At 43.2% G+C, this 115,343-nt stretch carries 110 protein-coding genes and 16 tRNA genes (1 of these 126 cut by a window edge); 70 read left to right on the top strand and 56 right to left on the bottom strand.

The features are described from left to right. Positions 1-306, top strand: partial view of a YvcK family protein gene (locus L4C38_RS01480; RefSeq protein WP_428795746.1) — the 3' end only. It extends 582 nt beyond the left edge of the window; 306 of the gene's 888 nt are visible here — the last part of the coding sequence; its start codon lies off the left edge, out of view; the stop codon is at positions 304-306. Here L4C38_RS01480 and luxU read toward each other — a convergent pair. The 3 genes from luxU to uvrB all read right to left on the bottom strand — a co-directional run bounded on the left by luxU (position 292) and on the right by uvrB (position 4,336). Further along, positions 292-630 (bottom strand): quorum-sensing phosphorelay protein LuxU, encoded by a 339-nt coding sequence (luxU, locus tag L4C38_RS01475; RefSeq protein WP_428795745.1) that lies wholly within the window; start codon positions 628-630, stop codon positions 292-294. The two genes, L4C38_RS01480 and luxU, sit on opposite strands and share 15 nt — an antisense overlap. Before the next feature lie 9 nt (positions 631-639). Then, positions 640-2,025, bottom strand: coding sequence for a quorum-sensing sigma-54 dependent transcriptional regulator LuxO (gene luxO, locus L4C38_RS01470; protein ID WP_428795744.1), 1,386 nt, complete (start codon positions 2,023-2,025; stop codon positions 640-642). A gap of 280 nt (positions 2,026-2,305) precedes the next feature. Beyond that, positions 2,306-4,336, bottom strand: a complete 2,031-nt coding sequence (gene uvrB, locus L4C38_RS01465) for an excinuclease ABC subunit UvrB (RefSeq protein ID WP_428795743.1) — start codon at positions 4,334-4,336, stop codon at positions 2,306-2,308. 549 nt (positions 4,337-4,885) lie between these two features. Between uvrB and L4C38_RS01460 the strand changes: the two genes are divergently transcribed. The 8 genes from L4C38_RS01460 (at position 4,886) to nth (ending at position 12,085) form a co-directional block, all read left to right on the top strand. Continuing rightward, positions 4,886-4,961 (top strand) — tRNA-Asn (locus L4C38_RS01460). A gap of 302 nt (positions 4,962-5,263) precedes the next feature. Continuing rightward, the gene (gene rsxA / locus L4C38_RS01455) at positions 5,264-5,845 is read left to right on the top strand and encodes an electron transport complex subunit RsxA (protein WP_428795742.1); all 582 of its coding nucleotides are present in this window, start codon (positions 5,264-5,266) and stop codon (positions 5,843-5,845) included. Next, complete coding sequence (gene rsxB / locus L4C38_RS01450; RefSeq protein WP_428795741.1) at positions 5,845-6,429, top strand: electron transport complex subunit RsxB; 585 nt, start codon at positions 5,845-5,847, stop codon at positions 6,427-6,429. Before rsxA ends, rsxB begins: the two co-directional genes overlap by 1 nt. A gap of 8 nt (positions 6,430-6,437) precedes the next feature. Continuing rightward, positions 6,438-9,008, top strand: a complete 2,571-nt coding sequence (rsxC, locus tag L4C38_RS01445) for an electron transport complex subunit RsxC (protein WP_428795740.1) — start codon at positions 6,438-6,440, stop codon at positions 9,006-9,008. Then, positions 9,008-10,054, top strand: a complete 1,047-nt coding sequence (rsxD, locus tag L4C38_RS01440) for an electron transport complex subunit RsxD (RefSeq protein WP_428795739.1) — start codon at positions 9,008-9,010, stop codon at positions 10,052-10,054. Before rsxC ends, rsxD begins: the two co-directional genes overlap by 1 nt. A gap of 8 nt (positions 10,055-10,062) precedes the next feature. After that, positions 10,063-10,698, top strand: coding sequence for an electron transport complex subunit RsxG (gene rsxG, locus L4C38_RS01435; protein ID WP_428795738.1), 636 nt, complete (start codon positions 10,063-10,065; stop codon positions 10,696-10,698). Beyond that, positions 10,691-11,380 carry an electron transport complex subunit E gene (locus tag L4C38_RS01430; RefSeq protein ID WP_428795737.1) on the top strand — a complete coding sequence of 230 codons (690 nt, stop codon included), beginning with the start codon at positions 10,691-10,693 and terminating at the stop codon, positions 11,378-11,380. The genes rsxG and L4C38_RS01430 overlap by 8 nt, the downstream gene beginning before the upstream one ends. Before the next feature lie 69 nt (positions 11,381-11,449). Continuing rightward, positions 11,450-12,085, top strand: a complete 636-nt coding sequence (gene nth, locus L4C38_RS01425) for an endonuclease III (protein WP_428795736.1) — start codon at positions 11,450-11,452, stop codon at positions 12,083-12,085. Between the two features lie 71 nt (positions 12,086-12,156). Here the strand turns inward: nth and L4C38_RS01420 are convergent, their stop codons facing one another. Continuing rightward, complete coding sequence (locus L4C38_RS01420) at positions 12,157-13,062, bottom strand: siderophore ABC transporter substrate-binding protein (RefSeq protein ID WP_428795735.1); 906 nt, start codon at positions 13,060-13,062, stop codon at positions 12,157-12,159. Positions 13,063-13,189: 127 nt separating this feature from the next. Between L4C38_RS01420 and gloA the strand changes: the two genes are divergently transcribed. Next, a complete protein-coding gene (gene gloA / locus L4C38_RS01415; RefSeq protein ID WP_428795734.1) occupies positions 13,190-13,606 on the top strand; it encodes a lactoylglutathione lyase in 417 nt (138 codons plus the stop codon). Between the two features lie 118 nt (positions 13,607-13,724). After that, a complete protein-coding gene (locus L4C38_RS01410; protein WP_428795733.1) occupies positions 13,725-14,162 on the top strand; it encodes a DUF2753 domain-containing protein in 438 nt (145 codons plus the stop codon). Between the two features lie 77 nt (positions 14,163-14,239). On the opposite strand, the gene motY is transcribed toward L4C38_RS01410, so the two are convergent. Further along, positions 14,240-15,085, bottom strand: a complete 846-nt coding sequence (motY, locus tag L4C38_RS01405; protein ID WP_428796012.1) for a flagellar protein MotY — start codon at positions 15,083-15,085, stop codon at positions 14,240-14,242. Positions 15,086-15,524: 439 nt separating this feature from the next. On the opposite strand from motY, the gene rnt reads away from it, so the two are divergent. Continuing rightward, a complete protein-coding gene (gene rnt, locus L4C38_RS01400) occupies positions 15,525-16,187 on the top strand; it encodes a ribonuclease T (RefSeq protein WP_428795732.1) in 663 nt (220 codons plus the stop codon). A 26-nt stretch (positions 16,188-16,213) separates the two neighbouring features. Continuing rightward, positions 16,214-17,536, top strand: coding sequence for a Na+/H+ antiporter family protein (locus L4C38_RS01395; protein ID WP_428795731.1), 1,323 nt, complete (start codon positions 16,214-16,216; stop codon positions 17,534-17,536). A gap of 103 nt (positions 17,537-17,639) precedes the next feature. Here L4C38_RS01395 and bamC read toward each other — a convergent pair whose 3' ends face one another. Together bamC and dapA are read right to left on the bottom strand one after the other, a co-directional pair. Continuing rightward, a complete protein-coding gene (bamC, locus tag L4C38_RS01390; RefSeq protein ID WP_428795730.1) occupies positions 17,640-18,662 on the bottom strand; it encodes an outer membrane protein assembly factor BamC in 1,023 nt (340 codons plus the stop codon). 53 nt (positions 18,663-18,715) lie between these two features. Next, a complete protein-coding gene (gene dapA, locus L4C38_RS01385) occupies positions 18,716-19,594 on the bottom strand; it encodes a 4-hydroxy-tetrahydrodipicolinate synthase (protein WP_428795729.1) in 879 nt (292 codons plus the stop codon). A gap of 413 nt (positions 19,595-20,007) precedes the next feature. Between dapA and L4C38_RS01380 the strand changes: the two genes are divergently transcribed. Together L4C38_RS01380 and bcp are read left to right on the top strand one after the other, a co-directional pair. After that, complete coding sequence (locus L4C38_RS01380; RefSeq protein ID WP_428795728.1) at positions 20,008-20,550, top strand: glycine cleavage system transcriptional repressor; 543 nt, start codon at positions 20,008-20,010, stop codon at positions 20,548-20,550. An 11-nt stretch (positions 20,551-20,561) separates the two neighbouring features. Beyond that, the gene (bcp, locus tag L4C38_RS01375; protein WP_428795727.1) at positions 20,562-21,029 is read left to right on the top strand and encodes a thioredoxin-dependent thiol peroxidase; all 468 of its coding nucleotides are present in this window, start codon (positions 20,562-20,564) and stop codon (positions 21,027-21,029) included. A 70-nt stretch (positions 21,030-21,099) separates the two neighbouring features. On the opposite strand, the gene L4C38_RS01370 is transcribed toward bcp, so the two are convergent. From L4C38_RS01370 to L4C38_RS01360, 3 genes are all read right to left on the bottom strand, one after another. Then, the gene (locus L4C38_RS01370) at positions 21,100-22,971 is read right to left on the bottom strand and encodes a methyl-accepting chemotaxis protein (protein WP_428795726.1); all 1,872 of its coding nucleotides are present in this window, start codon (positions 22,969-22,971) and stop codon (positions 21,100-21,102) included. Between the two features lie 183 nt (positions 22,972-23,154). Further along, a complete protein-coding gene (locus L4C38_RS01365) occupies positions 23,155-24,228 on the bottom strand; it encodes an AI-2E family transporter (protein WP_428795725.1) in 1,074 nt (357 codons plus the stop codon). Beyond that, a complete protein-coding gene (locus tag L4C38_RS01360) occupies positions 24,221-24,451 on the bottom strand; it encodes a sulfurtransferase TusA family protein (protein ID WP_428795724.1) in 231 nt (76 codons plus the stop codon). The genes L4C38_RS01365 and L4C38_RS01360 overlap by 8 nt, the downstream gene beginning before the upstream one ends. 255 nt (positions 24,452-24,706) lie before the next feature. On the opposite strand from L4C38_RS01360, the gene bepA reads away from it, so the two are divergent. Genes bepA through L4C38_RS01340 form a run of 4 tightly spaced genes read left to right on the top strand, consistent with a single transcriptional unit; the run spans position 24,707 to position 27,547 of the window. Beyond that, positions 24,707-26,164: a beta-barrel assembly-enhancing protease gene (bepA, locus tag L4C38_RS01355; protein WP_428795723.1), complete on the top strand. Its 1,458-nt coding sequence runs from the start codon at positions 24,707-24,709 to the stop codon at positions 26,162-26,164. Positions 26,165-26,178: 14 nt separating this feature from the next. Then, positions 26,179-26,523: an arsenate reductase (glutaredoxin) gene (gene arsC, locus L4C38_RS01350; protein WP_428795722.1), complete on the top strand. Its 345-nt coding sequence runs from the start codon at positions 26,179-26,181 to the stop codon at positions 26,521-26,523. After that, a complete protein-coding gene (gene wrbA / locus L4C38_RS01345) occupies positions 26,520-27,095 on the top strand; it encodes an NAD(P)H:quinone oxidoreductase (protein ID WP_428795721.1) in 576 nt (191 codons plus the stop codon). Before arsC ends, wrbA begins: the two co-directional genes overlap by 4 nt. 2 nt (positions 27,096-27,097) lie before the next feature. Continuing rightward, a complete protein-coding gene (locus tag L4C38_RS01340) occupies positions 27,098-27,547 on the top strand; it encodes a DUF2069 domain-containing protein (RefSeq protein WP_428795720.1) in 450 nt (149 codons plus the stop codon). A 70-nt stretch (positions 27,548-27,617) separates the two neighbouring features. Here L4C38_RS01340 and L4C38_RS01335 read toward each other — a convergent pair whose 3' ends face one another. After that, positions 27,618-28,847, bottom strand: coding sequence for a DUF2066 domain-containing protein (locus tag L4C38_RS01335; RefSeq protein ID WP_428795719.1), 1,230 nt, complete (start codon positions 28,845-28,847; stop codon positions 27,618-27,620). Between the two features lie 370 nt (positions 28,848-29,217). Here L4C38_RS01335 and L4C38_RS01330 point away from each other — a divergent pair, with 370 nt between their 5' ends. Then, positions 29,218-30,453, top strand: a complete 1,236-nt coding sequence (locus L4C38_RS01330) for a uracil-xanthine permease family protein (RefSeq protein WP_428795718.1) — start codon at positions 29,218-29,220, stop codon at positions 30,451-30,453. Between the two features lie 74 nt (positions 30,454-30,527). Here L4C38_RS01330 and ybaK read toward each other — a convergent pair whose 3' ends face one another. From ybaK to hemA, 8 genes are all read right to left on the bottom strand, one after another. Beyond that, on the bottom strand, positions 30,528-31,004 hold the full coding sequence (ybaK, locus tag L4C38_RS01325) for a Cys-tRNA(Pro) deacylase (RefSeq protein WP_428795717.1): 477 nt from the start codon (positions 31,002-31,004) through the stop codon (positions 30,528-30,530). Between the two features lie 167 nt (positions 31,005-31,171). Then, a complete protein-coding gene (ushA, locus tag L4C38_RS01320; protein WP_428796011.1) occupies positions 31,172-32,833 on the bottom strand; it encodes a bifunctional UDP-sugar hydrolase/5'-nucleotidase UshA in 1,662 nt (553 codons plus the stop codon). Positions 32,834-33,211: 378 nt separating this feature from the next. Beyond that, on the bottom strand, positions 33,212-34,063 hold the full coding sequence (gene kdsA / locus L4C38_RS01315; protein WP_428796010.1) for a 3-deoxy-8-phosphooctulonate synthase: 852 nt from the start codon (positions 34,061-34,063) through the stop codon (positions 33,212-33,214). Between the two features lie 37 nt (positions 34,064-34,100). After that, positions 34,101-34,910 carry a SirB1 family protein gene (locus tag L4C38_RS01310; RefSeq protein WP_428795716.1) on the bottom strand — a complete coding sequence of 270 codons (810 nt, stop codon included), beginning with the start codon at positions 34,908-34,910 and terminating at the stop codon, positions 34,101-34,103. Between the two features lie 14 nt (positions 34,911-34,924). Continuing rightward, entirely contained in the window at positions 34,925-35,305 is a 381-nt protein-coding gene (locus tag L4C38_RS01305) for a SirB2 family protein (RefSeq protein ID WP_428795715.1), read from the bottom strand. A 12-nt stretch (positions 35,306-35,317) separates the two neighbouring features. Beyond that, positions 35,318-36,178 (bottom strand): peptide chain release factor N(5)-glutamine methyltransferase, encoded by an 861-nt coding sequence (gene prmC / locus L4C38_RS01300; protein ID WP_428795714.1) that lies wholly within the window; start codon positions 36,176-36,178, stop codon positions 35,318-35,320. 4 nt (positions 36,179-36,182) lie between these two features. Continuing rightward, entirely contained in the window at positions 36,183-37,271 is a 1,089-nt protein-coding gene (gene prfA, locus L4C38_RS01295) for a peptide chain release factor 1 (protein ID WP_428795713.1), read from the bottom strand. A gap of 23 nt (positions 37,272-37,294) precedes the next feature. Continuing rightward, positions 37,295-38,554 (bottom strand): glutamyl-tRNA reductase, encoded by a 1,260-nt coding sequence (gene hemA, locus L4C38_RS01290; protein ID WP_428795712.1) that lies wholly within the window; start codon positions 38,552-38,554, stop codon positions 37,295-37,297. Between the two features lie 277 nt (positions 38,555-38,831). Here hemA and lolB point away from each other — a divergent pair, with 277 nt between their 5' ends. From lolB to L4C38_RS01195, 19 genes are all read left to right on the top strand, one after another. Beyond that, complete coding sequence (gene lolB / locus L4C38_RS01285; protein ID WP_428795711.1) at positions 38,832-39,449, top strand: lipoprotein insertase outer membrane protein LolB; 618 nt, start codon at positions 38,832-38,834, stop codon at positions 39,447-39,449. Next, positions 39,449-40,321 carry a 4-(cytidine 5'-diphospho)-2-C-methyl-D-erythritol kinase gene (ispE, locus tag L4C38_RS01280; protein WP_428796009.1) on the top strand — a complete coding sequence of 291 codons (873 nt, stop codon included), beginning with the start codon at positions 39,449-39,451 and terminating at the stop codon, positions 40,319-40,321. Before lolB ends, ispE begins: the two co-directional genes overlap by 1 nt. Positions 40,322-40,350: 29 nt before the next feature. Then, positions 40,351-41,295 carry a ribose-phosphate pyrophosphokinase gene (locus tag L4C38_RS01275; protein ID WP_005595057.1) on the top strand — a complete coding sequence of 315 codons (945 nt, stop codon included), beginning with the start codon at positions 40,351-40,353 and terminating at the stop codon, positions 41,293-41,295. Positions 41,296-41,453: 158 nt separating this feature from the next. Next, a complete protein-coding gene (pth, locus tag L4C38_RS01270) occupies positions 41,454-42,044 on the top strand; it encodes an aminoacyl-tRNA hydrolase (protein WP_428795710.1) in 591 nt (196 codons plus the stop codon). Between the two features lie 10 nt (positions 42,045-42,054). Further along, a complete protein-coding gene (gene ychF / locus L4C38_RS01265) occupies positions 42,055-43,146 on the top strand; it encodes a redox-regulated ATPase YchF (RefSeq protein ID WP_428795709.1) in 1,092 nt (363 codons plus the stop codon). Positions 43,147-43,430: 284 nt separating this feature from the next. Beyond that, positions 43,431-43,507 (top strand) — tRNA-Met (locus tag L4C38_RS01260). A 48-nt stretch (positions 43,508-43,555) separates the two neighbouring features. After that, positions 43,556-43,640, top strand: a tRNA-Leu gene (locus L4C38_RS01255). 34 nt (positions 43,641-43,674) lie between these two features. Continuing rightward, positions 43,675-43,749, top strand: a tRNA-Gln gene (locus L4C38_RS01250). Positions 43,750-43,830: 81 nt separating this feature from the next. Beyond that, a tRNA-Met gene (locus L4C38_RS01245) sits at positions 43,831-43,907 on the top strand. Between the two features lie 54 nt (positions 43,908-43,961). Continuing rightward, positions 43,962-44,046, top strand: a tRNA-Leu gene (locus tag L4C38_RS01240). Positions 44,047-44,073: 27 nt separating this feature from the next. Then, a tRNA-Leu gene (locus L4C38_RS01235) sits at positions 44,074-44,158 on the top strand. A gap of 37 nt (positions 44,159-44,195) precedes the next feature. After that, positions 44,196-44,270: transfer RNA gene (locus L4C38_RS01230), tRNA-Gln, on the top strand. Positions 44,271-44,330: 60 nt separating this feature from the next. After that, positions 44,331-44,415: transfer RNA gene (locus L4C38_RS01225), tRNA-Leu, on the top strand. Positions 44,416-44,455: 40 nt separating this feature from the next. Beyond that, positions 44,456-44,532, top strand: a tRNA-Met gene (locus L4C38_RS01220). 49 nt (positions 44,533-44,581) lie between these two features. Further along, positions 44,582-44,666, top strand: a tRNA-Leu gene (locus tag L4C38_RS01215). Positions 44,667-44,700: 34 nt separating this feature from the next. Then, a tRNA-Gln gene (locus L4C38_RS01210) sits at positions 44,701-44,775 on the top strand. 77 nt (positions 44,776-44,852) lie between these two features. Continuing rightward, positions 44,853-44,937: transfer RNA gene (locus tag L4C38_RS01205), tRNA-Leu, on the top strand. A 34-nt stretch (positions 44,938-44,971) separates the two neighbouring features. Further along, positions 44,972-45,046 (top strand) — tRNA-Gln (locus tag L4C38_RS01200). A 94-nt stretch (positions 45,047-45,140) separates the two neighbouring features. Beyond that, a tRNA-Leu gene (locus tag L4C38_RS01195) sits at positions 45,141-45,225 on the top strand. 290 nt (positions 45,226-45,515) lie between these two features. Here the strand turns inward: L4C38_RS01195 and L4C38_RS01190 are convergent. The 15 genes from L4C38_RS01190 to L4C38_RS01120 all read right to left on the bottom strand — a co-directional run bounded on the left by L4C38_RS01190 (position 45,516) and on the right by L4C38_RS01120 (position 61,543). Next, positions 45,516-46,652, bottom strand: a complete 1,137-nt coding sequence (locus tag L4C38_RS01190; RefSeq protein ID WP_428795708.1) for a flagellin — start codon at positions 46,650-46,652, stop codon at positions 45,516-45,518. A gap of 502 nt (positions 46,653-47,154) precedes the next feature. After that, entirely contained in the window at positions 47,155-48,294 is a 1,140-nt protein-coding gene (locus tag L4C38_RS01185) for a flagellin (RefSeq protein ID WP_428795707.1), read from the bottom strand. A 385-nt stretch (positions 48,295-48,679) separates the two neighbouring features. Beyond that, complete coding sequence (gene flgL / locus L4C38_RS01180; protein ID WP_428795706.1) at positions 48,680-49,873, bottom strand: flagellar hook-associated protein FlgL; 1,194 nt, start codon at positions 49,871-49,873, stop codon at positions 48,680-48,682. A gap of 12 nt (positions 49,874-49,885) precedes the next feature. Beyond that, the gene (gene flgK / locus L4C38_RS01175; protein ID WP_428795705.1) at positions 49,886-51,760 is read right to left on the bottom strand and encodes a flagellar hook-associated protein FlgK; all 1,875 of its coding nucleotides are present in this window, start codon (positions 51,758-51,760) and stop codon (positions 49,886-49,888) included. A 150-nt stretch (positions 51,761-51,910) separates the two neighbouring features. After that, positions 51,911-52,834, bottom strand: a complete 924-nt coding sequence (gene flgJ, locus L4C38_RS01170; RefSeq protein WP_428795704.1) for a flagellar assembly peptidoglycan hydrolase FlgJ — start codon at positions 52,832-52,834, stop codon at positions 51,911-51,913. Positions 52,835-52,843: 9 nt separating this feature from the next. After that, entirely contained in the window at positions 52,844-53,935 is a 1,092-nt protein-coding gene (locus tag L4C38_RS01165) for a flagellar basal body P-ring protein FlgI (RefSeq protein WP_428795703.1), read from the bottom strand. A gap of 51 nt (positions 53,936-53,986) precedes the next feature. Further along, positions 53,987-54,763: a flagellar basal body L-ring protein FlgH gene (flgH, locus tag L4C38_RS01160; protein WP_428795702.1), complete on the bottom strand. Its 777-nt coding sequence runs from the start codon at positions 54,761-54,763 to the stop codon at positions 53,987-53,989. 18 nt (positions 54,764-54,781) lie between these two features. Continuing rightward, complete coding sequence (flgG, locus tag L4C38_RS01155) at positions 54,782-55,570, bottom strand: flagellar basal-body rod protein FlgG (protein ID WP_428795701.1); 789 nt, start codon at positions 55,568-55,570, stop codon at positions 54,782-54,784. Positions 55,571-55,589: 19 nt separating this feature from the next. Then, entirely contained in the window at positions 55,590-56,339 is a 750-nt protein-coding gene (gene flgF, locus L4C38_RS01150; RefSeq protein WP_428795700.1) for a flagellar basal-body rod protein FlgF, read from the bottom strand. A gap of 205 nt (positions 56,340-56,544) precedes the next feature. Next, entirely contained in the window at positions 56,545-57,846 is a 1,302-nt protein-coding gene (flgE, locus tag L4C38_RS01145) for a flagellar hook protein FlgE (RefSeq protein ID WP_428795699.1), read from the bottom strand. 28 nt (positions 57,847-57,874) lie between these two features. After that, positions 57,875-58,582, bottom strand: a complete 708-nt coding sequence (locus L4C38_RS01140) for a flagellar hook assembly protein FlgD (RefSeq protein ID WP_428795698.1) — start codon at positions 58,580-58,582, stop codon at positions 57,875-57,877. Between the two features lie 17 nt (positions 58,583-58,599). Next, positions 58,600-59,016, bottom strand: a complete 417-nt coding sequence (gene flgC / locus L4C38_RS01135) for a flagellar basal body rod protein FlgC (protein WP_428795697.1) — start codon at positions 59,014-59,016, stop codon at positions 58,600-58,602. Between the two features lie 4 nt (positions 59,017-59,020). After that, on the bottom strand, positions 59,021-59,416 hold the full coding sequence (flgB, locus tag L4C38_RS01130; protein ID WP_428795696.1) for a flagellar basal body rod protein FlgB: 396 nt from the start codon (positions 59,414-59,416) through the stop codon (positions 59,021-59,023). Positions 59,417-59,775: 359 nt separating this feature from the next. Next, positions 59,776-60,603, bottom strand: coding sequence for a protein-glutamate O-methyltransferase (locus tag L4C38_RS01125; RefSeq protein WP_428795695.1), 828 nt, complete (start codon positions 60,601-60,603; stop codon positions 59,776-59,778). Positions 60,604-60,616: 13 nt separating this feature from the next. Beyond that, entirely contained in the window at positions 60,617-61,543 is a 927-nt protein-coding gene (locus L4C38_RS01120) for a chemotaxis protein CheV (protein ID WP_428795694.1), read from the bottom strand. A 74-nt stretch (positions 61,544-61,617) separates the two neighbouring features. On the opposite strand from L4C38_RS01120, the gene flgA reads away from it, so the two are divergent. From flgA to L4C38_RS01105, 3 genes are all read left to right on the top strand, one after another. Then, the gene (flgA, locus tag L4C38_RS01115; RefSeq protein ID WP_428795693.1) at positions 61,618-62,364 is read left to right on the top strand and encodes a flagellar basal body P-ring formation chaperone FlgA; all 747 of its coding nucleotides are present in this window, start codon (positions 61,618-61,620) and stop codon (positions 62,362-62,364) included. Positions 62,365-62,469: 105 nt separating this feature from the next. Next, positions 62,470-62,787, top strand: a complete 318-nt coding sequence (flgM, locus tag L4C38_RS01110; protein WP_428795692.1) for a flagellar biosynthesis anti-sigma factor FlgM — start codon at positions 62,470-62,472, stop codon at positions 62,785-62,787. 12 nt (positions 62,788-62,799) lie between these two features. Next, positions 62,800-63,225, top strand: coding sequence for a flagella synthesis protein FlgN (locus tag L4C38_RS01105; protein WP_428795691.1), 426 nt, complete (start codon positions 62,800-62,802; stop codon positions 63,223-63,225). 81 nt (positions 63,226-63,306) lie between these two features. Here the strand turns inward: L4C38_RS01105 and flgP are convergent, their stop codons facing one another. Next, positions 63,307-63,738: a flagellar assembly lipoprotein FlgP gene (gene flgP, locus L4C38_RS01100; protein ID WP_428795690.1), complete on the bottom strand. Its 432-nt coding sequence runs from the start codon at positions 63,736-63,738 to the stop codon at positions 63,307-63,309. An 8-nt stretch (positions 63,739-63,746) separates the two neighbouring features. Next, the gene (locus tag L4C38_RS01095) at positions 63,747-64,382 is read right to left on the bottom strand and encodes a FlgO family outer membrane protein (RefSeq protein ID WP_428795689.1); all 636 of its coding nucleotides are present in this window, start codon (positions 64,380-64,382) and stop codon (positions 63,747-63,749) included. Between the two features lie 161 nt (positions 64,383-64,543). On the opposite strand from L4C38_RS01095, the gene L4C38_RS01090 reads away from it, so the two are divergent. The 4 genes from L4C38_RS01090 to L4C38_RS01075 all read left to right on the top strand — a co-directional run bounded on the left by L4C38_RS01090 (position 64,544) and on the right by L4C38_RS01075 (position 68,057). After that, positions 64,544-65,680 (top strand): flagellar assembly protein FlgT, encoded by a 1,137-nt coding sequence (locus tag L4C38_RS01090; protein ID WP_428795688.1) that lies wholly within the window; start codon positions 64,544-64,546, stop codon positions 65,678-65,680. A gap of 52 nt (positions 65,681-65,732) precedes the next feature. Further along, positions 65,733-65,809: transfer RNA gene (locus tag L4C38_RS01085), tRNA-Arg, on the top strand. Positions 65,810-66,109: 300 nt separating this feature from the next. Continuing rightward, complete coding sequence (locus L4C38_RS01080; protein ID WP_428795687.1) at positions 66,110-66,784, top strand: response regulator transcription factor; 675 nt, start codon at positions 66,110-66,112, stop codon at positions 66,782-66,784. Next, entirely contained in the window at positions 66,768-68,057 is a 1,290-nt protein-coding gene (locus L4C38_RS01075; RefSeq protein WP_428795686.1) for a sensor histidine kinase, read from the top strand. The genes L4C38_RS01080 and L4C38_RS01075 overlap by 17 nt, the downstream gene beginning before the upstream one ends. A 105-nt stretch (positions 68,058-68,162) precedes the next feature. On the opposite strand, the gene nagE is transcribed toward L4C38_RS01075, so the two are convergent. After that, the gene (nagE, locus tag L4C38_RS01070; protein ID WP_428795685.1) at positions 68,163-69,644 is read right to left on the bottom strand and encodes an N-acetylglucosamine-specific PTS transporter subunit IIBC; all 1,482 of its coding nucleotides are present in this window, start codon (positions 69,642-69,644) and stop codon (positions 68,163-68,165) included. A gap of 341 nt (positions 69,645-69,985) precedes the next feature. On the opposite strand from nagE, the gene L4C38_RS01065 reads away from it, so the two are divergent. After that, positions 69,986-70,492, top strand: coding sequence for a Fe3+-citrate ABC transporter substrate-binding protein (locus L4C38_RS01065; RefSeq protein ID WP_428795684.1), 507 nt, complete (start codon positions 69,986-69,988; stop codon positions 70,490-70,492). Positions 70,493-70,558: 66 nt separating this feature from the next. On the opposite strand, the gene L4C38_RS01060 is transcribed toward L4C38_RS01065, so the two are convergent. The 4 genes from L4C38_RS01060 to L4C38_RS01045 form a co-directional block, all read right to left on the bottom strand. Beyond that, entirely contained in the window at positions 70,559-71,518 is a 960-nt protein-coding gene (locus L4C38_RS01060) for an OmpA family protein (protein WP_428795683.1), read from the bottom strand. 367 nt (positions 71,519-71,885) lie between these two features. Beyond that, the gene (gltX, locus tag L4C38_RS01055; RefSeq protein WP_428795682.1) at positions 71,886-73,310 is read right to left on the bottom strand and encodes a glutamate--tRNA ligase; all 1,425 of its coding nucleotides are present in this window, start codon (positions 73,308-73,310) and stop codon (positions 71,886-71,888) included. A 200-nt stretch (positions 73,311-73,510) separates the two neighbouring features. After that, positions 73,511-74,146, bottom strand: coding sequence for a DUF2057 family protein (locus L4C38_RS01050; protein ID WP_428795681.1), 636 nt, complete (start codon positions 74,144-74,146; stop codon positions 73,511-73,513). Between the two features lie 109 nt (positions 74,147-74,255). Next, entirely contained in the window at positions 74,256-75,347 is a 1,092-nt protein-coding gene (locus tag L4C38_RS01045; RefSeq protein ID WP_428795680.1) for a porin, read from the bottom strand. 482 nt (positions 75,348-75,829) lie between these two features. Between L4C38_RS01045 and L4C38_RS01040 the strand changes: the two genes are divergently transcribed. Further along, positions 75,830-78,547, top strand: coding sequence for a heavy metal translocating P-type ATPase (locus tag L4C38_RS01040; protein WP_428795679.1), 2,718 nt, complete (start codon positions 75,830-75,832; stop codon positions 78,545-78,547). Positions 78,548-78,555: 8 nt separating this feature from the next. After that, entirely contained in the window at positions 78,556-78,999 is a 444-nt protein-coding gene (locus tag L4C38_RS01035; RefSeq protein WP_428795678.1) for a DUF411 domain-containing protein, read from the top strand. A 53-nt stretch (positions 79,000-79,052) separates the two neighbouring features. Here the strand turns inward: L4C38_RS01035 and hemH are convergent, their stop codons facing one another. The 3 genes from hemH to htpG all read right to left on the bottom strand — a co-directional run bounded on the left by hemH (position 79,053) and on the right by htpG (position 83,039). After that, a complete protein-coding gene (gene hemH / locus L4C38_RS01030) occupies positions 79,053-80,015 on the bottom strand; it encodes a ferrochelatase (protein WP_428795677.1) in 963 nt (320 codons plus the stop codon). A gap of 163 nt (positions 80,016-80,178) precedes the next feature. Then, positions 80,179-80,823, bottom strand: coding sequence for an adenylate kinase (adk, locus tag L4C38_RS01025; protein WP_428795676.1), 645 nt, complete (start codon positions 80,821-80,823; stop codon positions 80,179-80,181). 311 nt (positions 80,824-81,134) lie between these two features. After that, entirely contained in the window at positions 81,135-83,039 is a 1,905-nt protein-coding gene (htpG, locus tag L4C38_RS01020; RefSeq protein WP_428795675.1) for a molecular chaperone HtpG, read from the bottom strand. A 359-nt stretch (positions 83,040-83,398) separates the two neighbouring features. Here htpG and L4C38_RS01015 point away from each other — a divergent pair, with 359 nt between their 5' ends. The 4 genes from L4C38_RS01015 to L4C38_RS01000 are packed head-to-tail and all read left to right on the top strand — an operon-like array spanning position 83,399 to position 85,901. Beyond that, positions 83,399-84,268: a winged helix-turn-helix domain-containing protein gene (locus L4C38_RS01015; protein WP_428795674.1), complete on the top strand. Its 870-nt coding sequence runs from the start codon at positions 83,399-83,401 to the stop codon at positions 84,266-84,268. Positions 84,269-84,278: 10 nt separating this feature from the next. Beyond that, positions 84,279-84,794: a regulatory protein ToxS gene (locus L4C38_RS01010; protein WP_428795673.1), complete on the top strand. Its 516-nt coding sequence runs from the start codon at positions 84,279-84,281 to the stop codon at positions 84,792-84,794. A gap of 48 nt (positions 84,795-84,842) precedes the next feature. After that, positions 84,843-85,598 (top strand): sulfite exporter TauE/SafE family protein, encoded by a 756-nt coding sequence (locus L4C38_RS01005; protein WP_428795672.1) that lies wholly within the window; start codon positions 84,843-84,845, stop codon positions 85,596-85,598. A 24-nt stretch (positions 85,599-85,622) separates the two neighbouring features. Further along, positions 85,623-85,901 carry an Rdx family protein gene (locus tag L4C38_RS01000; RefSeq protein ID WP_428795671.1) on the top strand — a complete coding sequence of 93 codons (279 nt, stop codon included), beginning with the start codon at positions 85,623-85,625 and terminating at the stop codon, positions 85,899-85,901. 33 nt (positions 85,902-85,934) lie between these two features. Here L4C38_RS01000 and yfcE read toward each other — a convergent pair whose 3' ends face one another. From yfcE to L4C38_RS00975, 5 genes are read right to left on the bottom strand one after another with little or no spacing between them, the layout of a single operon-like run. Continuing rightward, positions 85,935-86,483 (bottom strand): phosphodiesterase, encoded by a 549-nt coding sequence (gene yfcE / locus L4C38_RS00995; protein ID WP_428795670.1) that lies wholly within the window; start codon positions 86,481-86,483, stop codon positions 85,935-85,937. A gap of 44 nt (positions 86,484-86,527) precedes the next feature. Continuing rightward, positions 86,528-86,938, bottom strand: coding sequence for a CBS domain-containing protein (locus L4C38_RS00990; protein ID WP_428795669.1), 411 nt, complete (start codon positions 86,936-86,938; stop codon positions 86,528-86,530). After that, positions 86,935-87,285: a P-II family nitrogen regulator gene (locus tag L4C38_RS00985; protein ID WP_428795668.1), complete on the bottom strand. Its 351-nt coding sequence runs from the start codon at positions 87,283-87,285 to the stop codon at positions 86,935-86,937. The genes L4C38_RS00990 and L4C38_RS00985 overlap by 4 nt, the downstream gene beginning before the upstream one ends. Beyond that, positions 87,275-88,063, bottom strand: coding sequence for a DUF1538 domain-containing protein (locus L4C38_RS00980; protein ID WP_428795667.1), 789 nt, complete (start codon positions 88,061-88,063; stop codon positions 87,275-87,277). Before L4C38_RS00980 ends, L4C38_RS00985 begins: the two co-directional genes overlap by 11 nt. Continuing rightward, complete coding sequence (locus tag L4C38_RS00975; protein WP_428795666.1) at positions 88,063-88,800, bottom strand: DUF1538 family protein; 738 nt, start codon at positions 88,798-88,800, stop codon at positions 88,063-88,065. Before L4C38_RS00975 ends, L4C38_RS00980 begins: the two co-directional genes overlap by 1 nt. A gap of 217 nt (positions 88,801-89,017) precedes the next feature. On the opposite strand from L4C38_RS00975, the gene L4C38_RS00970 reads away from it, so the two are divergent. The 6 genes from L4C38_RS00970 (at position 89,018) to L4C38_RS00945 (ending at position 93,901) form a co-directional block, all read left to right on the top strand. Further along, the gene (locus L4C38_RS00970; RefSeq protein WP_428795665.1) at positions 89,018-89,932 is read left to right on the top strand and encodes a TIGR01777 family oxidoreductase; all 915 of its coding nucleotides are present in this window, start codon (positions 89,018-89,020) and stop codon (positions 89,930-89,932) included. A gap of 46 nt (positions 89,933-89,978) precedes the next feature. Beyond that, positions 89,979-90,806 (top strand): SDR family oxidoreductase, encoded by an 828-nt coding sequence (locus tag L4C38_RS00965; RefSeq protein WP_428795664.1) that lies wholly within the window; start codon positions 89,979-89,981, stop codon positions 90,804-90,806. Positions 90,807-91,076: 270 nt separating this feature from the next. Then, positions 91,077-91,931, top strand: a complete 855-nt coding sequence (locus L4C38_RS00960; protein WP_428795663.1) for a co-chaperone YbbN — start codon at positions 91,077-91,079, stop codon at positions 91,929-91,931. A 134-nt stretch (positions 91,932-92,065) separates the two neighbouring features. Further along, on the top strand, positions 92,066-92,998 hold the full coding sequence (locus tag L4C38_RS00955; protein ID WP_428795662.1) for an SPFH domain-containing protein: 933 nt from the start codon (positions 92,066-92,068) through the stop codon (positions 92,996-92,998). Between the two features lie 8 nt (positions 92,999-93,006). Beyond that, positions 93,007-93,459, top strand: coding sequence for an NfeD family protein (locus tag L4C38_RS00950; RefSeq protein WP_428795661.1), 453 nt, complete (start codon positions 93,007-93,009; stop codon positions 93,457-93,459). Positions 93,460-93,694: 235 nt separating this feature from the next. Continuing rightward, positions 93,695-93,901, top strand: a complete 207-nt coding sequence (locus L4C38_RS00945; RefSeq protein WP_428795660.1) for a hypothetical protein — start codon at positions 93,695-93,697, stop codon at positions 93,899-93,901. 55 nt (positions 93,902-93,956) lie between these two features. Here L4C38_RS00945 and L4C38_RS00940 read toward each other — a convergent pair whose 3' ends face one another. The 4 genes from L4C38_RS00940 to zipA all read right to left on the bottom strand — a co-directional run bounded on the left by L4C38_RS00940 (position 93,957) and on the right by zipA (position 99,422). Continuing rightward, positions 93,957-94,703, bottom strand: coding sequence for a YccT family protein (locus tag L4C38_RS00940; RefSeq protein ID WP_428795659.1), 747 nt, complete (start codon positions 94,701-94,703; stop codon positions 93,957-93,959). A gap of 79 nt (positions 94,704-94,782) precedes the next feature. Continuing rightward, positions 94,783-95,817: a porin gene (locus tag L4C38_RS00935; protein ID WP_428795658.1), complete on the bottom strand. Its 1,035-nt coding sequence runs from the start codon at positions 95,815-95,817 to the stop codon at positions 94,783-94,785. Positions 95,818-96,358: 541 nt separating this feature from the next. Further along, on the bottom strand, positions 96,359-98,368 hold the full coding sequence (ligA, locus tag L4C38_RS00930; RefSeq protein WP_428795657.1) for an NAD-dependent DNA ligase LigA: 2,010 nt from the start codon (positions 98,366-98,368) through the stop codon (positions 96,359-96,361). Positions 98,369-98,501: 133 nt separating this feature from the next. Next, positions 98,502-99,422 carry a cell division protein ZipA gene (zipA, locus tag L4C38_RS00925; protein ID WP_428795656.1) on the bottom strand — a complete coding sequence of 307 codons (921 nt, stop codon included), beginning with the start codon at positions 99,420-99,422 and terminating at the stop codon, positions 98,502-98,504. Positions 99,423-99,623: 201 nt separating this feature from the next. Between zipA and cysZ the strand changes: the two genes are divergently transcribed. From cysZ to crr, 5 genes are all read left to right on the top strand, one after another. Continuing rightward, positions 99,624-100,361, top strand: coding sequence for a sulfate transporter CysZ (gene cysZ / locus L4C38_RS00920; protein ID WP_428795655.1), 738 nt, complete (start codon positions 99,624-99,626; stop codon positions 100,359-100,361). A 360-nt stretch (positions 100,362-100,721) separates the two neighbouring features. Next, complete coding sequence (gene cysK / locus L4C38_RS00915; RefSeq protein WP_428795654.1) at positions 100,722-101,690, top strand: cysteine synthase A; 969 nt, start codon at positions 100,722-100,724, stop codon at positions 101,688-101,690. A gap of 301 nt (positions 101,691-101,991) precedes the next feature. After that, on the top strand, positions 101,992-102,249 hold the full coding sequence (locus L4C38_RS00910; RefSeq protein ID WP_428795653.1) for an HPr family phosphocarrier protein: 258 nt from the start codon (positions 101,992-101,994) through the stop codon (positions 102,247-102,249). A 138-nt stretch (positions 102,250-102,387) separates the two neighbouring features. Then, the gene (ptsI, locus tag L4C38_RS00905; protein WP_428795652.1) at positions 102,388-104,112 is read left to right on the top strand and encodes a phosphoenolpyruvate-protein phosphotransferase PtsI; all 1,725 of its coding nucleotides are present in this window, start codon (positions 102,388-102,390) and stop codon (positions 104,110-104,112) included. A gap of 206 nt (positions 104,113-104,318) precedes the next feature. Next, the gene (crr, locus tag L4C38_RS00900; protein ID WP_428795651.1) at positions 104,319-104,828 is read left to right on the top strand and encodes a PTS glucose transporter subunit IIA; all 510 of its coding nucleotides are present in this window, start codon (positions 104,319-104,321) and stop codon (positions 104,826-104,828) included. A gap of 534 nt (positions 104,829-105,362) precedes the next feature. Here crr and L4C38_RS00895 read toward each other — a convergent pair. After that, positions 105,363-106,988: a hypothetical protein gene (locus L4C38_RS00895; protein ID WP_428795650.1), complete on the bottom strand. Its 1,626-nt coding sequence runs from the start codon at positions 106,986-106,988 to the stop codon at positions 105,363-105,365. A gap of 113 nt (positions 106,989-107,101) precedes the next feature. On the opposite strand from L4C38_RS00895, the gene L4C38_RS00890 reads away from it, so the two are divergent. Next, complete coding sequence (locus tag L4C38_RS00890) at positions 107,102-107,251, top strand: hypothetical protein (RefSeq protein WP_428795649.1); 150 nt, start codon at positions 107,102-107,104, stop codon at positions 107,249-107,251. Positions 107,252-107,556: 305 nt separating this feature from the next. On the opposite strand, the gene L4C38_RS00885 is transcribed toward L4C38_RS00890, so the two are convergent. Beyond that, complete coding sequence (locus tag L4C38_RS00885; protein ID WP_428795648.1) at positions 107,557-108,708, bottom strand: 2-octaprenyl-3-methyl-6-methoxy-1,4-benzoquinol hydroxylase; 1,152 nt, start codon at positions 108,706-108,708, stop codon at positions 107,557-107,559. A 258-nt stretch (positions 108,709-108,966) separates the two neighbouring features. On the opposite strand from L4C38_RS00885, the gene miaB reads away from it, so the two are divergent. From miaB to lnt, 5 genes are all read left to right on the top strand, one after another. Then, positions 108,967-110,391: a tRNA (N6-isopentenyl adenosine(37)-C2)-methylthiotransferase MiaB gene (gene miaB, locus L4C38_RS00880; RefSeq protein WP_428795647.1), complete on the top strand. Its 1,425-nt coding sequence runs from the start codon at positions 108,967-108,969 to the stop codon at positions 110,389-110,391. A 73-nt stretch (positions 110,392-110,464) separates the two neighbouring features. Beyond that, complete coding sequence (locus tag L4C38_RS00875; protein ID WP_428795646.1) at positions 110,465-111,562, top strand: PhoH family protein; 1,098 nt, start codon at positions 110,465-110,467, stop codon at positions 111,560-111,562. Further along, complete coding sequence (gene ybeY, locus L4C38_RS00870) at positions 111,562-112,026, top strand: rRNA maturation RNase YbeY (protein ID WP_428795645.1); 465 nt, start codon at positions 111,562-111,564, stop codon at positions 112,024-112,026. Before L4C38_RS00875 ends, ybeY begins: the two co-directional genes overlap by 1 nt. Positions 112,027-112,126: 100 nt before the next feature. Continuing rightward, the gene (gene corC / locus L4C38_RS00865) at positions 112,127-113,026 is read left to right on the top strand and encodes a CNNM family magnesium/cobalt transport protein CorC (RefSeq protein WP_428795644.1); all 900 of its coding nucleotides are present in this window, start codon (positions 112,127-112,129) and stop codon (positions 113,024-113,026) included. Positions 113,027-113,056: 30 nt separating this feature from the next. After that, positions 113,057-114,580: an apolipoprotein N-acyltransferase gene (gene lnt / locus L4C38_RS00860; RefSeq protein WP_428795643.1), complete on the top strand. Its 1,524-nt coding sequence runs from the start codon at positions 113,057-113,059 to the stop codon at positions 114,578-114,580. A 156-nt stretch (positions 114,581-114,736) separates the two neighbouring features. On the opposite strand, the gene L4C38_RS00855 is transcribed toward lnt, so the two are convergent. Further along, entirely contained in the window at positions 114,737-115,207 is a 471-nt protein-coding gene (locus L4C38_RS00855; protein WP_428795642.1) for a zinc ribbon-containing protein, read from the bottom strand. Between the last annotated feature and the right edge of the window lie 136 nt (positions 115,208-115,343).

The following is a 115,343-nucleotide window of genomic DNA, read 5'->3' as shown; positions in this document are numbered from 1 at the left end:
ATGCCACCGCTTCTGCTGCCAGAAATTGGGCGAGCTATTGCGGAAAACTTAAATGCTAAGCTGGTTTTCATCGAAAACTTATCGCCTGAGTATGGACCTGCCGGTCGAATGTCACTCAAAGAGAAATTAGAATGGTGTGAAAGATCCTGCCAAGCACGCAAAATCGACGTGGTATTGGGTGCGCAAGAGCATCCTGAACTTGCTGATTGGAATTGCATTCAAGCGGATCTTGCTTCACCGAATCGCGACTGGCGTCATGACCGTCAAAAATTGAATAATGCGGTCGTCGAGCTACTGAGTCAGTAGCTTTTCATAACATTGATGAGTCTCTTTTAGCAACGCGAGCATTCTATTTTTTTGCTCGCTGCTATCGAGGTTCTTACCGGCTTTTCCTGCGCCATCATAATCAATAGCTAAATTACGCAGCGCCTCTGCACCAAAGCTCGCGGCACTGCTTTTTAATGCATGGCTAATTTCTTTCAAATAGGCTTCTTGATCGCTACTTTTACTATTAAGATTTTCCGCATATTGGTTTAATTCACCCAGAAATATCTCTAACAATATCGGCAGGTTATCTGCGCCAATTTCTTGTTTCAAACGTTCGACTTGCTGCCAATTGATTATATCCATGACGCCCTACTATATTTGCTTTTCATTCCATGCTTGCAGTTTGCGATAAATCGTCGATGGGCTCACATCTAAGTATCCAGCCGCTTTGGGAATATTGCCATCACACGCACTAATAGCTTGTTCAATCGCTCTTTTCTCTGTCATCCAAAGAGGAAAAATATCGTGAACGGATAACATATCTTTCTCTTGAGGTAAGGTAATTGAATTTGCTGGCATCGGCTGATTCAGTGGCGGTGGTAACATATCAAGACCAATTTCTTTACCATTATTGAGTACCACAACGTTGCGTAACACATTCTGCAATTGGCGCACATTGCCCGGCCACTCATAGCGCGCAAAGCAATCCACTACTTCAGGGGATAGCCTGATGAAGTCCTTCCCTTCCTCTTTCGACATAAAACCCAACAGAGAGTATGCAATTTCAATGACATCTTCACCACGCTCTCTAAGTGGTGGTAAATGGAGTGGGATAACATACAGGCGGTAATACAAATCTTCACGAAAACGCCCTTCTTGCACTTCTTTCCAAGGGTCTCGGTTGGTGGCACAGACAAAGCGTACATCAACGCTCTTCATTTTTGATGAGCCAACTTTTTGGAACGTGCCGGTTTGGATAAATCTCAACAACTTTGTTTGCAGATCCAAATCCATTTCGCAAAGCTCATCGAGGAACAAAGTGCCTCCATCAGCCAATTCTGCAGCCCCTTGACGGTCGGTTGCCGCGCCAGTAAATGCACCTTTAACGTGACCAAACAGCTCACTCTCGATAAGATCTTTTGGAATAGCTGCACAGTTAATTGCGATGAATGGCTTATCGCCACGTTTGCTCGCTGCATGTATCGCTTCTGCGCACACCTCTTTACCTGTACCACTCTCGCCAGTAATAAAAATACTCGCTTTACTTGCAGCTGCTGAGTCTATGGTGCGATAAACCGCCTGCATATTGTGACTACTACCGATAAAACCTTGATAACCTTGGTTAATCCCTGCCTCAGTTTTGAGCTTTGATGCTTTGCGAATAGCGTTATTGACCGTAACACGCAAGCGGTCTGCCTCGCAGGGCTTAATAAGAAAGTCTTGAGCACCATGTCTCATGGCTTCAACCGCAGTATCTATAGAACCATGCGCTGTCATAAAGATAACGGGTACATCCGGATTTTTCTGTTTCACTTCATGTAGTACATCCATGCCCGTCATATCCGGCAAACGAAGATCAAGCAAAATCAAATCTGGGGTTCGGAATGAAAGACTTTCAATGGCATCACGTCCGGTTCCAACGATATTAATATCGATACCAAGGGGGGTAAGATAGGAACGATACAAGGCTGCGACAGACGCGGTATCTTCTACCATTAAAAGGTATTTGGTTTTTTGTTTTGGGGTATTTTTCTGCATAACCTAGCCAATGGTCTTTTTGATTGCATTTTGTATCAATAATTGCATTGCGCATTGCATTTTGCAAATTTAACCGTATAAAAAGCGAGGCTAACTCATAAAAATCGGATCTTTACTGATATTTATTCTTGGCATGAATAGTGCTGAATACTATATGACCCTAACGGGTCACCTAGCCAACTGACGTTGTTAGTGAACTTAGTATTCACAAATAACAGCCAATAGAAAAATTTCTATTGGCTCTTTTTTTATCTGTGAGCCCATCACGTATTTAAAATAATTAACTGTTGCTGATGAACTGCGCCCGCAATTTTTCAATTTCATCTCGCTTCGCTGCCGCCAATTCAAACTCAAGCTCTTGAGCATGTTGATACATTTTCGCTTCCAACTTGCTAATTTCTTTATCCAATTGCTGCGGCGTAAGTACGTGGTAATCTTGCGAAGGCTCTGCCACTTTCGACAACGGAACCGCTTGTGAGGTATTTTTTTTGCGTCCTCTTGCTATATCTCCAAGCTCCATAATATCTTTGATATTACGTTTCAACGGCTGTGGAACAATACCCCGCTCTTCGTTGTATTCGTGTTGCTTCTCACGACGTCGATTGGTTTCATCAATTGCACGTTCCATTGAGCCAGTGATCCGGTCGCCATACAATATCGCTTTACCACTCACATGACGTGCAGCTCGACCAATGGTCTGGATCAGTGATCGTTCAGAACGCAAGAAGCCTTCTTTATCTGCATCCAATATAGCGACCAAAGACACCTCCGGCATATCAAGACCTTCTCGCAGTAAGTTAATACCCACTAAGACGTCAAACACACCCAAACGTAAGTCGCGAATAATTTCTACTCGCTCAACGGTATCAATGTCTGAGTGCAGATAGCGCACTTTTACATCATGCTCAGCCAGATACTCGGTTAAATCTTCCGCCATTCGTTTGGTCAAGGTGGTCACCAATACACGCTCATCTTTACTCACGCGGGTTCGTATTTCGGAAAGCAGATCGTCAACCTGAGTGGCAACAGGACGCACTTCAAGCTCAGGGTCGAGCAATCCAGTTGGTCGCACAACTTGATCTGCCACTTCCCCCGCCGATTTATCTATTTCATACTTGCTCGGCGTCGCTGAAACAAAGATAGTCTGCGGTGCCAAGGCTTCAAATTCATCAAATTTAAGCGGTCGATTATCCAATGCGGAAGGCAAACGGAAGCCATATTCGACTAAAGTTTCTTTACGAGAACGATCACCTTTATACATAGCGCCAATTTGAGGCACAGTAACATGTGATTCATCAATAATTAGCAAGCCATCTTGAGGTAGATAGTCAAATAGCGTTGGAGGCGGCTCGCCTTCACTGCGACCACTCAAATATCGTGAATAGTTTTCAATACCCGAGCAGAAACCCAGTTCACTCATCATCTCAATATCAAATTGTGTTCGTTGGCTAATTCGCTGCTCTTCTAGCAGTTTATTGTTATCTATTAGGTATTTCTTGCGCTGCTCTAATTCAACCTTAATGGTTTCAATGGCTTCTAAAATACGTTCACGAGGAGTCACATAGTGTGTTTTAGGGTAGATGGTATAACGCGGTAAATCTCTTTGCTTAATCGAACCGGTAAGTGGGTCAAAGATGCTGATGCGATCTATTTCATCATCAAACATTTCAATACGAACTGCATCTTGAGCCGATTCTGCAGGGAAAACATCTATCACTTCACCACGAACACGAAACTGACCACGCTCAAAAGTGACATCATTTCGACTGTACTGAAGCTCCGCTAGACGGCGCAATATGTCGCGCTGGTTCATTACGTCACCGCGACGAATATGCAACATCATCTGTAGATAAGCTTGTGGATCACCCAAACCATAAATAGCCGAAACCGAAGCAACAATAATCGCATCTTTACGTTCTAGCAGTGCTTTGGTGGCAGACAAACGCATTTGCTCAATATGGGCATTGACCGAGGAGTCCTTCTCAATAAAGGTATCCGTCGTCGGTACATAGGCTTCCGGTTGATAGTAGTCGTAGTAGGAAACAAAATACTCAACTGCATTGTTTGGGAAGAATGCTTTCATCTCACCATAAAGCTGCGCCGCGAGAGTTTTGTTTGGTGCCAACAAAATCGCAGGGCGTTGAGCTGTCGCAATCACATTGGCCAAAGTGAAGGTTTTACCTGAACCAGTCACACCAAGAAGCGTCTGATGGGCAAGGCCTGAATCTAAGCCTTCCAATAATTGGCTGATGGCTTGGGGTTGATCACCCGCCGGTTTGTAATCTGAGACCAGGTCATACAGTTTGCTCATGGCATCCTCGGAGTATTATCTAGGTTATGCGGCTATTTTGTCTGTATATATATACAGACTCAAGAGGTAAACGAAAAAAATAAAATCTGTTTTTATTCTTGGTCATATAATTGCGCTAGATCCAGAAAGGATAAGCTGATATTATCCTCGACCCTAGTGAGAACCTCAGCTCAAAATCCTCTTCGTTATCATTCACAGCTTATACACAAAACTCCACATTTGTGATCAAACTCCAAAAAGATCTTTTATTCAAACCCCGTCTATTTTTACAAAAAAAAACCTTATAAACCCTTGTGTTAAATGCATTAAGTAAATGATCATTGCATATATTTAGCACCGACAATCATGCTAATTTTCACTAATGATTTACTTATTAAGCACTAATTAACATACTTATCCACAATTTTAGTGGATAACTAAATGCAGCCCTTTCGTGGTGCGGCTTAGAGAAAAGTAAAGTTATTTTTCGCAGCTAATTTTTTGTTTGTATCGTCAACTTCTATTGACTCTCAAATAGCGGATAGATAGTATCGGCATGCTAAATACAATTCCTCCTTAGCTCAGTTGGTAGAGCGACGGACTGTTAATCCGCAGGTCGCTGGTTCGAGCCCAGCAGGAGGAGCCAAATTTAGGAAAAAGCTCAACCTTTCAGGTTGGGCTTTTTTCGTTTTATCCGACCTTGTTTCAAGGTAAATTTGAGTTCCTACGCAGATTTCACCCGAACACTCCCTTCTTTGACGCCATTATTGGCTCATTCTAAAATTAATTTTAGCCCTACAAAACTGGCTGAAAACGTTTGAACCGCCTCTATTCATGATCTTTGCGTATAATTTTCAATCAGGAGTTTAAATCCTTAGCGTTCCTTGGTTGTTATTAACTAAGCAAAGCGGGATAATATCGAGATCGGAATTCTTTAAATAAATAACTATGACCGAATATCTCTTGTTGTTGGTTGGCACTGTCCTAGTCAACAACTTTGTACTGGTGAAGTTTTTGGGCTTATGTCCATTTATGGGAGTCTCCAAAAAATTAGAGACTGCTATTGGTATGGGGTTAGCAACCACATTTGTGCTAACTCTGGCGTCAGTGTGCGCGTATCTCGTCGAATCTTATATTTTGGCACCATTGGGGCTACAATATCTTCGTACGATGAGTTTTATTCTCGTCATTGCCGTCGTGGTGCAATTTACTGAAATGGTGGTGCATAAAACCAGTCCGACGCTCTATCGTCTGCTGGGGATCTTTTTACCTCTCATCACCACCAACTGTGCAGTGCTGGGTGTCGCCTTACTTAACATCAATGAGAACCATAACTTCATCGAATCCATTATTTATGGTTTTGGCGCTGCCGTTGGCTTCTCGCTTGTCCTGATTGTATTCGCAGCAATGCGTGAACGAATCTCAGTGGCTGACGTTCCGACTCCATTTAAAGGTGCATCTATCGCGATGATCACCGCTGGCTTAATGTCTCTTGCCTTTATGGGCTTTACAGGTTTGGTGAAGCTTTAATGAGTTCAATCTTAATTGCCATTATTGCCATTGTGGCGTTAGCCGCTATTTTTGGCGCTATTTTAGGCTTCGCTTCAATCCGTTTTAAGGTTGAAGCCGACCCTATTGTTGATCAAATCGACGAAATCCTACCGCAAACCCAATGTGGTCAATGTGGTTACCCTGGCTGTCGACCATACGCTGAAGCCATCGCTAACGGTGATGTCATCAATAAGTGCCCTCCGGGTGGGCAAGCAACGATCGAAAAGTTAGCCGCACTAATGGGTGTAGAGGCAACTGAATCGGCGCATGATCTTGATACAGCAATCAAAACTGTTGCTTTTATTCATGAAGATATGTGTATCGGGTGCACCAAGTGCATACAAGCGTGTCCCGTTGATGCCATCGTCGGTGGAACAAAAGCGCTGCATACCGTTATTAAAGATGAATGTACCGGTTGTGACTTATGTGTCGCACCTTGCCCTACGGATTGCATTGAAATGATCCCAATAGAAACCACTACCGCGAATTGGAAGTGGCAATTAAACGCCATTCCTGTTGTTGATATTACCGATTCTGCCAACGAGCAGAAAAGTGTGAGTTAAGGAGTGGTATGTTGTCATTAATCAAACAAATTAAATCTGGTGCGCTTTGGAGCTTTCCTGGCGGCGTTCACCCGCCCGAAAACAAGCAGCAATCACTACAAACACCAATAGCAAGAGCCTCTATCGCAAACGAACTTGTGCTCCCAGTAAAACAGCATATAGGTAAGCCGGGTAATCTAATTGTCTCCGTCGGTGAGCGCGTCCTTAAAGGTCAACCGCTAACTAAATATGACACTAGCTTTATGCTGCCAATTCACGCACCAAGTTCAGGAGTTATTACGGCAATCGAGCCAAGAACAACTGCGCACCCTTCTGGCTTATCTGAGATCTGTGTGGTTATTAAACCAGACTTCAAAGAAGAGTGGATAGAGCGCACTCCGGTAAACGATTTCAAAAGCCTATCACCAGACGCTTTGATTGAAATTATTCGTCAAGCTGGTGTATCAGGCATGGGTGGTGCGGGCTTCCCTACAGCAAAGAAAATCCAAGCTGGTCTGGGGCGCACTGACATTTTAATTGTTAACGCTGCTGAGTGTGAACCTTATATCACTGCTGATGATGTGCTAATGCAAAATTTTGCCGATGAGATCATACAAGGCATTGAGATCGTTGAGCATATTCTAAAACCCAAACTGACGATTATCGGCATTGAAGACAATAAACCGCAAGCCGTCCAAGCGTTAGAACAGGCAGCAAAGCACAAAGATATCGTCATTCGTGTTATCCCGACTAAATACCCGTCAGGCGGCGAAAAACAACTGATCAAGGTTCTAACTAATAAAGAAGTGCCTAACAACGGTATTCCAGCTGATATTGGTTTACTCGTGCAAAATGTGGGCTCTCTGTATGCGATTCAACGTGCCGTGTGCCACGATGAACCACTGATCGAGCGAATTGTCACCCTAACCGGTAACACATTTAAACAACCGAAAAACGTGTGGACACTTGTTGGCACACCCGTACAGGCAATATTAGACGAATTCGAATACAACGCAGATAAAAAAGCACCCCGTCTGATCATGGGCGGTCCAATGATGGGCTTCACTCTTCCGCATACAAATGTGCCGATCACCAAAACGGCCAACTGTATTTTAGCGCCAACACGCCAAGAAATTTCTGTCGAACAACATGAAATGGCATGTATCCGATGCGGTCAATGTTCTGAAGTGTGCCCTGCCTCTTTGCTACCACAACAATTGCAATGGCATGCCAAAGCACAAGAATTCGACAAATGTGAAGAGCTCAATATCAAAGATTGCATTGAGTGTGGCGCTTGTGCGTTCGTTTGCCCAAGCGAAATCCCATTGGTAAAATATTATCGCCAAGCGAAAGCCGAAATTCGCACTCGGAAAGAAGAAGCGGACGCATCAGAAAAAGCGAAACAACGCTTCGAAAACAAAAAATTACGTTTAGAACGAGATAAAGCTGAGCGCGAAAATCGCTTCAAGAAAGCAGCAGATGAGCGTCGCCAAGAGATGAAAACCTCAGGTAGTGATGATGCAATTGCTGCCGCTATTGCTCGGGTTAAGGCACAACAATCACAGACTGCTGCTCAAGAAGTTGACGTAAAACCTGCGGTTGCAGCCGCTATTGCACGTGCAAAAGCCAAACAAGCCGATGCCAAACAGCAAGGGCAAGCAGAACCCGACAATAGCGAGATGGCAAAGTTGCGTGAAGAACGCAAACGACTGGCTCGTGAGCGTAAAGCTGATAAAGGGTCAACGACAACAGAAACAACCGATAAAAAAGACGCGGTCGCCGCTGCCATTGCTCGAGCTAAAGCGAAGAAGGCTCAGCAAGCTGAAGCAGACGATTCATCAGCCGCACCCGCAGAAGACAAAAAAGCCGCAGTAGCTGCTGCTATTGCCCGTGCTAAGGCTCGCAAAGCAGAGCAAGCACCTGCGGTTGACAGCGAAGAGCAAAACGATGCTCCTGCCAAAAACGACCCGAAAAAAGCTGCGGTTGCCGCTGCCATCGCTCGCGCTAAAGCACGCAAAGCAGAGCAAGAATCCGCAACGGCTAGTGACGCTCCTGCTGATAAACCAGCATCGACAGTAGAAGAAACTCCTACCACTGAAGATCCAAAGAAAGCTGCGGTTGCCGCTGCTATTGCTCGCGCTAAAGCGCGCAAAGCAGACCAAGAATCTGCAACGGCTAGTGACGCTCCTACTAATGAACCAGCATCGACAGTAGAAGAAACACCTACCACTGAAGATCCAAAGAAAGCTGCGGTTGCCGCTGCTATTCCTCGCGCTAAAGCACGCAAAGCAGAGCAAGAATCGACAAAGGCTAGTGATGCTCCTGCTAATGAACCAGCATCGACAGTAGAAGAAACACCTACCACTGAAGATCCAAAGAAAGCTGCGGTTGCCGCTGCTATTGCTCGCGCTAAAGCACGCAAAGCAGAGCAAGAATCGACAAAGGCTAGTGATGCTCCTGCTAATGAACCAGCATCGATAGTAGAAGAAACACCTACCACTGAAGATCCAAAGAAAGCTGCGGTTGCCGCTGCCATTGCTCGCGCTAAAGCCCGCAAAGCACAACAAGAACAACAAAAACAATTTGAGGAGAAAGAGTAGTGGCCTTCTTTATTGCCAGCTCACCCCATGCGCATAGCCGCAGAAGCACTCCTGATCTTATGAAGTGGGTAGCTCTTTGCGCCCTTCCAGGTCTGATTGCCCAAACCTACTTTTTTGGCTGGGGAACACTGATTCAACTGGTAATGGCTATCGTTATTGCCTTGGGTCTCGAAGCAATGGTCATGCTACTTCGCAAGCGTCCACCAATGTCTGCTCTACGCGACAACAGTGCGCTAGTAACTGCATGGCTTCTTGCGATTGCTATTCCTCCGCTTTCTCCATGGTGGGTAATTGCTATCGGATTGATTTTCGCCATTGTCATTGCCAAACAACTATATGGCGGGATTGGTCAAAATCCATTTAACCCTGCAATGGTTGCTTATGTGGTACTTTTGATTTCATTCCCAGTACAAATGACCAGTTGGATTTCACCCGTTGAGCTGCAAGCAACTTCAATTAGCATGGGGGATGCCTTCTCGCTAATCTTTACTGGTTTTAATATTGAAGGGCTGTCACTGCAACAAATTCGTACTGGTATTGATGGTGTAACCATGGCTACGCCGTTAGATAGTTTTAAAACTGCGTTATTGGCTGGCAACACGGCAAGTGAAGCACTCGCACAACCACAATTTGGCACATTGGCCGGTTTAGGCTGGCAATGGGTAAATCTCGCTTACCTAGTGGGCGGTATTGCACTACTAAAACTGCGAGTGATTAGCTGGCAAATTCCTGTCAGTTTTCTGATGACCCTTTTTGTAGTCAGTGGGTTGTTTATGGTTATTTTACCTGATCAAACAGCTTCGCCAGTTATCCACCTGTTTTCAGGGGCAACCATGCTCTGCGCGTTCTTTATTGCTACCGATCCTGTTTCTGCATCAACAACAGTTAAAGGTCGACTGATTTTCGGTGCTTTTATTGGTCTGATGGTGTTTATTATTCGTAGCTGGGGTGGATTCCCTGATGGCGTGGCGTTTGCAGTGCTATTAGCGAATATGTGTGTGCCGTTGATTGACTACTACACTAAACCACGTACTTACGGACACTAAGGGCTAGCATGCTAAACGCAATTAGAAAAAATGGTGTCGTCCTTGCTATCTTTGCTTGTGCATCGACGGGTTTAGTCGCTCTGACTCAATACCTCACAAAAGATCAAATTAAGCAACAAGAGCAAGCACAGTTGCTGTCCGTGCTTAATCAAGTGATCCCTCAAGATCTGCATGACAACTTACTTTACCAAGCGTGTACACTTGTTCAAGACGCTGCTTTAGGTACTAAAGAGCCAATGCCCGCTTACATTGCAACGCTACAAGGGCAACCAAGTGCGATTGCACTAGAGGCAATTGCACCCGATGGTTATAACGGCGCGATTAAGATTATTGTTGCCGTTAAACAAGACGGTACGATCACCGGCACTCGGGTTCTTTCCCATCAGGAGACCCCAGGATTGGGTGACAAAATCGATTTGCGTGTCAGTGATTGGATCTTGGAGTTTGCGGGTAAACAAGCCACGCCAAAGAATGAATCTAGTTGGCACGTTCGCAAAGACGGTGGTCAATTCGATCAGTTTACCGGAGCAACCATTACGCCGCGTGCTGTGGTTAAATCCGTAAAACGTACCGTCGATTACATCAACCAAAACCGAGAGCAACTTCTTGCTCAACCACGCGATTGTGGAGGAAATCATGGCTGATAATAAACAACTTTTTAAGAACGGCATGTGGGAAAACAACCCTGCGCTAGTTCAATTGCTAGGCTTGTGTCCATTGCTGGCGGTTTCTTCTACAGTAACCAACGCATTGGGATTAGGCGTAGCAACACTTCTGGTATTGGTTAGCTCAAACGTCACTGTTTCGTTAGTACGCGATTACGTGCCTAAAGAAGTTCGCATCCCTGTGTTTGTGATGATCATTGCTGCGCTAGTCACTTGCGTACAGCTACTAATGAACGCCTATGCATACGGTTTATACCTATCTCTAGGCATATTCATTCCTTTGATTGTGACTAACTGTATCATCATTGGTCGCGCAGAAGCGTTTGCCTCAAAAAACGAACCTATTCCAGCGGCACTTGACGGTCTGTGGATGGGTTTGGGTATGACTAGTGTGCTGGTTGTACTTGGAGCGATGCGGGAAATCATCGGCAACGGTACACTCTTTGATGGTGCTGACTTACTGTTAGGTGGTTGGGCTACGGCGCTGCGAATTGAAATATTCCAATTTGATAATAGCTTCTTACTCGCCCTATTACCGCCGGGGGCATTTATCGGCGTTGGTTTTTTGATCGCTCTAAAAAATACCATTGATAAAAAGCTAGCAGAACGTCAACCGAAACAAGAAAAACCGAGTATTGAACGTGCACGCGTAACCAATTAGGTTACGTGCTGCCTCCTCAATATTATCGAATAATATAAAAATAAATACACACTGGAAGCAGCCAACAAAATGAACAATACCAAACGAGTTGAAATTCTTGAGCGGTTAAGGGAAAACAACCCTAACCCGCAAACAGAACTAAACTGGAATTCTCCATTTGAGTTATTGATAGCCGTTTTGCTTTCTGCTCAAGCCACCGATGTGAGTGTCAATAAGGCGACCGACAAGCTTTACCCTGTCGCCAATACACCACAAAGCATTCTCGATTTAGGCGTCGATGGCGTAAAGGAATACATCAAAACCATCGGATTGTTTAACTCAAAAGCAGAAAACGTCATCAAAACCTGTCGTATTTTGCTTGAAAAGCATGCTGGCGAAATTCCAGAAGATCGTGAGGCACTTGAAGCGTTACCTGGAGTGGGTCGGAAAACCGCGAATGTGGTATTGAACACCGCCTTTGGTTGGCCAACTATTGCTGTTGACACTCATATCTACCGCGTTTCAAATCGCACAAAGTTTGCGATGGGAAAAAACGTTGATCTAGTAGAAGAAAAGCTTCTCAAAGTGGTACCTAAAGAGTTCAAACTCGATGTTCATCACTGGTTGATTTTGCACGGTCGCTACACTTGTGTGGCACGTAAGCCTCGCTGCGGTAGCTGTATCATCGAAGATTTATGTGAATACAAAGATAAGACTGATGTGTAAAAAGCACCTTTAAAATACCCGTAAGGCAGCCAATGGCTGCCTTACTCTATCCTACTTGATGATCTTTTCCTCTATGGGTTAATCACCTGTTGAATATCTTTTACCATCTGTTCTGTCGATGACACGCCTGCAATCGATAAGTACCATGCGTCTACATCCAATAATGCAATTTTATTCTGCTTATACGCGTCGGTCTGCTTAATCAAATCGTTATCTAATGATTTGCTCATGTCATAACTATTACTCTGATCCAATTGGTTACGATCAATCGCCAAAATGATACTCGGATTCGCCTCCATTATGTATTCAAAAGACACCAAGTCACCATGGTTGCCAGCGTCAACCTTAGCCACGGTTTCAATAAAGCCAAAGTCTTGGTAAATCGCCGAAAAACGCGAACCAGCACCAAATGCGGTGATATTTTCGCCGACACTCAGCAATGTTATTGCATCAATTTGATTCAACTGGTTATAGTCACGAATGGCTGAAATTTGTTTATCCAGATCAGAAATCGTCTGTTCCACTTTTGACTCAATGGCAAAGATCTTGCCCAAATTTCGCCACTGAGCTTGCGTTGACTGCCAATAATCTTGTTTAAGATTAGCGGTAAACACTATAGTTGGTGCGATCTCACTTAACTCATCATACTTAGAGGCAGCTCGCGGACCTATGATAATCAAATCGGGTTTCTGAGAATAAATACCCTCAAAATCAGGCTCAAAATGACTACCTGCTGTTGGGTAATTTTCTTTCGCGTATTTACTTAAATAGTTCGGTAAATTGGTGGCATTTGCTACCGCCACGGGGGAAATACCAAACCTGTCCAAAGCATCAATAACCCCAAAGCCAATTGCCACAACTCGCTCTGGCTGCTGTTCAATGTCAATGGTTCCTTTCCAATGTTCGATGGTGACTGTTTTCGCCATGCTGAAAGTTGAAAACAACACGAATAAAAGAAGAGCTACATACCTGTACATACAAATCCTAATGATAATCATTACCAGTTTTTATTTAATATACCGATGTCGTAGCACATATTCAACCTGACTGTTGCCCACTAAATCGTGATAAAATTTAGCTAGATAACATACACGGGAGTGAACCATGTCAAACGGACGCATCTTACACACTATGCTGCGCGTAGGTGACTTAGACAAATCAATCGAATTTTATCAAGACGTGATGGGCATGACTCTATTACGCAAAAATGACAACACTGAGTACCAATATACTCTCGCCTTCCTTGGCTTTGGCGATGAATCACAAGGCGCTGTGATTGAGCTAACTTATAATTGGGGAACCAGCGAATATGATTTAGGTAATGCTTTTGGTCATATAGCCATTGGTGTTGATGATATCTATGCAACTTGTGATGCGATTAAAGCCGCAGGTGGTAATGTGACACGCGAAGCGGGTCCTGTTAAAGGTGGTACCACTCATATAGCCTTCGTTAAAGACCCTGATGGTTACATGGTAGAGCTGATCCAAAACTCTCACGCATCTGCGGGACTTGAGGGCTGATCTAGCTAAAATAGAAGACCTTAGTAACAAGGGTGGCCATGGCTGCCCTTTTATTTTAACTTTACATGATAATGGTTATTATTTAAACTACGCTCTAGTATTGTAAAGAGGTTGGAACATGGAAATTTCAGACTGGGAGAAACACACCTTACTTGCTGACATTGCACTTCAAGAGCATGACCATCTGAGAAGTGTTTTGCACTACCAACAAGCACTAACTGCCAGTGAGATGATTAGCGACTCTGAAGAAATTGAAGTTGAAGATCGGCTAATGATCTCGGTAATTTCTTGCCACAACCTTGCTTCATTCTGGCGAACTATTGGTGATACAAAGTATGAATTGAGATACTTAAAGCTTGCCTCAGAGAAAATCCTAACTCTCGTCCCGCAGTGCCCAAATACCGATTGCGATGCCTTTGTTGATTCGATGGGCTGCTGTAAAAAAGCGTTGATCGAATTTATGAAGCGCCATCCTAATGCCAAAATAGCACGACTGGTACAAGATATTGACACAGCAACTAATTGTAATCTTATCGCCAAATTCAAACTAAATTAGTATCATCTCCCTCTTTGGTGACTAGTCACCACCAACACAAAAAAACCAGCCATAAGGCTGGTTTTTGCTTTAATCATTTATACTTGTGTTCGCCCAAGCGATATCACTACCCGTCGGTTTCTGTCTTTACCTAATGGCGAAGCATTGTCAGCTATAGGTCTACGCTTACCATAACCTTGAACTTGTATACGGTCTTCCGGTAAGCCAATTGACTTAAAGTAATCACGCAACACTTCAGCTCGTTGCTCAGACAAAGCCTGACTGCCACTCTTTCCATCTTCAGAACCGGAATACGTTGAAACCAGAACTAAATCGATATCTTGATTATAACGAATGTATTCCGCTATTTGCGCTAGGCGCTTTTGCGAAGCTTTATTTAACTGCACGCTAGAACGGTCATAATGAAGAATTGTAAATGCGATATCTTCAAAGTTATACGGAAGTAAATTGGCAATACAGTCGCTAAACACATTGTATTTCTGCTGAAAGAGAACCGAAGACAAAGCGACTTCAATACGTTGATCACGGCTTTGCCATTCTTGATAGCCAAAGGTCGGATAACGCCCTTTTTCTAGCTCGCTCAAAATACTCCACGCAGTTTGCCCACCAACGTAACCATCAAACTGCTTGAAGAAACGAATACTGGTCATTCGATCAGCGCTATCACCCGGTCGCCACGCTGGTGGCATTGAAACTAGTGAAACATCACGAGTTTCCCCCATTGGGCGCTTCATTCTCAGTTCAAAATCGAGGTTTATTTTTTTGCTGGCGTGAGAATCAAAAACCGCGTCACCAAAATTAGGGATCGGATGAACAAGTTGGCACTGTAATGGTGTGTTAACCACCATTTTCCATTGGGATTGAGTAGGCGAGGCACCATAAAATTTATCCATAGCCCAACTATTTGTGCTCAAGATAGCCATGGTAAACGCTAAACTATTAACAATCCGATTCTTCATTCTATACCGTTCTCTGGAATTCATTCTATGCGGCACAAATTTGCCAGCATATCACCTGCAATTCAGTACCCGTATTATAAAGCAATATTCCAGCCAACTTTCAAATAACACTCTCTAATACCCAAGAAACTTGAAGGTGCAGGTAGGCGGCAAGTAAGAAAGTCCCCTGAGCATAGGTGAACTATGTGATTGGGACGCACGAACACAACCAACACCGCTGCAACTTCAAGTATGACGGGTATAAGCGCTTTATATTTCAGCGAGTCATCCAAATAAAATCCGTGCATTCCATCACACGCTGATTAATACGCCAGTTATCGAGCTTAAATGCAAATTAATGTTGATTGGTATTGCATCTAGAATCTGCAATAATGCCAGCCTTGTCACACTAATTTGATTCAATATGACTATAGAAAATGAAGCTTTGACGCTAAAAAAACGCTTCCGTGGTTATTTCCCGGTAGTAATAGACGTTGAAACCGCGGGCTTCAATGCCCAAACAGATGCACTTCTTGAAATTTGCGCCGTCACCCTAAAAATGGATGAGCATGGCGATCTCCATCCTGCATCAACCCTTCATTTCCATATTGAGCCCTTCGAAGGGGCAAACTTAGTTAAAGAAGCACTTGAGTTTAACGGAATTCGTGACCCTTTCAGCCCATTGCGCGGTGCGATTGCGGAATCAGAAGCACTAAAAGAAATTTACAAGCTTGTACGCAAAGAGCAGAAAGCGGAAGATTGCAGCCGTGCAATTATTGTTGCTCATAATGCCACGTTTGATCACAACTTTGTGATGGCAGCAAGTGAACGCAGCAAACTAAAACGTGTTCCTTTCCATCCCTTCGCGACTTTCGATACCGCAGCTCTCAGTGGTCTTGCTTATGGTCAAACCGTTTTAGCCAAAGCATGTAAGGTCGCAGGAATGGAGTTCGACAACAAAGAAGCCCACTCTGCATTATATGACACACAAAAAACAGCAGAGTTATTCTGTGGAATCGTCAATAAATGGAAAGCCCTAGGCGGTTGGCCACTAGCAAACGATGAAGCGGAAAACACAGCACAATAAACGCAAACATAACTAACGAGTTAACTATGAATCCAGTTGTAATATCTGTATGTATCATGCTGATACTTGCCCTGATGAGGGTCAATGTCGTGGTTGCACTGACATTTAGCGCTATCGTCGGTGGTCTGGTATCAGGCATGAGCTTAAATGATGCGGTTTCCGCATTCGAAAGTGGTCTTGGTGGTGGTGCTACCATCGCTTTAAGCTACGCGATGTTAGGAACTTTTGCGGTAGCCATCTCCCGCTCCGGCATTACTGACCTGTTAGCCAATAACGTTATTAAACGCCTAAATGGCAAGGAAAACGCTACGGCTACGACCGGCTTAAAATACGGAATGCTATTTTCACTGGTCCTTGTGACTATGTCTTCGCAAAACGTTATTCCTGTACACATTGCGTTTATTCCTATTCTTATTCCCCCTCTTTTAAGCGTGTTTGCCAAATTGAAGCTCGATCGTCGTATGGTTGCGTGTGTACTGACTTTTGGTTTGATAACACCCTACATGATCCTTCCAATCGGTTTTGGTGGCATCTTCCTAAACAATATCCTACTAAAGAACCTACATGACAACGGGTTAGATGTTGTTGCTGGTCAAGTCCCTACAGCAATGCTATTGCCGGCTGCTGGTATGCTATTTGGCTTGCTAACGGCGATCTTATTCACCTATCGTAAGCCTCGCGAGTACGCAGAAACAAGCCACACAAAAGCAAGCCAAAATACTCAAGAGATCAACAAGAAAAACATTGCAGTTGCTGGTCTTGGTATTGTTGCGGCACTTGCGGTTCAGTTGAGCACAGGTTCAATGATCATTGGTGCACTAGCTGGCTTTATGGTCTTTACCGGCGGTGGCGTTATTGCTTGGAAAGAGACCCATGACGTGTTCACTAAAGGTGTACACATGATGGCTATGATAGGCTTTATCATGATTTCAGCTGCTGGTTTTGCAGCAGTGATGAAACAAACTGGTGGCGTAGAATCATTAGTTCACGCTCTTTCCACCAGCATTGGCGACAATAAACCTCTTGCTGCATTGTTGATGTTGATTGTTGGTCTACTGGTTACCATGGGTATTGGCTCATCCTTCTCGACGATTCCAATTATCGCAACAATTTATGTACCACTGGCGGCGGCATTCGGTTTCTCCCCAATGGCAACTATTGCTCTAGTCGGCACCGCAGCTGCGTTAGGTGACGCTGGTTCTCCAGCTTCAGACTCCACGCTTGGTCCCACTTCCGGTTTGAACGCGGATGGGCAACATGAGCACATTTGGGAAACCGTGGTACCTACCTTTATCCACTACAACTTGCCACTTATTGCATTTGGTTGGTTGGCGGCAATGATACTTTAGGTTACCTGCATCGAAATTATACGCCTGTAGCGGCATCACCAATATTCGGTCGAAAAAAAAGCTGACATAAATGTCAGCTTTTTTACTATCAAAAAACAATGGCTTATTGGTGCTTTTTAGCCATCGCAGCTAGAACTGGAACCATATCTTTTAGTAGCTTTTGCTCAACTGGCTTACCTGTAGAATCGGTTACGTTAATCGATGTACGGTTACCCAAGTCACCAAATAAGAAGGTATAAGTTACCGATTTAAGTTCAATGGGTTTAACACCAACCTCTTGCCAGAATTCATCATCCTGCTCTACGTATTTTGCTTTGATTGTGCCTTGCGACTGGTTACGCTCTTCAATCGTGAAGCCCATTGCTGGCAAAATTTTCGGTAAACGCAACCAAAGAACATCGTAAGGTGCACGTGCGATTATCACAGGTAAACCTGAGCGGTCAGTACCCATAGAAATAGGGATCTGTTTGACCAGTTCACTTGCTTTGCGCTCGGCTTCCAAACGAATATCAAGATCATATCTTGCAGTTAGCAAGTTTGCCATCAAAGCGCTGTAGCGTTCTTGATTGGTGAAGGTCACGGGTAAATCTTGGTTACCCTGACGCCAATCAATCATACTTAACTTAACCGCATGGCGCGCATTATTAGAAAATCGAGTTAACTCATAACGCGCACTTAATGGTGCATCTTCGTCTTCTGAAACCCAAGTGATCCATTCAGTTTCCAAACGTGAATCTGACTGTTCACGGATACCCAGGTTGCGCTCTGAGATTAACGTTTGTGCGGTTTGCCAAACACTATCAGCTTGTTCTTGTTTTAGTAACCAAATGGTCACATCACCATTCACTCGCTCAATTCGAGCACCAGGAATAAGCTCTAATACTTGCTGAGGCGGACGAATATCTACTTGATTACCAATACCACCCGCGTAATCACCTTTAGGAATCTGGTAATTGTTGTAGACGCGAAGCTCTGAGCCCTCAAGCGACTTCCACTCGATCAAAGGCGCAGTGTTAAGATAATTAAAATCATTGTCCGCTTGGCGGCGCTGGTCAGCACTGCCGGAGCACGCACTTAACACAAAAACAGCTAGTGAACTAACGACTAGCTGGGGTGACAACTTCATTGAAACTCCTGATAAATAAATGCTGAAGCTTTACGCTTCAGCAATCCTTAAATTTAGTTGATGCCAGCATCTTTCATGGCTTGAGCTACAAGAGGCTCGGCCGATGTTGAAAGATCTGTAAGCGGTAAACGCAAACCACCGAACTCTATCAAACCCATCTTATTCGCTGCCCATTTCACAGGGATAGGGTTTGATTCAATAAACAGATTCTTATGCAAAGGCATTAGGCGTTGGTTGATAATATCCGCTTCTTCGTATCGACCTTCTTTTGCCAAGCGGAACATAATCGCCATATCTTCTGCTGCAATATTGTTGGTCACAGAGATAACACCGTGTCCGCCGAGACGAACGAAATCTAGCCCCGTCGCATCATCACCACTTAGTAAGATAAAATCTTTACCACAAAGTTCCTGATGTTTTGCAATTCTGCTTAAATCACCCGTTGCATCTTTAAGTGCAATGATATTTTCAATCTTAGATAAGCGCGCAACGGTCTCAGGTTGTAGATCAACGCCAGTACGACCCGGTACGTTGTATAGAATCTGAGGAAGATCGCTCTCTTCCGCGATCGCTTTATAATGCTGGTAAAGACCTTCCTGCGTCGGCTTATTGTAGTATGGCGTCACACTCAAGCAACCCACAATACCTGAATTATTCAGCAGGCGATTAAACGTCACACACTCATGAGTTGCATTAGCACCTGTGCCTGCGATAACCGGTATACGACCTTCTGAAAACTCAACTGCCTTGTGCACTACTTTGACATGCTCTTCGATGGTTAAAGTCGGACACTCACCTGTGGTCCCAACAGCAACAATACCATCACTGCCGGCGGCAACATGGTAATCGACTAGCTTCTTCAGGCTAACGTAATCTACTTCGCCGTCTTGAGTAAATGGGGTAATTAGCGCTACGATACTTCCTGAAAACATGTCCTTCTCCGATATTTTTATGCTTTCTGCATGGTACTGTATGGAGATGAAAAAAGACAAGCGCTTAACACCGCTTAAGTCATCGATTTGTCTCAATATCGCGGTCTAAATTGACCAAAGCAACAGAATTCAGACCTGTGTCAAATTGTGTATCAAATAAACATTCTCAAATAACATGATGTTATACCAACTTCCATTCATCCAAATTGTCTTATAGTTGGTTAAATCACTGCGAAAATGCCCCTTATTTTGGCCTGCCACATCATCACTGGAACGGTAATTTCCGAGACACTGAGTAATTCCTAAGCAAACACGAGTAAATGTGAATAAAATGATCACAATCATTATTTTTACGCTCAATAACTATGCTAGAGTAACTGATTAATAATCAATACAAATATTGAAGTGATAGTATGACTCAACATCTGGTAATTACTGCGGTTGGTAGCGACCGTCCTGGTGTATGCAACCAAGTTGTGCGCCTAGTCACGCAATCTGGTTGTAATATTGTTGATAGCCGTATAGCTCTGTTCGGTAGTGAATTCACGCTAATTATGCTGCTGTCAGGCAGCAATGGTGCCATAACTCGTGTAGAAACAACCTTGCCTTTGCTTGGACAAGAGCAAAATCTTATCACTATGATGAAGCGCACGGCTAAACACGCTCATCAGGATAACACCTATACCTTAGAAGCGTTTATTGAGTCGGATGACAAAGTGGGTTTAACCGAGCAATTTACTCAGTTTTTTGCCAATAGAGAAATAGACCTTTCCTCTCTTAGCGCTCAAACCATCAGCAAAGATAAACTCGAATCGCTGCACGACCAATTTCACCTTGCGCTTACTGCATCGGTTGATTCCGAATGTAACTTAATGCAGCTACAAGAAGAATTTACTGATCTTTGTCGAGATCTAGACGTAACAGGCACGTTGAATTTTATAAAGAACAGTCAATAGAAGGAATCATCATGAATACGCTTACTGCTGGATCTCCAGCACCGGCTTTCTCCCTTTTGGACCAGGATGGTAACCAAGTGAGCCTTGCTGACTTTGCTGGGAAAAAAGTTCTTTTCTATTTTTACCCTAAAGCGATGACCCCAGGCTGTACTGTCCAAGCTCAAGGCTTGCGTGATACCAAAACCGAATTAGATGCACATAATGTCGTCGTGCTGGGTGTGAGTATTGACCCAGTTAAACGTCTTGGTAAATTTATTGAACGTGATAACTTAAATTTTTCTTTGCTTTCAGATGAAGACCACGCAATAGCTGAGCAGTTTGGCGTGTGGGGTGAGAAAAAATTCATGGGCAAAGTATATGACGGTCTGCACCGCATCAGTTTCTTGATTGATGAAAACGGTATGATTGAACATGTCTTTAATAAATTCAAAACTAAAGACCACCATGAAGTTGTGCTGAGTTACCTGAACGACAAATAAGATTAGCCAAGTAATACAAACAAAAACGCCAGCGATCCGCTGGCGTTTTTTATTAACTTAAGCATTAAGCTTAAACAATAAACTTATTCAGTAACTCGTCTTGTTGACGGACGCTTTGCGTTTGATGTTCCATTGCCGCACTTGATTGTTGCGCCGCATCAGAGACTAATGTTGTTAAGTCTTTAATACGTACTGTATTACTGTTGATCTCTTCCGCAACTAAACTTTGCTCTTCTGCCGCCGAAGCGATTTGTAAGTTCATATCAGTAATGCGTTGAATAATGCTACCAATCGCTTGCAAAGACTCATTCGCTTGATGCGCTTTATCTACTGCGATATCTGCCGTTGTTTTACTTTCATTCATTGCTGCCGATACTGAGCTGGCACCAGATTGAAGTTGTTCAATCATACCGCGAATTTCGGTCGTTGATTGTTGGGTGCGCTGAGCTAACGTACGCACTTCATCAGCTACAACAGCAAAACCACGACCAGAGTCGCCTGCACGAGCTGCCTCAATTGCCGCGTTCAGCGCCAGAAGATTAGTTTGGTCTGCAATATCATTGATCACTTTTAAAATGGTTTCGATATTGTTCGTCGCTGTTTCTAAACCTACTACTTCTTCAACTGCTTGGTCTACACGCATAGAAAGCTGGCTGATAGCTTCTGTGGTATCACTCACTACCTTCGAACCTTGACCAGTTACGTGTTCTGCCTCCTTAACGGCTTCCGCAGCGCCTTGGGCATTATTAGCAACATCTGTTGCTGTTACTGACATCTCATGCATCGCCGTCGCTAGTTGTTCCAATTCTTCTAACTGGCTAGCCACAGCCTTTGAAGCGTCTTGCGCGTTAACATGTGACTGTTCTGTACCAACCAGAATATCGGAACCAATTGCTTTCGATTGGATTATTTGTTGCTGCAAGTTCTCAGTAAACGAATTGAAACCACGTGCCAACTCTGCAAATTCAGTGTCTGTATTAGTATCTAGGCGTTTGGTTAAATCACCCTGACCTGATGCCACATCTTGAATTGCATTATTCAGATCATTAAGCGGACGCATTAGGAACTTGATCAATAAAGAGAGCCCAAGCACACTTAGTACCAATGCAATAGCGGCGTAGATGATAGAACTGTTACGCATTTCGCTAATCGCAGAAAAAGCGATTGATTCATCGACTACCGCACCGATGTACCAGCCTTCTGAAGCCACTTTAGTGAATCGAACTAAATATGGGGTGCCATCTTTTTCAAAAGATTGCATACCTTCTCGGATATCCACTTCTGGTAGATAAGTAGATAGTTGCTTTCCGTTAAGATTCGCATCAGGGTGAGCAATGGTCGAACCATCTGAAGTCAAAATGAACATGTAGCCTGCATCTAACAGATTAACTTGATTGACTAGATCTGCTAGCTCTGTCAGCTCTACATCATAGAACATGCCAGCGACAAATTGACCATCATCTTTGATTGGCGTTCCAATCGAAATGATCATTTTATTTGTCATTGCATCGACATAAGGGTCAGTAACAACAATCTTGCCTTGGCTTTTAGCCTGTTTAAACCAAACTCGCGTACGAGGATCATAACTTGAGTCAACTTCCCAGACATCATCATTTTCGATGACAGAACCATCGTTGTCATAACCTAAGCCGACAGTAATAAAACCTTGCTTAATGACTGAGGTTTCTAAAACTTGAGCGATGTATTGACGATCATAAGGTGAAAGTTCGATCAACTCAGAGGTCGATTTAGCCAAATCACGCTTACTATCAATCTCGGCGCTAACAATAGTGCTAACTCCTTTCTCCAACTCTTCCAAGCTTGAATTAACTAGCCCTTCTACTTCATTTTTTACTAACATAGATTGCTGAATAGAAAGCAGAATAATGCTAATTAACAACAATACTGAAGAAGCTAAAACTATCTTCTGGCTAAACTTCACGATATACCTCGCAGAAACATCAATAACTAATAGTACTTTTATCGACAATAAAGGGGGGAAGTTTAGGCTTGTTTGATGTGATTTTATTAAAGTCGACAATCACATTTTTTAAATCAATGATTTTAAATATAAAAAAACCAGCGACAGTCACTGGCTTTTTTTAGCTAAATTATCTAGATGTGATCACGCTTCCGTTTCGGTTTCCAGCGCGTCCGGACCAGGCAGCGCATTCCATACCGCTTTAACTAATGTGGCTAAAGGAATCGCAAAAAAGACCCCCCAGAATCCCCATAACCCACCGAATACCAACACCGCTACAATAATCGCTACAGGGTGAAGGTTTACCGCTTCAGAAAACAACACTGGTACCAATACGTTACCATCAAGAGCTTGAATAATTCCGTAAGCAATAAGTAGATAGTAGAAGTCAGGTGATAATCCCCACTGGAATAAACCCACCATCGCCACTGGAATTGTAACGGCTGCAGCTCCGATATAAGGAATCAATACAGAAAAACCAACTGCTACTGCCAGCAATACCGAATAACGTAAATCCAATATGGCAAACGTTACATAACTAACGCCACCCACAATCAAGATTTCCATCACCTTACCGCGAATATAGTTTGAGATCTGTTCATTCATCTCTTCCCATACCTTAGTCGCAAGCTTTCGGTTACGAGGCAGCATTCCGCTCGCCATTGCTATCATCTCTTCTTTATCTTTAAGAAGGAAGAACACCAATAGCGGAACCAAAATCAGATAGACCGCTAACGTGGCTAAGCTAACTAATGAAGCAAGAGAACCTTTGACAACACTTTCGCCGACGCCGATCATTTGGTTTTTCGCGTTCGTCACTAAAGATTCAACGATCTGAAAATTAGCGAGTTCAGGATACTTCTGCGGTAATTCCGCTATCACATCTTGCAATCCACTGTACATATTGGGAATGTCATTAATCAAATTACCCACTTGCTGCCAAATAGTTGGTACCAATCCAAATAACGCAATCAATGCCAAACTAAAGAAGAATAGAATCGCGATAATCACTGACAAGGTACGAGGAATACCAATTTTTGACAGCTTCGCGACGGGCCACTCAAGTAAATAAGCCAGCACGATCGCAACAAGTAGAGGAGCAATTAAATTGCCAAAGAAGTAGATGGTAATAAAGCCAACTAGAAGAATCGCTACTAAGCTGACGGCGTGTGGGTCAGAAAAACGTCGCTTATACCAACGACTCACCATTTCAAACATCTAGAACATTCCCTCTAGTCACGTGCAATGAATAAAAACCACTAAGCTCAGCACAATCAACATTAAAAGTGTGCTGGTTAAGAAAGCGAATAATATCTGACTTGGAGCTGGGATCAGCAATCAAAATAAGCATTTGGTCTCCTTCTTGCAAAGCCATTACATGGCGCTTGGCAAGAAGCAAAGACAAGGGGCAACGCTGATCTCGCAAGTCTAATTCTTTCATCTTACTGACTATAACCGAATAAACAGTATGAACCGCTCATTGTATACGTAACTGCTTAGAATTGCTCGCTCTCTCATGGTCAGCCCAAATAAACCGTTATCTACGTGATAAAAGTGGTGATATGCAGCATCTTTATTTGCTTTGAAACCCTCGCAACAATAAAGTGTCTATACATATACGGACTCTGTAAATGACAAAATCTTTCGTAGATATACCCAAGTAACCTCAATTAAATAGGAAACGAACCTACTAGCTATGTTTAAGAATTTGCGATCGATTATCGCCCTTTGTATTGCGACAACTCTGAGCATTCCTTCAGCACCATTGATGGCTAGCAGCCTCAATTTGCCCGATATAGGCACTGCCGCCAGTAGTACATTAACCATTGACCAAGAACTGCAATATGGCGACGCTTATATGCGCATGTTGCGCAATCGCGCGCCAATCATCACAGACCCAGTATTGAGTGAGTATGTTGATACTCTTGGGCATCAGCTAGTTGCGAATGCCGATGATGTAAAAACGCCCTTTACCTTCTTTATGATTCGTGACCGCAACATCAACGCTTTCGCATTTTTTGGTGGCTACGTTGCGATTCACTCTGGATTATTTTTGCACGCACAATCTGAAAGTGAGCTCGCTTCCGTATTAGCTCACGAAATTGCACACGTAACACAACGCCATCTAGCTCGAAGCATGGAAGATCAAGCGCGTCGTTCCCCTGTCACTATGGCTGCTCTCGCTGGGTCTTTGTTGTTGGCGATTGCAGCACCAGAAGTAGGCATGGCAGCTATCACTGCAGCCACTGCAGGGAACATTCAAGGTCAAATTAATTACACTCGCAGTAATGAGAAGGAAGCTGACCGCTTTGGGATTGCGACATTGTCTAAGGCCGGGTTCGATGTAAACGCCATGCCACGTTTCTTTGGCCGCTTAGCTGACGAATATCGTTATGCGACCACTTTACCGCCAATGCTGTTAACTCACCCATTGCCACAAGATCGTGTTAGTGACACCAGAGCCAGAGCACAAAACTATCCACCTAAACGGGTTGCAACTTCACTCAACTACCATTTAGCACGTTCTCGAATTGTGGCGCGTTACGCTGGCATTAAATCAGATGCAGCCATTGATTGGTTTGACCGTAAAGAAAGCAAAGCTGAAAACCACATAAAACCAGCGTTGCAATATGGTCGATCCCTTGTCTATTTGGATAACCAGCAACTTGACAAAGCAGCGCCTATTCTAGAGAAGCTGCGTAAACAAGATAGCAATAATCGCTTCTATCTCGATGCATTGTCTGATCTCTATATTGCGCAAAACAAGCCAGAGAAAGCCAGCAAAATGCTTGAACATGCTCTCAAATCTGAACCGAATAATCCTGTGCTAATGATTAACTATGCCAATAGCTTATTAGTTCAAGAAAAATACCAACAAGCGATTCGTGTTTTGCAACGTTACACTCATGAAAATAGCAATGACGTTAATGGGTGGCACTTGCTTTCTGAAGCCAATATCAAACTAGGCAATAGCCAAGAAGATCTTGCGGCTCGCGCTGAAATCCTTGCATTAAAAGCCAATTGGAGCAAAGCCATACAGTATTATACTCAAGCTGGCCAAATGGCAGAATTAGGAAGCTTAGAACAAGCCAGATACGACGCGCGTATTGATCAACTAATGGTACAACGTGATCGTTTTATGGCATTACAATAGACAGGAGACTCTGAATGTCAGTCGTGATTTATCATAACCCTCGCTGCTCAAAAAGCCGCCAGACACTATCTTTATTGGAAGAAAATAACGTTCAAGCAAAGATCATAAAATATCTTGAGACACCATTGTCAATTGAGGAACTCAAAACACTATTTTCGCAACTCTTACTGAGCGAGGTACGCAGTATGATGCGAACCAACGAAAATGCTTATAAGGAGCTCAACCTCGCGCAAGCGTCTGATGAAGAGTTGTTTGAAGCAATGGCAGAGAACCCAATACTTATTGAGCGCCCAATTGTCGTTGCCAATGGCAAAGCAATACATGGTCGCCCGCCAGAGCAAGTTCTTGATATTCTATGAAGTGCCAACTAATTGTTCTCTATTACAGCCGCCATGGGACAACGAGAGCGTTAGCCCAACAAATTGCGCGGGGGATTGAATCTATCCCTCATTGCGAGGCTCTACTGCGTACCGTAGAAGACTTTTCTTCACATAATTCAACGTTACATGACCCACTTATCACATTAGATGAACTCAAAAACTGTCATGGTTTGGCAATGGGTAGCCCGGTATGGTTTGGCAATATGGCGGCACCACTCAAGCATCTATGGGATCAAACCAGTGCACTTTGGGTTGCTGGTGATTTAATTGATAAACCCGCTTGTGTTTTTACCTCGTCATCCAGCTTACATGGTGGACAAGAAACCACTTTGCAAACCATGAAGCTTCCACTATTTCACCACGGAATGTTAGTGATGGGTATTCCCTACTCAAACCCTGAACTGCACACCACTCAAACGGGCGGAACTCCATATGGCGCAAGTCATGTTTCGCATTCTGGTCAACATGGACTTTCAGAAGATGAAAAGACATTGGCCAAACAACTTGGAAAGCGTCTCGCAACAACTGCATTTAAACTGTTCAAGGAGTAATTATGTCCGACATCCAGCCAGATAATTTGCTCAAAGATATGATGCCACTGACCAAAGCATATCGACTGCTAGCCTTGTGTGCCAACTTGGGGCTACTTGCTTGGGTTGCGATATGGCAGATTTCTTTATCACCACATCCACATATCAATAGCACAACCTTAGCCATTGCCTGGTGCATCCCTTTACTTCTCCCCTTGCCCGGCATCTTGGCAGGTAAGCCATACACACATGCATGGGCAAACTTCGTATTGATGCTCTATTTCCTGCACGCATTAACGCTTTTATATGTCGATAGTGGCGAACGTTGGCTGGCAATCGTTGAGTTATTACTTACAAGTGCTGCATTTGTCGGAAATATTCTTTATGCACGGGCTCGTGGCAAGGAGTTAGGACTCAAACTACGTCGATTATCAGAAGTAGAAAAAACTGAGAAAGAGAAGTTTAATGACTAAAGTTCGCTTTAGCGGTAAAAATAATAAAGGTCTAGTAATACTAGACCTTTATTATTTTTACCGAGTCTGATTAAGCGTCAATATCGGTACCTAGAATCGCCTGTGCAGGCTCTTGTTTATCAGGTTCAACTGGCACAGGCGCAACATATTTACCACTCTGCCATTCAAACATCAACATTGGCTCTGGTTCAATCCCCATCGGAGCTTGTTCGATAATATTAGGTAACGATGCCTCTGTTCCCACGCCATCAATAGTACTTACTCCCACATCAACTTGCTCTGTTTGTGCTTGCTCAGGAATTGCTTCTACTTCAAGTGCCATTGGCGTTGCTTCTCGCATTCGAGATACTTGCTGTTCAAACTCTGCTGGGGTTGTTAATAAGTGCACTGAGAACGTCACTTGGTTACCTTGGATCTTCAAAATATCCAACGATGCTACTGAGTTTAACTGTTGCAGTTTTCGCTCTAAAACAAAGAAATCAATGGCATTGTCTAAAGAGATAAAGCGAACCTTCACTGATTCAGATGATTTACTCGCTACCACTACACTGCTCTGCTTAGCATAATAATCACTGATTTGATTAATCAGTTTATCAGCCGCATCGGTTCCATTGTTGCTACCAGAAAGCGGGGCTTGACGCGTAACACCTATCGTTTTCGGTGTTTGATCGTATAACGTCCAACGTAGATTGTTATTGCTAGCACGGATCACTAAAACTGCATCAGCAGGATAACGTTGACTGGCTTGACCAACTGGCAAGGCAAAACCGCCCCACAGGTCTGAAAGGTCAATACCGGTAACATCATCAAAATCACCAACAGGAACGGTGAGAGGTAACCCTCGCTCTGTGGCATGCAACTTCAGTTTGTCTAGTGTTTCTGAATTTGAATGTTCCCACGCAATTACACGCTCTGACTGAGACTCTTCCACCAACCAAACCAAAACATTGGCACGTTGAACCGACCACGTTGGCAATTGAGCTTGGCTCAATAAAGCGCTAATTTGCGGTCCGTTAAATCTCATCTTCAGTGTTTGCTGTTCACCAAGCTTGCCATAGCTAATTTGATCAATGTACTGAGCGCTTTGCTTTAGTGCTTTTCGTACAACAGGATTACTTAACGCATCTTGCATACCTGATGCGCGTACAATCACTTGCTCCATACCATCAACACGCGCCCGCGCATCGGGTTTTGCTAAGCTCTGATCTAACACAACCTGAGCTTGATAAAGATCAACATTAGTAAGGGCTAAAGCAGGGAAGCCAATTAGACCTAATGCGAATAAAACAATAGAACGCATATTTTTCCTAGAATCGGTTATAGCCATTTAATGGCAGATGATAAGCAACTTATCAACACTGAGCAACAAAAGCGCAGCCGAACTGCCTAATTTTTGACCTCTGTTGTGAGTTCAAGCGAGCTAAAAATTTTTCTGTTCAATCGACATTCATTCAAAGCTTGCTTGAGACGACTAACTTATTATTGAAAATTTTGATATGGACCCGCCCACAAATATATCAACAATTATTCTAATTTCGATTGTAATCGTTTGCGATGGTGATAAGATCCCGCGAATTTTTATTTTGAGCCAATATTTCACCGGTTTAAATCAGCAAACCAGCTAAATACTGTGAAAACTGGATTACTTGCCACCACAAAGGAATAAAACAATGAAAAATGCCATTCAAGGCGCACAAATGCTCTTCGTCGCATTTGGTGCTCTAGTACTGGTTCCGCTTCTCACGGGATTAGATCCTAGCGTTGCACTATTCGGTGCCGGTATCGGTACTCTAATTTTCCAAATCATTACCCGTCGTTCTGTTCCTATCTTCCTCGCTTCTTCTTTTGCCTTCATTGCTCCTATTCTATTCGGTGTTCAAACTTGGGGAATCCCTGCCACTATGGGTGGTCTAATGGTCGCTGGCTTAGTGTATGTAGCACTGGGTGCACTGATTAAAATTCGTGGTGTTGATATTGTCCATAAACTACTACCTCCGGTGGTCGTAGGTCCAGTTATTATGGTTATCGGTCTGGGACTAGCTCCTACAGCGGTAAGTATGGCGCTTGGGAAAGCAAACGGTGTTCAAGTCATTGACGCTAACGTTGCGTTGGTTGTCTCTTTAGCATCGTTAATCACGACTATCTGTATTAGCGTGTTTACTCGTGGTTTCCTAAAATTGATGCCTATCTTAGGCGGTATTATTGTTGGCTATTCACTGAGCCTTTTCTACGGCATTGTCGATTTCACACCAGTTCATCAAGCTGCATGGTTTGCACTACCTGCCTTTGTGATGCCTGAATTCAACATCAACGCTATCTTGTTTATGATCCCAGTTGCCATTGCACCAGCAGTTGAACACGTAGGTGACATGCTTGCGATTTCAAACGTAACGGGTAAAGACTACCTTAAGAAACCGGGTCTTCATCGCACCATTGCTGGTGACGGATTCGCAACAATCGCAGCATCAATGGTAGGTGCTCCACCAAACACCACTTACTCAGAAGTGACTGGTGCAGTTATGTTAACTAAATCTTACAACCCAGTTATCATGACTTGGACTGCTATTACCGCAATCATTTTGGCACTAGTGGGCAAACTAGGCGCACTGCTACAAACGATTCCTATGCCTGTAATGGGCGGTATTATGATGCTGTTGTTCGGCTCAATCGCAACGGTTGGCTTGAATACGCTAATCAAGAACAATGTTGATCTACACAAATCACGTAACCTTGTGATTGTTGCGATTACACTCGTGTTTGGTATCGGTGGTATGGCATTTGGTATTGGTGACTTCAACCTACAAGGTATTAGCTTGTGTGGTATTGTGGCGATAGCTCTAAACCTCGTTCTGCCAAAAGACTTGGGTGACAACCATGTCGTTGATAACGCTCAAATGCCTGACTAATTAGTCAGTAGAATGGCAAAGGGTTGGCATATGCCAACCCTTTTTTATGCCTAATCAACTAATCAACTAATCAACTAATCAAGGCAAAGTTCGACAAATTTTCCACGAGTCAACGTCGCTAGATCCTCCGGAGCCAATTCTATCTCTAACCCTCTTCGACCAGCACTGACCATCATGGTCGGCAAATTTAGTGCACTGCTATGAATGAATGTTGGCAATGCTTTTTTCTGCCCTAATGGGCTAATCCCACCCACTACATAGCCAGTGGTTTTCTGTGCGATTTCAGGATTTGCCATTTCAGCTTTCTTTGCATCAGCTGCCTTTGCCGCTAATTTAAGATTCAGTTTGTATTCAACAGGGAGTACGGCAACTGCTAAATTTTTTGCTTCTCCATTAAGGCAGAATAACAGCGTTTTAAACACTTGTTGAGGATCATGTCCTAGTGCTTCAGCCGCCTCCAAACCATAACTCTCGGCGCGAGGATCGTGTTGATACTGATGAATAGTATGCTCAATTTTCTTCTTTTTTGCGGAATTGATTGCTGGTGTCATAAAACTTCCTATCACCAATCAGGATAAACCACTGTCGCTTCGTGAATCAAAGCGCAATAACTTATAGTGATGAGTGTCGATACAAAAATAAAAACAGCGCCATAACGGCGCCGCTTTAGTTAATGCGATCTATGAATCACAGTCAATAGTCATTACTTTCAAACGTACTATTTGTAAACAATTTCACCTTTAGGTGCGAATTTATTTACGTCTACCGGACTGTTCGCTTCTAAGAATTCTTTTAGAACTTCCGCGTCTACAAAGCCTGTGTTTACGTAACCTGGATGAGCAGAAACTTTAGGGTAACCGTCACCACCTGCCGCGTTGTAACTTGGTACAGTAAAGCGGTAGGTTTCTTCCAAATCAAGCGATTTACCACCAAATTTAACATCTGACACTTTGCCATCAGCCACAGTCATAGACACGCCGTAAAACTGTACGTATGCGCCTGAGTCAACTGGTTTAGTCGCAACCACATTCAAGTAATCCAGTACTTCTTTGCCTGACATATCGATGTAAGTCACGATGTTGCCAAACGGCTGAACTGTTAGCACGTCTTTGTAAGTCACATTGCCGGCAGCAATAGAGTCACGCACGCCACCAGAGTTCATAACCGCGAAATCTGCTTTAGCGCGTTCCATGTGAGAAGCGGCAATCAGACGACCTAGGTTAGTTTGCTCAAAACGAACTACGTTACGATCACCTTCTAGCTTGCCGTTGGTTTCTGCAATCTTAACGTTTAGCTTGTCTTGGCCTTGCTCTTGGTAAGGGCGTAAGAATTCAAGTAACGCCTCATCTTTTGCAATTTCATCTTCGATGAAGACGCGCTTACTCTCACCATCAACCTTGATTTTTTTCTTCAGGTTTACTGGGACCAAATCGTAGCTCACCATGTTCAATTCACCGTTGCGGAACTCATAGTCGGCGCGGCCAACGTATTTGCCCCACTCGTGAGCTTGAACAATGTAAGTGCCGTTTTGTAAATCAGGCTTACATTCATCAGAAGGTTTGAAGTTTTTCTTCATTACATTTGGCGCTTCCATACAGACTGGCTCTTGTGAGTGACCACCCACAATCATGTCTAGCGAGCCTTCGTCTAGGTAACGAGCTAATGCAACATCACCCGGCGCATTAATGCCGCGGTTGCCATTTTCGTAGTGACCCATGTGCGTCACAGCAAAAATAAGATCCGGTTTTTCCGTTTGTTCAAGTTCAGTAATTAGTGCTTTAGCTTCCGCTTTAGGGTCACGGAACTCGATGCCACCAATGTATTCTGGGTTACCAATTTTTTGCGTATCTTCAGTAGTTAAACCGATAACTGCAATCTTGATGCCTTGCTTGTTAAACATCTGGTAAGCTTGGAACATACGCTCGCCAGTCTTTTTATCGTAGATGTTTGCCGAAAGCATTGGGAAGTTCGCCCACTCTTCCTGTTTGAAAAGCACCTCTAGTGGATTATCAAACTCATGATTACCCAATGCCATTGCATCGTAACCAATTTTGTTCATACCCTTAAAGTCAGGTTCTGCATCTTGCAGATCAGACTCTGGAACACCTGTATTAATATCGCCACCGGAAAGCAGCAATACACTACCACCGTCAGCTTGAACATCTGCACGTAGCTCATCAATCAACGTTTTACGAGCAGCCATGCCGTACTCGCCATATTTGTTCTCCCAAAAACGACCATGGTTGTCGTTGGTGTGTAGAACCGTTAATTTATACGTTTTGTCCGCTTCCCACTCTTGTTGAGGAGCTGTTGCACAGCCAGCTAACGTTGCAAGAATCGCTGCACTTAGTGCTGTTTTTACAATCAGGCGTTGCGTCATAGTCATACCTTTTAACTCATTGGGATCCACTGCCATTTGCTACCTTATAAGAGGTATGTAGAGAATATATTCGTCTACACATATTTAGTTTGAGGTAGCAAAACTTGACATAGTTTAAAGTAACCAATCGCTCTGAACATTCAGTTTTCATGTTTATGCAACATTGATCACTATATATTTCCAGATAAAGTGCAATAAAAGTGGGCACTTACATTTGATTGAAAAAACGATCACAAGCAAACGTTTACTTAATTACTTGCCCTTAACGACAATATCAACAATTTTCGCAGATAGGAGTTTGTACCTGTTAAATTCCACATACAAAAAAAGCTGCCCTTGGCAGCTTTTTAGATTTGGTTCGATATTGAGGCTGTTGAATTAACGGATATCGATGTGCGCGAAGCTTTTCACTAGATCATCTAAATCTTTCATTTGTTTTAGGAAAGGCTCTAACTTATCAAGTGGTAATGCGGATGGGCCATCACAACGTGCTTGCTCAGGGTTTGGGTGCGCTTCAATGAATAAACCTGCAATACCTGTCGCCAAACCCGCTTTCGCAAGCTCAACAGTTTGATCACGACGACCACCTGATGCCGCCCCTGATGGGTCACGCATTTGTAATGAGTGAGTCACATCAAAAATAATAGGGCTACCGTTTGATACTTTCTTCATAACGCCAAAACCAAGCATATCAACCACTAGGTTGTCATAACCCATGCAAGAGCCACGCTCACATAGAATGATTTTTTCGTTGCCGCACTCTGCAAATTTATCAACGATGTTTCCAACTTGAGCTGGGCTCATAAACTGAGGTTTTTTAACGTTGATGACTGCGCCTGTTTTTGCCATAGCTTCAACAAGATCAGTTTGACGAGCTAAGAATGCAGGTAACTGAATAACATCAACCACATCTGCAACAGGCTGGGCCTGAGCTTCCGTGTGTATATCTGTGATGATCTTAACGCCAAATGTATCTTTAATCTCTTGGAAGATTTTCAAACCTTCTTCAAGACCCGGACCACGATATGAATGAACAGAGCTGCGGTTCGCTTTATCAAAAGAGGCTTTAAATACGTATGGGATACCAAGTTTGTCGGTTACCTTTACATAGTGCTCACAGATTTGCATCGCAAGATCGCGAGACTCCAGTACATTCATACCAGCAAATAAGGTAAACGGTTTGTCGTTAGCAACAGGAATATCACCAACATGAACGATTTTCTGTTCCATCATTTTCTCTCTATTTAAACCTAGTAAGCCATTAGGCTTAGTGTAACGTCACCTGAGTTTGACTCATGGCGCGAACTTGATTTTTAAGTAAGTCTGCAGCCGGATCTTCCGGACACTGCTCAATAAAGTACTGGTAGTCAGACGATGCCACCAGATGACAGTCTAGTTGCTGATAGATAAAGCCGCGATCTCGTATCTCATAAGGATCATCTGGCGCAAACATCAAAGCTAAGTCTGTACAACGCAGTGCAAGCGCATAACGCTCTTCTCGTAACAATGCACTCTTAATCAGCGCTAGCCATCGTCCAATCACTGTCGGGTGATCTGTCGCTTTAAGGTGATTCGGTTTCAATTGTGCAAACGGACCTTTTTGCCCCACCAGCCAAGCACGCAAAGTGTGCTCCGAAACAAACTCGCCGTTAAATGGGTTCACATATTGCACTGGGTGATCTGGCCAACGTACCATCACAACAAATTGAGTTGGAAAAGTGATGCCTTCCACAGGGAAGCCAAGCTGCTTGCCAAAATAGAGTAACAATGCGCCCAAACTCACCGGGATGCCCTTACGACGCTGCAAAACTTTATCTAAAAATGCATTGGCTGAATCAAAGTAAGCGTCTTTGTCACCTTGGAACCCCCACTCATGGTAGAAGAGCCTTAAAAATGCATCAAAACGTTGCTGCACCTGATTTTCATGTACTAGAACTGATTCTGCGTCTTTCAGCAGGCGCTGCATCTCTGCCGTCGCCCAATCTACTTGTGTTTCAGGATCAATCGCCTGATTGAGCACCAACGCACCTTCCGCTAATTCCAGCGCATCAAAGTCTTCATCAAACAATTCTTGCATTCGAATTCACCAACTTAGAACAAAAACGGTGTTTTGCTTATTGCTATTTTTCCAGCCATCATCAGCCAACCAAGAGCACCAAGAAACGCAAATATACGTAACAGCATATTTTTTGCCACTCTAAGTGCAAAGAAACCTAGCGCTATGTATGCCAATACACAGGTAATTTTGGTGGTTAACCATGGTGCAGCTTCAGTGAATGGAATAAAACCCGTGATCACCGATAAAATAATCCCTGTTACCAATAAACATGTGTCGTTGATATGAGGAAATATTTTTAGGAACTTCTTTTCTCGCAATGGAGAGTTTGCCAATAGCAGTGCAAAACGCACTGATAATAATGTGGCACTTAGGGCTACAGTGAGTAAGTGAAAATGTTTCAATCCTTCGTACATCGATTTTCTCTCTTATTGTTGTTCCACATAGCGACCAAGTGTCACTCTGTCGTTATATCCATAATCTTGGAAAGTTTCGACATCTTGATACCCAAGCTCAGCAAAAATCACTCTAACTATTGTTCCTTGATCATAACCATGTTCAAACAGTAACCAACCACCATTTGCCAGATAGTTACGCGCGTTATCTGCAATATGACGAATGTCTGCCAAGCCATTATCCGCCGCAACCAATGCACTTAACGGTTCAAAGCGTACATCACCTTGAGCTAAATGCGGGTCGTTTTCTTCGATATAGGGAGGGTTGGAAACAATCACGGCAAACTGCGTGCCCGTTGCCAAAGGCTCAAACCAACTACCCGCTAAAAACGTCGCATTTTGGATCCCAAGGCTTTCGCTGTTGGAGGTGGCAAGTTGCTGTGCATCCAGCATCAAATCAATACCAACCACGTTGCGATGAGGTAATTCTGAAGCCAAAGCCAAAGCGATTGCACCAGTCCCTGTTCCAAGATCGAGGATATCACCGTCAGTACACAGTGCTTTATCTAAAGCAACTTCAACCAAACGCTCAGTATCTGGGCGCGGAATTAAGGTAGTGGGAGAAACTTTCAGCGGCAATGACCAAAACTCACGTTCACCAACAATGTAAGCCACTGGCTCACCCGTTAGACGACGAGATAGCAATGCTTCAAATGGCACTAACTCTTGTGGTGACAATGCCTTTTCAGGCCAAGTCATCAGAAATGAACGTGGTTTGCCTAATGCGAAGCATAGCAATACCGCAGCATCAAGAGAGGGCGAATCACTGCCGCTCTCTTGAAGTTGCTGTGTGGCGCGTTTTAGTGTGTTTTCAACACTGTTTGCAGCCGACATTTATTTAGTAATTCTCAGCAAGAGCAGCAAGCTGATCGGCTTGATATTCTTGAATTACAGGATCAATCAAGCTTGCCAAATCACCTTCCATCACTTCATTTAAACGGTAAACCGTTAGGTTGATACGATGGTCAGAAACACGACCTTGTGGGTAGTTGTAAGTGCGAATACGGTCACTACGATCACCAGAACCAAGTAGGTTTCGACGCGTATCTGACACTTCTGCTGCACGGCGAGCTTTCTCTGCTTGTACGATACGAGCGGCAAGCACCTGCATCGCTTTCGCTTTGTTCTTATGCTGTGAACGTTCGTCTTGACACTCAACCACTGTACCTGTCGGTAAGTGGGTAATACGGATTGCTGAGTCAGTCGTGTTAACGTGCTGACCACCCGCGCCTGATGCACGGAAAGTATCAATTTTTAGATCCGCTGCTTTAATTTCTGGTAGATCCGCTTCTGGGATTTCAGCCATTACTGCAAGTGTACACGCTGATGTGTGTACACGACCTTGAGATTCCGTTTCTGGTACACGTTGTACGCGGTGACCGCCTGATTCAAATTTCAGAACACCGTAAGCGCCATCGCCGCTCACTTTCGCGATCATCTCTTTGTAGCCACCTTGCTCTGAGTCATTACAACTCATGACTTCAATGCGCCAACCTTTTTTCTCAGCAAATTTTGAGTACATACGGAAAAGGTTACCAGCAAAGATACCCGCTTCATCACCGCCTGCACCTGCACGAATTTCTAAGAAGCAGTTGCGATCATCGTTGGGATCTTTTGGCAACAACAGAATCTGCAGTTCATCGTTCAAACGCTCGATGGTTGCTTTTGATTCTTTAATTTCGTCCTGAGCCATTTCACGCATTTCTGCGTCGTCTTCATTTGCCATCTCTTCGGCAGCTTCAAGATCGTCTTGTGCTTGCTGATAAGCTTGGAAGCACAGAGTGACTTCTTCGAGCTGAGAGTATTCTTTTGACAATGCACGGAATTTATCCTGATCGCCAATGACTCCCGGATCACCAAGTAGGTGTTGAACTTCTTCGTAACGTTCTACTAGCGTTTCTAGCTTAGTTAGAATTGAGGCTTTCATAGTTAATTAACTCAGGGTTCTAGTTATAACGGGTCATCAAGACCCAAACTTTGTCTAATAATGGCAAGCTTTGCTGGCTCGCCTTGCTCCGCCGCACTTTGTAATGCACGGGTTGGGGCATGAATGAGTCTGTTGGTGAGCTTATTACTCAATTCAACTAACACTTTTTCTGGGTCGCCGCCAGCGGCGAGCGTTTGAATACTTTTGCTAAGCAGATCTTCTCTGATTTCATGAGCACTCTGACGAAAATCGCGAATACTATCGACGCCTTGCAGTGAACGCAGCCAAGTCATAAAGGCGGCACTTTCTTCACTCACAATCGCTTCAGCTTGAATCGCTTCCACCTTGCGCTGTTCCATATTACTGTCGATGATCGATTGTAAATCATCCACCGAATACAAGTAGGCATCTCTTATTTCACCGACTTGCGATTCAATATCACGAGGCACGGCAATATCAACCAATAGCATAGGTTGATATCGACGACTTTTCAGTGCCGTCTCTACCATACCTTTACCAATAATAGGTAACGGGCTCGCGGTAGAGCTGATAACAATATCAGCCCTTGCCAGATTATCTGGAATCTCTGGCAAACTGATCACTTCAGCACCAAATTGATCGGCTAATAGTAGCGCACGCTCTTTAGTACGGTTAGCCACAATCATTTTGGTACAGCCATTAGCGGCTAGATGCTTCGCCACCAACTCAATGGTTTCACCCGCACCGACGAGTAGTACGGTTGATTCTTGTAGCGATTCAAAAATATGTTTCGCTAACGTACACGCTGCATAGGCAACTGAAACGGCATTACCACCAATATCGGTTTCTGTGCGTACGCGTTTAGCTACCGAAAATGTCTTTTGAAACCACTTTTCCATCGCTGCATTGGCAGCATGCCCACTACGTGAATCAAAAAATGCTTGTTTAACTTGTCCTAATATCTGAGGTTCACCAAGAACTAACGAGTCCAAACCACAAGCAACACGCATCAAATGACGAATCGCCGCCTGCTCTTCATGAACGTATACGCTCGGTTTTAGCTCTTCAGCGCTGACTTGATGAAACTGTGAAAGCCAATCAATAACCTTATTTTTACACGAAGGTTTGACGTCACAATAGATTTCGGTACGGTTGCACGTTGAAACGATAACACAACCATTTACATGGGGACTTTCAGATAGCTGCTGCAATGCTTGCGGTAGTTTGTCCGGCCCAAACGCGACTTTCTCACGCAGTTCGACAGAAGCCGTATTATGATTGATACCGATAGCAAGCAATGACATGTACTGTGGTTCTCTGAATCTGGTCGCGTTAAAACAGGGACGGAATTTTACTTGATGCCCCCCATGAATAAAAGAGGATTACCCAACTGTTTTCACTCAACGGCATTTAATCATGGAATTGAGAGTATATAAAAAAACGATTGTACCCTATTTCTCAACCACATAGGTTGAATCTGGCTGCAAAGTGGGCATTTTACTTACTGAAACAAGGGTAACAATTTTTTTCAATGGTATAGTAACTCGTCCAAATTTGGTTGAATAAGGAAATCAGTCCGCTATGTCTCTGCGACTTCCATCAAAACTCCCCCTACTGCTGTTTTTTTCCATATTGGTAACTGGTTGTAGTTCTATACAAAACAGTAATACCAGCGTGGAATGGCAAGCGCACCAACAAAGATTAGAACTGGTTCGCGATTACAAAGCCGCAGGTAAACTTGGCTACATTGCCCCGAAACAACGAGAGTCGCTCTCTTTTTATTGGCAAAACTCTCCAAAAGCGAGTGATTTGAGGCTGACTACGTTTCTTGGACAAACGGTACTGAACATGAACATTAATGCCGCCGGTGCCAGGGTTGAAACTTACAATAATGAAACCTTTACAGATGTGAGCGCTGATCGTTTAATTGCCAACCTCACTGGGCTAAATATTCCCGTAGAGCAACTCAACGATTGGTTGCTGGGGAAGCCAACCAACGCTGATAATTTCACCGTCAATGATACGCAAACTTTGGCATCCCTGACTAAAAATATTAATGGGCAAACTTGGAAGCTAATCTATTCAAGTTATCAAGACGCACCATTTTTAGGTTCAGATCTCCCTGTTCCTTATAAACTCAAACTTAAACAAGATGACACCACTATCAATTTGGTGATCTCTAAGTGGACTTTGAAGTAATGATTCGTAAAACCACGTACTGGCCTTCACCAGCAAAACTGAATCTTTTCCTCTATGTGACAAGTCGTCGCCCAGATGGCTACCATGAGTTGCAAACATTGTTTCAATTTCTTGATTACAATGATGAGCTCACTATCACAGCCAATACCAGTGGTCAAATTACGCTTACACCAGAGATTCCAGGTGTCGCCTTGCACGATAACTTAATTTGGCGCGCTGCAACGGCACTTCAACAGTTTACTGGCTGCCAATATGGCGCACATATTGAACTGAACAAAATTCTGCCAATGGGTGGAGGGATCGGTGGCGGGTCTTCCAATGCAGCTACCGTCCTTGTCGCGCTAAATCACTTGTGGCAGACCCAATGCAATGACAATGAACTGGCTGCCATTGGGCTCAAACTTGGCGCAGATGTTCCTGTTTTTGTTCGCGGTCACGCCGCCTTCGCTGAAGGTGTTGGTGAAGAAATAATCAAGGTTGAACCAAAAGAGAAGTGGTACTTAGTCATAAGACCAAATGTAAGCATCGCCACCGTCGATATTTTTACTCATCCTGATTTGACCAGAAACACGCCCAAACGCCCATTATCCGTGCTTCTTGAGGATAATTACGAAAACGATTGCGAAATAATTGTCCGAATGCTGTACCCAGAGGTTGATAAGCAACTTTCATGGCTGCTACAATACGCGCCGTCAAGACTGACGGGTACTGGATCGTGTGTTTTCGCTGAATTTTTGAGCGAAAACGATGCACAAAACGTGCTCGCGCAATTATCTGACACTGTGTCGGCGTTTGTGGCGAAAGGAAATAACATTTCGTCTCTACACCAGACACTGGCTAATTACCGTTTAGCCCATAAATCATCTATTTAAAAACTGGACGCAACCCCGAGGTTTCCACCGTGCCTGATATGAAGCTATTTGCTGGTAACGCTACACCTGTACTAGCCCAACGCATTGCTGATCGTCTTTACATCTCACTTGGTGACGCCACTGTATCTCGTTTTTCTGACGGCGAAGTCGCTGTTCAAATTAACGAAAACGTACGTGGTAGTGATGTATTCATCATCCAATCTACTTGTGCACCAACTAACGACAACCTAATGGAACTTGTCGTGATGATTGATGCAATGCGCCGCGCTTCTGCGGGCCGTATTACAGCAGTAATCCCTTACTTTGGTTACGCTCGCCAAGATCGTCGTGTACGTTCTTCTCGTGTGCCTATCACTGCGAAAGTTGTAGCGGATTTCCTTTCCAACGTTGGTGTTGACCGCGTTCTAACTATCGACCTACACGCTGAGCAAATTCAAGGCTTCTTCGATGTACCTGTAGACAATATCTTCGGTACACCGGTTTTGCTGGAAGACATGCAAACTCGTGGTCTAGATAACCCTGTTGTGGTTTCTCCAGATTTAGGTGGTGTTGTTCGTGCTCGCGCTACTGCGAAAGCGCTAGGTGACATTGACATCGCTATCGTTGATAAGCGTCGTCCACGTGCAAACGTGTCTGAAGTAATGAACCTTATCGGTGATGTTGAAGGTCGCGACTGTGTGATCGTAGATGACATGATTGATACAGGTGGTACGCTATGTAAAGCAGCTGAAGCATTGAAAGAACGTGGCGCTAAGCGTGTATTCGCATACGCAACTCACGCTGTTTTCTCTGGTAACGCCGCTGAGAACATTAAAAACTCTGTTCTAGACCAAGTGATCGTGACTGATTCAATCACTTTGTCTAAAGAGATGGAAGCGACAGGCAAAGTGACCACACTAAGCTTATCTCGCATGCTAGCAGAAGCTATTCGTCGCATTAGCAACGAAGAGTCTATCTCTGCAATGTTCAACTAATCTCTTCTTGATTAGACCGAATTGAAAACACCCCTTTTTAGGGGTGTTTTTTTATTGCTAAATTTTAAGTAAAGCATGCCCATTATCGACACCTCGCCCGAGGCAGGATTTGTGTGCTATCATACTGCGCTTTTTGATATTCCAGAGAGATCCCAACCTTGACTCAACAGATCAAACTTCTTGTTGGACTAGCTAACCCTGGCCCTGAATACGCAAAGACTCGCCATAATGCGGGTGCTTGGGTTGTGGAGGAGTTAGCACGCGTTCATAACGTGACGCTAAAGAATGAGCCAAAGTTCTTTGGTCTTACTGGACGTATCATGGTAAATGGGGAGGATCTTCGCCTATTGATCCCTACCACATTTATGAACTTATCTGGCAAAGCTATTGCCCCGCTAGCGAAGTTCTACCAAATTCAACCAGAAGAAATCATGGTCGCTCATGACGAGCTTGACCTACCTCCTGGCGTCGCCAAATTTAAAAAAGGTGGCGGGCATGGCGGTCACAACGGTCTACGTGACACCATTAGCAAACTAGGCAACAACAAAGATTTTTATCGTCTTCGAATTGGCATTGGCCATCCGGGACACAAAGATAGAGTGGCGGGTTTTGTATTAGGGAAAGCTCCGGCTAATGAGCAAGAGCTGTTAGATGCAGCGGCTGATGAAGCTGTTCGCTGTCTAGACATCTTGATAAAAGATGGCCTAAGCAAAGCACAAAACCGCTTACACACGTTCAAAGCTGAATAAGGTTACAATCATGGGTTTTAAATGTGGCATCGTTGGTCTACCAAACGTTGGTAAATCAACTCTGTTCAATGCATTAACTAAAGCGGGTATCGAAGCTGCAAACTTCCCGTTTTGTACTATCGAACCAAATACTGGTGTGGTTCCTGTGCCAGATCTACGTCTAGATGCGTTGGCAAAAATTGTGAACCCTCAGCGAGTACTGCCGACTACGATGGAATTCGTAGACATTGCAGGTCTAGTTGCTGGTGCATCAAAAGGTGAAGGCTTAGGTAACAAATTCCTAGCAAACATCCGCGAAACTGATGCGATTGGTCACGTTGTTCGTTGTTTTGAGAACGAAAACATTATTCACGTTGCTGGTAAAGTATCACCTATCGAAGATATCGAAGTGATCAACTTAGAGCTTGCACTGGCTGACCTAGACTCTTGTGAGCGTGCTATTTTCCGTAATACGAAAAAAGCAAAGGGCGGCGACAAAGACGCGAAATTTGAAATCATCGTACTAGAAAAACTGCTTCCAATATTAACTGAAGGCGGCATGGCTCGTACTGTTGTTCTATCGAAAGAAGAACTTGCCGCAGTCGAATACCTGAACTTCCTTACGCTAAAACCAACGATGTACATCGCTAACGTAAGTGAAGATGGCTTCGAAAATAATCCATATCTTGACGCCGTTCGTGAATTTGCAGCAAAAGAGAATAACGTTGTTGTTCCAGTTTGTGCTGCGATCGAATCTGAAATGGCTGAGCTAGAAGAAGAAGAACGCGAAGAGTTTCTTTCTGACATGGGTATTGAAGAGCCTGGTCTAAACCGCGTTATCCGCGCAGGTTACGAGCTACTCGAATTACATACTTACTTCACAGCGGGCGTTAAAGAAGTTCGTGCATGGACAATCCCTGTTGGTGCAACAGCACCTAAAGCAGCAGGTAAGATCCACACTGACTTTGAAAAAGGCTTCATCCGTGCAGAAGTTGTTGGTTACAACGACTTTATTGAATTTAGCGGTGAAAGTGGTGCGAAAGACGCAGGTAAATGGCGTCTTGAAGGTAAGGAATACATCGTAAAAGATGGCGATGTGGTTCACTTCCGCTTCAATGTATAAATAACTGCACATTTTTTGCGCAAGTCATTGAGTTTAAAAGCCAGCTAATATGCTGGCTTTTTTTATACCTACAATATCACGACCTTAATAATTACCAAGGTGCTGTCATTTTGTTAGCAGTTTTAGATCATTAACGCGCCTCTTTGTTTAAAAAGGAATCGAACGATTCATTTATCCAAATTTCTTCGAAAAAACTATTGACGGATTTCACGCATATACGCATAATGCGCCCCGTTCCCGACAACACAGCGATGTGATGAAAGGGGCGGAAAAAACATGGTATTGGCTACTTAGCTCAGCTGGTTAGAGCACATCACTCATAATGATGGGGTCACAGGTTCAAATCCCGTAGTAGCCACCATTCCTAATTGTTTTTTATTTTGTTTGTTTAAAATAATCAGGAATAGATGCGGTCGTGGCGGAATTGGTAGACGCACCAGATTTAGGTTCTGGCGCCGCAAGGTGTGAGAGTTCAAGTCTCTCCGACCGCACCATTGTTTAAATAGCTTATTCGTAAGTTATTGCTGTAGGTCTATCGCCAAGCGGTAAGGCACTGGCTTTTGATGCCAGCATTCCCTGGTTCGAATCCAGGTAGACCTGCCACTATTTATAGCGGCAAACCTTTTAATAAAAAGGGTTGTCACTAAGAGTGAGAATGTATTATATTGTCTCGCTCGAAAAGATGGCTACTTAGCTCAGCTGGTTAGAGCACATCACTCATAATGATGGGGTCACAGGTTCAAATCCCGTAGTAGCCACCATATTAAAACAGTTAGTCTTTATACCAAGAGATTAATTAGAAGTAGATTCAAGATGCGGTCGTGGCGGAATTGGTAGACGCACCAGATTTAGGTTCTGGCGCCGCGAGGTGTGAGAGTTCAAGTCTCTCCGACCGCACCATCTTGAAATGCTTTATAAACAAATCATGCGGTCGTGGCGGAATTGGTAGACGCACCAGATTTAGGTTCTGGCGCCGTAAGGTGTGAGAGTTCAAGTCTCTCCGACCGCACCATGATTTAAATAACTTGATTTAATTAAGTTATCTCTGCAGGTCTATCGCCAAGCGGTAAGGCACTGGCTTTTGATGCCAGCATTCCCTGGTTCGAATCCAGGTAGACCTGCCATTATTCCCCTTCAATAGGGAATGTCATTGAGGTTTTGTATTTCTCTCGATGATTAGGTGCGCGGTCGTGGCGGAATTGGTAGACGCACCAGATTTAGGTTCTGGCGCCGCAAGGTGTGAGAGTTCAAGTCTCTCCGACCGCACCATGATTTAAAATGTATACGATATTTTTATCGTGCACATATTGGCTACTTAGCTCAGCTGGTTAGAGCACATCACTCATAATGATGGGGTCACAGGTTCAAATCCCGTAGTAGCCACCATACAACGTTATTAAGATAACCAATGTCTTCTTAACTATAAAGATTTGCTGCGGTCGTGGCGGAATTGGTAGACGCACCAGATTTAGGTTCTGGCGCCGCAAGGTGTGAGAGTTCAAGTCTCTCCGACCGCACCATTATTAAAGTGATTTATTCGTAAATTACTGCTGTAGGTCTATCGCCAAGCGGTAAGGCACTGGCTTTTGATGCCAGCATTCCCTGGTTCGAATCCAGGTAGACCTGCCACTATTTAAACATGTTGATTCGTCGACATGACAACGTTACTAAGATAACCAATGTCTTYTTAACTATAAARRTTTGCTGCGGTCGTGGCGGAATTGGTAGACGCACCAGATTTAGGTTCTGGCGCCGCAAGGTGTGAGAGTTCAAGTCTCTCCGACCGCACCATTATTAAAGTGATTTATTCGTAAATTACTTCTGTAGGTCTATCGCCAAGCGGTAAGGCACTGGCTTTTGATGCCAGCATTCCCTGGTTCGAATCCAGGTAGACCTGCCATTATTTAAACATGTTGATTCGTCGACATGACAACGTTACTAAGACTCACCAATCGTCTTTTTAACCACACTCTTCGCTAGAGTAAAAGCTTGCTGCGGTCGTGGCGGAATTGGTAGACGCACCAGATTTAGGTTCTGGCGCCGCAAGGTGTGAGAGTTCAAGTCTCTCCGACCGCACCATCATCATTAAACCCAGTCTTGTACTGGGTTTTGTGCTTTTTAACGCACTCAATAGCCCCCTATCCTCAATTTCTATCTACATACGCAAAACTCTCACTTTAAAATCAATCTCGCGCTAAGGTCTTGTTCAGCATGATCTATACCCAAGTAACCTAAAGATGCTTAGTTCAGCAAGAGTTGTTTTCCTTGAACTGGAACCAGTTATAAGACTCTGAATCCTGCATCTTGGGTATATTGGCAAAAAAAATCCAGCCCGAAGGCTGGATTTACAATAATAACGAAAGCATAGATTAGCCGAGTAGACCAAGTGCCGCGTTTGGCGCCTGTTTCGCTTGTGCCAATATAGAGCTAGATGCTTGGCTAAGGATCTGAGACTTAGTTAATGCTGTTGTTTCCTTGGCAAAATCAGTATCTGCAATACGGCTCTTCGATGCATTAACATTTTCATTGATGTTATCAAGGTTATTGATTGCATGCTCAAAGCGGTTTTGGAATGCACCCAATTCGGCACGGTGGCTATCCACAAACTTAAGTGCAGCATCAACAACTGCTACCGATTCTTGTGCACCCGCGACTGACGTCACATCAATATTATCAACGGTTACCGCCTTAGCAGCGCCAATATTTAGATCTGTCGCCAATGAACCAGCGAACGTCGCTTCGCCTTCAATCTTATTGTTATCGCTAAACAGTTGTAATTTGCCATCATCACTTACCGATGCTGTTACCATGTCTGTTTGACCGTTGATATAGGTCGCCAGCTCTTCAATATCATCACCTTCTTTTGCAATAATATTGATGGTTTTATCCACACCTGTAATTTTGTCAGTCACTGTGATGTCTAACGCATCTGTACCGCCCTCTACCGTCCAAGTTGGCGGTTTAGCCGTCGCAGATACGTAGCTATTACCACCCATCATCGCATTATCACTGCGCATATCTTGTATCGTTAGCATGACGGCTTCGCCATTGTCGGCACCAATCTGCATTGATTTAGTAGTAAACGTGCCATTCAGTAGTTTGTTACCACCAAATGAAGTCGTTTCAGCAATGCGGTTCAGTTCGTCATTCAGTGCAGTAACTTCTTCTTGTATCGCCACACGCTCGGATTTCGAGTTTGAACCATTCGCTGATTGTAATGACAGATCACGCATACGCTGTAGGATGTTAGTGCTTTCGTTCATTGCACCTTCAGCTGTTTGCGCAATCGAAATACCATCATTCGCATTGCGAACCGCTACATCTAAACCGCGACTTTGTACGTTCAAACGGTTTGAGATCTGCATCCCCGCTGCATCATCTTTAGCACTATTGATTTTAGAGCCTGAAGCTAAACGCTCCATTGATGTTTGCTGTGCGCTAGTTGCACTATTTAAGTAACGTTGTGCTGTCATCGCTGACACGTTTGTATTTACATTCACCGCCATGGTGGTTCTCCTATTGATTTCCGTTGTTGCGGAAGTTCCGAACGGTTTCCGACGTCTCGGTAAACCAAAAGTTCTCTCAAATGTAACCTTAGTAACGACGGTGAATTGATTAACTTTAGAGCATTTACAGAAATCGACTAAATATACGTCATTTAGTGGCAAATAATTGAACAGTATCGAAAAGACTAAAAAAAAAGCTAAAGTTTTTAACTCATTGAATTAATGCTAAGAAATAGTAAAGGATGGGTTGCATCGGGGGGTGGAGAAAGAGGTTCATGCCATATTTTAGGCAAAGAAAAGCCCCATTCCTTTGAGAGAACCGGGGCTATGGAGGTTGCCAGCGTGGAGATCGAGAGAAATGATCACAACTTGGCTTCCATGACATAAATAAACATCATTCAGAGGCAGGTTTGAGAGAGAGCCTCATCATCAATTTATTTATGTTTGCCGTAAGCTCTTAATCACCCCACGTCTGGGAAACCGTGAATAAGAGTACTTACTGTTACTGCAATAGTGTCATTGCAGAGTTAGGCAACTGTTTTGCTTGAGCCAGAATCGAAGTACCAGCTTGTTGCAGAATTTGTGCTTTTGTCATCGCAGTCGTTTCTTTCGCGAAATCAGTATCACGAATACGACTATTTGATGCTTCAACGTTTTCTTGGATGTTTGCCAAGTTATTGATGCTGTGGCTTAGACGGTTTTGTTTTGCACCCAAGTCAGCTCGCTGTGAGTCAACGTACTTAAGTGCTGAGTCAATGATACCCACCGAATTCTGAGCGCCACCAACCGAAGTCACATCGATGCTTTGTACTGTTTCCTTTGTACCCGGTCCCGTAGTCAGACCAAGCTCTGATGCTAATCCGCCACCAAAAGTGATGCTACCTTGCAAGTTTGGTTCAGCAGCAAACATCTGCAATTTACCGTCTTCATCAACAGAGGTTTTAAGCAAGTCTGTTTGACCATTTAGGTAAGTCGCCAGTTCTTCGATGTCATCGCCGATTTTCGCTTGAACCGCAAGGCTAACCACTTCACCACTCTTAGTCGTAAAGTCGATTGTGATATCGTTTTTACCGGTCTCTACACCCCAGGTGTTATCTTTACCATTAGTCGCGACAAAGCTTTGACCGCCCATACGAGTATCATCGGCACGAACGCTTGTCAGTCCCATGATCATAGCTTCACCTGAGCTAGAACCAATTTGGAACGACGCTTCACCAAATGAACCATTTAGAAGCTTACGACCACCAAAAGATGTCGTTTCAGCAATACGATTCAATTCATCTTGTAACGCAGTCACTTCTTCATTGATCGCTTGGCGCTCAGATCCTGAGTTAGTACCATTCGCAGATTGAAGCGAAAGATCACGAATACGCTGAAGGATACTGGTTGATTCATTCAACGCCCCTTCGGCCGTTTGTGCGATCGAAATGCCATCATTCGCGTTACGCATAGCAACATCAAGACCGCGAGACTGTGCAGTTAGACGGTTTGAAATCTGCAAACCTGCCGCATCGTCTTTTGCGCTGTTAATTTGTTGACCAGATGACAGACGCTCCATAGAAGTGTTCAGGTCACCCGTCGCTTTATTTAAGTAACGCTGAGCTGTCATAGCAGCGACGTTAGTATTTACCGTAATGGTCATAGGTTGCTCTCCTAGTGAGTTCGCAAGTACTCGCGAAGCGGTCAGCTTAATCTCATTTGGAAGCACTGACCGTAAATGACTCGCTAAGCAGGTTATTTACCCACTTAAAAACCGTTTAGTGTAACTCTTAGTTCAATTAATCCAATTAACATGCCAACTTTGTTTAATTTCACTAAATATAATTTTACCACTTCAAAAACAACAACTTAATGCACAGCCTATCTAAATGCATTGCTCTGTTTTATGATAACTAATAAGCGGACCACTGTTGTATTGCCGCTTTTTTGCCCCTATTGCCACAGTAATTAGCCTCAACTTACTTTGTCTTTATTGGGCACACTGTACTACTCCTACACAGTTGCACTTATGGCATTGCACATAAGGCTTAGATGTAGTTAAACAGGGTTAAATCTTTGGTTTTACCAAAAGCTTGTTGGGAAGCCTGCAAAGCTCGAGAATTTTCGTTAAATTCGATAATGGCTGCAGCATAATCAAGATCTTCAAAATTACTTTTTGATTTAGCTAAAGTCATTTTGAAGTCTTCATGTTGTTGCTCTTGAATATCTAATGTACTCAAACGCGCACCCACTTCAGAACGAGCTTTGTTCATATGAATAAAAGCTGCGTGAAATTCTTCTGTTACTTGATGTAATTCGGCGGTGTTCGATGTATCAGACACAGAGCCTTCAGAGAGCTCTTGAGCATTTTTAAAAGTATCAAACAAGCTAAAGTTCTTCTGTGGCGATAACTCTATCGCATCACCTTTGGTGATTTGTCCTCTGACTTGTATTGAAAGATCAGCAAATTTAATGCCTTCCGACGGTTCAAAAATATCCGCTTTGACGACACTGCCATCTTTTTCTAGTTGATAACCGTACTTATTGTCAGGCATATCAACAAAAGTAACTTTGTAATTTGAGGTGTCACTTTCATCAAGATTAAGAGCGCGTTCTAATAGTAATTCAGAACCTTCTTTGAGTTGATAACTGGGCTGGTAATCACCAAATGGATTATCAATCTCCATAAACAACTTATTACCCGGGAAGTTAACCGGCATTTCTTGACTATTCGAGATGCGCATTTTGCGCTGATAGTCATCGCCGAAATAACTAACATTGCCCACTTTATCGCTAAAAAATGGCTGCATTTTCGTTTTAGTTCCTGAAAACACATAGTTACCCGACTCATCTTGAGTATTAGCTACCGTTAGCACATTACTAAATAGCTCTTCGAGCTCACGCTGTTTTGCAAAGCGATCTTCCGGAGATAGCGAACCATTGATCATTTCCATCACAGTTCGTTTGCCTTCATCCACGTACTCTTCTACGTTAGAGACCATCACTTCGTTGTGTTCTAAACGGCTGCGCGTTAAAACAATACCATCCACATATTGATTTAGCTGTTCTGATTGTTGACCAATGTTTTGAATGTAATGCGTTGCCAGTGGGTTATCACTCGGCTGTAGTAGTTTTTTACCAGACGCCAGTTGTGCTTGATTATGATGCACTTTGCCTTCTTGTCGACGAAGGTCATTTTGTACCGACTGGTAATTATGAAAGCTCGAAATTCGATTCATCATTTACTCACCTTCCTACCTTAACGCCAAGATCGTATCGAATGTTTCATTCGCCGCTTGCATCACTCGAGATGACGCCATATAAGCTTGTTGAAACTTCATCATGTTGGCAGCTTCTTCATCCAAGTTAACCCCTGAAATCGAAGCGATACGCTCCTCTGCGGAGTTTTTTTCAATACGAGAGACATCGGTCAACTTAGATGCTGTTGACAATTTCAAACCGATATTGGTATTGAGGTCATGGTAGATGTCGATCACCGTCGAGTCGCCGCCATTGAGGTGTTTGTCTGTTTGGAGATATAACATCTTGCGCAGGTTTCCGTTACCACCTTCTGAAGGCACGAGGTTAGCGGTAAACTTATCGTTAGGCATTGCCCCTTCCGAAAGGGTAAAAGAGGTTCCTTGAACTGTCACAGCTCCGGTAGGCGGATAAGGTTGCGGTTGCTGCAAAACATTGCCGCGCGTATCGGTAACGGCAAATTGTGAACCATCTGGTGAGACAATCACTTCAAATTCTTTTAAGGCTCCAGCTTTTTCAATTTCAAAAACCGCTTTGCCTTGAGCAAACGTAGTTGATGCTTCATAGCTTTGAGCGGCAATCTTTGCCGCATCCTTAGTGACAAGCTGTATTTGCCCGGCACCAGAGCGAGTTGGTCGAATAAATACTCGTTCCCCACTTGCTAAGTCTTGATTGATCTGAATACGCATGCCATCAATGCTGATGGCGTTGTTGTTAACTGCCACTTGCTCTTTGGCACCATCTGGACGAGTGACAACATAATCACTACCATCATATTGCAGCGAATACTCACCGGTTTTCAGTGGTTTTATATCGTCAATGTACACCTCTAAATCCGCATTAGAATTAGAAGCGGCAACCACACGAGATTTAACGGCAATTGCTGAGTTAACGTCGGTAAAAATATTATCACCAACGTTACCTTTTAAATCTAGCCCTTGCGATTGGAGGTGGTTGACTGCATTGGCAAAACCAATCGTCATTTTACCCAATTCATCCAAAACATAAGGAATTTTGTCATCTCTCATATCAAGCATTGAACCGATTTTTCCGTCAATATCTTTACTGGAAATAGGTTTAATCCCCTGACCTTCTATCATCGCTAAGCGACGTTGTTGTGCATCAGGAAAACCATCAATCAAGGACAATTTGCTCGCTTCAGTGCCTGAAACCAAAGTGTGCCCGTTACCAATATGAACATTAAAACCTTCACGGTTAGAGCGTGGTGTTACGGTAACCTTGGTGTACTCTGACAACTCAGCAATGAGTTTTTCGTGGGTATCCATCAGGTCATTGTGTGGACCCGGTTTTCGCATCATCAATCGATGGATATCGCGAATTTCAGTACCAATCTGGTTCATTCGCTCCACGCCTAACTCAAGCTTCTTGTTGGCAACGTCATGTTGACGACTAACATCTCGATGGAAGTCATTGAGATTTTGCGCAATCAAACCTGCTTTTTCTAAGACGATCTTACGTGAGCCCACATCGTTTGGGCTATCGGCTAGAGACTTAATGGCGTCAAACCAGCTGTTAAGATTCTCAGGAATTTTTTTAGAGGACACTGATGAAAGAAGACCAGAAATCATCTCTAAGTCTTCTTCTGTGTCTCGACGGTTAGCGTAGTTGGTGGTCGATAAATTCAACTCATTAACGGCAAACTGATCCCATGAGCGGCGAACATTTTCCACATGCACGCCCATTCCATAGGTTTGCCCGCCAAACTGGCGTGGGTCACTGGTTCCCTGAATCACAGATTGGCGACTATAGCCCTCTGTATTCACATTGGAAATGTTATGACCTGTAGTGTTGAGTTGTCTCTGAGCCGTTAATACACTTTGTGTACCTAAACCCAGAAGATCCGACGCCATAGTGCCCCCGAAAACCTGATAAAATCAGCCTAAACTGAATAACTAATTAGATATTTTGCAATATGTGTGCCAGAAAGGAGGGAATACTTAAACAGCTTATTCTATAAGGGAGAGGAAGACTAAAAAGCGAACTCTTTGAGTCCGCTTTGATTACATTTGATCGATTTTTTCTTTAACACGTAACACTTTATCTGCGTATTGAGGGTCAGTTGCATAACCAGCTTGATGAATACCTCGAATAAACTGCTCGGAATTGCCATCATGCCGCAATGCCATCGTATAGCGTGGGTTTTCATTAAGGAAACGAACATAGTCATTGAAGCTTTGTTCATAATCTTGATAAGCACGGAAGGCTGCTTTTTCTTGCACCGGTACGCCTTGGTGGTATTCCAAAGTTTGCGTTGCCACCTTGCCGCCATCCCAACTTTTGTCTGCTTTAATGTTAAATAGGTTATTGCTGCTGCCTCTACCATTTGCCACCATTTTTTGCCCCCAACCTGTCTCTAAAGCAGCTTGAGCTAGGAGTAATGATGAATCAACACCCAGCGCGCTAGCGGCTTTTTCAGCATACGGTTTCATTGAAGAGACAAAAGATTCGGGTGAATCAAAACGAGCCGGCTGAGCTTTCTCTGCTTTCGCTATCTGAGGTGCAGCGTTCAATTGACGTTCGGCTTGCGCTTGACGCACGCGATCAACTTTTTCCATCACGTGTGAAAAATTATCGCTGCCACTGTCAGCCCCTTTATTCTCGATCGAACCAGTGCTGAGTTGCGCAACAATCATATCGGCAAGTCCTAGTGAACCAGAAGCACTCAGCTCACTCGACATCTGCTCATCCATCATCTGACGGTAAAACTGTTGGTTTTGGCTGTCCATCAAACCTGACTCAAATGTCGCGTTAGCGTCTCGCATCGACTTAAATAGCATGGTGGTAAAGATCGCTTCAAACTGCTTAGCTGCGGCAGTTAATGCAGCTTTTTCGCTGCCTTCATCGCCCTTTGTCGCTTGTTGGCGAAGCTTATCTAACCCTGCAATATCATGGATAAAGCCAATATCGTTGCCATTATTAATCATACCAGCCCCTTAGATAATGATCAGTTGACCTTCAATGGCACCTGCTTGTTTCAGTGCCTGCAATATTGCCATCAAATCAGAAGGCGCTGCGCCCACTTCATTCACCGCCCGAACGAGATCATCTAACGTCAAACCCGGTTCAAACTTGAACATTTTGCCCTGCTCTTCAGTCACTTCAATATCAGTATCTGGCACCACTACAGTATTGCCACCACCAAATGCATTTGGCTGGCTAACATTTAAATTCTCTTTGATCGCGACCGTCATGCCGCCATGCGTTACCGCGGCAGCTTTCAAGCGGACATGTTTGCCGACCACAATCGTACCTGTGCGTGAGTTAACGATAATTTTCGCTGAGCCTTCCGCTGGGTTAAATTCTAGATTTTCAATCGCAGATAAGAAAGCAACACGCTGGCTAGTATCACGAGGAGCACGTACTTTTATCGATGTGGCATCGATGGCTTGCGCCATCTGGGGACCCAAGAAATTATTAACTGAATCCGCCATACGCTGCGCTGTGGTAAAGTCAGATTCAAGAAGATTAAAGGTGATGTAGTCGCCACGGCTAAATGGCGTTGGGATTTCTCGCTCAACCATCGCACCATTTGAAATCATACCGGCGGTTGGGTTGTTACCTACAATTTTAGAACCATCCGCACCGTTTGCACTAAAACCGCTCACAACTAGGTTACCTTGAGCAACCGCGTAAATTTGCCCATCAAGACCTTTAAGCATAGTCTGCATCAAAGTACCACCACGCAAACTCTTGGCTGCACCTATAGAAGAAACGGTGACATCAATGCTCTGACCTTGCTTAGAGAAGGCCGGTAGCTCTGCGGTAACGATAACAGCAGCAACGTTTTTGGTTTTTGGCTTAGTACCAGGAGGTAATTGAATACCAAAGTTTTGCAGCATGGCATTGAAACTTTGATCAGTGAAAGGCGTTGATTCACCCGTTCCAGGTAGACCCGTAACTAAACCGTAGCCTACCAGTTGGTTACTACGCACACCGGCTACTTGCGCCACATCTTTGATGCGAGCAGCATGAGCGGATGTCACGAACAACATCAAACTGGTGATAAGGATTAGCGTTTTTTTCATGGTAGTTCCTGTAACGTTAAGACGATGTCAAAACATCGTCTTCAAACTGTGTTACAGAGATACATTGAAGAATCGTGCCAAGAATCCAGGCTCTTGCATATCTTGTTGATTTCCGGTGCCAGAATAGCGAATTCGCGCATTAGAAACGCGAGTAGAGGCAATTGTATTCTCATAGCTAATGTCTTCCGGACGAATTGTGCCGCTCAAACGAATGTACTCATCACCGGTATTCAGTGTTAGCCATTTTTCGCCTCGAATCACCAGATTGCCATTCGCCAGCACTTCGATCACTTCAACCGTAATCGAGCCTGAAAGGCTGTTACTTTGATTCGCAGCAGAGCTACCACTAAACGAGTTGTCATTTGCTAGATTATAAGAGAAGTTGTAGTCACCCACGTTCAGCTGTTGACCACCTACCTCTAGCGGATCCATATTTGCCGCATTATTTTTGGACAAATCTGCATCTGCACTTTTCGCCGCTTTCGTATTCTCAGCCAACGTAACTGTAATGATATCACCAAGACCATGGGGCTTAGAGTCATCATATAAACTGGTAGAGCTTGCGGTGTTAAACAATGAACCCGTTTCAGCTGCGTAATGCTCTGGCTGATGTTTCGGGTGTATCGGTGCCCATGCTGGATCACCGGCAACCGGATCTGTTCGACCACGTAGCGTGTCTATAATCCCCGTGCTGTCATCCGACTTATCACCTTCTACCGCGTCTACTGTTGTGGTGCCTTGAATGACATCAGGCGTATCGACAGGAGGCTGCAACATTGAGCAACCAGACATCAATGCAATGATAAGTAAGGGCAATAAACGCTGCATACGTCGTCCTCTTAGTGGTTAAAGTTGCTGGTTAACAAAGCTCATCATCTTGTCTACCGCTGAAATCACTTTTGAATTCATCTCATAGACACGTTGTGCTTCAATCATGTTGACCAACTCTTCCGTCACATTCACGTTCGACGTTTCCAGCATAGATTGGCGAATATCACCAAAGCCATCTAAACCAGGAACCCCCTCTTGAGGATCACCACTTGCACCTGTTGGCAAGTAAAGGTTCTGACCAATCGGCTCTAAACCACCCGGATTAATAAAATCAACAGTAGTGATCTGACCGACCGCTTGATTGTCTTGCTGCCCACGTAGACGAACCGATACTTCACCATCAGTACCTATGGTGATGCCCACGGCATCTTCTGGGATCACGATTTCAGGCTCTAGCGAATAGCCAGCACCAGATGTTACCAGTGCACCTTCATCATTTACCGTGAACTGACCGTTGCGGCTATAACCGATATTGCCGTCTGGCATAAGAATCTGGAAGAAACCATCACCTTCGATCATCATATCGAGGCTGTTGGTCGTCGTTTGTGCGTTACCGTTAGTGTGTACCTTTTGGGTTGCCACAACCTTAGAACCTGCACCAAGCATCAAACCACTCGGAAGTTCAGTGTTCTGAGACGACTGACCACCCGCTTGGTTAATATTCTGATAAAACAAATCTTCAAATACCGCGCGACTTTTTTTATAACCAATGGTTGAGGCGTTCGCTAAGTTGTTTGAAATGGTTGATATGTTGGTTTGCTGTGCGTCTAAGCCAGTCTTACTTACCCATAATGCCGGATGCATAACTCTCTCCTAAAATCTATTAGCTCGAACGAAGTAGCGATTCAGAGGCTTTGTCCATCTCTTCCGCTGTGCTCATCATTTTGACTTGCATTTCAAATTGTCGTTGTAAGTCAATTAATGCTGTCATTTCGCCAATCGCGTTTACGTTACTTCCTTCGATTGCACCAGTGAGCAGTTTTACGCCTGCATCCGCTTGATACTCTGCATTAATATCTTTTGCTCTAAACAAGCCGTTTGCATCTTTGAATAGTGATTGGTTGTCAATACGAACTAATTTAATTCGGTCAACGACTTCCATTGCATCAGCCGGAGCACCTTGCGGTACCACCGAGATGGTGCCGTCGCTGCCGATCTCAACTTTGCTGACAGGGATTGGTACTGTGATTGGAGCTCCCGACTCACCCATGACTAAATTGCCATTGCCGCTAACAAGCAGACCTGTTGCGTCAATTTGTAAATTACCATTACGTGTTAACGCTTCTTTGCCGGTTTTATCCGTCACAGAAATCCAGCCGTCACCTTTAACTGTGACGTCAAGTTCGCGACCAGTAGTAATGACACTACCTTGTTGGAAGTTATGACCTGGACGCTCTGTCATGCTAAATACTCGCGTAGGAAGCCCATCGCCGTATGCTTGCATCGAACGAGCTTGCGCCAAATCAGCACGGAAACCCGTGGTACTGACGTTTGCTAGGTTATTCGCTCTAAGCTGTAACGCTTGCATATTTTGCTTAGCGCCACTCATGGCGAGAAACAGGGAACGGTCCATTACTTGCTCCAAAAATCACTATTCAAAGCAAATAAAGCAATAGTCATGCCAATAAATATTTTGCTTATTTATCAGATAAATAAGCTCAACATAAGCGTTCAGTGAGACGATTAAGGAGAGGGATTACATCAATGTGGCAACAATGGCAACTGTGCGTTGCCGCCAAGTTGCCATCCAGAAGAAGCGCGCTATTCTACTGATAGAATTAACGGATTTGCAGGATATTTTGTTGTAACTGGTTATGCACTTCAAGAGAACGTGAGTTTGCTTGGAAGTTACGTTGAGCTGAAATCAGGTCCACCAACTCTTGTGTCATGTCAATGTTGGCTTGCTCAAGCGTACCGTTACTAATAGTACCAAAGGAACCTTTATTTGATTCACCCCAGATTTTGTCACCTGAGTACTGCGTTGAATCCCATTGAGTGCCGCCTTTCTTATCAAGACCTTGCTCGTTAGCAACACGTACTAGAGCGACTCGCCCTAAGGTGATGTTCTCACCATTCGAGTATGTACCGAGCACACTTCCGTTTTCATCAAAATCAATCTTAGTTAGGAAACCCGTTGTTGCACCATCTTCATCGAATTTAGTTAGCTCGAATGGCGCAGCAAATTGGGTAGCTCCGTCTAAGCCAAACGATAGTGTTTGGTTGACATCAGCACCGTTCATATCAACTGGATTTGCGCCCGCACCAATTGGTTCACTGACAATGTTTTGTCCATTGTTAAGGCTAGCCAACGTACCATCATTATTAAACTTCATGGTATGGCCGACATGAGAACCTGACGTTGCATCACCACCGGTAATGTTAATTGGTTTCTCACCGGCTTTATCTGTCACGGTGTAGTACGTCTGCCACGTGTTCGGCTGAGTTTGATCTTTCAAGTAGTACGTCGTCATCTTGTAAGACTGACCCATCGAGTCATAAATGGTAGAAGATGTTGAACGGTTGTACGTTTCTGGATCGGAGTAATCAAACAGTGCTGGGTTTTTCAGATCACCATTGGCAGGCAAGTTGACACCCACTTCAATGTTAGCTGTTTGCTTAGGTTTACCAAATTCGGCTGGAATGTTAATAGGTGTTGGTTCGTAAGAAAGTACATCACCAGTATCTTGATTCACTTGATAGCCTAGTAGGTACTCTTCATTCGAGGTCACCATATAGTTATCTTTGTTTAAGTGAAAAGCACCGTTACGCGTCAACTCATTCTGCTGTGGAATCAAACGCTCTTTTGCTACCGAAAAGAAACCTGTTCCACCAACTCGCAAATCAAGCGGGTTATTCGTGTATACACTTGAACCTTCATGAAATTGCTGCGCGACTTTATTCGCCTGTACACCTTGACCAGCCGAGGTCTTAGAGTTGGTGAATAATGAACTAGAGTAAACATCACCAAACTCGGCGCGAGACTCTTTAAAACCAAACGTATTGGCGTTCGCAATGTTATTACTGGTTGTATTCAGATCTAACTGAGCGGCTGATAACCCGCTTAATGCAACATATGACATTCCAAATTCTCCTATCTAGCTCGCGTTGTTACGCTTTGCCTACTTCTAGTACTTCAGCAAGTCGAACTGGCGACTCAAAGCCAGCCAGATTGAGCAGTACGTTACCATCACCTTTACCTAGAAGAACGCTGTTGACGTTTGCGTATGACGAAACTTCAAACTCTTTGCTTTCTCCATCTAACAAGCCCGATGCTTTCACATTGTACTTACCAGCCGGTAATGGACTACCGTTTTGATCTTTTCCATCCCACACAACACGGTTATCGCCTGCCGGTTTCGCGCCCACTTCGAACGTACGAACCAATTGGCCCACTTCGTTCTCAACGCGGACAAACATGTTGTCTACGCTTTGTGGCAGTTTCACCATTGCCGCCATCGTTTTACCGTCTTGCTTTAGGCCTGCCGCTCCCGGAACCAATACATCACGTCCCACTAGGGTTGACGCCTGCAAAGCTTGGTTTGAAGTCATTGACGCGTTCAACGTATCGAACTGCGTATTCATCTTGCCTATGCCATCAACAGTGGCAAATGATGCCATTTGCGCAATCATTTGATCGTTGCCAACCGGCTTAAAAGGGTCTTGTTGAGCAAGTTGCTTAGTCAGCAAGGATAAAAAATCTTCTTGCTTAAGATCTTGCTTACCCGTTGTTCCTTCAGGCTTTTTCTGCTCTTGAAGTGCTTTAAGCTGGTCAACATAGGACAAGCCGCTTTGACCAACGTTATTAATACCGGCCATACGTTACCTCCTTATCCCTATTGACCCATCTGCAGCGTACGCAGCAGCATTTGTTTACTGGCATCTGCTAATTGCACATTCGTTTGATACGAACGAGAAGCAGAAATCATATTGGCCATTTCTTCCATAACATTAACGTTCGGCTTATAAATATAGCCTTCGTCATTTGCTAATGGATGATCAGGGTTGTATTCAGCGTTAAGCGGTTTATCGCTTTCCACAATACCTAATACTTTCACCGGCACAGTATGGTCACGACCATAATTTGCCTTACTTAATTCGGCACCAAATACAGCATGACGCGCTTTATAAGTCTCTTTCGCTGAGCTTGAGATACTGTCTGCGTTCGCCAAGTTGCTTGAGGTTGTATTTAGACGAACCGACTCAGCACTCATGGCAGAACCAGTCACATTGAATACGTTAAATAAGCTCATCTAATTATTCCCCTTTAATTGCTTTGGTTAAGTTCTTGAATTTACTACCTAAGAACTCTAACGATGCTTGATGTCGGATCTGGTTTTCCATAAACAAGTTGCGCTCTAGATCCACATCGACCGTATTGCCATCACCGGTGTCCGGTTGAGTAGGAAGACGATAAAGTACTTCACCTGTTACTTGAGTAGAGGCAGGAATATGCCGACCATCTGTACGGCTAAGACCAATGCTTGCCTCTGATGTTGCCGCCTGCAATGCCTTTTGGAAGTTCATACCTTTTGCTTTATAACCAGGCGTATTGGACTGCGCAATGTTGGTAGAAATCACCTCAGTATTGCGCTCGCGTACACCCACTGTGTGTTGGTGAATGCCTAAAGCCTTGTCAAAAGAAATAGCCATGTTTGCCTCTACTAAAGAACTGACCGTTATTACTAATTGATAAAGCAAATTACGTACCACTTTTCAAAAGTACTATTAATTTAACTTTATCAATACCAAGTTGAGCAAGATTTGCGCCAGCTTCGCTACAAGTTAAACGCAAGTGTTTGACTTTGGAATGTCACCTTGAGTATATGTCTTATACCCAAGAAACTTGAAGATGCAGGTAGGCGGCAAGTAAGAAAGTCCCCTGAGCATAGGTGAACTATGTGATTAGGGCGCACGAACACAGCCAACACCGCTGCAACTTCAAGTATGACGGGTATATAAGTAACACGCACAAAAAAGCCCAACAGCATGTTGGGCTTATGAAGGCATCTTTACTTGAGCTTGTAAATAATACCTGGATTACAGCGAACCATTTCAAAACGATCCGTTAGCCCCGTCAGCGATTCTGACGCTCCTAACAAAAGATATCCGCCAGGATTCAGGCTACTCGCCATTTGGTTTAATACCTTAGACTTCATATCAGGAGAGAAGTAAATCAGTACATTACGACAAAAAATAACGTCAAATTTACCAAGTAACGCATAGCTATCCATCAAATTTTGTGGACGGAAATTAACCAATCGCTTAGCCGTATCCTTGACTTTCATTCGACCATCACCAGCATCTTCAAAGAAGGCTCGACGACGTTCAGGAGATAAACCACGACCTAATGCTAGGTTATCGTAAACACCGGCACGACACATATCGAGCATACTAGGCGAAATGTCCGTTGCCGTGATAGAAACGCTTGGTAACATACCCGGCTTGCGCTGTTGAGTTTCCAAAATTGTCATTGCCATTGAGTATGGCTCTTGACCTGACGAACTTGCCGCAGACCAAATTTTGATTGGACGCTTATTTGCCGCTAACTCAGGAAGAATTTTGTCCGCTAAAACTGTAAAAGGATAACTATCACGAAACCATAACGTTTCATTAGTCGTCATTGCATCGACAGCCGCGACTCTCAAATCTCGATTTCGACCAGCAATAACATCACGCAAAAGATCCGAAATTGACGCCAACTTGAATTTTGCTACTAAAGGACTTAAACGACTTCTGACTAAATACTGCTTACTATCTCCCAGTACAATCCCGCATTGAGATTCTAAAAACCGGCTGAATTCACGATACTCATGATCGCTTATAGTTATTGTTGTCATTAAATTCTCTTTATTATTTTACAAGTGCAGTCTTCACTGCATTACCAAGCTCGTCCGGATTAAACTTGGCTATAAAGGCGTTCGCACCAACTCGTTCAACCATAGCTTGGTTAAATACTCCACTCAATGATGAGTGAAGAATCACATACAGATCTTTTAACTCTGCGTGTCGGCGTATTTCAGCAGTTAATGTATACCCATCCATCTCCGGCATCTCAATATCAGAAATAACCAAAGAAATTTGATCATAAATACTACCTTGCGATGCCATCTCTAAAAGCTTTTCATAAGCTTCTTTTCCATCTTTGACGGAAACCACTTCAAAACCAATAGAGGTAATTGCTCGCTCAACCTGCTTACGAGCAACAGTCGAGTCATCTGCAATCAGAATACGGCGTACAATCGGCGTTTCTACTTCAGCTTGGGCGATCTCTTGGCTGATTGCGCTATCCATTGTTTCATCGACAGGGGCAATTTCAGCTAGAATTTTTTCAACATCAAGAATCTCAACCAATTCATTGTCGATATTGGTTACCGCAGTCAGGTAGTGAGCTTTACCTGCACCTTCTGGTGGCGGAAGAATCGCTTCCCAGTGCATATTAATTATACGCTCTACCGAGCTTACCAAGAATGCTTGAATCGTTCGGTTAAATTCAGCAATAACCACAAAGGCTTTATCAATGTCGGTTGTTGGTCGTCCACCTATAGCTAAACTTAAATCAATGACCGAAACGGTATGGCCTCGAATGTGCGCCACACCTTTAACAAGTCGGTGAAGGTTTGGCATTGCAGTAAGCTTAGGGCACTGTAGAACTTCTTTGACCTTGAACACGTTAATTCCATAACGCTGACGTCCCATTAAGCGGAACGTCAAGAGTTCCAATCGGTTTTGACCGACGAGTTGTGTACGCTGATTCACAGAATCAAGAATACCCGTCATATGCTCATCTCCATTTCAAACTTTCAAGTAAAAAGGTGGTAATCTAGTACGGCTATGAAAACCAGAGAAACCGTATGATATATTTTAAATCATTCTTTTCTACAACTTCCACAACCAAAATTCATTTATATTTCGATAAAATATTAAAAGTTATCGGCGTTTCGTTGTTATTCTTTAGTTTTTCATCCGTATCTGCAACTCAAGAACAGATTCAAGCTATTCAAGATGCTGCCAAACAATATATTTTGGAAAGTGTTGACCAACCTGTCGATGGTTCTCTAGAAGCGAATCCCGCCAACATAGATAGCCGAGTGTTCGCAACAGATTGCCCCAATCCACTTGATGTTTCATCTAAGTCAACCAACTCAAACGCTAGCAATATTACGGTGTTAGTTGAATGTCACCAAGACAACTGGCGATTGTATGTTCCAGTTAGATTAACCCGAACAGGTCCTCAAGTCGCGTTAGTTTCACCATTGAGCCGCGGTCAAATCATCACAGCTCAAGATGTCACCACCAATATGGTAGACTTGCAGCGCTTAAGGCGGCAAGGATTTTCCACAATAAATGCCGTAATTGGGGCAAAAGTGAAGAAAAATCTCAGAGCCGGTGAAATTATTGAGCAACGGCATATTTGTGTTGTATGCCGTAACGATATTGTGACAATTAAAGCGGTCAAATCTGGTATGACCATTACAACCAAAGGTGTCGCATTATCTGACGGATCGCACGGGGATCAAATTAAAGTGAAAAATAGTAAATCAAACCGTATAATTGATGGAAAAGTAACCGGCATATCCGAAGTCACGGTTATTTTCTAGCTGTTCGCATCTTAAGCAATGGATTGGATAAATAATCATTAAAGCTCTGTCGATCTCTGCCGATATGGACAGTACAGGATTTTCAATTTGAATAAGGCTTTCTAAATGGCAGGTATAGATAACATACGCTCAGGGCAGACCCTCACCACTACAACTCGAAGTGCACCACGTAGTAGTGACAGCTCAGCTTCATCTTCAACGTCTTCCGCTAAGGCACCGTCGACGCCACAAGATGCTGTATCACTTAGCTCTGCGGGCAAAGCAGTTGGAGAAATGCACAATCAAATGGTTAGTCAGCCTAGCTTTGACCAAGTAAAAGTGGCGGCAATAAAAGAAGCGATCGCCAATGGTTCTTATACCGTCGATCCTGAAAAACTTGCAGACAATATGATCAAGTTCGAACAAGAACTTGGTGGTTTGTAGTAGAGAAGCGGAATGGCTGCTCTAAAAGGCTTAGTTGATTTTCAACTGAAAAACGCCAACGAACTTTCTGAAACATTAAAGAAAGAGCAAGTTGCGATTGCTCAACGTGTCTCTAAAGATATTGAATCTTTAGCGCATGTAAAAAGCACTCTAATTTCACAGTTGCAGCAAACTGATGAAAGGATTGGTCGACATCCAGATGTAGAAAGCCTGAATAACAATCCTGAATTAAAACCGATCGTTGAACAGATCCGTACTATCGTTGCTGAGTGTCAGCAACTAAACGACATCAATGGTCAAGCATTACAACGAGCGCATTTGAGTTTTAATAAGTTAAATAATCTAATGAAGCAAAGCCAAGGGAAAGTCGGAATGACCTATACTGCCAAAGGTCATACTCGCAATATCTCGACACTTGGTACCAATTTGAAAGCCTAGCTTCGTTTGATAATATAAATTTGAATATAAAAAAAGCGGCAATTATATTGCCGCTTTTTTGCATCTGAGATTAGAGAAAAATTAAAATAACGTTTGTTGACGCTTTTCAGGCACTTGCTGAACTTCGCCATAATCGCGAAGTTTATTCATTTTTTGGATATCGAGGCGTAGCTCCGTTACATAGGTATCACCTACTTTGTAGCTTCGAACGACTTCAGCACCACGGATCACTCCATCTACGGCACCTGAGGTTAACTCAGTCCCTAAACGTTGATCTTGTAAATCAGCTCGACCACTTACTCGCATACCATACACTTGCTCGGCAAGTTCTCGATAAGCATCAATTTTTGAAGCGCGCATAGCTCGTACTTGCTTATCTTCGACATCTCGCCCTTTTTGCTCACTAATACTAGCGTAACCCACTGCGTTCAACCAATCTTGTGGGCGCATTTGGCCTAATGGCTGACAACCGACCATTGCAATAGAGACAACGAATAAAAGTAACGTCTTCATGCCAACTCCTATGGACGTAATATAACAGTGTATGGTTGGCGAATAGTTGGATCAGAACGAATCAACACACCATCTTGAGTTCGGATACTATTTAACGTATCCAAATCACGACCAATACGATCAGCAGGTAAGAAACCTTGAGCTGAAGCAACAACAATACGCGATTGCATACCAACTACTCTGGCATTAACTAACACACCGCCTTCTTGACGCAACATGGTGCCAGTGAGTACGTATTGAATGTCTTGTTCTTTTGCCAGATCTTTCCAGTCACGACTAAAAGCAAAATCACCCTGTTGAGTAACTTGGATACTCCCGGTGGTTTTATAGTCGACGACTTTAAAGCCGCGACGCTGGAATTGATAAATAAAACCTTCTGATACTGAGTTACCTAACCAGTTAGTTGCATCCATATCTTGCAGATCAACGAACGATGTCACCGCTATAGGTGTACGTGCTGACACGCTTGTGTTCGAATTAACCAAATCTTCTGTCATGCTTTCAACAAAGAAATCCAATGTATGCCTAGGGCTGTCCATAAGCATGAACTGGCTACCAGGGTAAGGTTCTTTGCCGTTATAAATTGGGGAATAGGCACAGGCTGTCAGAAACAACACTGGCACTAACGCTATCCATTTTTTCATTCTCTAATCTCCGATACATTCAGGCAATTGCGACCAATTTTGTCTCTATTTAAAAAAGTGGAACGCTCTTTGCTTTTCTAACTTTGCAAACACTTAGAAAACCAATGCCAAAATCAGCTATTATTCAACAAGCAAAAACTGTACCTAGTTGGTAACTAAATATGAAAAAAACAATTTTCAGCCTATTTTCTACTCTTATACTAAGCATGAGCCCGTGGGTCTCTCATGCCGCTTGGTATGAAGTAACCGGTATGGCAACCGTGGTGGCATCTGAAGACGCTGCGCGCTTACACGCTCTGGAAGACGCTATATATAAAGCCGTCAATTTTTCTGGAGCTGATATCGGTAGTATCGCAAACCTTCGTCCGTTGTTAGAAGAAGGTCGAAATGAATACCAATTTACCAATCATGAAGTGCGTTACATCTTAGTAGAAAAGCAAAAAATTTATAAAGATGTCATGTTCGTTAAGGCACGCATTGATATTTATCCATCGGCAACAGGTTGCCACGTTGATCAATACAAAAAAACTTTCTTAGTAAGTAACATCGACGTTGCTTACCCACAGCAAGCGGTTATGGGACAAATCTACAGCTTAGGTGACGACTTTGCTCAAGTGATTAACCGTCAGTTGGATCAAGAGTCCACCAGCTTTGTTTCCGTTGGTACCACTGATTTTGAAATCAGTAAGCGCTACCCTGAACGCCTTAAGATGATCGCAGAAGATACCGATGCACAGTATATAATCAGCGGCACGATTACCGATCTTACCGCCACCATCGAACAGAACTTACTTTCAAGCGATATCACTAACCGCCAGTTCGCGATGGAGTTGAGCATATTTGATGGCAAAACAGGCAGTGAGGTGTACACGCGAAATTATCGCGAAGTTGCTCGATGGCCTTTCCCTAAAACCAGTCAAGTTGATACGCGCAGCGCACGTTTTTGGGCATCAACCTACGGGGAGATGATGCTTAGGGTTAGCCGCAATATCATGTTGGATCTCGAATCCGAAGTGTCTTGTAAGATAACCTTGCCTGAAATTGTCGCCAAATGGGGCAGTTCCATCACAATGAATTTAGGTAGGCTCCACGGCGTGCAAGAGGGTGACAAACTTCAGCTTTGGCATACCGGTTCGTTTATCGACCAGCGAGGATTGCCACGCAATAAAGTAACAGCTACCGATATTACGCTCACGGTATCTCGGGTTTATGACGGCGAAGCTGAGCTTAGCGTAGATCAGCCTGAGCTGGCCAACAGCATTCAGATTGGCGATGTTATGCACAAGCTGATCCCATAGAGTCAAATTACGCTAGTCGATACTCATAGAATTGAGTATTATCTAGCGACTTGCTCCCGTGGCACAGCTGGATAGCGCAATCCCCTCCTAAGGGATAGGTCACAGGTTCGAATCCTGTCGGGAGCGCCATATTGAAGCCCATGCATTTGTATGGGCTTTCTGCTATTTGAATTCTTGTATTAATTATCCTTAATCTTTCCAAAACCCTTGCTAAACCTATCAGCGCTATACTTTTATCGTCACTTTAAGTTAACTGTTACTTTTTAACGATCAACCCCCCGTTCCAAAAAGTACAATTAACTTATCGCTGAACAATAGTGTCCCCCCCTTAAACCGTAGCAAGGCTCGCATTAGTCACGCGAGCCTTATTTTCTTTATTCATTAATTTTGCCTGCACGCTAATATGTCGTATTAACCGGAGTAAGATGTTTGAAAATACTAGTAATCGAAGACGATATAACAACCCGTGAATTCGTCGCTAAAGGGTTGCAAGAACATGGCTATACCGTTGATCAAGCGGAGGACGGTAAAAAAGGACTGATGATGGCACTAAGTTGCGAATATCAACTGGTGATCCTAGATCGTATGTTGCCTTATCTAGACGGGATGAAAGTGCTCTCAGCGATTAAAGCAACAGAACCGCATATGCCCGTTTTGATTTTAAGTGCACTGGACAGTGTGGAAGACCGCGTTAATGGGCTACAAGCAGGCAGTGATGACTACCTAATCAAACCTTTTGCTCTGGCTGAACTGTTAGCACGCGTCGATATTATTATTCGCCGTTGTCACCGAAAAAGCGTTGCCGTCACCACCATTAGTTACCATTGTCTACAAGTCGATTTACGTGCCCACCGCGTCCTATGCAACAACAAAGAACTGACATTGCAACCAAAAGAATTTCAGCTCATTCAGTACTTCATCGAACATGCGGAACAAGTTGTTTCTCGAATGCGCCTGTTTGAAGCAATTTGGAGCTATCACTTCGACCCCAAAACCAATGTCATTGATGTGCATGTTGCCAACTTGAGGCGAAAATTGGAAGACGCAGGGTGTTCTGAGTTACTGCATACCGTCAGAGGTGCCGGGTATGTCCTTCGCCGATAATTACTCACTGACTCGATCCTCAATCTTTAAAACACTTGTCGGATTATGTGTATTAATCACAGCCATCAATATCATCATGATCCGACAGCTTTATATTGATTCAGATAATTTTCATCAGCAGCGCTTAACCGACCAACTCAACGATGAGATCCTAGAGTTTAGCTATGCAGCCAAACAAAGCCCAATAGAAGTACAGCGGTTGCTTCAAACTAAGCAAGCCACCGGTGCTCCATTTAGTTATCAAATTACTGAGCACATCGAACCAATTCAAGCCAGTAGTTACTACCCAATCATTGGCATATTACAACAATCAACTAAATTTCGTCTCAGTGACTCACTTCAATTAGAAATTGGTATCAATGAAGAGATACTCGCCGCCTACCGAGAGGCATTAATTCCCATTGTATTGTCCGGTATCGTATTGCCAAGCGGCACACTGCTCATTGCCGCCTTCTTCTTCAGCATTTTGATGTTACGCCGCCTAGAGTCAGTGAACCATGCGATGAACCGCGTGCTGTGCGGTGAACGAGAAGTTAAGCTGTCGGTATCTCGACAAGATGATGAATTCGATATATTAGCGATCCACCTCAATTATATGATTGAGCAAATGGCAAAAAACGAGTCTACCCTTAAGTCTCTCACGACTGGTTTAGCGCATGATATGCGTACACCAATGGCTCGCTTAAAGCTAAGATTAGAAGACGTTCTTTCTCATGATAAAGAACTCAATCGTGAGCAGCTTCAACAAGTATCTGCGTGCCACGATGAATTGGAATTACTGTTGTCACTTTTTAATAGCATGTTAGAAATTGCCAAACTTAATAGTGGTCAAACAACTATCTGCTTTCAAACCGTCGACTTAGGAAAAATTGCTCACGACGCCTTAGAATTTATCTCCCCACTGGCAGAGCAAAAATCTCAACATCTCTTCATTCGACAAGACCAACCATGTTTAATCGCCGGTGATCGTTCGCTGCTGTTTCGCGCTGTATTTAACTTGCTTGAAAACGCGGTCAAATATACACCTGACAATGGTCATATTGAGATTATCATCGACCAACTTGGTGTTGTGATTGCCGACAATGGCGTCGGTATCTCTGATGCGGATAAGCTCTATGTTTGCCAGCCTATGTATCGCGCTGATAAGAGCCGCACTGAACAAGGCAATGGCTTAGGATTATCTTTAGTGGATGCCATCGCACATCGTCATAATGCACGACTCATCCTCAAAGATAACCGTCCAGGTTTAAGAGCTCGCTTTTATTTCAGCTAGGCATTAATTGTCCAAAGCAAACAAAAGATAATCCACATAGATTTAAGCTCTAGGACTGAGAAAGCAGAGCCTTAACTCCGCTTTCTCAGTTTCAATCCAAGCCTATTAATTACTTACCGGAGCTATTGCCGTAAGATCTTGTGAGGCTGGAATTTGCTTCATCTCCGAAGCTATTTGTTCCGCCTCTGTACCAACAATGACCTGCAAGTTATTTTCACCAATCTTAACCACACCCATTGCACCTAACGCTTTCAATGTATCTACATCAGCCAGTGAAACCTGTTTTAAAGTGAGCCTTAACCGAGTAATACATGAATCAATGCTGGTCAAGTTTTCATGTCCACCTAGTGCATGCAAATATTGAGCGGCTTTTTCACCCATTGTTCCCTGCTCAACATCTGCCTCGGTCATATTTTCTCGACCAGGCGTTTTCAAATCAAACTTAAGAATTGCAAAGCGGAATATTACATAATACAAAGCGGCAAAACACAGCCCTTGCAAAATTAGCATGTAAGGCTTCATTGCCAATGGCAGGTTGAATGAAAGAACAAAATCAATCAGACCGCCGCTGAAGGTAAAACCAGCGATCCACTGCATACTTGCCGCAAGATACATAGACAGTGCCGTTAGCACAGCATGAATCACGTACAACGCTGGTGCAACAAACATGAAAGCAAATTCAATCGGTTCAGTAACACCGGTTAAAATAGCGGTAAATGCAGATGCACCTAAGATACCACCCACTTTCTTTTTGTTTTCTGGTTTGGCGCAGTGGTACATGGCTAAACATGCCGCTGGTAAACCATATCCCATAACAGGAAAGAAGCCGCCTTGATAGATACCGGTGACACCAAGCTCACCCGTTCCTGACCAGAATTTCGAAATATCACTAATGCCAACGAGATCAAAAATAAACACTTGGTTTAATGCATGATGAAGACCGATTGGAATTAATAAACGGTTGAAGAACCCATACAAACCAGCACCGACCGACCCCATTTCTGATATAGCGATACCAAAATTAACCAGTGCGCCATAAACCATCGGCCAAACGTAAACCATAACAAGGCTTATAAAAATTGCGGCAAAAGAGGTTACGATAGGAACAAAGCGCCGACCGCCAAAGAAACCCAACACGGCCGGTAGTTGTATATTATGAAAGCGGTTATATAAAGTCGCCGCGACAATACCAATTAGTATTCCAGTAAAAGCACTGACCGCCGCACCAGAAGCAACCACTTGCGCTTGGCTCATTTGATCAACCGGTACTCCGGTGATTTGTGATATGACAGCGACATTACCTACTATCATCTCGATGATCAGCAAACCCAGTAGACCAGAAAGTGCTGCTGCACCATTATTATCTTTAGCGAGCCCATAAGCGACACCCACCGCAAACAACCACGCTTGATTATCCATTATGCCTTTGCCACCAAAGACCAAAATAGTAGCAAGCGGGCTATTTGCTCCCCAACCCGTGGGATCTATCGCATAGCCAAGCCCCAACATTAAGCCACCCGCAGGCAACACGGCAATTGGCACCATCAAGGCCTTGCCTATTTTTTGCATATATCCAAGTATATTCACCTTAAAACCTCATTTATTGTTTATTCTTCAAAACACTTGGCACTGGCACTTCCTCCCCAGTACTAAAGGAAATAATAAATAGCAGCGAGTTAAGGCTGGGTTGTGGTGTGATTAACGATTGTTAATGTTGGCGATTTCTCGCCACAGAGAAGGTAGATTTCAGAGTTAGATCAATATTTATCCATGCACATCCTGTTGAGTAACTAAAGGATTAAAGTGTGAGGTGTACGTATTCTTGAGCAAGAATATTTATATAGGCTATCTTTATTGAGTATTAACGCTTTAAAAAGCGGAAACAATTGCTTACCCTTTAACTAATAACAAATATATCACTTATAATTATGCCAAAGAGCAATTTAACTACTAATACCGGACACCGGTTTATTTCCAAAGCTAAGACTGCCTACAAGATTCATATTCATACGCCCGAAGATACGGTGCTGCACCGTTCGGTTGGGTTTATCAAGATAGGCGAGAAGAAAGGTTTACAAAAAGCCATTCGGCTTCGTAATGAGCTTGGTAGTGAAATGTGGGGGAAATTTTGGCGCAAGCTGCTTAAAGATCCTTACCTAATGACGCGCCTGCCCCATTCTGTGGAGCCGAAGATCATATATAAGCCTCGTCCAACCAAAGAGAACCCTGATGCTAAAGACAAGTGTTACATCGCTGCATGGCGTAACTATGATGAATATGGCAAGCTGATTTATAAGAGCGTAGTTTGCTCTATTAACAAGCACGGGCGCTTAGGTGCATACACCAAAACTAAGAAAGCACTACTGGAAGCAAATAAAGACAATCTAGAAATTCTAGAGTTCATGGGTAGATTGAGTAGTATCGATCTAAAATAAACATGTTCAGTCCATTCATTTGACAACAAAGCCTCGGTATTCCAAGGCTTTGTTGTTTTCTCGTCGTTATTGCTCTATTTGATATTCAAATTCAGGAACAGTAATGTCAACTCTTCGGTTTTGTGCTCTTCCTTCACGTGTTTCATTGCTCGCGATTGGATTACTTTCACCTTCACCACTTACACTTATTCTGTTTGGATCGACACCGCGATCAGCTAAAACAGCAGCGACGGACTGCGCACGCTTTTCAGACAACATTTGGTTGTAATCAGCAGCGCCAGAAGAATCGGTATGACCCACGATCACCGCTTCCGATTGAGGGAAATCAGTAAGTACTTGAACTAGTTCGTCCAGTTTTCCTGCACTTTCTGGTTTTAACTTACTGCTATTAAGTTCAAAGGTTTCCGTATCAAGTAACGTCGCTTCGAAAGTCTTCGTCATGACAACTGTTTCAACCACTTCCTCGACCATCACTTCTTCTTCAACTACTGGCTCTGGTTGCACTTCATCGCTGCCACCAAAACTATAGGCAAAACCAATTGAAGCCGTATTGGCAAAGGCGCGCACAACATCATTGTTTATATCTGTCAACGCTTGGTATTCAACTCTTACTGAGCCATTTTCCATTACATCAAACTCTAACCCTAGTGCACCTAAGAATGATTCGTCACTCTCATTGCCATAATTCACATATGCGCCACCAAACTTGCCGTAGATATCAATCGCATCAGTAACACCAAATGTTAACTTGGGAGCTAGAGTAAAGGCGTCAACACTGTCATCAGGCAAGCCTGCGCCAGTAAACTTACCTAAATAATCATAGCCAGCTTCTAATGCCAAAAAGTCATTAAACTCATAACCACCAAAAATACCGGCTGAGCCCGAATCATCATCACAGGATAAACCTGTCATACACTCATCATTGAGCCAAGAGTATCCCGCTTTGACACCTAAATAAGGTGCGGCACTAGCCGCATTTGCTGCCATAAAAAGCGTTGCTGAAATTACCACTGCTAGTTTTTTCATGTTGAATTCCTTTATCCACTGTTTTTCTTTTATAGAAGCCAATTTTGGCTTTATTTCGTCACAAAGGTGCAAAAAATGGGGTACAACAACCTTTACTTGTACGAGTTTCACACTGACCAATGTAAAAAAACGTTAGTACGGTCACATCCTTATTGTCCATAAAACTAAAATGCTTATCTGCCCATCAACCAAGAAACAACATTAACCTACTGTTATTAAACGAAATAACGCCAAATCCATTGAGTTTTACTTTGCATGTGACACGAATAAACGTAGAACAATAAATGATGGAACGCCAAAAATACGCAGCGCAAAAAAAACCGCAGCTCAATGGCTGCGGTCTCTTCAGTTATATTAGCAATAGCTATTATGCGTTTGCTTCACGCTCAGCAATAAACGCTAATGCCATTTTGATACGAGCAACACAACGCTCTTTACCGATTAACTGCATAACCGCATCTACCGATGGGGATTGACCGCCACCCGTTACCGCTACACGTAATGGCATACCAATTTTACCCATACCAATTTCTAGCTCTGCACATACATCTGCAATCACTTGGTGTAGGTTTTCAGTCGTCCACTCAGTAAGCGCTTCAACTTTAACTAGAGCAGCCTCTAGCGGCTCTCTCGCCACACCACGTAGGTGTTTTTTCGCTGCGCCCGCTTCAAACTCAGAAAAGTCTTCGTAGAAATAACGAATCTGCTCTGCAAGTTCAACTAGCGTATTACAACGCTCGCCAACAAGTTTAATCACATTAGTGATTGCTGGACCGTTGTCTTTAGAGATACCTTGTTGATCTAAGTGCCATTGTAGGTGTTCCGCTACATATTCAGGATCTGAGTTTTTGATGTAGTGGTTGTTCAACCATAATAATTTTTCAGTGTTAAACGCAGATGCAGACTTAGAAACCGCGTTTAGGCTAAAGAATTCAATCATATCTTCTCTAGAGAAGATTTCTTGGTCACCATGAGACCAGCCTAAACGAACTAGGTAGTTATTTAGTGCTGTTGGTAAGTAGCCCATATCACGATATTGCATCACTGATACAGCGCCATGGCGTTTAGACAGTTTTGCACCGTCGTCACCTAGGATCATTGCACAGTGAGCAAATGTTGGTACTGGAGCACCTAGCGCTTCATAGATATTGATTTGACGAGGCGTGTTATTGATATGGTCTTCGCCACGAATAACTTGAGTAATACCCATATCCCAATCATCAACTACCACACAGAAGTTGTATGTTGGTGCACCATCAGTACGACGAATGATCAAATCATCCATTTGGGTATTACTAATCTCTATACGGCCACGGATTTGGTCATCAAATACTACGCTGCCCTCTTTTGGGTTACGGAAACGGATCACACATGGTTCACCATCTTTTGCCGCATCGTTTGCTGCTTTGATTTTTGGATGGTTTGCATCGTAGCGAGCCATCTCTTTATTCGCTTCTTGCTCAGCACGTACTTCGTCTAGCAACTCTTTAGATGCATAACATTTATAAGCTTTGTCTTCAGCAAGTAGCTTATCAACCATCTCGTTATAACGGTCAAAACGTTGAGTTTGGTAGTAAGGACCTTCATCCCACTCTAAACCTAGCCATTCCATCCCCTCAATGATCGCATCTACTGCTTCTTGAGAGTTACGCTCTAAATCCGTATCTTCGATACGAAGTACGAACTCACCGCCTTGGCTTTTTGCAAAAAGCCAAGAATATAGTGCAGTGCGAGCACCGCCCACGTGAAGGTAGCCTGTTGGGCTAGGAGCAAAACGAGTTTTAACCGTCATGTAAAATACCTTGATTGTCGAAATGACTGCACTGTTTAAATCAATGCCAAAATTGGGCGTTATTTTATACGCAAGTTGGATGAGGCGCTAGGGTATGGCGACGTTTTTCCTCGAAAGTTTTGCTACAGCAAACGGTAATAAAAGCGAGAATCCTACTGGCATTCTCGCCATTCAAGCAAAACGACGTTATTAACTAGTTGTTAATCATTAATGTGTTGTACACCCCAAGAGATAAAATTTTGTCGTTGTTCCGGTGTTAAGTTAAGGAATGCGTCTTCTATTGCAATGGCATCTGAACACTTACTTTGAGTTTTTTTAACTAACTGAGAAGGGCGATTGAGTTTCGGCTGGCTTTCGAAATCGGCAAGAATGGCAGCCTTTCCGCCTGATTGGTTATATACGTCCAGCATCGCATTGTAATCTTTAATCAGTTCAAAAGTCTGATCGTAAATGATGTCTAATTTATACTCTACCGCGTGAGCATCACTCGTAATTTTCACACTCGGTGATTTCTTAAACTTATTCACACCTCTCTCATCTCTGATCGCAAAAGGGGTTTCCAAAAACAAAACTTCATCTTGGGCGTTAAAGCGAATCACCATTGGATATGAACTAAATTTTCTCTTACCTCCATTGGTATCATACAAACCTGTCACGCGAATCAGTAGTTGGTTGTCTCCATTCACTATTTTTAAGTCGCCTTTGCCTTTATTGGGGATCTGATTGATCGATTGATTCACTGCCAGCACCTCAACGCGATTATCAGTTTTTATCGTGACTTTAGCGTGCGTTGTAACACTAAATAAACATAGAAAAACAGCCAATAGTTTGTTCATAGATTTCCCACCAAGCTTTGTTTCAAATTTAAAAACTAAAAGTCCCCCTCTTTACGAAGAAAGAGAGGGAAAGGTTAAACGTAATAATTAGAAGAATATGAGTACAGAATTAGAAGGTCCATTCTGTACCGATACGTACCATCACATCATCGTAGTCTTCACCAGCCAAAGCAGTATTAGTACGATAAGTACCGCTATGTTGCGCGATACGTAGGAAGGTATAAACAGAGTTCAACGAATAACCTAATTCACCAGTGATGGTAGTAAAGTCTAGCTCTTTGTCTGACTCATTATCGGTATCACCTGTTTGATCTGCATAACCTAAGCGGAAGTTAAAATCCCCCATAAAGTAGTTGGTTTGTAATGAGAATGCCTCGATATCGCGCTCTTTGTACTGCGCAGCGGTATGCGCATCAGCTTCAAAATCACCTGTTTTATATGCACCAGCAACATTCCAATTGTCTGTCAAACTAAACTGGAAACCAGTAAAGTATGCTGAGGTCTCACCAACAAGGTCTTTATCAAACTCAGTTTCATCCGCAATTTCGAAGCCAGCGTGTAGAGTTAGCACTTCTAGTGGAGTAATCGAAATTGAACCACCAAAGAACTGGGAATCTTCTTCGTTTGAACTACCGTTACCTGCCGCTAAACTGAATTTCACAATATCGCCGTACATTGGCGAGTCATAGCGCATCATTTGGCTCTTACGGTCAAAATTGAAACGCTCACCTTCACGCCAACCACGGTCAAATGTTGTGCCCATGTTCGACGCTGAATACGGCCAGTCAACTAGTTCATACATTGGCGTCAACATACGACCAAAGCGCACTGAACCCCAATCATCCCCTCGAAAACCAACGAAGGTATCCCGATTACCCAGCTCAGCACCATCATCAAGAACCCAACCAGATTCAATTTGAACGAATGCTTCAAGGTGATCATTCATAGTTTTTGCTGCACGAAAGCCAACACGAGATTCATTCTCGAAGACCATACCGTCTTGGGCTAGCTCTTTGTAACCCGATGCTGCTTTATCATCGAATTTCTTAGCGTTGTAATCCACTGCTGAGATAGAGACTACACCATACACTTCTACATTAGCGTCGTTAGGATCACCCAACATATATGCATTAGCAGTACCAGCGGCCATGGTAGTTGCTGCAATCGCTGCACCTAAAAGTGTTTTCTTAAAGTGAAACATAAAATAACCCCTATATATTGTTTTTTAGTCGTATTTTCTTGTTCCCATCACCAAACAATTTTCCGTTGAGTGAGAGGTTCGATTTATGGACAGGGGCATCGTTACAGACTTTTTTATCGAAAAATAATTGATCAAAAAATTCTCAGATCAACTTCAAAACGCAGAAAAGCAAAAACATATAAACAGTTTAAAATCAGATAGTTACAAAATAAAAGACAAAAAAGCAAATACCGCTTTTTAGATTTAATTAGCGAGATAAAGACCTAACAGCCTGACAGTGTTAAGTTACTCGCAGGTGTTTTTTTTGAATTGATATCTCTTTAGAATTAACCAAAACAAAGATTGAAGTACCTCGCAGGAAAAAACGTCAAAATCAGCGAACTTTTTCTTAAAGCATCGGTCGTTGGAAAGCAATTTGCTGCTTGACCCTACCCTTGAGGTAAGGTTTATCCTATGCATTAATCACAGATCGAGGATAAGCGATGAACACATTCGATATACCACTACATGGTTTAAACTGTATGAGCTGCGCGCGAAAAGTCGAAAACAAGCTAAGCCAACACTACAATGTGACCATTCATACGCTTTCCCCTACATCGATATCACTTGATACCAATGCATCATTTGCACAAATAGCCCAAAAAGTTGAATCTCTTGGTTATCATGCTGGCCATAGCAAGCACTTTTATTTGAGTGGACTGAGCTGTGGTAAATGCGTGAACAAACTTTCTCAGCACTTAGAGCAATCTGAATCGGTGTCTTCGCTGGAAGTATCTAAAACAGAATTGCATTTATTTACTTTACTCTCTGATCAACAAATTATTGCATTAGTTGAGCAAGCTGGTTACCAAGCATCCGTTGATTCAAAGCCCACAGCAGATGTTGAAAAAGACCCGACACACAACCAAGATATCGCTCGCCCTATCAAGAATAGAGCGCCCATTGAAACAGGAAAACAAACCAGCGCGAAAAGCTATAACTTACTGATTGGCGGGATGACTTGCGCGAGTTGTGTATCCTCTGTAGAGAAAACCCTCCTTAGCGTTGATGGTGTAAGTAAAGTGCAAGTCAACCTTGCAGAACAAAGTGCGATTGTGATCGGTTCTTCAGAACAGTTAGACAATGATGAACTCACGCTAGCAGTTGCGAGAGCAGGCTATAGTGCTCAGATTATCGATGACCCGAAAACCCAGCAGCAAAAACAATTAGATCAACAACGCTTAATTCAGTCACATCACAAACACAGTGCATGGTATGGGTTGGCTCTTGGTGTACCTTTAATGGCATGGGGCGTGTTGGGAGGGAACATGATGATTCAAAACCTAACCGATCAGTTGATTTGGGGATCGGTAGGTTTGGTTTGTTTATTACTTCTTGCCACCGCTGGTCGTACATTCTTCGCTAATGCATGGCTGGCGCTAAAACATGGTCGCGCCACAATGGATACCTTGGTTGCGCTAGGCACAGGCGCTGCGTGGCTGTTTTCTATGTTGATTGTATTTTTCCCAAATTGGTTTCCGATAGCATCACGTCATGTGTATTTTGAAGCCAGTGCAATGATCATTGGTCTTATTTCTCTCGGTCATTTCATTGAAGCCAAAGCCAAAGCGAATACCACTCGATCTTTACAGGCACTGATCGATCTTCAACCCAAATCGGCTACTCTCGTGACTGACACTGGCGATACAGACATTGCTGTGGAGTTAATTGAGCAAGGAATGCAGCTGCGAATCAAGCCGGGAGAGAAAGTACCCGTCGACGGTATCGTACTTTCTGGACATTCGTATATCGACGAATCAATGCTCACTGGCGAACCAATGCCTGTAGATAAACAAGTCGAAGGTTTGGTTTCAGCAGGTACTCTCAACCAAGATGGTAGTCTCGTAATTGAAGCAACCAGCGTCGGTCACGATACGATGCTCGCGCGAATCATCAGCCTAGTGCGTCAAGCGCAAAGCAGCAAACCGGCGATAGCAAAGCTCGCAGATCAAGTTTCAGCAGTGTTTGTTCCCGTTGTCGTTGCTATAGCGATTATTTCGGCATTAATTTGGTTCGCTGTAGGACCAGATCCTAAAGCAAGCTATATGTTGATAGTGGCAACGACAGTACTCATTATTGCCTGCCCATGCGCACTCGGGCTGGCGACTCCGCTGTCCGTGACAGTAGGGGTTGGTAAGGCTGCTGAGATGGGGATATTGATCCGTGACGCCGATGTATTGCAGTCTGCCAGTAAACTCGATTGTGTCGTATTTGATAAAACGGGCACGCTAACGCAGGGGACACCGAGTGTAGAAAAAATCTTTTCCCTGCACAGTGATGAACAAAAACTACTCTCGCTGGCAGCAAGTTTGGAGCAACACTCTGAACACCCTCTAGCAAAAGCGATTGTAGTGCACGCTAAACAGCAATCTTTAACATTTAGTGATGTGGAGAATTTTACCAACTTACGTGGTAAGGGTGTTCAAGCTGAAATAAAAAAGCGTCAACTTTCGGTGATTTCACTCCCCTACGCACAACAGCTTGGTATTAATCTAGATGATCTTGATTGCGTTATTCAAGAATGTACAGAGAATGCATGGACAACTGTCGTTGTCACGCTAGATGGGATCACTGAAGGTATTATAGCGATAGCCGATCCCATTAAGCATGATGCGTTTGCTGCAATCGAAGCACTTAAAGCTCTCAACATTAAACCAATCATGCTTACTGGTGATAACCACATCGTGGCGCAATCCATAGCCAAACAGCTGGGAATTGAAGAGGTCATTTCACAGGTACTGCCTGATGAAAAAGCTAAACATATTCAACAATTGAAACAGCAAGGGTTTACTGTAGCGATGATTGGTGATGGCGTGAATGACGCACCAGCTTTAGCACTCGCTGATATAGGTATTGCAATGGGTAGCGGTAGTGACGTCGCGATAGAAAGCGCACAAATGACGCTACTAAATTCTTCACCACTTGCGGTAGTAAAAGCGATTGAGCTTTCTAAAGCCACCATAAGAAACATGAAACAAAATTTATTTGGAGCGTTTATTTACAACTCTCTAGGTATTCCAATTGCTGCTGGTGTGTTATACCCAGCATTTGGTTTTCTACTAAATCCAGTAATTGCAGGAGCAGCCATGGCACTCTCTTCAATTACTGTGGTAAGCAATGCAAACAGACTACGATTATTTGAAACGAAGCATCGTTCTTAGGGGGATCTATGACACTTAAAACCATTACTCTTGCACTACTTTTGGGCTCAGCCAGCACCGCGTGGGCTGCTGATGTCATCAATCACAAATCACCATATTGTGGTTGCTGTACTGAGTGGACAAAACACATGCAAGATGCTGGATTTACAGTGAAAGAAAAACTGCATGAAGATATGAACTCTATAAAACAAGAACTCGGCTTACCCTCGAAGCTCGCTTCTTGTCATACTGCAGAAATTGACGGTTTTGTATTTGAAGGGCATATCCCTGCTGAGGACATTAAATCCTTCCTAAAAAATCCGCCGAAAAACGCCAGAGGATTAGCTGTTCCAGGAATGCCTATGGGGTCACCTGGTATGGAATATGGCAACAAGAAAGATGCTTACTCCGTTTATGCTTTTAACGAACAAGGACGAGTGTTCGAGTACCGTCACCATCAAGGTAATAAATAACCCATAAGTAATCTATAGCCCAGTATCTCTGGGCTTATTTCTGCCGATTAGACTTAACGATACTGTGCGATAAGATCCGCCATCAACTCAATATGTAAGTCATCATCATTTAAGCAAGGTATGTAATTGAACACTTCCCCACCGTGTTCCTTAAACAGTTCTTGGCATTCAACCGAAATCTCTTCCAAGGTCTCTAAACAATCCACGGCAAACGCTGGCGCCATAATATCAATCGACTTTGTGCCTTTTGCTGGCAGTGCTTCTAAAGTCTTATCCGTATATGGCTGCAACCACTCTTCTCTACCAAAACGGGATTGGTATGTCATACCTATTTGCTGATCAGATAAACCTAGCTCCTGCTGGAGAAGTTTTGTGGTGTATTCACAGTGTTGTGGATAAACATCACCATTGTCTGCATAACGCTTGGGAATGCCATGGTAAGAACAAAGTAAATAGTCACCTTGACCTTTCTCTTGCCAAGAACGACGCACACTTACCGCTAAGGCTTTAATATAAAGCGGATGATCATAATAATCACGAATAAAGCGATAAGCCGGAAGTACAGCCATTTGCTTGAACGCAAGGGTCAACGCATCTGATACTGCTGCTGTCGTCGTCGCTGAATACTGTGGGTAGAGAGGCAAAACAATAAGCTCTTCAACGTTTTTTTGTTTCAGTCGCTCAATAGCAGAAAAAATGCTCGGGTTGCCATAGCTCATTGCCAGTTCCACCGGAATATCGAGGCATTGCCCCAATTTCTCTGCTTGCCTCTTCGAGTGCACCATCAAAGGAGAGCCTTCTTCCGTCCAGACGGATTGATAAAGCTTGGCTACTTTTGGTGAGCGAATAGGAAGAATGACGCCATGCAGAATAGGGCACCACAGCCAACGTGACGTATCAACTATGCGCTGATCATGAAGAAATTGACTTAGAAATCGTTTTACTGCGGGTGTTGTAGGTTCATCTGGAGTACCTAAATTTACCAATAACACACCCTGTTTCTTATTATTATTCATTGCACCCCATCAATTTATACCCTTCCTACTTAAAGTAGTTGGAGTATATGCTTACTCGTGATCAACACTAAAATTCAGCGCGGTTAGCTGATAAACATTTTGAGTAGAAAAAAGGCGACCCTAAGGTCGCCTTTACTATAACAATTTTTTCTCAGACAGAGAATTAAGCAAATGCTTTTTCGATATCAGCACTTACTTCAACAACTGGTTTGGTACCATCAAACTTAAGGTATTTAGTGTTACCGGCTTCAGCTTCTTTACCGTAGTAAGAAATAAGCGGCGCTGTTTGCGCATGGTATACACCTAGACGTGCTAGTACTGTTTCTTCTTTGTCATCATCACGAACAACTAGGTCTTCACCCGTTGCGTCATCTTTACCTTCCACTTTAGGTGGGTTATAAACCACGTGGTAAGTACGACCAGAAGGAAGGTGAGCGCGACGACCTGTCATGCGTTCAACGATTACACTATCAGCTACATCAAATTCAATTACGTAGTCAACGTTCACGCTCATTTCTTTTAGGCCATCAGCCTGAGGAATTGTGCGAGGGAAACCATCTAATAAAAAGCCTTTTTCGCAATCAGATTGAGCGATACGCTCTTTAATTAGGCCAAGGATGATTTCATCCGATACTAGCTGACCAGCGTCGATTACAGCTTTAGCTTGCTTGCCAAGTTCTGTACCCGCTTTGATAGCTGCACGTAGCATGTCACCAGTAGAGATTTGTGGAATACCGTATTTTTCCATGATGAAGTTTGCTTGCGTGCCTTTACCAGCACCTGGAGCACCTAGAAGAATGATGCGCATGATTTATCCTCTTTAAGATTAGAAATTTATACCGAAGCTCAAAATAAGATTTTAACCATTCGCAAACGGTTAGTTCCGGTATATCACCATCAGATTGGCTTTAAGCGAGACAACGTTCTCGCGTTAGTTCTCATATTCAAGCCGCTGATTCTAACATAATTTGTTGCATCAACGACGCAATTAAGACTAAAGAATGCAATTCAAGCAAGTCTCATATACCACTTAACGCATAAAACTATCAATTCGACCGTTTTATTTAACGTTCAAATAAAAAGCCCGCATAATGCGAGCTTTTTACTGATTTTGGCGTATTAGCCCTTAGTCAAAAGAGTATTGATTGCACCCAAGAATTGCGACGGATCTTCTAGTGAACCACGTTCAGCTAGCATCGCTTGACCTAGCAATACTTCAACCCAACGACCAAAAGCTTGCTCATCGGTTTCATCAGACATACGCTTCACGAGCTCATGTTCTGGGTTAATCTCTAAGATGTATTTCACTTCTGGCGCTGCCTGACCTGCGGCTTCTAGAAGTTTCGCCATTTGCGTGCCCATCTCAAAATCGTCTGTTACAACAACGGCTGGTGTAGATGCAAGCTTGAATGTTGTACGAACCTCTTTTACTCGATCAGCCAAATATTCTTTGGTACGTTCAACAACAGATTTAAACTCTTCTTCTGTCGCTTTTTGCTTTTCTTTCTCAGCTTCGTCTTCGAACTTACTTAAATCAAGACCTGCTTTAGTAATCGATTGAAATTGCTTGCCATCGAACTCAGTCAAGTAATTCATCAACCACTCATCAATGCGGTCGTACATCAAGATGACTTCAATGCCTTTCGCTTTAAACTGCTCTAAATGCGGGCTATTTTTCGCCGCAGCATAACTATCTGCAGTCAGATAAAAGATCTTATCTTGATCTTCTTTCATTCGCTCAACATAAGATGCAAGGCTGATGGTTTGTTCAGAAGAATCTTCTTGAGTAGAAGAGAAACGGAGTAAACCCGCAACTTTCTCCTTATTGGCTCCATCTTCTGCAGGGCCTTCTTTCATGACCAAACCAAACTCTTTCCAGAACGTTTGGTATTTTTCCGCATCGTTGTTTGCCATACGCTCTAGCATGGTCAGAACACGTTTAGTACAAGCACCACGCAAGGATTGAGTCACTTTGTTATCTTGCAAAATTTCGCGAGAAACGTTCAGTGGCAAATCATTCGAATCAATCAAACCGCGCGCAAAACGCAGGTATGACGGCATAAACTGTTCAGCGTCATCCATGATAAAGACGCGTTGTACGTATAGCTTCAAACCAGATTTATGTTCACGATTAAACATATCCCATGGTGCTTTTGATGGTATATACAACAAGCTTGTGTAGTCGTTTTTGCCTTCAACGCGGTTGTGGCTCCAAACTAGCGGATCGGCAAAGTCATGTGATACATGCTTATAGAATTCTTGATATTCTTCTTCGCTAATGTCTGATTTATTACGAGTCCAAAGTGCTTGAGCTTTGTTGATTTGCTCCCACTTTTTCTCTCCCGTTTCTTTGCCTTCTTCATCACGCTCAGAAGTTTGAATCAGTACCGGAATACCAATGTGATCAGAATACTTGCCAATTACATCGCGTAAACGCCACTCGTTAAGAAACTCCTTTCCTTCTTCACGCATGTGAAGAACGATATCAGTACCGCGGCTTTCTTTACGGACATCTTCAATGGTGTAATCACCCTCGCCGGCAGAATGCCATTGAACCCCTTGTTCTGGGCTCAAACCACCAGCACGCGTACGCACAGTGACAGCATCTGCAACGATAAATGCAGAGTAGAAACCAACACCAAATTGACCAATTAGCTGTGAGTCTTTAGTTTGATCTTGAGATAATTTTGAGAAAAATTCAGCCGTGCCTGATTTAGCAATGGTTCCAAGATGTTCAATAACATCTTCGCGGCTCATGCCTATACCATTGTCTGAGATAGTGAGCGTATTCGCTTGTTCATCAAACGACAGTTTCACACCTAAATCGGCATCACCCTGATATAAATCAGGGTTAGACAATGCTTGAAAACGAAGCTTGTCTGAGGCGTCTGAGGCGTTTGAAATTAGCTCACGTAAAAAAATCTCTTTATTCGAGTACAGTGAGTGGATCATTAAGTGAAGCAACTGTTTTACTTCGGACTGAAAGCCGCGAGTTTCTTTATTGTGAGTGGCAGTTTCGCTCATATTTACTCCATAACATCTATACTAATCAGATCTCATATCGCACTGTGCGATAAAAACCATATGATGACTGATACATGAAATGAGGGTGGCAAAGATAAATTCAAGGTCAAAAATCAATAAAAACTGCGTTTTTGTTTATCTACCCTCTAGTCAAAATAGTGCTATATGTAGTGCTATTATCTAAAAATGTAAATTCTAAGTCAAAAAACATAAAAACAGTGTTTTTTTATTTTTATATTGTCTATTCTTTTAGCCAATATAATTCTATATGGCGCATCATTCTATAAAAATGCACATCGCCGCTAGCCGTAAAGTCGCATTGGTGATCAATGAGACCTCTCAAACCGAAGGCCAAATGCATGAGTAATATCGGAACCAAATTTAACCTTGCTGACAAATTTACCTTTGACCCGAATACTAACGCCTTAGTTGACACTCTAAATGACGATAACGAAATTCGATTAGGCAGTAATGAAAGCCGCATTTTATTATTTTTGCTAGAGAATCAAAATAGCGTAGTAAGCCGTAATGATCTATACGGTTTTGTATGGCGCGAACAAGGTTTTGAAGTTGATGACTCTAGTCTGACACAAGCAATTTCGACACTCAGAAAGCTTCTCAATGATCCGACAAAATCTCCTAAATTCATCAAGACCATACCTAAGCGTGGCTATCAGTTAATTTGTAGTGTTGAACGGATGACACCATTAATTAGCGGCGACTCATCGACTGCGTTACCACTTTCCAGTACAGATGATGAACCAATGTATCTAGAGCCTGAAATCAATCTAGCTGAAGATGTGGAACGTGAAATAGAAATAGCCGATGCTGCTTTGAACAATCAAACCGTGCCTTCTCCATCATCAAAAACACTAAGTTTGATAACTAAAATAGCGCTTGTACTTGCTCTCGGTCTTCCCATTCTTACGATTGTGCTAGGCAAACCAAGCACATCACAATTTCAGCGATTAGCTACGTTTGATGATGTGATTGTGCAAACACCAATAAATCATCCGTCATTGACTCACTGGCTTTCAGCTATTGAGCAGTGTGTTTCACGTTACAAAGTCACGCACCAAGGTGAGGAAGCACCGATAAAAGTCATTGCCACAGGCGGACAGAATAATCAGCTTGTCCTCAATTATATTCATCAGCCCGCACACTCGGGTGAGAATATCACTGTGCGCATATTTTCTGACCAAGACAATATTAATCACATTTGCCAGTAAGGGTATGTTTATGAATCAGAAAATAGCATTGATTTTGTTGGCGATCTCAACACTTTTTAGTGGCTGGTTATATTGGGGTAGTGACATACAAATTGAAAAAACCATCACCTCGAAAGAGTGGCAGTCCAAGATGGTTACTGTGATAAGTGAAGGCTTGCGTGAGGAATCTGTTGGTCCTCTGCGAAAAGTGGATGTCACTTCCAACGTTAAATACTTACCAAACGGCAGTTACATTCGCGTTGCAACAGTTCGACTATTTGCCAACAGTGAGCAAAGTGACAGCGTGATCAGTATTTCCGAAACGGGTCAATGGGAAATTAGTGACAATTACTTACTCATTTCTCCAACTGAATTTAAAGATGTCTCTTCCCCAAACAGTAAAGATTTCACAGAAGCTCAGCTTTTGTTAATCAAGCAGCTATTCAAAATGGATGCCCAACAAAGCCGCCGGATCGATATTGTGAATAACAATACGCTACTACTGACTAGCTTAAGTCACGGATCTACGGTACTTTTCTCTAACTAGTTCCCAACTTAGTGGCAAGGGGAGCATGACGCTCCCCTTGAATATTTCATGGATTGGATTCATTCTATTGGGCTTTTCATCGGCTCACTCATCGCAAACACACTCGCTTCATTATCAGGAGGCGGTGCGGGCTTACTGCAATTTCCTCTCCTGTTATTTTTCGGTCTACCTTTTTCCATCGCTTTAGCCACTCATAAAGTTGCCAGTGTTGCTCTTGGGCTAGGGGCCGCCGCAACGCATCTCAAACAAAAAAGTTTTACGATTCAAGAAGCCATTTACATTACTTCTGTCGGTTGTATAGGCGTGGTCATTGGAGCTAATCTGATACTAAAAATACCTGCTGATTTCGCGGAGCGCTTACTGGGGGCAATGATCCTCGCCCTAGGTATTTATTCACACTTCAAAAAACAGTTAGGTCAAAACGCTCACCCAATCAATCGAAATTGGCAGGGTTGGCTAATCGGTAGCTTAGGTTTGCTATGCATCGGAGTAATCAATGGATCGTTGACTGCGGGCTCTGGGCTTTTGGTTACATTATTTTTAGTACGCTGGTTTGGTTATAGCTACAAACAAGCCGTCGCATTAACCATGATATGTGTCGGTCTTTTTTGGAATGGTATTGGCGGTATTGCTGTGGTTCAAGCTGGAGCATCTATCTATTGGTCTTGGTTACCAATATTGCTGTTAGCCTCATTTGCCGGTGGCGCGATTGGGGCTTACTTATCAACTCGTTTCACAAATCAAGTGATCAAACGATGCTTTGAACTACTCACATTGCTGGTCGGATTAACATTACTGATATAAAGAACCATAATTCAAGGGGATAACATGGAAAAGGCGAACATTGATATTTACTATTGCCGCCAATGTAGTTGGATGCTGCGCTCAACTTGGCTGAGCCAAGAGCTTCTGCATACCTTTAGCGAAGAAATAAGCGCGGTCTCTTTACACCCCGACACTGGTGGACGATTCGAAATTTTCTGCAATAACCAGCTAGTATGGGAGCGGAAACGAGATGGTGGTTTCCCCGAGGCGAAAGTATTAAAGCAAAAAGTACGAGATATTATCGATCCTGAACGAGATTTGGGGCATTCAGATAGTAAATAAGGCACCGAAAGATGCCTTATCTAGTTCACACTGCTAAGCAATTGCCTTTTCGAGGATCGTTTGCCCTTCAAAAGTCACTACTTTGATCACGCTATCTTCTAATAGCCCATAACTGGCATCATATCCGCTTCTCGGAAAGGTAACGGAACCTGGATTAAATATAAACTGCGCCCCATTTCGTTCTGCCAATGGAATATGAGTATGACCATGAACAATTACATCACTCTCACGTAAGGCTGGACGCTTTTCACTGTTATGTAGATGACCATGCGTAACAAACAACCTTTGCCCACTTGGCAACATAATCCAAGCGTAATCACTCATCATAGGGAATGCCAATAGCATTTGATCTACTTCGCTATCACAGTTGCCTCTCACTGCCATTATACGATCAGCGTATTGATTCAAAAGCTCTGCCACCGCTGGAGGATTATAACCTTCAGGGATAGGGTTACGTGGACCATGGTTTAACACGTCCCCTAATAAAACCAATGTTTCAATTCCAGAACGATCGAACTCAGCAAGCACTCGCTGAGTTGCAGGCAAGCTACCATGCAGATCAGAGGCAAAAAACAGTTTCACTATAAATACTCCTCAAATTTATTGAAGGCATTTTACTCAATTGGCTATGACTCGTCATCCCGTGCCATTCCATTAATAACAATATTGTTGTAACTAACCATACCGATCAGTTCACCGTTCTCAATAACTGGAGCACGGCTAATACCAAAACGTTCAAATAGGCGAGCGCAATATTTCACGTTCATATCTGGATCAACACCGAGTGCAGGTTTCGTCATGATCTCATATACATTAGTTCGGTCTGGGGAGCGATTTTTTGCCAGTACTTTTTTTGCAATATCATTCATTAAAACAATACCGTATTCATCATTCTCGTGACGTTTGTTTACCACTAACGCTTTGACTTTATGTTCCCGTGCAATCCGGATTCCCTCTTGCACGGTAATCAAACCGTCAATAATGACGTAAGTTGCCGCCATCACATCTCTAACTCGGACTATCTGTTGAGTATTCATAGCTCATCCCCCACCACTTTCGTTAGTCTCTCAACCTGATGCGCAACGCCAACGGCATCTTCAATATCAATCTGGACGGCAATCCCCTGCCCTGACTCTTCATCAAACCCGCCAACATTGCTGATGGTTTCAAGGATGTGCCTAGAAAGGTGCTCTTCAACAACAAAAAGCAACACGTCTTTTTGTACCTCAAGTGTTAATCCAAAAAAGGTGCGTTTTTGGTTTAAACCTTCACCTCGGGCATTGTTTATAACGGTAGCACCTGTAGCACCAGCGCTGCGGGCAGCGTCAAGTACCTGCTCGGTTTTACTATCTTCGACAAAGGCTAAAAGCAACTTAAAGCGCATTTTCTTTATCCTCTTGTTGCGGTTCTTTATTTAACCATTGAGTTATTTGTGCATACGCCATCACTGAAATTATCGGAAATAGGCTGGCAAAAGCAATTAAACCAAATCCATCAATCATTGGATTTCGTCCGGGCACGGTTGAGGCAAGCCCAAGCCCCAATGCCGCAACCAAAGGAACAGTAACAGTCGATGTTGTCACGCCTCCAGAGTCATAGGCTAGAGGGATGATTAACTTAGGCGCATAACAGGTTTGTATCACCACGATGACATACCCCGCGATGATGTAGTAATGAATAGGGTCACCCACCACAATGCGATAGCTGCCCAATGAAATACCGAAGGCAACACCAAGTGCGACTGCGATTCGCAAGCCGTTGACACGAATACTTCCGCCTGAAACTTGATTGGCTTTTATCGCAACCGCAATAAGCGATGGCTCAGCAATAGTGGTACTAAAACCAATACAAAAAGCAAAGAGATAAACCCAATAGTAATCAGCCCAATTCAATATCGATTCGGTACTTAAGCGTACTTGCTCTATAAAATCAGGTGCAGTCAATTGCTCCGCCATAGTTTCACCTAGCGGGAACAAGGCCATTTCCAGCCCAAGCAAAAATAGAGATAAACCTAAGATAACGTAGAAGAAACCGAGTATCACTTTAGGTAAATTTGCCACTGGTCGTTTTAAAACAGCAAATTGAAAACCAAAAATGATCGTTACGATGGGAATCACATCAGTAACAGTGCTTAAGAATGTGTCGACAAACTGCATTAACATTATGCCACCACCATGCCATAGACCATAACAAACATCATTGGCAGCAAAGAGGCAAAAGCAATTAAGCCAAAACCATCTATCATTGGATTTCGACCTTTTATCGATGAAGCTAACCCGACACCAAGAGCTGTAACAAGAGGGACGGTAATCGTTGATGTTGTGACGCCACCTGAATCGTATGCGACACCGATGATACTCTCTGGCGCAAATCCGGTTAGCACTACAACTCCGAGATAGCCTCCGATTATCATGTATTGGATCGGCCAGCCTTTAAGAATCCTCAATACGCCTAGTACAATGGCAAAACCTACGGACAACGCCACAGTAAACCGTAAGCCATTCGCATAATTCTCTTGGCTCTGCTCTTTATTGGCGATCATTCCACCTTCTGCTGCAACCTCCGCAGCTTCAGCGGCAACGGCTGTGAGTGCAGGTTCAGCAATAGTGGTACCAAAACCCAAACAAAAAGAAAAAAGTAACAACCAAAACACACTGCCTTTCTGTGCAAAAGCTTGTGCCATCGTTTCGCCGATAGGAAACAAACCCATTTCTAAACCAAAGATGAAGAATGTCAGCCCTGTGACGACTAGCAGTAAACCAAATGTAATTGAGGCGATATTTGGTAAGGGCTCTTGCAACACCACAAGTTGAAAAAAAGCTATCACGATAACGATCGGCATCAAATCGCGCAAGCTTCCTAGCATCGCACGTAGCAGCGCCCCAAAGGCTTTGGGCATAGTCTCACTCCATTCCATGAGTTGCTGTATATCTTGCCAAAGCAAGCCTTGATAATATGTGACAATTACTACAGCACTTAATATAGATGTAACAAAATGTGATTTTTGTGAACATTACCCAAGCTAATTGTTCGGTAAAAGAGAAGTCGATAATTAGTAGCTGTTGATCCGAATTTGTCTGAATCTCGCTATAATTACTCCAGACAAGGAGAGTTAAATGAAAATATTACTAACTGGTGGCACCGGTTTTATTGGCAGAGAATTACTCAAGCACTTAACAACTCATGAAGTAGTGCTATTAACTCGCTCGCCCGAGAAAGCCAAACAAATCGTTAGTCATGCTGATTTAGGCAATATCACCTATATATCTCACTTGAACGGTTTTCATGACCTTAATGATTTTGACGCAATTATAAATCTCGCCGGAGAACCGATAGCAGATAAACGTTGGAGTTCAGAGCAGAAGAAAAAAATTTGCGAAAGTCGCTGGAAACTGACCGAACAACTCGTCTCTTTAGTTCATGCCAGCACCACCCCTCCCTCCGTATTTATCAGTGGTTCTGCTATTGGCTACTATAGTGATCAACAAGAGCACCCTTTTGATGAAAGCTTGCATGTCCATTGTGAACACTTTCCTCATCATGTTTGCGCCAAATGGGAAGAAATCGCCAATCGTGCGCGCTCAGAAAATATTCGGATTTGTATTTTACGAACAGGCGTTGTACTCGGTTGTGATGGTGGTGCATTGGCAAAAATGCTCTTGCCATACAAAATAGGAGTCGGTGGACCTATTGGCAGCGGTCGCCAATACATGCCTTGGATCCATAAGCTTGATATGGTTCGTGCTATTGTATACTTGCTTGAAACCGAACATGCGCATGGTGAATTCAATATTTGCGCACCGCACCCTGTGACAAACCGCCATTTTAGCGGCACACTTGCGCGAACTCTAAAGCGTCCGCATTTCCTCTTCACGCCCAAATGGGCGATTAAAGCCATCATGGGAGAATGCTCAGTATTATTACTTGATAGCATTAGGGCAAAGCCAAAAAAATTAACCGAATTGGGCTTTCGATTTAGTTATTCACGTCTAGAGCCTGCGTTGAAAAATCTATTACAACATCATGAATAATCCTTTACTCTAATACTCTATTTTCAAAGGGAAAAGAAGAGATTTCATGACCAAAGCGATACTCATCACTGGCTGTTCATCGGGTATAGGCTATGTTACCGCTCATGCGCTTCACAAGCGCGGGTATCAAGTCATCGCCTCTTGTCGAAATACAAAAGATATCGAGCGTTTGAAGCAAGAAGGGCTGACTTGTATTCAACTTGATTTAGCTTGCCCGGAGAGTATCAGCAAAGCGGTACAGCTGACCTTAACGTTAACCAATGGCAAACTATATGCCCTGTTTAATAATGGTGCATATGGTCAACCAGGGGCATTGGAAGACTTGCCTACCGATGGATTGCGAGCTCAGTTTGAAACAAATTTCTTTGGTTGGCATCAGTTAGTGGTAGAAGTATTGCCCGTAATGAGAAAGCAAGGCGAAGGTCGAATTATACAAAACAGTTCAGTACTGGGCTTCGCCGCCATGAAGTATCGTGGGGCATACAATGCATCAAAGTTTGCCATTGAAGGCTGGACTGACACACTTAGATTAGAACTTGCATCGACCAACATAAAAATTAGTTTGATCGAACCCGGCCCAATCGAAACTCAATTTCGCGCCAATGCATTAAAGGCGTTCAAGCAGTGGATAACGGTAGAAAACAGCACTCATAAAACGGCGTACCTAGAGCAAATAATACGGCTAGAAAAACAATCATCTAACAATGCTTTTGTATTGCCAGCCGAGGCATGTATTGAACCTGTGATACATGCTCTTGAAGCCACCACGCCTAAGATTCGCTATCGGATAACCAAACCAACCCAAGTGTTTGCGTTATTAAAACGAATTCTTCCAACTCGGTGGTTAGATAAAATTTTGCTTAAAGCAGCTTAGTGTAATAATAACGTCACAAATTAGAGGCATCATAATAGCGTAAACCATTAAAAAGCGTCACATACGGTGCCTGTACATGTCATTAAACCAATTAAACTGGCTCTGTGTGAGTGTCGCGTTAACTTTGCTTATCATACTATAAACACCTTCGCTTGCACTTTGCCGAAAAACACCACGAATTAGCGTGGTGTTTTTGTTTAAATGCTTGATTTATCCTGCTGTCGACCATACTTAATGGTTAGATAAAGACATTTGGAAAGGATATGTCGCATGCAATCACCTTTTATCACTGAATTGAATCAACAGAACTTCATGCAAGTTCTCGAGAGCTCTCAACACACTCCTCTACTGATTCACTTTTGGGCATCAATAAGCCCTGAGAGTAGTGATGTCATTCCGCAATTACAGCAAATTGCGCAAAACTATAATGGCGCAATGACACTAGCATTACTTAACTGCGAACAAGAACAATCAATAGCGGCTCAATTTGGCGTACAAGCGCTACCAACGGTTGCACTGTTTATCGACGGCAAGCCTGTCGATGGTCTTGGTGGTCCTCAGCCAATTCACGCAATTGAAGCTATGTTAGCTAAACATCTTCCTAGCCAAGATGAGCTAAATCTAAATAAAGCTCTTGAGTTGATTACAGAAGGTTTACATGCTCAAGCTCTCACCATGCTAAACACTCTACCAGCTGAATTAGCCAGCCGAGGAGATGTGAAACTGGCGCTTGCTGATTGTTATCTTGAAGCTCAAAACTTTGAGGACGCTGAAGTTTTATTACAAAACATCCCTCTTGAGTACCAAGACAACTATTACAAAGGTTTGATCGCCAAATTGGAAATTCATCATCAGGCAGCTAATAGCCCTGAGATCCAATCCCTTGAAGAGCAACTTGCGCTGGATCCTAGCAATACCAAATTGGCTCAAGAATTAGCATTAAATTACCATCAAGTTAACCGTGACGAAGAGGCACTCAATTTGATTTGGCAATTTCTTGTGAAAGATCTTGGTGCACTGGATGGTGATCTGAAAAAATCATTTATGGATATTCTCAGCGCTCTGGGACAGGGAAATAAAACTGCCGCAAAATATCGTAGCCGACTCTACTCTATCTTGTACTAACAGTAAGAACGACAGCCAAGATCAGCCCAATTGATCTTGGTTGTATTGGATTGGCGTAGCAATTCTCGTTATTACGTTTGTCGCTGGATAAATAATAAGCAACAATGAGGCTATCTTAGAATAAGGAACGCCTCATGCCTGTCGATACATCCTTCCCACTCGATTCAATTATCACAACCGCTATCTTTATTATTGCCGTTGTCTCTTTCGTCTATGCCGGAGTAAAAACCGTACCACAAGGTAGCCATTGGACGGTTGAGCGATTTGGTCGCTATACCCTAACACTGAAACCCGGTCTTAATTTTATCATTCCTTTCGTCGATAAAATTGGTCATAAAATCAATATGATGGAACGAGTTCTTGATATACCTGCACAAGAAGTTATCTCACGTGATAACGCTAACGTAACCATTGATGCAGTCTGCTTTATACAAGCGATTGACGCACCAAAAGCAGCATACGAGGTTAATGACCTTGAACACGCAATCCGCAATTTGACCTTAACCAACATCCGTACCGTACTTGGCTCTATGGAGTTGGATGAAATGCTCAGCCAACGCGACATGATCAACGTAAAACTACTCGCAATCGTTGATGAAGCGACCAATCCTTGGGGCGTAAAAATCACACGTATTGAGATAAAAGACGTTCAACCACCAGCTGATTTGACTGCTGCGATGAATGCCCAAATGAAAGCCGAGCGAAACAAGCGCGCAGAAATACTGGAAGCGGAAGGCGTTCGTCAAGCGCAAATATTAAGAGCTGAGGGGCAAAAACAATCTGAAATACTAAAAGCTGAAGGTGATAAACAAGCCGCTATTCTACAAGCAGAAGCTCGCGAGCGAGCGGCAGAAGCAGAAGCTAGAGCGACTGAGATGGTTTCAGAAGCCATTTCAAAAGGCGACATGCAAGCGGTCAATTACTTTATTGCTCAAGGCTATACCGATGCGCTAAAAACCATCGGTCAGGCGGAGAATGGCAAAATTATTATGCTTCCGCTAGAGGCATCCGGATTGATGGGATCGATTGCGGGTATTGCTGAAATGTTCAAACAAGAAAAACAATAGAGGTTTATGTGGTTGAAGTTTTAGATAACGTAAATCATTGGCATTGGATCGCCTTTGGGCTGGCGTTACTTGCCGCCGAATTGCTGGGTACTGCCGGCTATCTGCTTTGGTTAGGGATCTCGGCTTTAATAGTTGGAGCCCTACTAACTTGGTTGCCTATGAGTTGGCAACTACAGTGGGTTTCATTTGGTGTCTTTTCTTTAGCAACCACATGGCTTTGGTGGCGAAAGCAATTGAAAAGCGATCAACAGGATGATAACCAAAGAGATCTGAATCAGAAAACCAAGCAGCTCATTGGGCAAACCATTGTACTGGAACACGACATACCCGCAGGGAAGTCTAGAATAAAGTTAGCCGATACCACGTGGTCTGCTTATTCAGAACAAGCATTATCTGCTGAAACTGTCGTGAAAATAGTTGAAATTAAAGGAATAGTTTTATTTATTGAAGAAAAAAAGTAAGCCTTATTTCCTTTAAAATGGGCAGAAAACGTCTCCTTTTTCTGTCCATTTTGTTTTAACAAGTAGCCCACTAGCTATAAAAAAAATTTTTGGGACATTTAACCTAAAAAAACATAAAGATATGTTATTTATTACATAAAAATATCATTTTTTTTTGATCTTTATCAGTCTTGTTTCATAATAAGGGTATCTCAGTAAAATTTGAGATGCCTCACAAAACAATGGAGAAATTGTTATGAAGAAGATTATTGCCCTATTCTGTACTGCGCTACTTTCGTTTTCTGTGTTTGCATCTACAACTGCAAATAACTCAAATAGTAATCAAACCGCTCGCGGGGCGTGGGTTACATGTAACTTGCCTGATGGGACAACAGATTACATTCCTAGCGGTGTATGTCGCTCAAATGGTGGAACTTACTCTGGTGCTACACTATCTCGTTAGTATTGACAAAGCCCTTGCCTAATAAAAAGGGCAAGGGCTTAAAAATTCGAGTCAATTAATGCGATACTAACCAGGCCAATATTAATTTTCTTTCTGCTGGTGATGCCTCTCCATACCAGTATCCCATCATCTCTAATGATTTAGAGCCCTCTAGCTTAGACAGAGTTACCTCTTGTCTGTTTTCAAACGCCCAATTCGTAAATTGTTCTAATTCCTGAGGCGTTGCTTTCTTAGCCCAATATGCAATCATTTGACTTGCATCCCCACCTGACAATTGTCCTGTAGCGAATGAAGCACTTTGAGTACTGTTAGCCGATGATGATGCCGTCACAATACCTTTTACTTGGTTATACTTATTTAACTCTTTAAGATAATTACGACCAATACCTAAAATAGCTGGTAGAACATCAATCGTGAAATCCATTTTCTCGCCGTTAGTGTCAGTTAACTTCACCTTCGGGTTTTTATTAAAGTTCTCAACATGAATCATACGAGTAATTTTTATATCTGGTGCTAATACCAACTTTGTATCTTGAGCATCAAATGTAATAACAAACGCCTCGGAACTAAATTTTTCTTTCTTTCCAAAGCCATTGTCCACTAATTTTGCTACGCGGAACACCACTTGATTAGTTCCATTTGGCACTTCAAATTTGGGGGTAGAAAACGCCCAAAAGCCAGATTCTTCACTATCAACAACAAGAGGTGTGATATTTTCGTCAAAACTTAGTCCAACTTCAGCATGTGGAGCAAATGAAGCCGTCGTAATACACAATGCAATTAAGGTTTTCATTACCTTCATCTTTCTCTCCTGAAAAAAAGAGCACTCTAGTGAGAGTGCTCATAAAATAAGACAGTTAGACTAACTCATAAGCCGCAGCTTACCAGTAGTATTCAGTACCAAACATAAGTCTAGTTTTATCACTCTCTGTCGTTTTACCATCCATATCGTAATCACGAATATCGAAGTATAAAATTGCGCTTGGTAGTGTATATGCTACGCGAGCAGTGATTGCGGTATCTGAATCGTCCTCAACAGCTTTATCAGACTCACCTTGATGTGCGTAACCAGCTTTGATAAACCAGTTTTCGTCGATAGTGTATTGGATTGCTGCAGAGTAGCTTTCTTGGCTATTTTCGCCACCCGCAGTGTAATCTACAGATGCATCACGGTAAGCTGCATTAATAGTGAAATCACCTAGGAAGAAGTATGCACCCGCAACCCAGTAGTTACTGCTATCTAACGCTACGTCAGCTGCAGTACCCATGTTAATTTTAACTTCTTTTTCTACTGACTCACCACGGTCATAGTAACCAGCATGTAGTAGCATATTATCATTTTGGTATGCACCAGCAAAACTCAAAGTCTTAGAGTCAGTTGAAGTCCCCATACCACTCAACGTACCTTGAAGTGTGAAACCATTCCAGTTTGCTGAATCGTAGCGGATTACGTGATCAGCACGGTCTTGATATTTTGCACCGATATCATTAGCTGTATCAAATGCACCACCAGTACCAGGGTTCGTGTGTCCATCAACGATGTTGTATGCTGCAATTAACTGGCGACCGTATTTGATGTTACCGAAACCATCCCAATCAAAACCTAGGTAAGTATCACGAGCACCTAAACCACCAGTGTTGTCACCGTTGTTTGCGTTACCACCTTCCATTTGCCAAATCAGGTTAGGTTCTAGATCTTCAAAATCAACCACACCACGGAAACCGATACGAGATTCGATATCAGCGATCATGCTGTTATCTTGGTTATCTTTAATATCAAAAATAACTGCACCAGCCGCTTGACCGTAAAATTGTACTGCATCACCTACAACATCAACTGCTGCATTTGCAGAACCTACTGAAGCAACAGAAGCCACTGCCGCACATACTAGAGTGCGTTTAAAAAATTTGTCCATGGAAAAACTCCTAAAAATGGATATAGCTGTTTTATTTACTTTTCCCTTAAGTTGGCCGCCGAAGGGAAAAGATTTTTCGTGTAAAATCTCAATAATCATCAATGATCGTTTTGATTTTAAAGTTACTGCATACACCTCGTGTATCCATGGGAACCAGACTAACTTCGCAGCAAAAAACATCAATGAGAACTTAATTTCTTTATAAAAAAATATGACCCAATGCATACTTTTTCTAAACTAGTGATCAAGATCTCTATATCGTTTTGAACTTTTTCAATAAATAATAATTTCATTACAAATCAATAAGTTAGCACACTTTGACGTCGCGAAAACTTGATGTGCACCGCATATAAAAACCTAAAATTAGCTAAAAAAATTAATTACGATCAATGTCACTCTAATTTTATGGACATTTTCCTTTAAATTAAACCACCTTAATTTTAATGCAAAAAAAACACCTCTAAATATAGGGGTGTTCTCTATTTTGTTTTATATTTTAGAATGCAAAGTATCTGTAATCTAATCCAATTACACTGATTTTCTACATTAGATTAATCAAATCTTGTTCTGTTCTCACTTCAACACCTAGCTCTTGCGCCTTCGCTAATTTCGACCCTGCATTTTCACCAACAAACAAAATATCTGTTTTCTTTGAAACACTTCCCGTCACCTTAGCACCGAGTGATTGCAGTGCGGCTTTAGCATCAGAGCGTGATAGTTGGGATAAAGACCCCGTTAATACCACCACCTTTCCAGCAAGTGGCTGAGGAATGCTGTCATCTTTCTCTTCGATAGTTGGCCAGTTTATGCCCTGTTCAATCAGTTCTGCGATCACCTTTTTGTTTTTATCCTGCGCAAAAAAAGCAGTGATATGACTCGCAACTATTACACCGACATCCTGAACTTCAACCAAATTTTCATGACTTGCGCACATCACAGGCTCAAGATTTTTAAAATGAGTCGCTAAATTAGCCGCTGTCGCTTCACCAACTTCACGAATACCCAACGAATACAAAAATCGAGCTAAAGTCGTTTGCTTTGCTGCTTGCAGTGCATTCACTACGTTTTGTGCTGATTTTGGTCCCATACGATCCAATACGGTAATGACTCCAGCACTTAATTTGAATAAGTCAGCAGGAGTCTCTACCATTTCACGGTCAACAAGCTGCTCAATCACTTTCTCACCTAAGCCATCAACATCAAGTGCTTTACGTGAGACAAAATGCTTCAGTGCTTCTTTACGTTGGGCTTGGCAAACCAACCCACCTGTACATCGTGCTACCGCCTCACCTTCAACGCGCTCAACCGCCGAACGGCAAACTGGGCATTGATTAGGAAACTCAATCTCACGTGCGTTTTCTGGGCGTCTCTCTTCAATAACTGAGACCACTTGAGGGATGACGTCGCCAGCGCGACGAATGATCACGCTATCACCGATTTTTACTTTCAGGCGCGCAATCTCATCGGCATTATGCAATGTCGCATTACTTACCGTTACGCCACCAACAAACACAGGTTCTAATTTCGCAACTGGTGTAATAGCGCCTGTACGACCCACTTGGAATTCAACATCATTGAGAAGCGTTATTTCTTCTTGGGCAGGAAATTTATATGCAATTGCCCAACGTGGAGCTCTCGCAACAAAGCCCAACAGCTCTTGTACCGCAATGTCATCAACCTTAATTACCACACCATCAATCTCATAAGCCAATTCATCACGGCGGCTTAAGATATCTTGATAGTAACTTTTCACCTGCTCAAGAGACTCTACAAGCTTTGTCTCAGGACACATTGGCATTCCCCAACTTTTAAGTTGGACAAAACGTTGATAATGACTGGTGGAAAGAACCATACCTTCCACAACACCTACACTGTATGCGTAAAAATTTAGCGGGCGTGTTGCGGTAATACGCGAATCAAGTTGACGCAAACTGCCAGCAGCGGCGTTGCGTGGGTTAACAAATGTTTTTTCACCTTTTTTGAGTGCCAGTTGGTTAAGTTTGTCGAAACCGGCTTTAGGCATAAACACCTCACCACGCACTTCAATTCGCCTAGGCCAACCTTCACCGCGCAACTTCAACGGAATCGCGCTGATGGTTCTCACGTTTTCAGTAATATTCTCACCGGTAGTGCCATCACCGCGCGTAGCCGCTTGTACTAGAATGCCATCAACATAAAGTAGGCTCACGGCTAATCCATCAAGTTTTGGCTCACAACAAAAAACATCAAATTTCGCCGCTGGTAATCGATCAACCATCCGCTTATGAAAAGAGCTTAACTCGCCATCATCAAATGCATTATCAAGTGATAGCATTGGTATTTCATGGCTAACGGTATCAAAGCCATCAAGAGGTAAGCCACCAACTCGTTGGCTAGGTGAGTCGATCGTTACCAGTTCAGGTGATTGTGCTTCTAGATCGAGCAAATCACGCATTAGGCGGTCATACTCAGCATCCGGAATTTCAGGGCTATCTTCAACGTAATAACGCACAGCATGGTAATGAAGTGTTTCGCGTAACTGTTCGAGTTGTTGTTGGATTTCTGTCGACATATTTCACTCAGGTTTCGATAGGATATGACTAATCATACGAGTATGACTGTACTACTCGTTGGGTTCAATAAAGCAAATAAAAAGGCTCCCAATTATGAAGGAGCCTTAATTCTTTGAGTTTATATTGCAAACATCAGCTAGCTTGTCTTGCCTTAAACTCTTTAATTTGTGCTTTATAACGATCGATACGATTTGGGGTTATCAGATTACGCCCGTCATCCAGCACATTGGCACCTAAATCATCGGCAATCTGCTGCGCTGTTTTGAGCATCAACTTGAAGTTTTGGTCAGCATCACCGTAACAAGGTAATGTCATGAAGAAAGATATGCCTTTAGTACTAAAATCAGCTGGGTCATCGTGTTTCAGCGCTCCCGGTTGCATCATATTAGCAACACTAAATAGCACCTTTCCCGTTACCGAGAGATCAGTATGACGATGGAAGATGTCCATTTCACCATACAGCAAATCATGTTGTTGCATGCTATCGAATAGCTTGGTGCCGACAAAAGGCTCATCGCCAGTACAGTGCACATTCAAAACAATAACTTCCAGCTCTTGTTCTTGAGGCTCTTCAACGATTTCGACAGCTTTCGCATCGACTTGGGCAACATTAGGCTCCGCGGTGAACGCCTGATCTAATGGTTCAATCTCTAACTCAGCGGTATCTAATGCTGACATTGATGGAATTTCATCCATCACAACTTTATTCGCTTTCTTATCTGCTACTTCTGTTTCAGGATCATCGGCGAAATAGTCAGCCGTGAGTGGATCTGAAGTCAATGGATCGGAACTAAACGGATCATCTTCCAAAACATCAGTTTCGAAATCCGTCTCTTTACGGTCCTTACGTATAATTTCAAAATCATCTTCTGACGCAAACCCTCGGTCAGCACTTCGATCCAATACATCTTCGCTGTTGGTATCGAGCTTCCCTAATGGTTTATCACCAAATTTTGATTTGCCTTCTTTTTTACTCGTCCATAGACCGTGGAACAATAACGCGGCGATGGCAAGCGCGCCAACCACGATAAGTACGAATCGCAATTCCTGCATTTTTTGCTCTCATTTGCTTAGCGGCAAACACTTTCTGGGCTTACGGCCAAATTGATTAAACCTATTTACCAACAACTTTACCAAAACTATCCTAGGTTTTAGAACAAATTAATGTGAGAAGTTCCCACAATGTTGTGATTTTGAACACGCTTCTTTCTTGTTAAGATAGAAAAAGGTCGTTTTCCACACAGATAAAGCTATATGACAAAATACACAATATCACGTTCAGGGTTTGGTTATTTCTTTCACGGTATCGAACTTGCACTTAGCCCTGGCATTCGTCGCTTCGTTCTTATGCCCCTATTGGTCAACATAATTTTGGTCGGTGGTGCACTTTTCTATTTGTTCTCTCATTTAGACAATTGGATAAATCAGTGGATAGGTCAACTGCCCGAGTTTTTATCTTGGCTAAGCTATATTTTGTGGCCACTATTAGTCTTAACCATATTGGCTACCTTCTCCTACTTCTTTAGCACGCTGGCCAACTTTGTTGCGGCACCATTTAATGGACTGCTGGCAGAGAAAGTTGAAGAATACCTGACAGGGCAGAAAATAAATGACGATGGCATACTGAGTGTGGTGAAAGATACACCTCGGGTTCTTGCTCGTGAATGGCGTAAATTACTCTATGTATTGCCAAAAGCAATTGGGCTCTTTCTATTACTGCTAATTCCAGCGCTAGGTCAAACCATTGGTCCAATTTTATGGTTCATTTTTACTGCTTGGATACTTGCCATTCAATATTGTGACTATCCCTTTGATAACCACAAAGTGAATTTCAATGAAATGCGTTACAATTTGAAACAAAAACAAGGCAAAGCGTACAGCTTTGGTGTTTTAGTTAGTTTATTTACTACCATACCAATCTTAAATTTGATTGTTATGCCCGTTGCTGTTTGTGGTGCAACCTCTATGTGGGTAAGCGAATTCAAAAAATAGTCGTCACTCATTTCATCAGTTGACCTCTGAGGTCGTTATTGCTACCTCAGAGTGATACTAAATTGGAATATACTCAGAATGTCGACTTCAAATGGATTAAGCCACACTCTCAATTGGGTTATTAAATTATATCAATACGCCTTCCAATAGAAGGCGTCTAACAAGCTGACTTGATAACGTCATTTATCCTCAAATCAACTATATAAATAATATTGGGGTATTTTAAATAAGATATAACTTTTTAATCCTTCTCTCATTTTTGAAAAAGCCCTAATCTTTATCCACATCCACTAAACACATATGTTTGCGCGGTCAGAATCAGACATACGAGCAAATAGCCATCTTATGAAGGACCAGACAATGAGCAAAATCTACGAAGACAATTCACAAACTATTGGTAACACGCCTCTTGTTCGCTTAAACAAAGTTGCAAAAGGTAATGTCTTAGCCAAAGTGGAAGCTCGTAATCCAAGCTTTAGCGTGAAGTGCCGTATTGGCGCAAGCATGATTTGGGATGCAGAAAAGCAAGGAAAACTAAAACCAGGGGTTGAGCTTGTTGAACCAACAAGTGGTAACACTGGTATCGCACTCGCTTTCGTCGCCGCAGCTCGTGGTTACAGTTTGACGCTTACTATGCCTGAATCAATGAGCCTTGAACGCCGTAAATTACTGAAAGCACTTGGTGCAAAACTAGAGTTAACTGAAGCCGCAAAAGGCATGAAAGGTGCGATTGCGAAAGCCGAAGAAATTGCAGCAAGCAACCCTGAAAAATACCTTTTACTTCAGCAGTTCGACAACCCAGCGAACCCAGAGATCCACGAAAAGACAACCGGTCCTGAAATTTGGGAAGCAACTGACGGCGCTGTCGATGTTATCGTCGCAGGTGTTGGTACTGGTGGTACTATCACTGGTACAAGCCGCTACATTAAGGGTGAAAAAGGCAAAGCAATTACTTCTGTTGCTGTAGAACCAGCTGAATCACCAGTTATCGCTCAAGCACTCGCGGGTGACGAAATTCAGCCAGCTCCTCATAAAATTCAAGGTATCGGTGCTGGTTTCATCCCAGGAAACCTTGATTTAGAGCTTTTAGACCGCGTTGAATCTGTTACCTCTGAAGAAGCTATTGAGATGGCTCATCGCCTAATGAAAGAAGAAGGCATACTAGCTGGTATTTCTTCTGGCGCAGCCGTTGTTGCGGCAAACAAAATCGCCGAACTACCTGAATTTGCTGGAAAAACAATTGTCGTCGTTTTACCAAGCTCAGGTGAGCGTTACTTAAGTACAGCACTATTTTCTGGCTTATTTACCGAGAAAGAGAACCAACAGTAATACGTAGCCAAATCAAATTTTCGTTTAAAAAAGCCCCATTCAGGGGCTTTTTTGTTGATCCTAACGATACCTTTGGTAATATCAGGAATGTTTTATTTTTGGCTTCAAAATAATATTGCCAAACGGTATCTAAGTAGTGATGATTGGCACTGGTTGTTACAGTCATTACTGCCAAAATTGTAACCAGTATCAGTTTCGACACAAATTGCTGGCTAGTTTTATAGAACAGGTCATCATAAATCGTTAAGCTAGGCTTGGTTAAAAATACTATCTAAAATATAAATTAATTGGGGTATAACAAATGTACGAGAAGCAAGTTGAAATCACTGCAGAAAACGGTCTTCATACTCGTCCTGCGGCACAGTTCGTAAAAGAAGCTAAAGCATTTGATGCTGACATCAATGTGACTTCAAGCGGCAAAAGCGCAAGCGCAAAAAGCCTATTCAAACTACAAACTCTTGGCCTAGTTAAAGGTACTGTTGTAACAATTTCTGCTGAAGGCCCACAAGCACAACAAGCAGTAGACCACCTAGTTGCTCTAATGGATCAACTACACTAATTCGGTCTCCTATTTTTGAAGCCATTTTGTGAAAACAGAATGGCTTTGTTGGAAATAGGTCCTAACATAAGCTAAACATTAACGTTAGCGCACCCATATTTTTTTCCAGTTTAAAGTTGACCAATTTAAGGTAAGGCTATGATTTCAGGTATCCTAGCATCTCCTGGTATTGCTATTGGTAAAGCACTACTACTTCAAGAAGATGAAATTGTCCTAAACAAAAACGCAATCTCTGACGATCGAGTAGAAGCGGAAGTACAATGTTTCTTCGACGCTCGCAACAAGTCATCAGCTCAGCTTGAAATGATCAAGCAAAAAGCACTTGAAACCTTCGGTGAAGAAAAAGAAGCCATCTTTGAAGGCCACATCATGCTTCTTGAAGACGAAGAGCTAGAGGAAGAAATCCTAGCACTCATCAAGAAAGACAAGATGTCTGCCGATAACGCAATTTATACCGTTATCGAAGAACAAGCATGCGCATTAGAATCACTAGACGATGAATACTTAAAAGAGCGCGCTACTGATATTCGCGACATTGGTTCTCGTTTTGTTAAAAACGCACTTGGCATCAACATCGTTTCTCTAAGCGATATTGACCAAGAAGTAATCCTAGTTGCTTACGACTTAACGCCATCAGAAACTGCGCAAATCAATCTAGACTACGTACTAGGTTTCGCATGTGATATCGGCGGTCGTACTTCTCACACTTCAATCATGGCTCGTTCTCTTGAACTACCAGCAATCGTTGGTACTAACAATATTACGAAACAAGTGAAGAACGGCGACATGCTAATTCTTGATGCGATGAACAACAAAATCGTGATCAATCCATCAGAAGAAGCGCTTGCGGAAGCAAAAGCAGTGAAAGCTGCATTCATCGCTGAAAAAGAAGAACTAGCAAAACTTAAAGATTTACACGCAGAGACTCTAGACGGTCACCGTGTAGAAGTTTGCGGCAACATCGGTACAGTAAAAGACTGTGACGGCATCATCCGCAATGGTGGTGAAGGCGTTGGTCTGTATCGTACAGAATTCCTATTCATGGACCGCGATTCACTTCCTACTGAAGAAGTACAATACCAAGCGTACAAAGAAGTTGCAGAAGCAATGGAAGGTCAATCGGTAATTATTCGTACTATGGATATCGGTGGTGATAAAGATCTACCATATATGGATCTTCCAAAAGAAATGAACCCATTCCTCGGTTGGCGTGCAGTTCGTATCAGCTTGGACCGTCGTGAAATCCTACGAGATCAGCTGCGTGGTATCCTTCGTGCATCAGCACACGGCAGTCTGCGTATCATGTTCCCAATGATCATCTCTGTTGAAGAAATTCGTGAACTGAATAAAGCTATCGAAGAATACAAAGCAGAACTACGAGCTGAAGATATCGCATTCGATGAAAATATCGAAATCGGCGTAATGGTTGAGACTCCTGCAGCTGCAGCGATCGCTCACCACCTAGCGAAAGAAGTTGCGTTCTTCTCTATTGGTACTAACGACCTAACTCAGTACACGCTAGCAGTTGATCGTGGTAACGAGATGATTTCTCACCTTTACAATCCTTTATCACCTGCTGTACTGACTGTGATTAAGCAAGTTATCGATGCTTCTCACGCGGAAGGTAAGTGGACTGGTATGTGTGGCGAGCTAGCAGGCGATGAGCGTGCAACTCTACTATTACTAGGTATGGGATTAGATGAGTTCTCAATGAGCGGAATCTCAATTCCGAAGGTTAAGAAAGTGATCCGTAACTCTAACTTCGCAGAAGTTAAAGCAATGGCAGAAGAAGCTCTTTCCCTACCAACAGCAGCAGAAATTGAAGCCGTTGTAGACAGATTTATTGCAGAAAAATCTAAGTAATCTGCATAGCTAGTCTACACGAATTGAACAATTAGGAAGCTATAACTAAGATTTTAGAGATTGATAACATTAAAAAATCAATTTTTATGCGTCAAAGTTGTAGCCTCCTTATTAGCGTTTTGTTGCGCTAAAACTGTTCGTTTATTCGAGTAGATTGGTATACTATATTGCGAAAGAACAAAACTAAACGTTAGGAGCATGACACAATGGGTCTGTTTGATAAACTTAAGAAGCTAGTATCTGATGATAGCGCTGATGTTGGTGCAATTGAGATCATCGCACCTCTATCTGGTGAAATCGTAAACATCGAAGATGTGCCAGATGTGGTATTCGCAGAGAAGATCGTTGGTGACGGTATTGCTATCAAACCAGCTGGTGACAAGATGGTAGCTCCTGTAAACGGTACTATCGGTAAGATCTTCGAAACTAACCACGCTTTCTCTATCGAGTCTGACGACGGTGTTGAGCTATTCGTTCACTTCGGCATCGATACAGTTGAACTGAAAGGCGAAGGCTTTAAGCGTATCGCTGAAGAAGGTCAAGCTGTTAAAGCCGGCGACACTATCATTGAGTTTGATCTAGCTCTTCTAGAAGAAAAAGCGAAGTCTACTCTAACTCCTGTTGTTATTTCTAACATGGACGAAATCAAAGAGCTGAACAAGCTTTCTGGTTCAGTGACTGTTGGTGAAACTCCAGTATTACGAGTAACTAAGTAATCTAGCCAGATAACAAACGCTGCCTTCCTGATCCGTTAAGACATTTGAGTGATCATTTGACCAAGCGTTAGAAAATCTTCAAATCCGATATTAGTTCGCTAATATCGGATTTTTCATGTCATCAGAAAATCTATTCATTACAAATTCCCAACCCTCAATATTCTCTAACCTTGACTCGCTTCAGAACGATTCAGCCATTAAGCTTTAAAGCACAGCAAAATCAGAGTGCTAATATACCCAAGTAACCTCAAGATGCTTAGCTCAGCGAGAGTTGTTAGGTTTGCAGGCAAGACGTCGATTTGAAAATCTAATTGCTCTAAATTGAGAATCGCTTTTCTAACTATCACACCTATCAAAAAAGATTAAATAATTGTCGACGCGACTTCTTCTCCCAACAATTGAAGAACGCAGATATCTCGATGAGGTAGGTTGAAAACAAAGTATATGTGATAAAAAATGCCAGCCAACTTAACTGACTGGCATTACCAAACATGCGCACTTATCAATTTAAGTGCCTTTTTTCGATAAAGATACTTATGGTGTCGGAGCTGGACAAAGTGGACAATTCGCTTCGACCAACATTCCACTATCTACCGATGCGCCCGTAATAGCATTAGCCCCAGTCGCGAATACCGTATCTTTAAACGTTCTCACAGAGTGTGCAGCCACACCACCATTCGCCACATCAGTACTCGGAGTTGGGATATAGTTCCCACCGTAGTCTTTACAGCTGCTTGGTCCAATATCACCAACTGGGATATTAACCGTGATTCCATCATGTTTCTCTGCGATGGATACATTTTCAATTTTTACGGCACTGGTATTACAAACCTTACCGTTATATTTAACTAACAAACCATATGCACCTGAGGCATTTTTTTCAACAAGTGTCTCACACTGCTTGGTTATGTTCATTTCAGCTTGAGGTGTTACAACTGGACAGGTTGCTTGCGATGTTACATCTATCACTATTTCACCTCCGGTTTTGAGCGCCGCGCTTACCGAAGCCTCATTTAGTGCACCTATAGTGGTTGTCTCAAACGTACCTGTGTAAGATTCCGTTACCCCGACTCCAAGAGAAGCGGTATAGAAGGTATCACCAGCTGTAGTATCGTCAACATTGATATCAAAAAGAGTACCAAAACCAGTATTAGTCACATCGATTTTATAACCATAAATTATAGAGTCACCGGTCGTCGACACTTCCCCTCCGGTACAAGTTTTCACCACTTCCATACCACAGAGTTCAAATTCCCCTAAAACAAAGTCTTTCAGTGCTGCGGTAAAAGAGCTAGAAGAACGTGTCTCTGCCATATAGCTACTAAAACAGGTACCTGTACCACCCAATAGCTGGGTTAAATTAACCCCACCTTCATAGAAACTCTCGAATGGAAATACGTTAGATGAACCAGATTTAGGGGTATAAGACCATGGCGATGGTTCAGCACTGTGATTAGTTGTTGCGCAACCTAGATCATCGTTTTCGGAACCACACTCAGCCGAACCTGTCACATCATCAGATTCAGCTTTTAGACGCAAGTTCTTAGCCGCACAATCACCAGGGGCTGGATCATTGCTATCCGCTTTTGGACAAGTATCATCCCATAGAACCATCGCAATATACGGTACCGCATTGGCGCCTTGTGGGTAGTCAACCAAAATCAATACATCACCGTTGATATGAACTCCAGAAAAAGTGCCATCTGGTAGCGCTGCAACTTGGTCTTGGAAGAACCAAAACCCCATAAACGCGTCACCTACATTGGCAAAGCGATCTGCACCGAAGTAAATCACAAGATCTTGCCCAGAGTTACCATCATCAACACCGTATGCAGCTGCATAGGCATTGGTTAAATCATCTTTATCCGGCACAGAACCATCTTTATGCTTCCAGTCTGGGATATCTTGAATATCTTTCCTACCGCCTGTAAAGATTGAAACTGGCGAAGGGTCAGCAACAAACAATGAGACATTCGCATTGTCTGTCCCCAAAAAGACGTTTTCCCAATCCTCTCCATCGACAGCTAAGTTATTAAACGCATCTCCTTCTAATTCAAATACACCATTGTCATGTACCGCCCACGATACTGAGCTAAACAAACTCAATATCAGTCCAAGTAAAAATATTCGTACCAATTCTCTGAATTGACTAAAGTCCATCTTGCTTCTCCTTTTTAGTCGATTTTTGGACTTTTATCCCACAGATAATGAACCGCAGGATAAGAAACGAATAAGCAACTAAACGCCAGGATGCTTTGTTCGCTAGGAGCGATATGGCAATTTTCAAACCAGAATGTAATGCATTGTTTTTATTTAAAATAAATAATGAAAGGTCTATTTTTCAAACTATTGTGGACAATTTTTGGCTGGAATTTGAAACACTGTTTACAGGTGACAAAAAGAAAGCTAACCATTCTAGTTAGTTACACTAATCTAGTATGTACACCTGTAGTTAACAGGTGTACATGTTTGAAACAGTCTCTTTCATAGACAGAGGAGATATCGTATATATACTAGTAAATCGACAAGCGAAAAATATGAATCCTCCGCCGCTGACGACTATGATTGTTTGGACTAGGTATTCTATACCCAAGAAACTTGAAGATGCAGGTAGGCGGCAAGTAAGAAAGTCCCCTGAGCATAGGTGAACTATGTGATTGGGGCGCACGAACACAGCCAACACCGCTGCAACTTCAAGTATGACGGGTATATCTACAAGATCCGGCTATTATTTTAACCCTAACGCATATTTCAGAACGTGCTTTTTAACGGGTCCCGCATTCTCCGCGATTTTAAGTGCTGCATTACGCAGTAATTTCAATGGTCTAATATCATTACTGAAACCTTTATAAAATAAATCCATTCCTGACTGCATCAATAGATTATCACTACGACGCTTACGTTCATAAGCTGCAAGTACATCCGCAGATAACGATTCGCCCGCCGTTACATTCAATAGTGCTTCAACATCTTTAAAGCCCAAATTAACCCCCTGCCCTGCCAGTGGGTTAATGGTATGAGCGGAATCTCCAACCAGAATACAGTGGTTTTTTACATACTGTTGGGCATGACGTCGAGTAAGAGGAAATGAACCGTGCCGAAGTACTTTGATATCACCTAGTTCAGCCGGGAAATGAGTTAAGATTTCTTCTCGCAACTGGTCATGGGACATATTACTCAGTTGCTCAATTCGTTTTGGTGAGTCATACCAAACCAATGATCCTTGCTTTCCACAAAGCGGTAAAAATGAACGAGGACCTGAGGGGTAAAATTGCTGCCAGGTAATGTCTTGCTGCGCAAACTCAGTTTCAACATTGATCAACATACAATGCTGGCGATAATCCCAAGCCGTGATACCAATCCCAGCTTGTTCGCGCACTTTTGAATTGGCACCGTCCGCACCAACTAGCCATTCCGCACTCAGAGTAGCCCCAGAGTTAAGATTGATTTGCACGCTATCTTCAACAGAAATAGACGCAAGAGAATCTGGACAGATCACAGTCAAATTGGGGTATTGTTCAAATTGCTGCCAAAGACCAAGTTGAATAAGACGATTTTCAACAATGTAACCTAGTTGCTCCAAGCCCAACTCATCACTGTGAAAACGTACACGGCATTCTGGATGCTCCCAAGTTTCAAGACGGCGATACGGACAAATTCGTGTGGCTTGAATCGATTGCCATGCACCTAGCTGATCCAGAATCTGGACAGATTGATGAGAAATAGCCGATACACGTATATCCATTGGCTGTTGTTCTGAATAAGGCTGAGGTGCATGCCCTTCCACCAGCACAACTTGTCTTCCTTGCTTAGCAAAGCCAAGCGCTATGGCGGCACCGACCATGCCACCACCAATCACAGCAATATCAAACTTATTCATTTCTACACGTCATCATCTTGATTTGTGGGTGAATTTTAATTGTACGTATTGATTACGAAAATGTAACTAAAAACCGTATCAGTACAAGGGGCAAAGCCCTTGCAAATTCGGGCTTTGACTGATTTTACCACAGCACTAGTCAGGTGCTTTTTAAAGCAGTACAATACGCCGCTTACCGCCGAGAGGGCGGCTATATTTTGGGCTGCAAATATCTATTGTGGCTCAGCGAATTTAAGACTTAACACGAGCGAAAGTGAGATGAGTAAGAAACTGCTAATTAAAACTTGGGGTTGCCAGATGAACGAATATGATTCATCCAAAATGGCCGACCTGCTTAACGCTGCAAACGGCTACGAGCTAACAGAAGACCCTGATGAAGCAGATGTACTTCTACTTAACACCTGTTCGATCCGTGAAAAAGCACAGGAAAAAGTTTTCCATCAACTTGGACGTTGGAAAACGTTAAAGGATAAAAAAGCAGGCGTCGTGATCGGAGTCGGTGGCTGTGTGGCAACTCAAGAAGGTGACCACATCCGTCAACGCGCACCATTTGTAGACGTGATTTTTGGTCCGCAAACACTGCACCGCTTACCTCAGATGATCAAGCAATCTCTGCAAAACGAAGCGCCTGTGATGGATATCTCTTTCCCAGAGATCGAAAAATTTGACAACCTTCCTGAGCCTCGCGCAGAAGGTGCTACTGCATTCGTTTCTATCATGGAAGGCTGCTCTAAATACTGTACTTACTGCGTAGTGCCATACACACGTGGTGAAGAAGTTAGTCGCCCTATGGATGATGTGCTGTACGAAATCGCACAGCTTGCTGAACAAGGTGTACGTGAAGTTAACCTTCTAGGCCAAAACGTAAACGCATTCCGTGGTCCAACACATGATGGTGAGATCTGCTCATTTGCAGAATTATTGCGTTTAGTCGCCTCAATTGATGGTATCGACCGCATTCGCTTCACGACTAGTCACCCACTTGAGTTCACTGACGATATTATCGCGGTATACGAAGATACACCTGAACTTGTGAGCTTCCTGCACCTGCCAGTACAAAGTGGTAGCGACCGCGTACTAACGATGATGAAACGTCCACACACGGCTATTGAATACAAATCAATAATCCGAAAACTACGTAAAGCTCGCCCTGATATTCAAATCAGTTCAGACTTTATCGTGGGTTTCCCTGCAGAAACAGACAAAGATTTCCAAGACACAATGAAGCTTATCAAAGACGTTGATTTCGATATGAGCTTCAGCTTTATCTTCTCGCCTCGCCCTGGAACACCAGCAGCCGATTACCCATGCGATATCGCTGAAAGTGTCAAGAAAGAACGTTTGTACGAACTGCAGCAAACCATCAACTCACAAGCAATGCGTTACTCTCGCCTAATGCTAGGTACTGAGCAACGAGTTCTAGTTGAAGGTCCATCAAAGAAAAACCTGATGGAACTGCGCGCTCGTACTGAAAACAACCGCGTAGTGAACTTTGAAGGTTCAGCCGATCTGATCGGTCAATTTGTTGATGTTAAGATTGTTGATGTAATGACAAACTCGCTACGTGGTGAGCTTGTTCGCACAGAAAAAGATATGGATCTTCGCAGTGTTATTTCGCCAACTCAAATGATGGCAAACACACGTCGCGAAGACGAGCTAGGTGTAGCAACCTTTACGCCATAGACTCGTATTAACGCCATGTAGGAGAGCTGATGGTTATTGGCTCTCCCTACAATGGCAACAATGAGAGGTAACTTTGAGCAATAAAATCGTTACTCTAGAGATCGCTCTAGAACCTGCCGATAACCGCCGTTTAGCCAGCTTGTGCGGTCCATTCGATGATAATATCAAACACTTAGAGCGCCGACTAGGTGTTGAAATCAGCTACCGTGGCAACTTCTTCACTATTGTGGGTAAACCTCATACCTCAGCAGCAGCGCTCGAGATTATTAAAACTCTTTACGTTAATACTGCCCCTGTTCGCGGCAACACGCCCGATATCGAGCCGGATGAAATCCATCTCGCGATCAAAGAAACCGGTGTGCTTGACCAAGATTTCGAATCGAGCATTGATCATGGTAAAGAAGTCTTCATCAAAACCAAAAAAGGCGTAATTAAGCCACGCACACCAAACCAAGCTCAGTACTTGGTGAATATGGTGACGCATGACATCAGCTTTGGTATTGGTCCTGCTGGTACAGGTAAAACCTACCTTGCCGTTGCCGCCGCTGTCGATGCGCTTGAGCGCCAAGAAATTCGTCGAATTTTGCTTACGCGCCCAGCAGTTGAAGCAGGTGAAAAGCTCGGCTTCCTTCCTGGGGACCTAAGCCAAAAAGTGGACCCATACTTACGCCCTCTTTATGACGCACTGTTTGAGATGCTTGGCTTTGAAAAAGTTGAAAAACTCATCGAGCGTAACGTGATTGAAGTTGCTCCACTCGCTTATATGCGTGGTCGTACACTCAACGATGCGTTTATCATTCTTGATGAAAGCCAAAATACCACAGTGGAACAGATGAAGATGTTCCTAACTCGAATTGGCTTTAACTCGCGCGCTGTAATTACCGGTGATGTGACTCAGATTGACCTGCCACGCGGTGCGAAATCAGGTCTTCGTCATGCCGTTGAAGTGCTTAATGAAGTTGAAGAGATCAGTTTTAACTTCTTTCAGTCTGATGACGTCGTTCGCCACCCTGTGGTTGCGCGTATTGTTAACGCCTATGAGAAATGGGAAAACCAAGATCAAAAAGAGCGTAAAGAGTTCGAAAAACGTCGCCGCGAAGAACGTGAAGAAAAGCTACTTGAAGCACAAAAAGCAGAATTACTGCCGTCCGTTCCAGAGAGTAAAGAATAATGACCATTGAACTTGACCTACAATTAGCAGTCGTAGATCAACAAGGACTGCCAAGCTTCGATGATATCCATTTATGGTTAAACAACGCGGTTTCTCTGTTTCAAAAAGAAGCAGAAGTAACAATACGTATCGTAGATGAGCCAGAAAGCAATCAGCTTAACTTGGATTATCGCGGTAAAGACAAACCAACTAATGTACTTTCTTTCCCATTTGAAGCACCTCCAGGCATTGAAATTAACTTGCTAGGTGATTTGATCATCTGCCGCCAAGTCGTTGAACAAGAAGCTATTGAGCAAGATAAACCTTTGTTTGCACATTGGGCTCATATGGTTGTACATGGCAGCTTGCATCTGCTAGGTTATGATCATATCAATGACGATGACGCTGACGAGATGGAGTCGCTCGAAACTGAAATTATGCAAAAAATGGGGTATGAAGACCCATATATTGCAGAAAAAGAGTAGCAACTGTTACTTAGTGGACAGTGTCACCATCCTTAATCTGATGTGACCCTAGCCAATGTGTGCTATCACACTTCTGATAGCGTTTTTGTAATGAGACACAATGAACGAAGACAATTCGCCCTCATCTGTAGAAGGTAAGAAAGAAAAATCTGAAGGTCCGAGTAGAAAGTCCTTCTTTGAACGCCTAGGTCAAATATTTCAAGGTGAACCAAAAGATCGCCAAGAGCTTGTGGATGTAATCCGTGACTCAGAAATAAATGACCTGATTGACCACGACACCCGAGATATGCTTGAAGGTGTTATGGAAATCGCCGAAATGCGTGTGCGAGATATTATGATCCCGCGTTCGCAAATGGTTACCGTGGAACGCACAAATGATTTAGATGCACTGGTTGCTCTAATCACGGATGCGCAACACTCTCGCTATCCTGTGATCAGCGAAGATAAAGACCATGTGGAAGGTATTCTATTAGCGAAGGACCTACTTAAGTACCTAGGTTCAAACAGCGCAGATTTCGACATTGAACAAGTGATTCGTCCTGCGGTGGTTGTCCCTGAAAGCAAACGTGTAGACCGCCTACTTAAAGAATTCCGTGAAGAACGCTACCATATGGCGATTGTTGTGGATGAATTTGGTGGTGTTTCTGGTCTTGTGACTATTGAAGATATCTTGGAAGAAATCGTTGGCGACATCGAAGATGAATTTGACGACGAAGAAGAACTGGATATTCGACAACTAAGCAAGCACACATTTGCCGTAAAAGCCCTAACCACTATTGAAGAGTTCAACGATACGTTCGGGACTTCGTTCAGTGATGAAGAAGTGGATACCGTAGGTGGTTTGGTGATGACAACATTTGGTCATCTTCCTTCTCGCGGTGAAGTGGTAGAAATTGAAAGCTACAGCTTCAAAGTAACCGCAGCGGACAACCGACGTGTTGTGCAACTGCAAGTTACCGTGCCTGATGAAGAACAGTTCACACTACCATCCGAAGAGTAATCCACCATTCTTCTCAATTAAGAAAATACGATGATTAGTAATCTAGTTCATCGCCTCAAGCGGCCCGTCGGGGCCGCTTTTGTTGGCGCCATAACAACATTTGCATTCGCACCTTATCAAATTTGGTCGCTGGCTTTTTTCAGTGTTGCCGCTCTGTTATTGCTCATTCATGGTCAGTCCGTGAAGAAAGCCGCATGGATCGGTTACGCCTGGGGGCTTGGTCAGTTCATCACGGGTATCAGTTGGGTACACGTTAGTATTGATAGCTTTGGTGGCATGCCAAAAATCGCTAGTGTCTTTTTAATGGCACTCTTGGTTGGCTATTTGTCTATCTACTCCGCCTTGTTTGCCGGTTCACTTAACCGATTTGCACCACAAAACAATCGCACTCGATTTTTTATCGTTGCCCCTGCATTATGGCTTATCTGTGATTGGCTACGTGGCTGGGTTATGACTGGTTTTCCATGGTTGTGGTTGGGCTACAGTCAAATTGATTCTCCCCTTTCAAGCTTCGCTCCACTTGGAGGAGTAGAGCTAATCACACTGCTTGTGGTTATAAGCGCAGCAGCAATCAGCTACGCGATTTTATGCAAACATTGGCTGACACTTGTTATTCCGGCAGTGATACTGGCAACAGGCTTTGGTTTAAAGGGCATGAATTGGGTAACGCTCAACCCGGATGGCGCAACAAAAGTCGCACTAATTCAAGGCAATGTCGCGCAAGAATTGAAGTGGGTGCCAAGCCAGCGCTGGCCAACGATTATGAAATATGTCGATTTAACACGCCAAAACTGGGATGCCGACATCATCATTTGGCCAGAAGCGGCAATCCCTGCGTTTGAATTTGAAATCAGTTCATTTTTATCCAACTTGGACAGCAATGCCAAAGCGAATCATAGCGCCATAATCACAGGTGTTGTAAACCAAGACAACCAGCGCCGTTTTTACAATAGTATCTTGTCACTCGGTGAAACCAACTATGGTAGCTACAGCTATGATCTAGAAAAGCGCTACCATAAACACCATTTGCTGCCATTTGGAGAGTTTGTTCCGTTCGAAGCGATTTTGCGTCCTATTGCACCATTCTTTAATTTGCCGATGTCTTCATTTAGCAGTGGGGACTTTATTCAGTCCAATATAGATGCTAATGGTAAGCAGTTGGCACCAGCACTATGTTATGAAATCATTTTTGGTGAGCAAGTTCGACAGAACATCACCGATCAAACCGATTTTATCTTAACTTTATCTAATGATGCTTGGTTCGGGCGTTCGATTGGTCCCTTGCAACATATGGAAATCGCACGCATGCGTGCATTAGAGTTTGGCAAACCTGTCATTCGCTCCACAAATAATGGTGTGACCGCAGTAACCGACGACAAAGGTAATATCACCGCTGAGATCCCTCAATTTGAAACTGGCGTGTTACGTGCCAATATCACCCCCACAATAGGGCAAACGCCTTACCATGGTTATGGTAGTTGGCCGCTGTACTTGTGGGTTGCGTTTTGCGCAATCATCGGTTGGCGAATGAGAAAGTATACCCAAGAAACTTGAAGATGCAGGTAGGCGGCAAGTAAGAAAGCCCCCTGAGCATAGGTGAACTATGTGATTGGGGCGCACGAATACAGCCAACACCGCTGCAACTTCAAATATGACGGGGATATCAAAATAAGCAAAGGGCCCAATTGAGCCCTTTATTGCTTTACTCGGCTAAGGTTTTAGCGCCCTACGAGAGAAAGCCTTATGCCCGCATTGAGTGCACGGGATGATCTCTGTCGGGTGATTGTACTGTGTTTGGTGCCCGCACTCGTCACACACAAGTGTGCCCAAACCGATCACATCTCCAACTTCATATAGACCTTGGTGCTCCAAATCAGCAAAAAGCTCCACCCATTCCACCTTAGTTCGATCTGTGATCTCTAGCATTCCTTGCCAAATCGAGTCCGCTACCATCAGATAAAATGGTCCTTTCTTCGAATCCTCATAGTTATCCGCAAACTCTTTCAAATCAGATTTGACGTACGCAGAAATTAACGCCAATTCATCTTTGGTCATATCATTTGCGGCATTCATATACTTACCAGAGGTCTCTAACACATGGTTGACCTCTTCAGGACTATGTTTGAGCGTCTCTACTACGTCATCAAACATATCTTCATAACCCGTTTTACGTTTAGGCATAGTCACCCCTTATGGTTTTAGACAGTCTGAAAATTGATTTTCAGCTATGTAGTAATTGAATAAGCCCTCAAATACTGCCATTACGTACAGCAGGAAGAGAAAGAAAGCCGTCAACAATACTGCAAACTCAAGGATG

Origin of the sequence: Vibrio kasasachensis, from assembly GCF_050337565.1 — a bacterium.
GTDB lineage: Bacteria > Pseudomonadota > Gammaproteobacteria > Enterobacterales > Vibrionaceae > Vibrio > Vibrio kasasachensis.
The sequence above is the reverse complement of the archived record's forward strand: the minus strand, read 5'-3'. Positions and strand labels throughout refer to the sequence as shown.

Bases quoted from the DNA above. Each gene is read 5' to 3' on its own strand.
- L4C38_RS01015 (WP_428795674.1), top strand. From the start codon at position 83,399: ATGAGTAATATCGGAACCAAATTTAACCTTGCTGACAAATTTACCTTT.
- L4C38_RS01060 (WP_428795683.1), bottom strand. From the start codon at position 71,518: ATGAAAAAACTAGCAGTGGTAATTTCAGCAACGCTTTTTATGGCAGCA.
- L4C38_RS01010 (WP_428795673.1), top strand. From the start codon at position 84,279: ATGAATCAGAAAATAGCATTGATTTTGTTGGCGATCTCAACACTTTTT.
- L4C38_RS00985 (WP_428795668.1), bottom strand. From the start codon at position 87,285: ATGCGCTTTAAGTTGCTTTTAGCCTTTGTCGAAGATAGTAAAACCGAG.
- flgE (WP_428795699.1), bottom strand. From the start codon at position 57,846: ATGTCATATGTTGCATTAAGCGGGTTATCAGCCGCTCAGTTAGATCTG.
- L4C38_RS01420 (WP_428795735.1), bottom strand. From the start codon at position 13,062: ATGTACAGGTATGTAGCTCTTCTTTTATTCGTGTTGTTTTCAACTTTC.
- L4C38_RS00885 (WP_428795648.1), bottom strand. From the start codon at position 108,708: ATGAATAAGTTTGATATTGCTGTGATTGGTGGTGGCATGGTCGGTGCC.
- L4C38_RS00940 (WP_428795659.1), bottom strand. From the start codon at position 94,703: ATGAAGGTAATGAAAACCTTAATTGCATTGTGTATTACGACGGCTTCA.
- miaB (WP_428795647.1), top strand. From the start codon at position 108,967: ATGAGTAAGAAACTGCTAATTAAAACTTGGGGTTGCCAGATGAACGAA.
- ligA (WP_428795657.1), bottom strand. From the start codon at position 98,368: ATGTCGACAGAAATCCAACAACAACTCGAACAGTTACGCGAAACACTT.
- flgC (WP_428795697.1), bottom strand. From the start codon at position 59,016: ATGAGCTTATTTAACGTATTCAATGTGACTGGTTCTGCCATGAGTGCT.
- rsxG (WP_428795738.1), top strand. From the start codon at position 10,063: ATGCTAAACGCAATTAGAAAAAATGGTGTCGTCCTTGCTATCTTTGCT.
- L4C38_RS01095 (WP_428795689.1), bottom strand. From the start codon at position 64,382: ATGAAAAAATGGATAGCGTTAGTGCCAGTGTTGTTTCTGACAGCCTGT.
- motY (WP_428796012.1), bottom strand. From the start codon at position 15,085: ATGGCTATCTTGAGCACAAATAGTTGGGCTATGGATAAATTTTATGGT.
- L4C38_RS01075 (WP_428795686.1), top strand. From the start codon at position 66,768: ATGTCCTTCGCCGATAATTACTCACTGACTCGATCCTCAATCTTTAAA.
- bcp (WP_428795727.1), top strand. From the start codon at position 20,562: ATGAATACGCTTACTGCTGGATCTCCAGCACCGGCTTTCTCCCTTTTG.
- L4C38_RS01065 (WP_428795684.1), top strand. From the start codon at position 69,986: ATGCCAAAGAGCAATTTAACTACTAATACCGGACACCGGTTTATTTCC.
- L4C38_RS00910 (WP_428795653.1), top strand. From the start codon at position 101,992: ATGTACGAGAAGCAAGTTGAAATCACTGCAGAAAACGGTCTTCATACT.
- flgM (WP_428795692.1), top strand. From the start codon at position 62,470: ATGGCAGGTATAGATAACATACGCTCAGGGCAGACCCTCACCACTACA.
- hemA (WP_428795712.1), bottom strand. From the start codon at position 38,554: ATGTCATTGCTTGCTATCGGTATCAATCATAATACGGCTTCTGTCGAA.
- L4C38_RS00955 (WP_428795662.1), top strand. From the start codon at position 92,066: ATGCCTGTCGATACATCCTTCCCACTCGATTCAATTATCACAACCGCT.
- flgJ (WP_428795704.1), bottom strand. From the start codon at position 52,834: ATGATTAATAATGGCAACGATATTGGCTTTATCCATGATATTGCAGGG.
- ybeY (WP_428795645.1), top strand. From the start codon at position 111,562: ATGACCATTGAACTTGACCTACAATTAGCAGTCGTAGATCAACAAGGA.
- L4C38_RS01120 (WP_428795694.1), bottom strand. From the start codon at position 61,543: ATGACGGGTATTCTTGATTCTGTGAATCAGCGTACACAACTCGTCGGT.
- L4C38_RS01335 (WP_428795719.1), bottom strand. From the start codon at position 28,847: ATGCGTTCTATTGTTTTATTCGCATTAGGTCTAATTGGCTTCCCTGCT.
- flgG (WP_428795701.1), bottom strand. From the start codon at position 55,570: ATGCATCCGGCATTATGGGTAAGTAAGACTGGCTTAGACGCACAGCAA.
- arsC (WP_428795722.1), top strand. From the start codon at position 26,179: ATGTCAGTCGTGATTTATCATAACCCTCGCTGCTCAAAAAGCCGCCAG.
- nth (WP_428795736.1), top strand. From the start codon at position 11,450: ATGAACAATACCAAACGAGTTGAAATTCTTGAGCGGTTAAGGGAAAAC.
- prfA (WP_428795713.1), bottom strand. From the start codon at position 37,271: ATGAAAGCCTCAATTCTAACTAAGCTAGAAACGCTAGTAGAACGTTAC.
- L4C38_RS01340 (WP_428795720.1), top strand. From the start codon at position 27,098: ATGTCCGACATCCAGCCAGATAATTTGCTCAAAGATATGATGCCACTG.
- L4C38_RS01185 (WP_428795707.1), bottom strand. From the start codon at position 48,294: ATGACCATTACGGTAAATACTAACGTCGCTGCTATGACAGCTCAGCGT.
- L4C38_RS00945 (WP_428795660.1), top strand. From the start codon at position 93,695: ATGAAGAAGATTATTGCCCTATTCTGTACTGCGCTACTTTCGTTTTCT.
- L4C38_RS01365 (WP_428795725.1), bottom strand. From the start codon at position 24,228: ATGTTTGAAATGGTGAGTCGTTGGTATAAGCGACGTTTTTCTGACCCA.
- L4C38_RS00975 (WP_428795666.1), bottom strand. From the start codon at position 88,800: ATGCCCAAAGCCTTTGGGGCGCTGCTACGTGCGATGCTAGGAAGCTTG.
- L4C38_RS01125 (WP_428795695.1), bottom strand. From the start codon at position 60,603: ATGACAACAATAACTATAAGCGATCATGAGTATCGTGAATTCAGCCGG.
- L4C38_RS00935 (WP_428795658.1), bottom strand. From the start codon at position 95,817: ATGGACAAATTTTTTAAACGCACTCTAGTATGTGCGGCAGTGGCTTCT.
- L4C38_RS01330 (WP_428795718.1), top strand. From the start codon at position 29,218: ATGAAAAATGCCATTCAAGGCGCACAAATGCTCTTCGTCGCATTTGGT.
- prmC (WP_428795714.1), bottom strand. From the start codon at position 36,178: ATGTCGGCTGCAAACAGTGTTGAAAACACACTAAAACGCGCCACACAG.
- adk (WP_428795676.1), bottom strand. From the start codon at position 80,823: ATGCGCATCATTCTTCTAGGTGCTCCAGGTGCTGGTAAAGGCACGCAA.
- L4C38_RS01395 (WP_428795731.1), top strand. From the start codon at position 16,214: ATGAATCCAGTTGTAATATCTGTATGTATCATGCTGATACTTGCCCTG.
- ybaK (WP_428795717.1), bottom strand. From the start codon at position 31,004: ATGACACCAGCAATCAATTCCGCAAAAAAGAAGAAAATTGAGCATACT.
- flgA (WP_428795693.1), top strand. From the start codon at position 61,618: ATGATATATTTTAAATCATTCTTTTCTACAACTTCCACAACCAAAATT.
- lnt (WP_428795643.1), top strand. From the start codon at position 113,057: ATGATTAGTAATCTAGTTCATCGCCTCAAGCGGCCCGTCGGGGCCGCT.
- lolB (WP_428795711.1), top strand. From the start codon at position 38,832: ATGTCTCTGCGACTTCCATCAAAACTCCCCCTACTGCTGTTTTTTTCC.
- L4C38_RS01140 (WP_428795698.1), bottom strand. From the start codon at position 58,582: ATGGCCGGTATTAATAACGTTGGTCAAAGCGGCTTGTCCTATGTTGAC.
- L4C38_RS01035 (WP_428795678.1), top strand. From the start codon at position 78,556: ATGACACTTAAAACCATTACTCTTGCACTACTTTTGGGCTCAGCCAGC.
- luxU (WP_428795745.1), bottom strand. From the start codon at position 630: ATGGATATAATCAATTGGCAGCAAGTCGAACGTTTGAAACAAGAAATT.
- L4C38_RS01380 (WP_428795728.1), top strand. From the start codon at position 20,008: ATGACTCAACATCTGGTAATTACTGCGGTTGGTAGCGACCGTCCTGGT.
- cysZ (WP_428795655.1), top strand. From the start codon at position 99,624: ATGACAAAATACACAATATCACGTTCAGGGTTTGGTTATTTCTTTCAC.
- htpG (WP_428795675.1), bottom strand. From the start codon at position 83,039: ATGAGCGAAACTGCCACTCACAATAAAGAAACTCGCGGCTTTCAGTCC.
- ptsI (WP_428795652.1), top strand. From the start codon at position 102,388: ATGATTTCAGGTATCCTAGCATCTCCTGGTATTGCTATTGGTAAAGCA.
- crr (WP_428795651.1), top strand. From the start codon at position 104,319: ATGGGTCTGTTTGATAAACTTAAGAAGCTAGTATCTGATGATAGCGCT.
- dapA (WP_428795729.1), bottom strand. From the start codon at position 19,594: ATGTTTTCAGGAAGTATCGTAGCGCTAATTACCCCATTTACTCAAGAC.
- corC (WP_428795644.1), top strand. From the start codon at position 112,127: ATGAACGAAGACAATTCGCCCTCATCTGTAGAAGGTAAGAAAGAAAAA.
- cysK (WP_428795654.1), top strand. From the start codon at position 100,722: ATGAGCAAAATCTACGAAGACAATTCACAAACTATTGGTAACACGCCT.
- rsxC (WP_428795740.1), top strand. From the start codon at position 6,438: ATGTTGTCATTAATCAAACAAATTAAATCTGGTGCGCTTTGGAGCTTT.
- gltX (WP_428795682.1), bottom strand. From the start codon at position 73,310: ATGACGGTTAAAACTCGTTTTGCTCCTAGCCCAACAGGCTACCTTCAC.
- L4C38_RS00890 (WP_428795649.1), top strand. From the start codon at position 107,102: ATGGCAATTTTCAAACCAGAATGTAATGCATTGTTTTTATTTAAAATA.
- L4C38_RS01310 (WP_428795716.1), bottom strand. From the start codon at position 34,910: ATGCAAGAATTGTTTGATGAAGACTTTGATGCGCTGGAATTAGCGGAA.
- L4C38_RS01360 (WP_428795724.1), bottom strand. From the start codon at position 24,451: ATGAAAGAATTAGACTTGCGAGATCAGCGTTGCCCCTTGTCTTTGCTT.
- kdsA (WP_428796010.1), bottom strand. From the start codon at position 34,063: ATGGAACAGAAAATCGTTCATGTTGGTGATATTCCTGTTGCTAACGAC.
- L4C38_RS01000 (WP_428795671.1), top strand. From the start codon at position 85,623: ATGGAAAAGGCGAACATTGATATTTACTATTGCCGCCAATGTAGTTGG.
- rsxA (WP_428795742.1), top strand. From the start codon at position 5,264: ATGACCGAATATCTCTTGTTGTTGGTTGGCACTGTCCTAGTCAACAAC.
- rsxB (WP_428795741.1), top strand. From the start codon at position 5,845: ATGAGTTCAATCTTAATTGCCATTATTGCCATTGTGGCGTTAGCCGCT.
- ushA (WP_428796011.1), bottom strand. From the start codon at position 32,833: ATGACGCAACGCCTGATTGTAAAAACAGCACTAAGTGCAGCGATTCTT.
- L4C38_RS01430 (WP_428795737.1), top strand. From the start codon at position 10,691: ATGGCTGATAATAAACAACTTTTTAAGAACGGCATGTGGGAAAACAAC.
- L4C38_RS00990 (WP_428795669.1), bottom strand. From the start codon at position 86,938: ATGAATACTCAACAGATAGTCCGAGTTAGAGATGTGATGGCGGCAACT.
- flgB (WP_428795696.1), bottom strand. From the start codon at position 59,416: ATGGCTATTTCTTTTGACAAGGCTTTAGGCATTCACCAACACACAGTG.
- L4C38_RS00980 (WP_428795667.1), bottom strand. From the start codon at position 88,063: ATGTTAATGCAGTTTGTCGACACATTCTTAAGCACTGTTACTGATGTG.
- L4C38_RS00960 (WP_428795663.1), top strand. From the start codon at position 91,077: ATGCAATCACCTTTTATCACTGAATTGAATCAACAGAACTTCATGCAA.
- zipA (WP_428795656.1), bottom strand. From the start codon at position 99,422: ATGCAGGAATTGCGATTCGTACTTATCGTGGTTGGCGCGCTTGCCATC.
- bepA (WP_428795723.1), top strand. From the start codon at position 24,707: ATGTTTAAGAATTTGCGATCGATTATCGCCCTTTGTATTGCGACAACT.
- flgL (WP_428795706.1), bottom strand. From the start codon at position 49,873: ATGATGAATCGAATTTCGAGCTTTCATAATTACCAGTCGGTACAAAAT.
- wrbA (WP_428795721.1), top strand. From the start codon at position 26,520: ATGAAGTGCCAACTAATTGTTCTCTATTACAGCCGCCATGGGACAACG.
- L4C38_RS01165 (WP_428795703.1), bottom strand. From the start codon at position 53,935: ATGAAAAAAACGCTAATCCTTATCACCAGTTTGATGTTGTTCGTGACA.
- L4C38_RS01105 (WP_428795691.1), top strand. From the start codon at position 62,800: ATGGCTGCTCTAAAAGGCTTAGTTGATTTTCAACTGAAAAACGCCAAC.
- L4C38_RS00970 (WP_428795665.1), top strand. From the start codon at position 89,018: ATGAAAATATTACTAACTGGTGGCACCGGTTTTATTGGCAGAGAATTA.
- hemH (WP_428795677.1), bottom strand. From the start codon at position 80,015: ATGAATAATAATAAGAAACAGGGTGTGTTATTGGTAAATTTAGGTACT.
- L4C38_RS00895 (WP_428795650.1), bottom strand. From the start codon at position 106,988: ATGGACTTTAGTCAATTCAGAGAATTGGTACGAATATTTTTACTTGGA.
- L4C38_RS01040 (WP_428795679.1), top strand. From the start codon at position 75,830: ATGAACACATTCGATATACCACTACATGGTTTAAACTGTATGAGCTGC.
- L4C38_RS00965 (WP_428795664.1), top strand. From the start codon at position 89,979: ATGACCAAAGCGATACTCATCACTGGCTGTTCATCGGGTATAGGCTAT.
- flgH (WP_428795702.1), bottom strand. From the start codon at position 54,763: ATGCAGCGTTTATTGCCCTTACTTATCATTGCATTGATGTCTGGTTGC.
- L4C38_RS01005 (WP_428795672.1), top strand. From the start codon at position 84,843: ATGGATTGGATTCATTCTATTGGGCTTTTCATCGGCTCACTCATCGCA.
- flgK (WP_428795705.1), bottom strand. From the start codon at position 51,760: ATGGCGTCGGATCTTCTGGGTTTAGGTACACAAAGTGTATTAACGGCT.
- uvrB (WP_428795743.1), bottom strand. From the start codon at position 4,336: ATGAGCAAACTGTATGACCTGGTCTCAGATTACAAACCGGCGGGTGAT.
- rnt (WP_428795732.1), top strand. From the start codon at position 15,525: ATGACTATAGAAAATGAAGCTTTGACGCTAAAAAAACGCTTCCGTGGT.
- L4C38_RS01410 (WP_428795733.1), top strand. From the start codon at position 13,725: ATGGAAATTTCAGACTGGGAGAAACACACCTTACTTGCTGACATTGCA.
- L4C38_RS01090 (WP_428795688.1), top strand. From the start codon at position 64,544: ATGAAAAAAACAATTTTCAGCCTATTTTCTACTCTTATACTAAGCATG.
- ispE (WP_428796009.1), top strand. From the start codon at position 39,449: ATGATTCGTAAAACCACGTACTGGCCTTCACCAGCAAAACTGAATCTT.
- flgP (WP_428795690.1), bottom strand. From the start codon at position 63,738: ATGAAGACGTTACTTTTATTCGTTGTCTCTATTGCAATGGTCGGTTGT.
- L4C38_RS01045 (WP_428795680.1), bottom strand. From the start codon at position 75,347: ATGTTTCACTTTAAGAAAACACTTTTAGGTGCAGCGATTGCAGCAACT.
- L4C38_RS00855 (WP_428795642.1), bottom strand. From the start codon at position 115,207: ATGCCTAAACGTAAAACGGGTTATGAAGATATGTTTGATGACGTAGTA.
- L4C38_RS01050 (WP_428795681.1), bottom strand. From the start codon at position 74,146: ATGAACAAACTATTGGCTGTTTTTCTATGTTTATTTAGTGTTACAACG.
- gloA (WP_428795734.1), top strand. From the start codon at position 13,190: ATGTCAAACGGACGCATCTTACACACTATGCTGCGCGTAGGTGACTTA.
- ychF (WP_428795709.1), top strand. From the start codon at position 42,055: ATGGGTTTTAAATGTGGCATCGTTGGTCTACCAAACGTTGGTAAATCA.
- bamC (WP_428795730.1), bottom strand. From the start codon at position 18,662: ATGAAGTTGTCACCCCAGCTAGTCGTTAGTTCACTAGCTGTTTTTGTG.
- flgF (WP_428795700.1), bottom strand. From the start codon at position 56,339: ATGGACCGTTCCCTGTTTCTCGCCATGAGTGGCGCTAAGCAAAATATG.
- L4C38_RS01305 (WP_428795715.1), bottom strand. From the start codon at position 35,305: ATGTACGAAGGATTGAAACATTTTCACTTACTCACTGTAGCCCTAAGT.
- luxO (WP_428795744.1), bottom strand. From the start codon at position 2,025: ATGCAGAAAAATACCCCAAAACAAAAAACCAAATACCTTTTAATGGTA.
- L4C38_RS01190 (WP_428795708.1), bottom strand. From the start codon at position 46,652: ATGGCGGTGAATGTAAATACAAACGTGTCAGCGATGACAGCACAACGT.